The following is a 115,343-nucleotide window of genomic DNA, read 5'->3' as shown; positions in this document are numbered from 1 at the left end:
ATATTTGTTTTTTTAGGATATTTAATCGAAAAAATTTCATTTATAAGAGTATTAGATTTATATACATTTTTAAATAATCTTATATTATAAAAAACATTTTTGGAAATAAATATTTTCCTAAATATCACTCTTATATATGATTCATTTAATATATATATATTATTAGTATTTTTAAGTGTTTTTATTTCATATTCATAAGCTAAACAATAGTCATTTATATCTGATGCAGATAATTTTTTTGTTGTAATAGAGTTATCATTATATATATAATGATATAAAACTATATTCCAAATTTTAAGACTTTTTATTTTCACATAATATTTTAGTAAAAATTCTAAATCTTCACCCAACGATATATTTGTATTAAATCTAATATTGTATTTTTGAATGATATTAGATTTAAATATTTTGCCAAAAGGATTATTTAATTTCTGAGTTAAAATTTCCTTAAATATATAATTATAATCTTCTGATAAATATTCTATTTTTGAACCAATGTGTTTCCCATTTTTATTTACTAAATCATAATCAAATAGAACTAAATCATCTATTTGATTATATCTTGAAAAAATATAATCAATGATACTTTTCTCAGTATAATCGTCACTATCAATAAAAATTATATACTTCCCCACAGCTATATCAAGTCCTGTATTTCTTGCTGAACTCACTCCACCATTTTTTTTATTGGTAAGAATAATATTAGAATATTTATTTTTATAATTCTCACAAATTTGCTGAGTTTTATCTTGGGAGCCATCATTAATAATAATTATTTCATATTTATCAGAATATCTTTCGTCTATAATATTATCTAAACATCTGCCTATTGTTGATTCGCAATTATATGCCGGAATAATAATACTTAAATCCACCATTTATTTTCCTTCCTTTAATCCATAAATAATCTTCGTACAGATTTTAAAAGAGATCTTTCCGGTCATTGCCATAATTGCAGCCATCTTAGAAGATTTTTTACTATCTTTATCCTTTAAAATAAAAAATTTATTTTCCTTTATAAATGAATATAATGTTTTCTCATATTCTTCATATTGGGCATTTGATAACCATAATTTATAAAGCATCTGATAGCATCTGCGAAATTTTAAGTTAATTGCCGCTTTTTCTAGATAATAAAAATTATCTTTTTTCTTTATAAAATCAATAATATGATCACAGGCCTTAATTATATCCATATTTTTTAAACTAAATTTCTTTTGTGTTATACTATTCTGATTAATTCTATAATAATAACCCTTATAATCAATTACAGATACGCTCTTTGTTTCTGATAATACTTCACAAATCACAAACATATCTTCATTTATAAAACCTTTAGGAAATATAATAGAATTAAATACCGTTTTATGATATAACTTATTCCAGGCTGCAACCGAATACAAACTATCATCATTTTGATAAAGAATATCTTTTAGCACTTCATTGCTATCAACTTTGTTTGCAATTGATTTATCATTTGAAAAATCATTGATATTTCTTGTAAAACGGCACATTGAAATTTTACAGTCATCACCTTGGGATATTAAAGCGTTATAAAGATTTTCTATAAAATATTTATCAATATAGTCATCTGAATCTATAAAAGAAAAATACTCACCATTTGCATTTTTCATTCCAAAATTTCTGGCATCAGATAATCCGCCATTTTCTTTATGAATAACCTTAATTCTTGGGTCAATAGTAGCATAATTATCACATAAATTACCACTATTATCTGTGGAACCATCATTTACAAGTATTATTTCTATATTTTTATAACTTTGATTAAGTATACTTTTAACACATTCATCAAAATATTTCTCAACATTATAAACCGGAACTATAATTGATATTAAATTCATCTTTATCCTCCGAACATGTTACTATATAAATTAAATAAATTTTCGAATAAATGGTATTTTTTTTAGTACCCATGTGCAACAATATGATAAAATAATATTAAATATAATAAGTACAAAACCAATATATAATCCATCTTCAAATGGATTTAATGACAACAGCTTATATTCAAAATTCACAAATAACATATGCACTAAATATATACCAAATGATTTATCAGCTATTTCAAGTAAAACTTTCTTCAGCCATTTTGCAAGATTTAGCTTCAAAATAAGTGCAAATAAGCCTACTGATTGTCCAATAACTAAAATTGAGGAATATCCAAATAAATCAGAAAAATTTAAACTGCTAAAATAATCATATGTTTCAAGATAACTTAATACTAATAATAAAGCCGAATTTGTAAGGATTAAAGTAACTGCTCTTTTTTTGGATATATCAAAAAATCCTCTATGATACCCTGCACCACATAAAAACCAAAATGGATATATATTTGAAATATGATTATAAAAACCAATATTAAAACCCATTGTATTTAAAGTTTTTATAATCGATGCAAAAATAAATAATATTATTAAAATATATTTAAATTCTCTTTCAGAGGCATTTTTGCTAATCATATTCCATATAGGAAAAGTAATATATATTCCTAAAAGACAATATAAATACCATAAATGTGCCCATGTTTCACCTTGTATAACATTAATGACTGCATTAGGAATTTGAAAAACATTAATTGTCTTTTGAGAAAAAACAATTTCCATCCACGAAAAAATAATTCCAAATATTCCAAGAACAATTAATATTTTCAAAACATATTTTTTATATAATGTTCTTATATCAATTTGTTTTTTAGGTAAAAGCAATAATAAACCTGTAAGCATTAAAAAACACGGAACAGCAAACCACATAAGATTCATAACTGAACGATATATATATATTCCGAATTTATTTGTTGTTTCGTCACCAAATAAAACAATAGCAGTATACATTGTATGTATTATAACTACAGCAATAGCTGCTATTGCACGAATATACTCAAATCTTTGATCCTTTTTATTCTTAACTGATGATGAGTTTGCATATATTTTAATATTATTTTCCATCTGCTAATTAACCTCAATTAAAACTTTGTGAAAACATCAAAATATTTTTTCGTTATATATTCCCAGCTGTATGCTTTTTGAATACGTTCAGTAGAAAGTTTTGAAACTTTTTGAATTTCTTCTTCTGACAAAATATCCACTTTATCAATAAGCTTTGCAAGATTTCCATTATCTTTATTCCAATATAAAGCCGAATCTTCAGCCACTTCCCTGTTAAATCCAACGTCAAGCAGCAAGTTTAAATCAATGCTGCTTAAAGCCTCCAAAAGGCTGGGATTTGTACCTCCAACCTCATGTCCGTGAAAATAGCCGTATGCGTTTTCACGAATTTTCATCAGCAATTCCTGATCATAAACAGTTCCTACAAACTTAATTCTTCCGTCTTTTTCAAATTGCGTCTTCCGTTTTAGTTCTAAAAGAAATTTTTCCGAAACATTAGTAATCAGAGCAAAATTTTTATTTGTTTTGCTTTTCATAAATTCACTGATCATTGTTTCATAATTATTTTCAGGTACAAATCTGCCTACTACAAGATAATATTCCTTTTTAGACAGACCGTTCGACCTATACCATTCCAAAAGCTTCGCATCGTCATCTGAAAGACTGCTTTTTCCGGTTTCGGCGCCGTATGCTATAAATGTTGTTTTAGGATTATATTTTTCATAAGATTCATGAATATATTTTTCTATATTTTTACTGTCGCATATAAGCAAATCGGAATGCTTGACCATAAGACGCTCTGAAAGCTTCCAGTACATTTTTACAGGTGCAGACCATTTTGCTCTTTTCCATTCATGACCGTCCGGGTTAACATAAACTTTTCCGCCAAGCGAATGAATTTGCTTTACATATCTTTTAAAAAATGGTCCTATACGACAGGCCAGTATATAAACAACGGCTTTATCAATATTATTCTTTTTTATATAATTGACTGTATATTTTAATGCATCAATATCATAAACAATTGCCTGTGCAGGCCCGATCTTTTTCCTTTTAATTTTAAAGCATTGCGCGTTATGATATATAAATTCTCCAACCTCTTTGTTATCGTCAACGGCGCACGCTACGTGATATTTTATTTTATCATTTGTTTGATGATATTCAGTAAGCTTATCTACAAAAGTTTCATATCCGCCATATGAAGCAGGAATTCCTTTTGAGCCGATAATAAAAACATTCTGCATATATCTTTTACCACACTTTATTTCTAAAATTTAAAGGTATCTTTTAAACCTAACCAAATCTGATCCTTATCGCTTAAAACCAGACTCGTTCCGTCTTTAAGAGTATAGCCCTCGGCATTAGCGCCGCCGCTGTATTCTCCTACAATCTCGGGCCAAATAATCCCTATTTCAGGATCATTCCACGCTATACCGCTCTCATCACCGGGATGATAAAAATCGGTTACCTTATAGCAGAATTCAGCAATATCACTCAATACTAAAAAACCATGAGCAAAGCCCTCGGGAATATAAAATTGCTTTTTATTATCTTCAGTAAGCTCCACGCCGTGCCATCTGCCGTACGTTTCCGAATCGCTTCTTAGGTCTACAGCAACATCAAATACCCTTCCCCTTATAACTCTAACAAGCTTTCCCTGCGGATACTGCTTCTGAAAATGAAGTCCTCTGAGAACGCCCTTTTTAGAGCATGATTGATTATCCTGTACAAAATTCATGTCAAGACCGGCTTCATTCATATCCTTTTTATTATATGTCTCCATAAAATAGCCGCGATTATCACCATGAACCGCAGGTTCTATAATGCAAAGACCGTCAATCCCGCCTGCATTCTTTTCAACTTTAATCTGTCCCATAATTTATTCTATTTCCTTTAGATATCTTTTAAGTGCATTCTGCCAGGTAGGCAGCGGCTCAAAGCCGTTTTCTAAGAGCTTTGATTTATCGAGTCTGCTGTTAAAAGGCCTTTTAGCCTTTGATATTCCGTATTCCTCGGTTGTCACCGGAACAACGTTCGTATTATATCCTGCCTGTTTAAAAATTTCACAGGCGAAATCATACCAACTGATATAGCCTCCCTCATTGGTAGCATGATAGTAACCGTAATTTTCCGACTCGGCCATATCGGCAATAAGCCTTGCAAGATCATAAGTATATGTCGGAGTTCCGATCTGATCATTTACAACCCTTACCGTATCATACTTTTTGCCAATATTAAGCATAGTCTTAATGAAGTTTGAGCCATTCACACCGAAAACCCATGCTATACGAACAATAAAGTACTTATCAAGAGCGTCTGCAACCGCAAGCTCTCCTTCAAGCTTGGTCTGACCGTAAACATTCAGAGGAGCATAATTTCTGCAATCAGGTTTCCAAGGATCTGTTCCACGGCCGCTGAACACATAATCAGTAGAAATATATATCATTTTACAGTCAAGCTTTTTACATACATTCGCAATATTTTTAGTACCCTCAACATTAACTGAACGAACTATCGATATATTATCACGATCCTCGGCAGCGTCCACTGCCGTCCATGCGGCGCAATGAATTACAACATCGGGGTTGGCTTTGACAACGACTTTATTTACGCTTTCCGGATCAGTAATGTCCATTTCTTCAATATCAACGCCGATAGTTTCATATTTACGGCTATTAAGCTCATTGACTACATCAGATCCAAGCTGACCTTTAGCGCCTGTAACCAAAACTCTCATTATGCGCGTCCCTTTTCCTTATACATCTTATCATAATAGCTCTGATATTCACCCGATATTATATCCTGCCACCATTTTTTATTATTAAGATACCATTCAATAGTTTTCTTTATCCCATCTTCAAATTTTGTTTCAGGAAGCCAGCCAAGCTCATTGTGTATTTTCGTCGGATCTATAGCATATCGCATATCGTGTCCCGGCCGATCAGTAACATAGGTTATAAGACTTTCAGGCTTGCCAAGCTCGGCGAGGATAGTTTTAACAACCTCTAAATTAGTTTTTTCATTATGTCCGCCTATATTATAAACCTCTCCTTCTCGGCCTTTTCTTATTACAAGGTCGATTGCCCTGCAGTGATCTTCAACATAAAGCCAATCGCGAACATTTTCACCTTTGCCGTAAACAGGGAGATTTTCATCGGCAAGCGCGCGGCTTATTATCAGCGGAATAAGCTTTTCTGGAAAGTGATATGGTCCGTAATTATTTGAACATCTTGTTATAGAAACAGGAAGTCCGAACGTTCTGTAATATGCAAGTACAAGTAAATCCGCACCAGCCTTTGAAGAACTGTAAGGACTGCTTGTATGAATCGGAGTATCTTCCGTAAAGAACAGATCAGGTCTGTCGAGCGGCAGATCGCCGTAAACCTCATCGGTAGACACCTGATGATAACGCTTGACGCCATACTTGCGGCATGCGTCCATAAGCACCTGAGTACCCATAATATTTGTTTTTAAGAATATACCCGGATCTTCAATGGAACGGTCAACATGCGATTCAGCGGCAAAATTAACGATCATATCAGGCTTTTCTTCTTCAAAAATTTTTTCAACAGCCTCTCTGTCAGCGATATCAGCCTTTATAAATCTGAATTTAGGATTTTTCATTGCATCTTTCAGCGTTGAAAGATTTCCGGCATACGTGAGCTTATCCAGACAAATTATTCTGTCCTCCGGATGCTCCTTAAGCTGTAAATATACAAAATTTGAACCTATAAATCCGGCTCCGCCTGTTACAATAATAGTCATATTCTTCTCCATTAATCTATTTTCTAATTTTTCAAAGACTTTCCCATAAAAAACTTAAATTATTGTTGTCAATAAATCTTTAAAGAAAAAATAAAAAAGTATATATATGTGAACGCATTAAATAAAGACATAATTTATTGTAAAATAAAAACCATGATACATAAAAAAGCATCTTAAAAATATGGCGCTGAAACTTTAGTTAATAAAAAGATAATTCAAATGATATTGAATGACACAACGCCGCTATATTATACAAAAATCTATTGATGTATTTCTTTTTATTCCGGTCACATATTTCCCAATGCATCAATGAAGCGTATCCATATATTTTCCATCAATAACGTCCATAAGGTATCGACCATACTGATTTTTCTTCAATACCTCATAGGCTTCAAGAACCTCTTCTTTAGAAATCCATCCGTTAAGATATGCAATTTCTTCAAGGCATGCAATTTTTCTATGCTGATGATCTTCAATAGTTTTTACAAAGTTTGAAGCTTCTGCAAGGCTTTCATGCGTTCCGGTATCAAGCCATGTAAATCCTTGTCCCAAAAGCTCTACACTCAAGGCGCCGTTTTCAAGATAAATTCTGTTAAGATCAGTTATTTCAAGTTCTCCGCGAGCTGAAGGTTTAAGGGTTTTTGCGTATTCAACAACTCTTTTATCGTAGAAGTAAAGACCTGTCACACAATAATTAGACTTAGGATTTTCAGGCTTTTCTTCAATTGAAATTGCTTTTCCGTCATCATCAAATTCAACGATTCCAAATCTCTTCGGATCATCTACATAATATCCGAACACCGTAGCTAAATTCTGATTCTCTGCTTTTCTTACTGCTTCCACAAGTCTTTTTTTAAGACCGTGTCCGGCAAAAATATTATCCCCAAGCACCATTGCGGCGCAATCATCGCCTATAAATTCCTCACCTATTATAAAAGCCTGAGCAAGTCCGTCAGGAGACTGCTGCACCTTATATGATAAATTCAAACCAAACTGCCGTCCGTCGCCAAGCAATTCCTCAAACCGAGGCGTATCATAAGGAGTAGATATTATAAGAATATCTTTAATTCCGGCATTCATAAGCACTGACATAGGATAATATATCATAGGTTTATCATATACCGGTAATAGCTGCTTGGATGTAACCTTTGTTAAGGGATATAGTCTTGTTCCGGATCCACCGGCGAGAATTATTCCTTTCATGTAAACTCCTCTATTTTTTTCGATTATATACAATATAGCCTTAATACAGCATAAATCACATTTCTTTTATTATATCACTCAAATGTCGCAAGGTCAACTGTTTTAAAGCCTTTTCCAACAATTTGTCAAATAGTCGAATTTAATATATATTTTTATAAGCTAAAATAAACAAGTAAGAAAAGTAAAAATTATCCATTATTACTAAATTTAAAAATTAATTTATATCGTAACAATAAAATTTATATATTAAAACGCCGATTATACTTAGTATAATCGGCGTTTATTCTTTTATTCAAAAGATAAATCTGACACAATATCAAAATTATTATTCAAAAGAAGCCAATTTGGACGAAAGCCTCTCATAAGATTCCAGTAGCCAGCTCCGCGAAGACCGTATTCCTTAATAAGATCAAACTTTGCCTGTATGCTTCTTACATCCTCAAACCACACTTCTCTCTCAGTTCCGTTTTTTATATAATGAAAATTCGGCGCCTGTGAAACGCTGTCATAATCTATAACAGCTCCGTTCTCTCTTGCTATATCAACCGCCTGAATGTTTCCGATAGTATCAGCCCTTGTTACACCTCTTCCATACGGCAACGGCCAATCATATCCGTAATTTGGAATACCAAGATTAATTTTATTAACTGGTATTTCTGTAACCGCATAATCAACTATACTTCTAACCTGCGGCAACGGTGCAACCGCCATAGGGGGGCCATAGGTATACCCCCATTCATATGTCATAAGCAATACATGATCCGCTGCTTCTCCAAGCCCTCTGTAATCTATACCTTCATATAATAATCCCCGCTGATCGACAGAAATCTTCGGCGGAAGAGCTACAGATACCGTTCTTCCGATAGAATGCATTTCTCCTGCTAACCTTCGTGTAAATTCAACATAAGCGTTTCTGTCCTGCGGAAGTACAAATTCAAAATCAAGGTCTATACCGTCGTATCCCTTAGCCTGAACAGCATTAACCAGCTCCGCTATTACATTATTCTGAACCTGTTTATTTTTCAATAGAATATTTACAAGCTCGTTACTGAAATTTCCCTGTTCGTTCAGCGAGGTAAGTACAAGAATCGGTTTAACTCCAAACTCCTTCGCACGCCTGATCAGCAATTCATCATCGGCATAAATAAGATTTCCCTGATTTGTAAAACCATATGAAAATATATATAATTCCGTAAGAAACGGCAAAGTTTCAGTTAAAATGTTCTGATCTATAAAGGTATATGCATAACCTCCGGAATACAAAGCGGAAATTTTAGTCTGACCTTTATAGCTTATTACTATCGGCTGACCAGGCTGAATATAAACACTGCCCAAAAGAAATGGATTGTTTCGTATAAGCTGCTTTAAAGATATTCCAAAGGCGTCTGCAATTGAATATATAGAATCTCCTGAAACGGTGGTATAAAGAATTTCCGGTTCTAATATAAGCAGAGCCTGCCCCGTTACAAGATCGTCAGGCGTTTCAAGCTGATTATCATAAATAAGTCTGCTTACCGGAATATTGTACCTCGCCGCAATAGAATATGACGTATCGGCAGTTGAAACTATATGTATCTGCATAAATGCTCTCCTTGTATATCAGTTATAATTAATATTACAGAGAATTTTAATTGTTTATTATATTTATACTATTTAAATTGTTGTTTTATGTCAGTATACCAAAGCTATAATTCACTTATTTTCCCAGTTAATTTGTATTACTACATATGCTATATACTTATGAAATGAAGGGAGTATTTATTCTTGAGCTGATAGAATTGTTTTAATCCGGAGCGTCGGAATGCAGGCATGTTCTGTATATTACAGATAAAGACGTCGCAGTTTTCTGCGATGATTTTCCCAGTAATGCCAAAACATACACTGCAAAGCTGCGGTCATCGCTAAATCATGACATAGCAAAAAGCATTTAAAAATATGCTAAACAAAAAGAGACTGCACATTTACATGCGCAGTCTTTTCCTTTATAAATTATAATTAAGAATAAGCCTTCTTAGCAGAATAAGGTCAAAAGTATTTACATATCCGTCAGTATTCAAATCAGCTCGCATATATTGATTTTTCTTCAGTTCAGTTTTTCTGCAAAGATACTGCTGAAGAAGTACGGCGTCGGCAACATTAACCTTACTGTCAATATTTATATCACCGTATAGCCCGGAATCAGTTCCGCCTTCCGGTTCTGTTCCCCAAACAAGCTCTCCGTCCTGATATGCTGTTATTTTTTCTGTAAGAGTATAGGTTTCCTCTATAAGACCTTCCCGACTATAATCATCTGACGGATCCCAATGCGTAGTATAATTTGAATCCATATCGGCTATAAGTCCGAAATGGAACGCCCTCGTACCGTAAAACGAACAGCCGTCCCAGCTTATTTCAACATAATAGGTTCCCTTATCGTCCCATTTGACCGGCTGGGATATAGTCGCAAAGGATTTTCCGTCACTGTCCGCATTTTCCTGGTCATAATAAATATCCACCGTAACATCGTCTACCGACTGCCCCGCATTTATCAGCTCATTAACATTAAAGAAATATTTTGCGCTGAGCGTATCAATATATCTCGGCGGTATTGAGGTATCGTTGCAAATAGATATTTCTATCTGTGAACGTGCGTCATTTTCCTGCATAACGCGAGCCTGAATATATACTTCGTTGATTTCTCCTTTAATTGATTCTTCCGAGGGCGGAAAATTTTCAACCGGCTTGTTTCCCATTTTTTTACCGTAATACTCATATAATCCGGCGCATGCCCCTGTAAACGCGGCATTATAGTCGACGGCTACCTCATTGTAAATAAAATCCTTAGTTTCATCTATGTGAAAATCATCCTCATCGGGTCCCCCTACCAATGCTCCCCAAAGCACATGAGTCTGATCAAGCGGATCATCCATATTAAGCGTCTTTGATCCGTGAGCAGCACGATGATGAGGATGTGAAGCAGCATTATCAGAATATCCGACTATATAGGCTCTATTCATAGGATTATCACCCATTATATATTCCATCTGGCCCTCTGCCCAGTCGGCAAATTTCATATCTCCGGTTTCCTTGGCATAAACAAGAGCGCATAGCTGCGCCGCAGTATCATATCTGCATGAACCGTAATTATTAAGCATTGAAAATCCGGCCGGAGTTTTGCTTAAAAAAGCTCCGTCAGTAGGATCTGCTGTCATTGCAGATTCGGGATCGTATTCAAGATTCCAAAGCGTATCGTCGGGACCTCCGGGATATGCATGCTCTATACCGGACCAGTATTCAAGATTCCATCGGAAAATATACCAGTCCCGAGCGGTATTTGTAATAGGAGCAAGCTTGGCGAAAACTCCGCCCCAAACAGTATCCCAGCAGTGTACCCATATATTCTGCCAGCAATTTCCCGTATCGGAAATTATTCTTTTCATATAGCCTGTATACGGATGAGCGCCCATATCGTTTGAAACGCTTTCATCTACAGAGATTATATCATTGATATAATCATATCTGCCCGTGCATTCATAAAGCCAAACGGCCGCCCATGCAAGCTCGTCATAATCATAGCTTGACGTATAAAAGCCTCCATCATAGCCCAGACTCGTCACCGTAAGACCATCGGTTTCAGAATGAGTTCTAATAGCAAATTCATAAAGCTTGATTGCCGCATTAAGGCATTCGGCCGCATATTCGGGCTCTGTATCCCTGAAATTCAGATAATTAACGGCTAAGGACGCAGACACGCCGGCGCACATATCAGATGCAGGAGTTTCCTCAGTAGCAAAATAAGCCGGTCTTGCAAAATTAAGGAGACTTTCATTCTGAAGCTCCGGTGCGTTCCAATAATTATGATCTATATTGCCTTCTCCCACCTGATAGCAGAATGCAAGAACATCCCCGTTCTCGTCAAAATATGTGCATTTAAGATAATAATCATTAAACCAATGAAGAATATCTTCAACATGCCATTGCTGACCGGAATCTGCATATGCGTCCCTGAATTCATAATATCCCCAGCCGACGGTAGACGCAGCATAGCTTCCCGGCAGACAGAATTTAACATGATCTCCCGCGTCGTGCATTCCTCCTGAAACGTCGATAGTTCCGTTTCCGTCAGGATCAAGTATTTTACGGTGTTCGTTTATAAATTCCTGAGAAAGATTCGTACCCTTAAAATCTTCCCCCATAGGAATAAGCGGAACCTCGGCGTCTTCAGTATGACAATCGCCCCTCCACTCAAGATTTCCTCCTGTTATTCCAGAACCGCATTTATTTGCGTCGTAAAAATAAAGCGATAACTGGAGAGCCTTTGCAAAGTTTACATCAACAGCCGAATCAGCAATATCTGCCGTAATTTCCGCCGCAGACGGAAGAACAAACGACATGCATATTATCGAAAAACATACTGCGGCCGATATAATTCGCTTGATTAAATGTCTTTTTTTCAAAAATACCGCGTCCTTTCGTCATAATTAAAACGTCTTTATAGCTTATACCGTTTATATGAATTTAACAAAACTATATTTATATGTTAACATTTTTCTGTAAAAAAATAAAGTACTTTTTTCAAATTTAAATATATTTGTGAATAATTACTTAAAATCATATAATTATATTGTTTGTTTTTTATAATAATTCTTTCAAAACGCTTTTCGGCGCTTTATACAAATAATTTCCTAAATCCATTAAAATCATTGACATAATTATACTGCCGTGTTATCATTTAATTGAATACTATTTGTGAAGGAGAGGGAAATATGAAACTATCTTTTTATAAAAGAATTATCGTATCCATTATGACCGCCGCCGTTATCATGATAGGCTCATCAGGAATATCTGCCGGCGCGGCTCCGGATGAATACCACGACGACTGGCTTCATGTAAACGAGAACGCCGAAATTGTCGATATGTACGGAAATCCCGTATGGATAACAGGCTGCAACTGGTTTGGATTTAACGTGGGAAGTCAAGTATTTGACGGCGTGTGGTCACAGAATATGCACAGCATGCTCTCACAGATTGCCGATCACGGATTCAATTTTTTAAGGGTACCCATGTCAACTGAAATACTGCTACAGTGGAAAAACGGAGATCCTGATCCCGCAACGCCTAAGGTAAACGAATACACTAACCCTGAACTAACCATTGAAAAGGTTCAGGGCGGAACCGTCATGTATAGCTTCGATATATGGAATCAGGCAGTTGAATGGTGCCGCGAGCTTGGCATCAAGATAATGATAGATATACACAGTGCGGAAACCGCTTCTGCTGGTCATCAGGTAAGTTTATGGTATACTGACAAATTCAGCGCAGAGGACTGGTGCGAAGCTCTTGAATGGTTTGCGGATTATTACAAGGACGACGATACAATACTTGCTATTGATCTTAAAAATGAGCCTCATGGTACGGCCGATGTTCCCTCGCTTATGGCGAAATGGGACGATACCGAGGATCCGAACAACTGGAAGCATGCTGCTGAAACCTGTGCCGCACGAGTTTTGAACAAAAATCCTAATCTTCTTATAATGGTTGAGGGAACTGAGGTTTATCCCAAGGAGGGATATGACTGGACTGCTCCGAGAATCGATTATACGACAATGACGGAATTCTATCACGGAACATGGTGGGGAGGAAATTTCAGAGGAGCAAAGAAATATCCTATAAATCTGGGCGAACATCAGAGCCAGCTTGTATATTCTCCTCACGATTACGGTCCCTTAGTATACGATCAGAAATGGTTTTATGACGGCTTTACTAAAGAAACGCTGCTTGAGGACTGCTGGTATGATAACTGGTTCTTTCTCCAGGACGAAGGGACAGCTCCTTTGCTTATGGGAGAATGGGGTGGTTTTATGGACGGCGGTAAAAACGAAGCATGGATGACTTATCTACGCGATTTCATGATCGAAAACAGAATACATCATACATTCTGGTGCTTTAACGAAAACTCAGGCGATACGGGCGGTCTCGTTTACGATAATTTCGGAAAATGGGACGAAGAAAAATATGCTCTGGTAAAACCGTCGCTGTGGCAGAATGAAAGCGGTAAATTTATAAGTCTTGATCATACGATACCGCTTGGCGAAAACGGAATATCCCTATCAGAATATTATTCCGATTCTACAGATCCGACGATTCCCTCGTTTGTTTTAGGAGATGTAAACGAAGATTCAAAGGTAAACATCTTTGATTCCGTATTGATTAGAAAGTATTTATTAACAGGAGAAGCTGAAATAAATTATGATAACGCCGATATGAACGATGACGGTACTATAAACGTTGCTGATCTGGTTATGCTGAACAGCTTTCTGATTTCTTGAGCGATCTTATAGCATTTTGGAATAAAATTTATATTTTAGCCGTTTTATAATTGACATATGACGGAAACTGTGATAGAATGAAAAAGAATGAGGTGTGTTTATGCCAAGACCGCAAAAGAAAAGGTTTGTTTGCCGTTTACCACAAACTGAAAAATTCTTTCCGTCCAAAATTACAAATACAGATTATGTTAAAATGACAGTCGATGAATATGAAGCAATAAGACTGATTGATCTTCAAAACTGCACACAGGAGGAATGCTCGTCACAGATGCATGTTTCCCGTACAACAGTTCAAAGCATTTATAATGAAGCGCGGAGAAAAATAGCAGACACGATAGTAAACAGTAAAATACTTTTAATTTCCGGAGGAGATTATATTACATGCAGCCGTTATAATAAGCAATGCAAAACAGGCTGCAAAAAATATTGTCATAAACACCAATGTTCCAAAAAAGCTTTGGAGGATAAATAAATGAAAATTGCAGTAACCTATGAAAATGGTCAGATTTTTCAGCATTTCGGACACACGGCTCAATTTAAACTCTATGAAATTGAGAACGAAAAAATACTCGGCTCCAGCATTATTGATACAAACGGAAGCGGTCATGGAGCGCTTGCCGGTTTTCTGGTTTCAAATAATGTCAGCGTATTAATCTGCGGCGGAATCGGCGGCGGAGCAAAACAAGCGCTTGAAGAAGCCGGTATTAAGCTTTTCGGAGGAGTAACCGGAAACGCAGATGAGGCTGTAAATTCATATCTCTCAGGAAATCTCGGATATGACCCGAATGTGCACTGTAGCCATCATGAACAGGAGCACGGAGGTGAATCCCACACCTGCGGAGCTCACGGCTGCGGAAGTCATAAGTGCGATAATAAATAAAACAACGGCAGACACTTTACGTGTCTGCCGTTGTTAATTTACCATATCCTTGTTTATTCTTTAGCTGTATAAAATATGATTGAATCCATGCTCTGCCATATTGCTGAAAGATAGCCAATTCCTCTGCTTGCTCCGGTTATAAAGCGCATCTGTCCTTAATACTATTCATTTTTAATATCCTTTTTTGCCTTTTCAAGCATTTCTATTACTTTGTCGCACCAAACATCAAATTCTTTGTCCTCAACTTGACACTCTCTATGAGAAAGTACATAATCCACAGTCTGTTTTATTCCCGTTTCCGCTCTTACAACAGCCTTAAATTCCGGTACGGCATTTTTAAGCTTTGTATTGTCAAAAACAACAGAATTTGATTTATCACCTGTAAGACTTCCGTTAAAATCATAATCGCCGACCGCGTCTAAAAATTCAGACGCAACATAATACGGTTTTAGCTCAACCCTCAAAGCATCCGCTATAATCTTATATATCTGATTCCATGTAAGGGTTTCATCAGAGGTTATCTGAAACGCTTCTCCGACAGCATGCGGATTTCCGATAAGCCCGATAAAGCCCTCAGCAAAATCCGTATTATGGGTAACAGTCCAAAGCGAGGTACCGTCGCCTTGTATTATCACGGGTTTTCCCTCAAGCATACGCTTTAAAACCTGCCAGCTTCCATTTTTTCCATGAACGCCCACCGGTACAGAACGATTTCCATAGGTATGGCTGGGACGAATTATTGTTACAGGAAAATCATTTTCACGATGCATTTTCATAAGAAAATCCTCACAGGCTATTTTATCTCTTGAATATTTCCAGTAAGGATTGGCAAGCGCCGTGCCTTCCGTTATTCTGTAATCTAAAACCGGCTTATGATAGGCAGAAGCCGAACTGATAAAAATATACTGTTTGGTTTTTCCGCTGAAAAGCCTGAAATCCCGTTCTGTCTGTTCGGGCGTAAAGGCTATAAAATCGCATACAGCATCAAAGAAGCTGTTTCCAAGCTTTTTAGCCGTATCTGATTCGTTATTTATATCAGCTTGAATACAACGCGCGTTTTCAGGAAGTTCTATGTTCCTTGTACCCCTATTTAACAGATAAAGCTCGCAGCCCTGTTCAGCAAGTCTTTTCGATACGGCTGAGCTGATAGTTCCAGTTCCTCCAATAAGCAATACTTTCATTATATTTACCTTTCAATTATAGTTTTGCCTTTGCGGCTATACGAAAAATTTCCGTAACGTCCCCGGAAGAAAGAGAAACGAAGCCTCCCGTTTTTCCTTCGCCTAATCCCAGCTTTTCCACCATTAAAGGAATGTCCTCCTCTTTGGCGCCGAGTTCATCAAAATTAATCGGCATTCCTATGTCATGTAAAAATCTTCTGAACGCTTTTATTCCCTGGACAGCCGTTTCCTCCGGATTTTCAAAGTTCATTTCACAGCCCCAAACTCTTGTCGCCGCTTGAGCGAATCTCATAATATTATGTCTATAAACAAATTCCATCCATGCAGGCATAATCACTGCAAGTCCGGCGCCGTGAGCACAGTCATATAGTCCCGAAAGCTCATGCTCTATGGCATGGCTGTTCCAATCCTGACTTCTTCCTACTCCGACAATGTCATTGTGAGCTACGGTTCCCGCCCACATGATATTTGCTCTTGCTTCATAATTATCCGGCTGATTCATTACTCTTGGAATTTCCTTTATCATTGTAAGAAGCACAGCTTCGCATAATCTGTCAGTTATTTCAACTTCTTTAGTATTAGTAAAATACCGTTCAAATACATGAGCCATAATATCGGAGGCTCCGCATGCCGTCTGATATGCCGGAAGCGTAAACGTAAGCTCAGGATTAAGTATCGAAAATTTCGGTCTCAGGCAATCCGCACCTGTATCGCGCTTTAGCATTCCGTCTTCCTTGGTAATAACGGACGCACCGGAAGCTTCGCTGCCAGCCGCCGCTATCGTAAGCACTGTTCCAATCGGAACTGCTCTTTCAACCGGCTTATCCGTACCATAAAAGTCCCAAAAATCCCCGTTATAACAGACGCCTGCCGCAATGCCTTTAGCGCTGTCAATACAGGAACCGCCTCCTACTGAAAGTATAAAATCAATATTTTCGCTTCTGCAAAGCTCTATACCCTCATAAACCTTGGTATCACGTGGATTAGGCTTAACTCCTCCAAGCTCGGCATACGGTATATTTTCCGACTCCAGCGACTTTTTTATTCTTCCGATCAATCCCGACCTTACTGCCGATCCTGAACCGTAATGAATAAGTACCTTAGTACCGCCGTATTTTTTCACATACTTCCCGCATTCGTTTTCTCTTCCCTTGCCAAAAACAAATTCTGTGGGACTATAAAAATTAAAGTTATCCATAATAATCTCCAATCCTCCGCCCGCGGCATATATAATCGCCAACATAAGCATACGGTTTCTTTACCGCTATTTTACCATTATTTTTAAATGAAATCAATAGTATTTTCCAATTTTTTTATATGCACAGGTTTTAAAGCGAAACGGAGCGCCATGAAAAAAACGCTCCGTTTCAATTTACAGAAACTTTCTTAAATTAGAGGAAAGATCTTCTTCAATACTAATCAGCTTTTTAGCAAGCTTTTTTGATTTTTCATCTGCCGCTTTATATTGGTTTAAATATTTAAAAAGCGATTTAACACCCATATTACATCCGTCCGTTATTAAATCTGCTACAACATTATCCGATTCATTTACAGCTAATTTTACGTTTGTTTTCATCCAAGACATACCCTTTGCCATTGCTCCGGGATCCTTTCCGTCGTCATGATAATCATTCAAAAGCTCTAAAAGCTCATTTTTTAATTCTTCATTGTCCTTCATGCCGTTTTGAAGTACTTTTTTCAACTCTTCATTCTTTACATATTTCATAACCTCGTCAATTGCAGATATTCCCATTTTTATACCTGCGTCGCACTCCCGAAGCAACCTTATGGTATCCTGTTCAATCATAATAAGTCTCCTTTGATTTTTTAATATCTTTAATAATTTTGCCTGTTTATATAAAAATATTCTAAACCGAATATAAATTTATTGCTTAACGCTTTAATCCTATTAAATAATATTTTTATTAAAGATGTTTTTTTATTGAAAAACTGTATAAAATATGATATAATTATTAATATGTTTGCCAATAAATCTGACTATATTATGGCGGAAATGGAGATATATATGGACAAGCCGGAAATCCTTGAAAAAATTAAGAAGCTCTCTGAAGAAATTGAAAGACATAACAGAAATTATTATATTTTGGATAATCCCCAGATTTCAGATTTTGAATTTGATTCAATGATGCGGGAACTGATAAAGCTTGAATCAGAAAATCCCGAATTTGCTCTTGAAACCTCCCCCACTAAGCGTGTAGGCGGAGATGTATTGACTTCTTTTAATAAAATAGAACATAAGGTTCAGATGGCCAGCCTTCAGGACGTTTTTTCATTTGAGGAAGTTGAAGCTTTTATAAACAGATGCAAAGAACAGCTTGATTCTCCGGTATTCGTTGTAGAGCCTAAAATTGACGGTTTATCCGTATCGCTTGAATATGAAAACGGAATTTTTAAAACTGGATCTACGCGAGGAAACGGTTTTGTCGGAGAAGATGTAACAGAAAATATTATGACAATAAGATCCGTTCCGTTAAAGCTTAAATATCCTCTTGAACTCATAGAAGTAAGAGGCGAAGTATATATGCCTAAAAAAAGCTTTAACGAGCTTGTAGAAATTCAAGAGCTTCATGATGAACAGCCCTTTAAAAATCCAAGAAACGCGGCAGCCGGCTCATTAAGGCAAAAGGATTCAAAAATTACTGCAAAACGTAAGCTTGATATTTTTGTATTCAATTTACAGCAGATTGACGGAGCGAAAATAACATCTCATAAACAGTCGCTGGATTATATGGCAGAGCTTGGATTTAAGGTTATTCCGGGGTATAGACAGTGCAGAACATATGAAGAAATAACGGAGGAAATCAAAAAAATCGGAGAAATGAGAAACAAATATTCCTTCGATATTGACGGAGTTGTTATAAAGGTAGATAATTTTGAGCAGCGCAGAAAAATGGGAGAAACGGCTAAATACCCTAAATGGGCCGCCGCATATAAATATCCGCCTGAGGAAAAGGAAACCAAGCTGCTGAGCATTGAGGTTAACGTGGGAAGGACAGGCGCTATTACTCCGGTCGCCTTGTTCGAGCCTATCATTTTGGCCGGTACAAGCGTTTCAAGGGCAGTACTTCATAATCAGCAGTTTATTGACGAAAAGGACATAAGAATTGGAGATACCATACTGGTAAGAAAAGCAGGAGAAATTATTCCGGAGGTTATTCGTTCTGTCAGCCATTCGGAGGATTCGGCTCCGTTTCATTTACCTGATGTATGTCCCGTATGCGGCGCTCTTGCCGTCAGATATGACGATGAAAGCGTTTTGCGATGCCCTAACACGGATTGCCCGGCTCAGCTCTTAAAAAATATAATACATTTTGCATCAAAGGACGCTATGAATATCGACGGTCTTGGTCCCGCAATTATAACTGTACTTTTGGAAAAGGGACTTATTAAATCAGTCGCAGACCTTTATACTCTAAAAAAGGAACGGCTTATCGAGCTTGACCGTTTTGCTGAAAAATCCGCAGATAATCTCATTAACGCAATAGAGGCTTCAAAAAATAATAATCTTGACCGGCTTATATTTGCGCTTGGTATAAAAAATATAGGCTCTAAAGCTGCAAAATTATTATGTGAAAAATTTTCAGATATTAACGGCATAATAAATGCGTCTACCGAGGAAATAAGTCAGATTGACGGCTTCGGAGATATTATGGCGCAGAATGTTGAAAAGGCATTTAAGGAGCCTCACCTGATTGAAATTATTAACCGTTTTAAAAGTTACGGCATTAATATGTCTTATAAATCCTCGTCGGATAACGGGGATAAACGACTTAACGGCAAAACGTTTGTGCTTACCGGTACTCTTCCCACAATGAAAAGACGTGACGCTCAGGAGCTAATCGAAAAATCAGGCGGTAAGGTTTCGTCTTCAGTTTCCAAAAAAACCGACTATGTCGTTGCCGGTGACGACGCCGGAAGCAAGCTTATAAAGGCACGGCAGCTCGGAATAAGAGTAATAAGCGAACAGGAGCTTATTGATATAACTAAATAAAAAGGATGGTAGTTATGAAAATTGATATCAAACACACAGCCAAGCTTTCCAGATTAAAAATCGAAGACAGCAGGCTTGAAAAATTCGAAAAGGATATGGAAATGATCGTCAATATGGTAGACAATATGCCTGATATTGACGGTCCGCTCACTCTCCTTGACGAAGAAAACCCAATGACTCTAAGAGAAGATATAGCTGTAACGAATAAATTCAAACGCGAGGAACTATTGTCAAATGCGCCGGAGGTTCAGGCAGGCTGTCTTGTAGTTCCTAAAACTGTAGAATAATAAAGGAGTTAAAAGCTATGAAGTTATATGAAAAAAACGCGGCGGAGCTTTCTGAAATGCTCAGAAGCAAGAAATGCAGCGCTGCTGAAATATGCGACGACGTTTTGGAACGTATTCATGAAACCGAAGATAAAATAGGAGCCTATGTGACGTTATGCGAGAAAACCGCAAAAGAAAACGCCGCCGCAGTCGATAAGGCTCTGGCTTCCGGAGAAAGCCTTCACCCGCTTGCAGGAATACCGATAGGTATTAAAGATAATATCTCAACAAAGGGAATCAGAACTACATGTTCATCAAAAATGCTTGAAAACTATATACCGCCGTTTAACGCTACTGTTATGGACAAAATAAATGAAGCGAAGATGACGGTACTGGGCAAAATGAATATGGATGAATTTGCTATGGGATCTTCAACAGAAACATCTTATATGCATCTGACAAAAAATCCTTATAATACCGACTGCGTTCCAGGCGGCTCTTCAGGCGGTTCCGCAGCAGCTATATCCTCCGGAGAAGCTATACTTACCTTAGGCTCCGATACCGGCGGATCTATAAGGCAGCCTGCCGCTCTCTGCGGAACAGTCGGTATGAAACCGACATATGGAAGCGTTTCAAGATACGGTCTTGTCGCGTTTGCCTCATCTCTTGACCAGATAGGACCTCTCGGAAAATCCGTTAAGGATATCGCGATGCTCCAAAGTCTTATCTGCGGTCATGATAGACGCGACGCCACTTCAAAAAATATAGAATATCCTGATTATTCAGCAAAACTAAGGAACAATTTAAACGGACTTAAAATCGGAGTTCCCAAAGAATATTTCGGAGAAGGCATAGATTCTGAGGTTAAGGATGCCGTTATGAAGGCTATTAAGGAAATGGAAGCAAACGGCGCTGAAATAAAAGAAATTTCACTTCCAAGCACTAAATATGCAATTAATACTTATTATATAATCGCCTCGGCAGAGGCTTCATCGAATCTGGCAAGATTTGATGGAGTTAAGTATGGCTTCAGAGCAGAAAATTACGAAGGACTTATAGATATGTATGAAAAAACCAGAAGCGAGGGCTTTGGAGACGAGGTAAAAAGAAGAATAATGCTTGGTACATTCGTTCTTAGTTCAGGTTATTTTGACGCATATTATAAAAAGGCTAAGCGTGTTCAGAAAAGAATAAGCCAAGAATTCGACGAAGCGTTTAAGGAATGTAATATAATTGCAACCCCGACTGTTCCCTCCTCCGCTTTCAAAATAGGTGAAAATATCGGAGATCCTATAAAAATGTATTATAACGACGTATGCACTGTAACAGTTAATATCGCCGGTCTCCCCGCTATCAGTCTGCCATGCGGAAAAGACAGCAGATCAATGCCAATGGGATTACAGCTTATCGGCGGCAAGTTCAGCGAACAGCAGCTTTTAAATGCTGCATACGGATATGAACAGCTATGCGGCGGCTTCGACGTAATTTCAAAGACGCTTTAAGGGAGGTTTAAAATGAAGGATTATGAAATAGTTATCGGACTTGAAGTACATGCAGAATTAAACACTGAATCAAAAATTTTCTGCGACTGTAAAAACGCTTTCGGACTTGAAGTAAATACACAGGTTTGCCCGGTATGCATGGGAATGCCGGGAACACTTCCCACTCTTAATGAAAAAGTAGTCGATTACGCAATAAAAATGGGACATGCATTAAACTGCACTATAAATAATATCTGCAAGCAGGACAGAAAGAATTACTTTTACCCCGATCTACCTAAAGCTTACCAAATTTCACAGGCTGATGTGCCGCTGTGTGAAAACGGCAGTGTTGAATTTATGGTGAACGGTGAAACGAAAACAGTCGGAATAACAAGAATTCATATTGAAGAAGACGCTGGCAAGCTTTTGCATGACGAAGCATTTTCAGGTTCCCTTGTGGATCTTAACAGATGCGGAGTTCCGCTAATTGAAATAGTTTCCGAACCGGATATAAGAAGCTCCGCCGAAGCAAAGGCTTATCTTGAAACAATAAAATCCATACTTCAATATATAGGAATTTCGGACTGTAAAATGCAGGAAGGATCAATAAGATGCGACGTAAACGTATCTGTCAGAGAAAAAGGAGCTGCAGAATTCGGAACAAGGTCTGAAATGAAAAATGTCAACAGCTTCAGCGCCGCAGTCAGAGGCATTGAATACGAGGCAAAGCGCCAGATAGAATTATTAGAAAGCGGCGGTACTGTCGTTCAGGAAACAAGAAGATGGGATGATCCAAAGGGAATGAGCTTTCCTATGCGTTCAAAAGAAGACGCCCAGGATTACAGATATTTTCCGGAACCGGATTTACTGACAATAGTCGTCGACAAGGAAAGAATCAAGGCTCTAAAGGAACAGATTCCCGAACTGCCGAATATAAAAATAAAGAGGTATGTCAGCGATTATTCCTTATCCCAAATTGACGCTACTTTAATTGCAGAGGATATGGAAAAATCATCTTTATTTGACTTATGCTGTTCAATGAATAAATGCAAGCCCAAAAGCATAAGCAACTGGATACTTGGAGATATTTCAAAATATACTAATGAAACCGGAAAATTAATATCTGAAACTAATTTAACCGCCGATAAATTATGCTCGCTAATAGAAAAAATAGAAAAGGGCGTAATCTCAAATTCTGCCGGTAAAACTGTGTTTGAAGAATTAATGAAAAATAACGGAGATATTGACAGCATTATTAATGAAAAGGGACTTGCTCAGAATTCTGATTCTGATTTTATAGAAAAGCTTGTTAAGGAAGTTTTTGCAGAAAATGAAAAATCTATAAACGATTATAAAAATGGTAAAACTAATGCACTTGGATATTTAGTCGGTCAGTGCATGAAGGCATCTAAGGGTAAGGCAAATCCGGGAATAGTCAAGGATACTGTTACAAAAATGCTTCAGTTATAATGTCATAATAATAAAGGCGCTTTTACATAATGTAAAAACGCCTTTTTTACAAATTCAACCGCTTTTAATATCACGACTTCGTTTATAAAAGATTATTGAAATTAAAACTGTAACAGCTTCAGCTAAAGGAACAGCAAACCATATACCGATCTTGCCAATTAAAGCAGGCAAAATAAATAATACTATACCGCTTAAAACTATTCCCCTTATAACACAAATTATCAGGGACAAAAGAGGCTTAACAATTGACTGCAAATAATTCTGCATAAAAATATTAGCCCCCATAAATAAAAAAGCTGAAAAATATATCATTATTGCTTTCTTGGCATTAAACATATCACTTTCGGAAAGCTTTACAAAAATATTGGCAATTCTTTCAGGTATAATAAATCCGGCAATCGTAAACGCGGCGCCCACAATTATTGATGTTATTACGCCAAGTCTAAATACCTTTTTGATTCTGTCATATTTACCTGCTCCATAATTCATGGCAGTAATGGGCTGAGCAGCCTGTGAAACGCCGTTAAACAACGATACCGCCGTCAAAGACGTATTTGAAATAATGCTGTAAATAGTTATTCCTATAACGCCGTAATATTTAAGAAGCTGAATATTAAACAAAAATATCAAAACGCTTGAAGCAATATCCGTCAAGAAAACCGGAAATCCGGATTTTATAACGTCCGCAAATAATCGCAGTTGCAGATTCTTCAAAGAAAGCTTCAGCGAATTATTCCTTGCAAAAAAGTGAGTACATAATACCGCCACATTAACAACAAGTCCTATGACAGAAGCTAAGGAAGCTCCAAACATACCCATATTAAGAGGATACATAAATATATAGTCCAATATTATATTCAGTATACCTCCGCATAATGAGCCTGCCATAGCAGTCTTAGGGGCTTTGTCATTTCTTAAAAAAGCCTGAATCATGCTTGAAAATATAAAAAAAGGGATTCCTGGTATAACCGGCTTCATATAATCCTTTATATAACTGATTGTTACATCCGAAGCTCCCAGAAAACGCATAACAGGATTAAAAAATACGATTAATATAAACATATAAACTAACGCTATGAAGATACCCGATATTACCGCCGTTGTAAAATATTTCTTTTGAGCGTTCTGCTCATTTCGGCCCAAAGCAACGGACATTAAAACAGAACCGCCTATACCGAGCAGATTACCTGTGCCAAAGAATATCATAATAGGCGGAAATACAATATTCAGACCTGCAAGAGCGTCCGCACCAATTCTGTTGCCGATCATTATAGTATCAACAAGTATATAAATTGAAGTAACCATAGTAGCCAGAACGGCAGGAATAAGATAATGCATAAAAGCCTTTCTTACAGGCTCTTTTGTTAAATCTATATTTTTCATTAAACCTCCAAAAAAAATAAGGCGGTAATATTCCGCCTTATTTTAATCCTTAAAACTACTTAATAATTGACTTGCCGGTCATCTCTTCAGGCTGTTCAAGCCCCATAACCTTAAGCATTGTAGGAGCTATATCGGCAAGTACTCCGCCTTCTCTAAGCTCGCAGTCAAGACCGACAACGATAAACGGTACCGGATTGGTTGTATGGGCAGTAAACGGCGAGCCGTCTGATTCATACATCTTGTCGGCATTTCCGTGATCAGCCGTTATAAATGCGACTCCGCCTTTAGATAAAACAGCCTCAACTGTTCTTCCGACACACTCGTCAACCGCTTCAACGGCCGCTTTTGCCGCGTCAAATACACCGGTATGTCCAACCATATCACAGTTTGCATAATTTAAAATAATAGCGTCATATTTATTACTGTTTATTGCGTCCACAACAGCGTCGGTAACCTCGTAAGCGCTCATTTCCGGTTTCATGTCAAATGTTTCAACATCAGGAGATTTTATAAGTATCCTATCTTCACCGTCAAATGTTTTTTCCTCACCGCCGTTGAAAAAAAACGTTACATGAGCATATTTCTGAGTTTCAGCTATTCTAAGCTGAGTTCTGCCCATTTTACTGATATATTCTCCGAATGTCATGTTCAATGATTCCGGAGGAAATGCAACTGAAACATTAGGCATTGTAGCGTCGTATTGAGCCATACACACGAAGTTAAGCGGAAAAAATCCCTTTTTACGTTCAAATCCGCTGAAGCCTTCCTCAACAAACGCTCTTGTAATCTGTCTGGCACGGTCAGGACGGAAATTAAAGAATACTACGCTGTCATTCTCGCTGATCATACCGTTTTTATCACATACCGTAGGGAGCATAAATTCATCGGTAACTCCGTTTTCATATGAATCCTCAATCGCCTTAACCGGATCACCGCATTCAACACCATTTCCCAAAACCATAGCATTGTATGCTTTTTCAACTCTATCCCAGGCATTATCTCTGTCCATTGCATAAAAACGCCCCATTATGGTAGCGACAGAACCAATTCCCAGCTCGCTCATTTTAGAGCATGCTTCTCTCATATATTCTGCGGCTGAGGACGGAGGAACATCACGCCCGTCCAGAAAAGCATGAACATACACCTTTTCAATTCCGTTTTTCTTAGCCATTTCAATTAATCCGTAAAGATGCTCCATGTGGCTGTGAACGCCGCCTGGAGAAAGAAGTCCCATAAGATGCAGTGAAGAATTTTTTTCTATGCAGTTTTCCATTGCTGATTTCAAAGCAGCATTCTCAAAAAAATCTCCGTCCTTTATGGATTTTGAAATTTTGACAAGCATCTGATATACTATTCGGCCGGCGCCTATATTTGTGTGTCCGACTTCTGAATTTCCCATTTGACCGTCCGGCAGTCCTACATCAAGACCGCTTGCTCCGATATAAGTATGGGACCCCTGCATATACCTATCAATATTAGGTTTCTTTGCCGCGGCTATTGCATTTCCGTAATCGTCAGCGTTATAGCCAAAGCCATCCATTATAATTAAAGCAACAGGTTTTTTACACATAAACTTGACCTTTCCAATAAACTGTTATAGCAACAGAAGATTTATAATCTTATCCGAATTATATTATCAGCAGATTTTTATTTATTATCCTTCAACAGCCGCCTGAACGATTGTATTAAAATCAGCCGCTTTAAGTGACGCGCCTCCGATGAGTCCGCCGTCAACGTTAGGCTTTGAAAGAAGCTCTGCCGCGTTGCCGGCATTCATTGATCCGCCGTACTGAATTGTTATAGCGTCTGCAGTTGCCTGGTCATATATCTTAGCAAGCGTCGAACGAATAAATCCGCAAACCTCTTCCGCCTGATCCGCAGTGGCGGTTTTGCCTGTACCGATAGCCCAGACCGGCTCATAGGCGATAACAGTCTTTTTAACGTCCTCGGCAGAAACATCATACAAATCCAGCTTAATCTGACGTGCAATTACTTCTTCAGTAATATTGCATTCGCGTTCCCAAAGAAGCTCTCCAACGCAGACAATAGGCTTAAGACCTGCTGCTAAAGCAGCCTTTGTCCTCTTATTAACAGTTTCGTCCGTTTCTCCGAAATACTGTCTTCTTTCCGAATGTCCGATAACAACATATTCCACACCAAGTTCAACCAGCATATCGGCTGAGATTTCACCCGTATAGGCTCCGCTCTTTTCAAAGTGTACGTTTTCCGCACCGATCTTGACATTTGAACCTGACGTCGTATTAATTGCTGTTTCAAGATTTGTAAAAGGAACGCAGGCAATAACTTCAACCTTACCGTCAGCATTGGCAACCAAAGGCTTAATAGCTTCAAGAAGCTCCTTAGCCTCAGGTCTTGTTTTATTCATTTTCCAGTTACCGGCAATAATTGCCTTTCTTAAAGATTTATTCATATTAACTACTCCTTAATCAAATGTTTGTTTCACAATAAGGAGAACAAGGAAATATCCTCGTTCTCCGGATTAGATATTATTTATCTGCAATTACAGCAACGCCGGGAAGCGTCTTGCCTTCAAGATATTCAAGCGAAGCTCCGCCGCCTGTTGAGATATGACTCATTTTATCAGCGAAACCAAGCTGCATAACAGCCGCCGCAGAATCGCCGCCGCCGATTATTGTAGTAGCGTCTGTTTCAGCAAGAGCCTTGGCAACGGCAATTGTACCCTTAGCAAGCACAGGGTTTTCAAATACGCCCATAGGACCGTTCCAAACAACTGTCTTGGCAGATTTAGCAGCTTCAGCAAAAATCTCCTGGGTTTTAGGTCCGATATCCAAGCCCATTTTATCAGCAGGAATATTTTTTGATTCAACATATTCTACAGAAATTTCAGCGTCTATAGGTTCCGGAAATGAAACGGATACGGCAGTGTCAACCGGAAGAAGAAGCTTCTTGCCGAGAGATTCAGCCTTTGCCATCATTTCCTTGCAATAATCAACCTTTTCAAGATCAACAAGTGAAGTGCCTACTTCATAGCCCTTAGCTTTAAGGAAGGTATAAGCCATACCTCCGCCGATAATCAGGGTATCGCACTTTTCAAGAAGATTAGAGATAACATTGAGCTTATCTGCAACCTTTGCTCCGCCGAGTATAGCCACAAACGGTCTTTCAGGCACCTCAACCGCATTTCCGAGATACTGGATTTCCTTTTGCATTAAATAACCCACAGCAGTTTCAGAAACAAATTTTGTAACTCCCGCTGTAGAAGCATGAGCTCTGTGAGCAGAACCAAAAGCGTCCATAACAAATACTTCGTTATCGACGAGGTCTGCCAATTCCTTAGCAAAAGCCTCCCCGTTCTTTGTTTCTTCAGCGCCGCGGAATCTTGTATTCTGAAGAACAACAATTTCACCGTTATTCATTTCAGCTATTGTTTTCTTAGCTGTTTCGCCGGTTACTGTATCGTCTCCGACAAACGTAACCTTAGCGTCAACAAGTTCACCAAGTCTTTTAGCTGCCGGCTCAAGTGAAAACTTAGCCTCAGGACCGTTCTTAGGCTTACCGAGATGTGAGCAAAGAACAACCTTTCCTCCGTCGGCTACGAGCTTCTTGATTGTAGGAAGAGCCGCCTGTATCCTGTTATCGTTTGTTATAACTCCATCCTTAAGAGGAACATTGAAGTCGACTCTGACTAAAACCTTTTTGCCGTTAACGTTAATGTCGTCAATTGAAACCTTGTTTAAACCTGCCATGTTATCCTAAACATCCTTTCATTTATATACATATACAATCCAAGGCTGTTATAATTTTAACAACCATTTATATTTTACACTATTTCCCTTTAATTTGCAAGCTTTTTTTAGTATATTGAAAAATTTCTATTTCTGAATGCCGCGTATTATAAATCCAACAACATTATGACCGGCGTTACATGCGACTGCCGCCCCTATCTGCACGGTATATTCCGGAGGATAACCGAACTTTCTTGTCATTTCAGCAGCAAGCTCGTCTGTCAAGGCAGATTCGCTTCCCTTAACCATAATATAAGGCGTTTTAGGCGTCATAGATCTTTCGGCGTCGGCAAGCAGCTTAGAAACAATATTTTTTTCTCCTCTGATTTTCTCAATAACAGTTGAAACCCCTCCGGCAATCTTAATAAGCGGACGCAACCCCAGCAATTCGCCTGCAAAAGCCGCAGCGGCAGTCACTCTACCCGATTTCTTTACATATTTAAGAGTCATAGGAACAAAATGTACTTCAGCACAATCAAACCATTCCTTAAGATAATCAATAATCTCGTCAGGAGTTTCCCCCTTCTGAGCCTTCAGAGCCGCCTGCATAACAGGATAACCGTAAACTCCGGTATAGTTCTTTGAATCTACAACATAAATCCTCATGCTGCTGCCGGATTCCTTTATCTCCTTTTTAAACTCATCGGCTGCGGAAAGCGCGTTTTTATAAGTGGCTGAGCCCGTAGATGAAATGGTAACATAAATAACATCCGTCCAGCCCTCCTTATAAAGTTCCTTGTAAACCTCAAGTATTTCATATGGGGTAAGCTGCGACGTTGTAGGCATCTCTTTGGCGTTATCCATCATATTATAAAATTCTTCATTTGTAAAATCAATTCTTTCCCTGTAAGCAGTTCCGTCTACAATGACTGGAAAGGACATGATCTTTATACCAAGCCTTTTTTCATCCTCTTTAGAAATATCACAAGCCGAATCCGTTATAATTTTAATCTTCTGCATTATATCCCACCTTTCTGATTCCAGCTATATTGCGTCAGGCGTCCTTCTTTTGAAAGATCCGGAAAATTCCATTGCCTTAATACTTCATATACGGCAATTGCTACTGAATTAGATAAATTAAGGCTTCTCAGATTATTTCTCATTGGAATTCTGACGCAGCGTTTTTCGTTCTCAAATAATATTTTTTCATCTATCCCTTTATCTTCCCTGCCAAAAATAATATAAGCATTATCGGGATATTCAACTTCGCTGTAAACGCTTCTTCCTTTAGTTGTAAAATAATAATAGTTACCGTTATTCTGCTCATAAAATTCTGAAATATTATCATAATAACTGATATTAAGCTTATCCCAATAATCAAGACCGGCTCTTTTTAAATTTTTATCTGTTATTTCAAATCCGAACGGTCTAATAAGGTGAAGCCTTGCGCCGGTAACAGCACAGGTTCGAGCTATATTTCCCGTATTTTGAGGTATCTGCGGTTCAATAAGAACAATATTTAAATTTTTCATAAACTCACCATAATATATTATATCAGAAATCAAAAAAAATTTCAACAATATTGAAAAATTTGGAACGCAGCAGCTATGTATTTTATCAAATCCTTTATGCATAATACCATTGTAAGCAAAAAATTCAGCGCTATAGCTGATAAGAAAAATAAAATGGAGAAGATTCAAATGGAAACTAAAGCTATGATAAAAGGCATGGCTGCCGGCGCGGTGGTCGGAACGGCATGCTATATGATTTCAAAATCACCGGACAGAAAAAAGAAACAGCTTAAAAGGAATACCGGTAAAGCAGTAAAGGCCTTTGCTTCTGTTGCCGATTGCTTTTCGTCAATGTTTTAACCAAAGAAATACAGGAGGAGTACGTGGGAAAGCTATATTTTTACATTCTTGGCTTGATAACCGGTCTTGCTAACGGTCTTTTCGGCTCTGGCGGCGGTATAATCGCCGTGCCGATGCTCAAAAAATCCGGTATAACAACTAAAGAATCCCACGCCACCTCGCTTGCCTTAACACTTCCGTTAAGCATTGTAAGCTGTTTTTTCTATATAAGAAACAGCGATAAAATACTGCCGGATTCGCTCCGGTTAATTCCTTTCGGACTTGCCGGAGCGATAATAGGCGGTATAATAATGAAAAAAATCGCACCAAAATATCTAAAAAAGGCGTTCGGAATAATACTTATAATTTCCGGATTAAGGTTATTTATAAAATGAATTTCTGGATTCTTGCCGCAGCATTTTTAACCGGCATATTCGCTTCTCTCGGTCTTGGCGGAGGCATGATACTGATACTGTATATGACCATATTTGCCGGTTACACTCAGCTTGACGCTCAAGGTATAAATTTAATTTTCTTTATTCCCATAGCCCTGCTTTCTGTTATAATTCACACTAAAAGCAAGCTGGTTAAATGGAAAAAAATAATACCGTCCGTTATTTGCGGAATTATAACAGCAGTTATAGGCTGTATTATAGCCAAGAATATTGGAAACGAATATTTGACCAAAATATTTGCGGTTTTTGTTCTGCTAACCGGTATAAAGGAGCTGTTTACCAAGGTTAGAGATTAAAATTCGGCTATGCCTTTACCGCTGTTTTTCCTGTATCCCATGTAGCTTTCAAGTATAATAGTAGCCGCTACTGCGTCAACAACCGCTTTTCTCTTTTTGCCTCTGGTATTTGTTGTATTTAAATAATTATGCGCCGAAACGGTGGTACAGCGTTCGTCCCAAAGCTCAACCGGCACATTTGCAGACTCTTTCAGTTTTTCTGAAAACAAAACGCATTTTTCAGCTCTTTCGCCTATTGTGCCGTTCATATTTTTAGGATAGCCTACAACCGCGATATCCGCTTTATTTTCCGCTATTATTTCAGCGGTTTTTTTTATGCATTCATCAAAATCCTTCTCATTAATAACGCATAACGGCGAAGCCAGCATCTCTGTTTTATCACACATTGCAATTCCGGTCCTTGAATCGCCGAAATCAACAGCTATAATTTTCATAAGCTATTTTTCACTCCCGCCATACGCTTACTGCGCCTATAATATCCTTTATATCGGAAATACCATGGCTGTTAAGAAACTCGTTGATTTCTTCTATTATCCTGACAGGCGCATAGGGATCTGTAAAAATCGCCGCGCCTATCTGAACGGCCGAGGCGCCTGCCATCATCATTTCTATGGCGTCAGCTCCCGATGATATACCTCCCATGCCTATTACCGGAATATTTACAGCACCGGAAGTCTGCCATACCATTCTGACCGCCACCGGTAATACAGCCGGTCCCGACATACCGCCCATATTATTTCTTAGTATAGGGCGACGCGTATTGATATCTATCCTCATGCCTAAGAGCGTATTTATAAGAGATACGGCGTCCGCCCCCTCGGCTTCAACGGACTTAGCAATATCTGCAATACTGGTAACATTCGGAGACAATTTAACAATCAGCGGCTTATCGGTAGCTTTTCTTACAAGCCGTGTAACAGAGGCAGCTCCGTCGCAGGTTGCGCCGAACGCCATTCCCCCCTGCCTTACGTTAGGACAGGATATATTAAGCTCAATCATATGAACGTCTGTATTGTCGAGCTTTGCGGCAATTTCAGCGCATTCCTCAGCAGTTGAGCCGGCGATATTTGCGATTATTACCGTGTTCTTTGACATAAGATTAGGAAGCTCATCTGAAATAAATTTATCTATTCCCGGATTCTGGAGTCCGACGGAATTGAGCATACCGGACGGTGTTTCGGCTATTCTGGGAGACGGATTGCCGTTTCTTTTGGTTATTGTGGTTCCCTTAGTAGCTATACCGCCAAGCTTTGATAAAGGAAAAAGTTCTTCATATTCCCGGCCGTATCCGAAAACTCCGGAAGCCGGTATAACAGGATTTTTAAAATCTACTCCGCAGATATTAACAGATAAATCAGCCATTACCAAATAACCTCCTTCGAATTAAATACAGGTCCGTTTTTACATACGTGAGCAAAATGCTCTTCTCCGTCTTTTCTTGTTTTGCAGGCGCAAACCAAGCACGCTCCTATTCCGCAGCCCATTCTTTCCTCTAAGGATACCTCGCAGAATACTCCCGAATTCTCTGCAATCTCTGAAATTCTTTTAAGCATCGGCGCCGGACCGCAGGCATATATTGCGTCGGCGTTTCCTTCTTTCAGCAATTCGGCAAGAGGTTCGGTAACCAGGCACTTTCTGCCTGTAGAGCCGTCGTCGGTACATAATATCGTTTCTGCTCCGGCGGCTTTGAAATCCCTCTGCAATATTACAGCTTCCGCACTTCTGAAACCGGAAATAACAGTCGTTCTTTCACCGTATATTTTAGCAAGCGGCAGCATAGGAGGCGTTCCTATTCCTCCTCCAACAAGTATTATCTTTTTAAAGCTATTATCAATAGTAAAGCCGTGACCGAGAGGCGCAAGCATATCAATAAGCTCTCCCTCGTTAAGCTTTGCGATTTCCTTAGTCCCATCGCCCTTAGTTATAAATACAATTCGAAGCGTTCCGCTTTTTTTGTCAATATCGCATATAGATATCGGTCGCCTTAATGTGAAGCCGGGCGGAAGAATGTGAACAAATTGTCCCGGGCAGGCAATTTCCGTTATTTCCGGACACTTTATATCTATGCTGAATATATCCTTCGCAAGCGCGCGTTTGCCTGCTATCTGATATTTTCCCTGTGTATATTTCATAAGCTTTCCTTTCTTAATAAAAATTATATTACAGTTATGCCAATTATAATCGTTTCCGTGTCGGCGTTATTCCAAACGGAATGAGTAATTAAACGCTTATATTTCCTGATTATGACAGGCTCTTCTCCCTGAGTTACAATAAATAAATGAATTTAAATGATTCGGCGGCGTAACAAATCCATTCATAATAATCTTCCTATTTTATTTCACAGGTATAACATAATTATCTAAGCTGATTTATCCCTAATTACTTAAATTTTCTTTCAGCAATTCAATTATTTATTATTATAATTTCGGGCGGAATAAAATTCCGCCCCTATAAAATTATATTTTTGTAATATCAATCATTTCAACGTCGTCTATTGTTCTGTTTGTCTGGAGAACGTTCGCAAGCGCTCTGGCGGTATCTATTGCGGTAAGACTGCATATAGAACGCTCGACAGACTTGCGTCTCATTTTTACACTATCTCTGGCCGGCAGACGTCCCTTTTCAGAGGTCGAAATAACATAATGTATCTTTCCGCTTTCAAGCAGGGACAATACGTTAGGTTCTTCATTTGAGGAAATCTTATTTACTAAATTGGTAGCTATCATATTTTTGTTCAGCATACTCGCCGTACCGCTGGTTCCGTAAAGCTCGAATCCCATCTGTGCGAACTTATCGGCAATATTGATTATTTCCTGCTTATCTGTATCACGAACGGATATAAGAACTCCGCCCTCTTTTTTCAAATCGTATCCGGCAGCTATAAGTCCCTTAAGCAAAGCGTCTTCAAAGGTTTCGGCAATTCCCAGACACTCGCCTGTCGACTTCATTTCCGGACCTAACATTGTATCGACGTCCTGAAGCTTTTCAAATGAAAATACAGGAACCTTAACGGCAACATACTTACTTTTCTTATATAGTCCGCCTTCATAGCCCTGATCCTTAAGCGTTTTACCCAGCATAATTTTCGTAGCTATATCAACCATCGGTATACCTGTTACCTTGCTTATATAAGGAACTGTTCTTGAAGAACGAGGATTTACTTCGATAACGTAAACCTCGTTATTATACACTACATACTGAATATTTACAAGACCTATGACCTTAAGCTCAAAAGCAAGCTTTCTGGTGTATTCGATCAGCGTATCAACGATTTTTTCTGATAATGTCTGCGCAGGATATACAGAAATTGAGTCGCCCGAATGAACGCCGGCTCTCTCTATATGCTCCATGATTCCCGGTATCAGGAAATCTGTTCCATCACAGATTGCGTCAACCTCAACCTCTTTACCCATCATATATTTATCAATAAGTACAGGATTTTCAATCATCGTTCTGGTGATAATTCCCATATACTCTACGACATCCTTTTCGGAATGAGCGATAATCATATTCTGACCGCCCAATACATATGAAGGACGTAAAAGAACCGGATATCCAAGCTTGTCCGCAGCTTCAACCGCTTCCTCCGTAGTCATAACGGTATATCCTGAAGGACGCGGTATGCCGCACTTTTCAAGAAGCTCGTCAAATCTTTCTCTGTCCTCCGCAGCGTCTATACTGTCGGCAGAAGTACCCAGAATATTGACTCCCATATCGGCAAGATGACGGGTAAGCTTAATAGCAGTCTGTCCGCCGAATTGCACCACAACCCCGTAAGGCTGCTCGGTTTCAATAATAGATTCGACGTCCTCCTTTGTAAGCGGATCAAAATAAAGCCTGTCGCCGGTATCAAAATCCGTGGAAACAGTTTCAGGATTGTTATTGCAGATTACAGCCTCATACCCTTCCTCTTTAAGCGACCATACGCAGTGAACGGAGCAGTAATCAAATTCTATACCCTGACCTATTCTTATCGGTCCGGAGCCGAATACTATTATTTTCTTCTTTCCCTTATCAGTTCTTTCAATAAATTGCTTTGCTTCGTTTTCTTCGTCATACGTTGAATAAAAATAAGGTGTTTCAGCTTTAAACTCTCCGGCGCAGGTATCGACCATTTTATAAACAGCTTTCCTTTTTACGGGGCATTCCTGTCCGGACATACGCTCTATTGTGCTGTCAAGATAACCGTATCGTTTAGCAGTAAGATATTTATCCTCTGTAAGCTCTCCGTCCGCGAGCCATTTTTCAAGCTCGACAAGATTTTTAAGCTTATTTAAAAACCATTCGTCAATGAGGGTTATTTCATGAAGCTGTTCAACGGAAATACCGCGCTTTAACAGCTCATAAACCTGAAACGCTCTTTCGTCGTCGGCATGAGGTATTTTTTCAAGCAGCTCGTCAGTGTCAAGCTCTGAGAACTTTTTCATATTAAGCGAATCAACGCCAAGCTCTGTTGAGCGTACCGCTTTCATCATAGCCTGCTCAAAGCTCGTTCCTATTGCCATTACTTCTCCGGTAGCTTTCATCTGTGTTCCGAGAGTTCGTTTCGCATACACGAATTTATCAAACGCCCACTTAGGAAATTTAACCACAACATAATCCAGCGCAGGCTCGAAGCATGCGTAAGTTTTACCGGTAACCTGATTGATAATCTCATCAAGAGTATATCCTATAGCTATTCTTGTCGCCACCTTAGCAATAGGATAGCCTGTCGCCTTGGATGCAAGCGCCGACGAACGGGATACTCTTGGATTTACTTCTATAACAGCATATTCCATCGATTCCGGATGAAGCGCAAACTGACAGTTACAACCGCCCTCTACCTCCAATTCAGAAATAATATTCAAAGACGCTGTTCTGAGCATCTGATATTCCCTGTCAGAAAGAGTTACGGCCGGTGCAATTACAATGCTGTCGCCGGTATGAACGCCAACCGGATCAAAATTTTCCATCGAACAAACGGTTATAACATTACCCTTACTGTCTCGGATAACTTCAAACTCAATCTCCTTCCAGCCGCTTATGCACTTCTCAATTAGAACCTGTGTTATCGGAGAAAGCCTTAAGCCGTTTTTAGCAATATCCCTTAACTGCTCTTCATTTTCTGCAATACCGCCGCCTGTTCCGCCGAGAGTGAACGCCGGACGCACAATAACGGGATAATCTATTACCTCGGCAAAGCTGACGGCGTCCTCGATTGTTTCAACCACCTTTGACGGAATACAAGGCTCTCCGATTTTTTCCATCGTATCCTTGAATGCCTGTCTGTCCTCAGCCTTATGTATAGTCAGCGGATTGGCGCCAAGAAGCTTTACGTTGTTAGCGTCAAGAAAGCCTTCTTCTGCAAGCTGCATTGAAAGCGTAAGACCGGTCTGACCTCCCAGTGTAGATAAAACGCTATCGGGTTTTTCAATCTCTATTATCTTTTTTACCGCGTCAAGCGTCAGCGGCTCGATATAAATCTTATCTGCCATCGCCTTATCTGTCATGATGGTAGCAGGATTAGAATTTATTAAAACTACCTCAAGTCCCTCCTGCTTCAATGCACGACATGCCTGAGTTCCGGCATAGTCAAACTCCGCCGCCTGTCCGATTACGATAGGCCCCGAACCTATAACAAGTACTTTTTTTATATCCTGTCTTAAAGGCATATCAGCGCATCTCCTTTTTAATAATTTCTATAAATTCATCAAACAGATATTCAGTATCCTGCGGTCCGCCGTGGGCTTCCGGATGGAACTGAACTGTAAACGCATTAATATTTTTATATCTCATTCCCTCGCAGGTTCCGTCATTAGCGTTAAAATGTGAAACCTCGGCAATATTCGGATCAATACTGTCGCCGATAACCGCATAACCGTGGTTCTGGCTTGTTACAAACGTTCTGTCAAGCGTCTTGTCGACAACAGGCTGATTTGCTCCTCTGTGTCCGTATTTCAGCTTTTCTGTTCTGCCGCCGTGAGCCAGCGCCATAAGCTGATGGCCCAGACAAATTCCGAATATGGGGATTCCCAGTCGGCTTATTTCTTTTATATTTTCAATTATCTCAGTATTTTCAGCCGGATCTCCCGGACCGTTGGACAGCATGATTCCGTCAGGTGAAATTTCTTTAATTTCCTCAGCGGTAGTATAAGCCGGAACCACCGTAACCTCGCAGCCCCTTTTTACAAGCTCGTTTCTAATATTTCTTTTATATCCGAAGTCAAACAGCGCAACCTTATATTTCGGAGCCTCGCCGCAATATGTTCTGAATTCTGTTCCGGTAACATTTTTTACTGCGTCCCTTACTTTATATTCATGCAGACTCTTTAAAAGCTCGTCCTTATTTTCATAAACGTCTTCTGTAGAAATAATTCCGTTCATTACGCCGACTTCACGAATTTTTCTCGTAAGGCTTCTGGTGTCTATCGAATGAATACCGATAATATTTTGCTTTATAAGAAAATCTTCTATCGTTCCCTGACAGCGGAAATTTGACGGAGTATTACACCATTCTCTTACAATGTAACCGCTTACATAAGATCTGGCAGATTCGAAATCCTCGTCGTTTACCCCGTAATTTCCTATAAGCGGAAAAGTCTGAGCGACAATCTGACCGTAATAGCTTGGATCTGTAAGCGTCTCCTGATAGCCTGTCAAGCCGGTAGTAAAAACCACCTCTCCGGTTACGGTCCCTTTTGCTCCGAAACTGTGTCCTTCAAAGACGGTACCGTCGGCAAGAAGCAGGTAAGCCTTTTCACTTTGATTAAACAAAGACATCTAACCATTCCTTTCACAGATAAAAATTTCTATTTTAAATTAATATAAGAAGTTATATCGTTTCTCATTCTTTCAGCTTCTCTTCTTGCAGCTCTTGCAAAATCCTGCTCCGGACATTCTTCTTTTTTATAAGCGCACATAACGGCTCTTGAAGAATTAACTATAGCTCCAAGACCGTTTTCATCAAAAGCGCCTGCAATGCCCTGAGCTCCTCCTCCCTGAGCGCCGTACCCCGGCACAAGAAACATTGTATGCGGAAGTCTTTTTCTAAGCTCTGAAAGCTGTTCCGGATATGTAGCGCCAACAACCGCTCCTACCGAAGAATAGCCGTATTCGCCGATTCTGCCGCTTCCCCATTTTTCACACATATCTCCCATTGCGGCATACACCGGAATACCGTCAATGAGCCTGTCCTGAAGCTCTCCGCTTGATTTATTTGAAGTCTTTACAAGCACGTATATACCCTTATCCTTTTCATCGCAGACCTTCAGAAGAGGTTCTATTCCGTCTGTTCCCAAATAACCGTTGACGGTAAGAGCGTCGGCGCCGAACGGCTCGCACTCCGTTTCCCCTATCTTAACGCTGCCCAGATGAGCGTTAGTATACGCTTCCATTGTGGCTCCTATATCGTTTCGCTTTCCGTCGGTAATAACAAACATTCCCTTAAGCTTTGCATAACGTATAGTTTTCTCCAGTGTTTTAATGCCGTAATGTCCGTACATTTCATAATATGCTGCCTGAGGTTTTATCGCAGGCACAATATCGTATATTTCATCTATTATCATCTGATTGAACCTGAAAACGGCCTTTGCCGCCGCCTTTATGGTCTGACCGTCCTCGCTGAAAAATTCCTGCTTGATATATTCCGGAACATAATCAAGCTTCGGATCAAGTCCTACTACCGTGGGATTTTTCATATCAACAATTCTTTTAATAAGTCTGTCAAATGACATAACGCCGTACTCCTTTTTTTATTATTTTTCAAAATACTGCATTATTCCGTCAGAAATAACGCCGACTGCTTTTCCTTTAAGCTCCATATTCTTAAAAGCAGAATTTGAAGATTTTGATTTAAAGCTGCACGGATCCACGATCCATTTCTTTTCAGTGTCTACTAAGGTTAATTCCGCCTGCATTCCTTCTCTGATTTTAAGCTCGGAAAGTCCCAGTACCCTTCTCGGATTTTCAGACATAAGACCGGATATTCTTTTTAATGAAATCATTCCGGTATGATATAGTCCGGTAAGAACGGCTGCCAAAGATGTTTCAAGTCCAACAACTCCGTTAGGAGCCTTAAGAAAATCAGATTTATCCTCTTCAGAATGAGGCGCATGATCGGTGACTATACAATCGATAGTTCCATCGCATATACCATTGATAATTGCAAGCCTGTCCGACTCTTCTCTGAGCGGCGGGTTCATTCTGTAATCCGCGTCCATTGTCCTTAGCAGCTCGTCTGTCAGCATAAAATAGTGCGGACAGGTCTCACAGGTAACCTTAACTCCGTTTTTCTTATATTTTCTTATTAAATCAACGCTTCCTTTTGTGCTGACATGAGCGATATGAATCGGACAGCCTGTATTTTTAGAGGTTATGATTTCACGCTCCGTAATACTGTCCTCCGAAAGCCTGTCCATTCCGGGAATGCCGAGCTCTTCGGATATTTTTCCCTTATTAATCTTGCCGTCCTTTATTATATCAAGGTCCTCGCAGTGAGAAATTGTAAGCAAACCGCATTTTGAAGCCTCAATCATTCCGGCCCGAAGCATTTCCTGACTTTCAACAGGTCTTCCGTCGTCAGATACGGCTACAGCTCCTGCGGCCTTAAGCATCGGATAATCGCAGAGCTTTTCCCCCTTAAGCCCTTCCGTTATGGAGGCCACGGGATATATTCTTACTCCTGTATGTCTGCCCTTTTCAATTATATAGTTCAAGGTTTCCACATTATCTGCAACGGGATTGGTATTAGGCATACACGCAACGCCTGTAAAGCCGCCGTAAAGCGCGGAAGCGGCGCCCGTTATAATGTCTTCCTTATAAGTGTAGCCGGGATCCCTGAAATGAACGTGCATATCAAAAAGACCGGGCATAACGACAAGTCCAGTGCAATCGTATTCGCTGTCGGCCGAATCTTTTATTTCTCCGCTTATTTTTTTAATAACCCCGCCGTCTATCAGTATATCGCAATTAATATCCGTATCAGAATCTACGGCTCTTATGTTTTTCAACAGTATTGATTTCATTCCTTACCTCCGTCAGACGGTATATATGGAAACATTATCCCGCCCGTCAATTTCGGTCACAGATACTTTTACTTTCTCGTCTCTTGAAGTCGGAAGATTTTTTCCGACATAATCCGGTCTTATAGGAAGCTCTCGGTGACCTCTGTCTATGAGAACTGCAAGTTGAATCGACTGCGGACGTCCCCTCTTAATAAGAGCGTCAATAGCTGCCCTGGTACTTCTTCCGGTATAGATAACGTCGTCGACTATTACAACTCGCTTATCTCTTATATCAAAGTCAATATCGGTTCTGTCGTACGCTGCCGGAGTTTGTCTGTCGTCGCGATAAGGGGTAATATCCAGCGCGCCGCACGGTACCTTTACACCCTCAAGCTCCTTAATTTTTGAGGAAATTCTTTCAGCAAAGGCCACGCCTCTCGAATAAATTCCTACAATACAAAGGTTTTCCGCTCCCCTATTTCTTTCCAATATTTCATATGTTATTCTTGCAACCGCGCGTCTCATGGTATTTTCATCCATAATAATAGTTTTTCTTTCCAAGCTACCACCTCTCAAACGCAAAAAAAGCTTATCTGCCGCTGACAGATAAGCTTAAAATATACAGCCGGATATAGCTACAGCATGTATTTTAAACGCTACCTTGTCAACCTCACAGGATCAACTTAAAGGTTTTCTGTTGGATATTATACCATACAATACCGCAAATGTCCAGTAAAATACAAAAAAATATTTCTATTTTGTTTTTTTGAACTTTTTCCCCAATAATATAATACTGGCGCCTGCCGCAGCCAGTCCGGCTCCGATTAAAAGAGTGCTTTTCTTAAGTTTATTGCCGCTTTTCTTTTTCTGATGTGAAATGCTTTTGAGCTTTCTGTTCACAGATTGTGTCTCGTCAGTCAGAATACAGTCAAGAGAAAGCCTTCCCTCCAAAACAATAGCCTTCATTTTGTGACGTCCTTCATTTAGGTCGTTTTTATAATAAAAAATTTGTTTTGAACCGCATTTTTCCACAAAAAGCCCCGCTGTCATTATTCTGCCGTCGATCTCGATTTTCAGTCTGAGATTTTCAGCCTCGCCCATAAGCGCAACCATTTCTCCGCTGAATTCATATTCAAAATAAGCTCCTTTTTTCTCGGCTGCGGCGCTGGTACGGTTATAAAAACGAAAGCTGTCCATAGCGTTTTTATTCCAGCCGTCGGAATATACGACACCGTTTGACAGGCAATCCTCCCTTAACGAATAGGTCGGATAACCAATTACAGGAGTTATGGAAAGATTTCTGAATCTGTTGTTATAATAGGCGCTGTAAAGAGAAACGCGTCCCGACAGTATCATTGGAGGAGAGGTTATATATTCACACAGTATCTGACGGTTTACAACGCACTTGATCCTGTTTTTCTTAGCTGTGATTCTCATTGAATTCCATCCGGACTGATTTACGCATCCGTCTTTTCCTTCGGCAACCACATTATCAAAATATCGCAGCTGCCATTTTCCATCCGGGAATATCCTGAGCTGATATCCGCATTCCGCGCTATAATCGCAGGTTACTGCCGAATTGTATCTCAATCCGACGCCGACATAGTTTTCAGGATCAAATCCGTCAAACTCCGCCTCAACCCTTACGGTATAATTGCTCCAGCTATCGTCTCCTAAATTTGTGGCAGGCGTCGGAGTTCCCCTGAAGCGCCAGTCCGTCGGTATTATGTCTTCAGTTATTATCTGTTCGAGTATATTTTCATTTCCGCATTTTCGGATTTCAAACGCCCCTCCCTGATCCGTGGTATAAAGAGGAGCTCCTCCGCGAAGCCTTGTAAATTCGCTGCTGTAATTAAAGCTATCCGAATAGGGCAGCTCCAGATGAGACGGACAATTATCCCTTGCTCTAACCGATTCTGTTCCGTTTACAGATTCAACGCCCAAAGTGGTGCATGTCATAATCGAAAATGGCTTTACTTCCAGTCTGTAAAAGCAGCCCGTTTTATTATTCGCCGGAATTATTTTATCTATAACCCTAAACCATGACGAATCAAACCTGCCGCCTGCCTCCGGTCCTCTGGTTTCAATGCAGTGAAGCTCTTCATCCCATTTTTCTATATTCCTGACGCAGACATCATAATACCTTGGCTTATCGGAATCATTAGTTAAAATCAATGTATAGTCTCCGCTTTCGGACATCAAAGCTATGTGATTTTCCGTTGTCTCCGTTATATGATGATTTTCCTTTCCGTCTCCGAAGCATCCGCTTTTTATAAATTTCCATCCTTTTTTTACAAAACGCGTTATATGAGCGGCTCCCCAAAGTCCGGATCCTATTTCAAAAAAACCGGACCATGGCTGCTCCGCTGAAATAAGATATTTCGGCGTATAATTAGAACCCGTATAATAAGAAGATACCGCCGGCTGATATTCATACATTACCATTGATCCGTGGCAGTAGCTGTTTATGATTCTATTTGTTACGTCTATAACAGAATTTATTCCACATATTCCTGAACCGTCGCAATTTATGGATAGACTTGAAATATTACAGGGAGATATTCCTTCGCTGTACCAAATTTCCTTGCCGTATTTTGAATTTAAAATTTCAGTGTTTTCGTCTCCATAAGTAGTATAGTGAAGTCCTATTACGTCTACCGCTTCCCTGAGGCTGCTGTTTTCCATCATCTGCGCGGCAATATTTCTTGTGCCGACTTCGTCCGAAGCTACTATTTTTATAGCGCTATAATCATATCTTGTATTTTTCTCTTCCTTAAGCCTATGCGAAAAATATATAATCCATTGAGCGTCCGCTTTTCCGGTTTCGTTAGAATCAGCGCTGACATAATCTATTTTCAGCCCGAATTCGTCATAAGCGGCGTCGATCGTTTCCTTATACCATCTGTATCTTGCGTCAAAGCCGCTTTCAATTCCGTCTGAAAACGCCTTTGAAACCCATGCCGGCTCTCCCCATCTCAGAAAATCAACGGTTATTTCAGGATTGATTTTCTTAGCGTCAGCAGCAAACATAAAACCCGCGCCTCTCGTAACGTCCGCAGGTTCCTCCAAATCCCTTTTTACGCAGGGTTCGGTTCCCGACGATGAATTTATATCCGCACCCAGTTCAATCTTAACGTGAGTCAGTCCGGCTCCGTAGTCCGGTCTGAACAAAAGCTCCATAATCTCCCAATATGAATCGGGTGATTTCGCCTTATAGTCCATTAGAAGTCTGGACGAATTATTACCTGTAACCGCTCCGAGACCCCTGAACGCGCTGGCCGGATTACGGTCGACAGTGCTGCCGTCAATTATAAGCTCTTTAATACTGCTGTTCATAAAAATCCTTTCCTTATCCGGATATGTATTACGTAGATGCAATTAGGAATTTTATTTTCTTTCCCTCGTCTGTAAACATCTGCTCATGCTCGGTTACTATGTTTTCTTTAAATCCGCTGCCGTGAAGGTCATAGGTCTTATATTTTATTTTATACCCTGCTTGTTCAAAATATTCAACTGACTCGGCAAACAAGTCGTCGTCGTCAGTTTTAAACCATATTTCTCCGTTTAGGAACTCCTTGTATTTTATAAGCTGCCTATAATGAGTCAGCCTTCTTTTTTTGTGCTTCGACTTAGGCCAAGGATTGCAGAAGTTTATATAAATACGCTCTATCCCGTCCTCTTTGCTGAAAACGCTGTCTATCTGCATTATATTTTTTATGAATATTCTTATGTTATCAAATTTCAAGCTGTTTTTTTCATATTCCGCCTCTATTTTTCTCTTTGCCAACACAAGCATTTCGTTCTTTATATCTACTGCGATGAAATTCTTTCCGCAGTCTGACGAGGCGGCCTTTGAAATAAATCCGCCCTTTCCGCAGCCAAGCTCAAGATACACAGGCTTGGAATTTCCGAGTTCATTCCTCCATTTCCCCTTAATTGCTTCAGGATCATTTATGCAGAAGCCGCAGGCTTCAAGCTCAGGCTTCGCCCAAGGTTTACATCTTATTCTCATTTTTATCCCCTAATTTATAATTTTAAAATCATTATAACATATTTTCATGAAAATATCATCTGTTTTTTAAAAATATTTATTGACAGATTTCTTAGAAATGATATAATAAAAATTGTATTAAATGCATTAAATTCAAGAAAGGAAACATTTTATTCATGCAAACAAATCAGATTTACAATATAAATCCCGATTACGAAAAAGCCGGTTTATCCGGCGAAGGACTTCACGCCGTACTTGAAGACTATTCTCTGGCTATATCTCAGGAAATCGGTCTCAGAAAACGTCCGGCGGTTATAATATGTCCGGGAGGCGGTTACGAATATCTTTCCGACCGGGAAGGGCAGGCGGTTGCCATGAGGTTTTCATCATTCGGCATAAACGCGTTTGTTTTAAAATACAGCATATGCACCGCGTTTCCAGCGGCTCTGCTTGAACTTGCCGAAGCGGTTAAATTCTTAAGGGACAACTCTGAGAAATTTGATATTGATCCTGATAAAATACTTATATGCGGATTTTCCGCCGGCGGTCATCTTTCAGCAAGTCTGGGTACGCTGTGGAACAGCAGCTATTTAAAAAGCATTTTTGGAAAAACTGAAATATACCGTCCGAACGGTCTGATACTATCCTATCCCGTTATAACAAGCGGACAATTCCGGCACGAAGGCTCAATAGAAAGTATAATAGGCAAAAATCCAGACAATGCTATGCTCGAACTGGTTTCACTTGAAAAACAGGTTACGCCGGATACCCCTAAAACATTTATCTGGCACTGTGCGGACGACGGCTGCGTTCCTCCGGAAAACACTTTTGATTTTGTTAAGGCTTTAAGCTTAAATAACGTCTCATTTGAATGTCATATATTTCCATATGGAGGTCATGGTCTGGCGCTTTCAGACGCTTCAACAGCAGGCTATGACGGACATATAAATCCTGTAGCCGCACAATGGTTCAGCCTTGCTACAGGCTGGATTTCAAGAGAATTTTTATAAATATCAAAAATATCGTTAGTAATTTTTAAGTTTTCTCGATTCTATTGCAAACGATTTGATTTTATGCTATAATAAATTTTAATGTAATATTGATTAGGAGAGAAAAGTATGTTTAAAATTGTTCACAAGCGCGTACTGAATCCATCGGTTGTTCTGATGGACATTCACGCTCCGTTTATCGCAAAAAAAGCAATGGCCGGACAATTTATTATTTTCAGAATAGATGAAAAGGGCGAAAGAGTTCCTCTGACGATAGCCGGCTATGACAGAGAAATGGGCTCCATAACCATAATTTTTCAGATAGTAGGCAAAACTACAGAGCATTTGGCTTCATTAAACGAGGGAGATGTACTTCTTGATGTTGCGGGTCCTCTCGGAATCCCTACCCATGTTGATGAAAACGCAAAAAAAGTATGCGTTATCGGAGGAGGAGTCGGCTGCGCTATTGCATACCCTCAGGCTAAGGAATTATATGACAGAGGTCTGAAAGTCGATGTAATTACGGGCTTCAGAAACAAGGATATTGTTATACTTGAAGACGAGTTTAAAAAAACCTGCGATAATCTTATTGTCTGTACCGACGACGGCAGCTATGGCAAAAAGGGATTTGTAACAGACGCCCTTAAAGAACTGATCGAGGCCGGAAACGAATATGACGCCGTAATAGCAATAGGACCCGTTCCAATGATGAAATTCGTATGCAGCGTAACTAAGCCTTACAATATAAAAACCATCGTTTCATTAAATCCGATTATGATTGACGGAACCGGTATGTGCGGAGGCTGCCGCGTTACAGTCGGGGGCAAAATAAAGTATGCCTGCGTAGACGGGCCCGATTTTGACGGACATGAGGTTGATTTTGACGAACTTATGAAAAGAAATTCAACATACAGAGAGCAGGAACATAACTGCCGTATGCTAAATAACTTGAAATAAACAGGAGGAAATGTTACAATGGCTAATATGGCATTAGAAAAGGTTCCTATGCCCGAACAGGATCCCAAGGTCAGGGCAAGAAATTTTGAAGAGGTAACGCTCGGCTATTCCAAAGCTATGGCTATGGAGGAGGCCAAGCGATGTCTTAGCTGTAAGCACAAGCCCTGCGTTTCAGGATGCCCGGTCGGCGTTAGAATACCGGAATTTATCGCTAAGGTCGCCGAAGGCGATTTCGACGCGGCGTATGATATAATAACTTCAACAAATTCACTGCCGGCAGTTTGCGGACGTGTCTGCCCTCAGGAAAATCAATGCGAAGGCAAATGCGTAAGAGGAATAAAGGGCGAACCGGTAGCAATAGGACGTCTTGAAAGATTCGTTGCGGATTATATAATGGAAAAGGGAGTCAGCAATACGCAGAAGCCGGCTTCTAACGGACATAAGGTAGCGGTAATCGGCGCGGGTCCTTCCGGTCTAACATGCGCGGGCGACCTTGCTAAAATGGGCTATCAGGTTACAATCTTTGAAGCTTTTCATACCGCGGGCGGCGTTTTAATGTACGGTATTCCGGAATTCAGACTTCCAAAGTCTATTGTCCAGAAGGAAATAAAAAAGCTGAAGGATCTCGGCGTTGAAATAATGCAGGATATGGTTATAGGCAAGATTCTTTCAGTAGACGAAATTATGGATATGGGCTATGAAGCTGTGTTTATAGGATCAGGCGCAGGCTTGCCGAGATTTATGGGAATCGAGGGCGAATCGCTTATAGGCGTGTGCTCTGCAAACGAATATCTGACAAGAATCAATCTTATGAAGGGGTATCTTGACGAATATGATACTCCCGTAATAAAGTCAAAATCAGTAGCCGTAGTAGGCGGCGGAAACGTTGCCATGGACGCGGCCAGAAGCGCTTTGAGAATGGGCGCCGAGCATGTCTACATAGTGTACAGACGTTCAGAGGCTGAAATGCCGGCAAGAAAGGAAGAGGTTCATCACGCAAAGGACGAAGGCGTTGAATTCCTCAATCTTAATAATCCCGTAAAAATTATAGGAGATGAAAACGGAAGAGTCTGCGCTATGGAATGTATCAGGATGGAGCTCGGAGAACCTGACGAAAGCGGAAGAAGAAGTCCTGTCCCGATTGAAGGCTCTAACTATAATCTCGAAGTCGATACGGTTATCATGTCAATAGGCACCTCCCCCAACCCTCTTATCAGAACTACTACTCACGGACTTGACGCAAATAAAAGAGGCTGTTTAATTGTAAATGAAGATATGCTTACCACTAAAGAGGGCGTTTACGCAGGCGGAGACGCGGTAACAGGGGCCGCCACAGTTATTCTTGCTATGGGCGCCGGAAAAACTGCCGCTGAATCAATTGACGAATATATTAAATCGAAATAACGGAGGACTTTAAATGAATAATTTTATAACGGTTATGTCTCAGAATACAGACGTTACAAACAGCATGTTCACAATGCTGATATCGTTTGTAATCATTATATTTTTCTTTTATTTTCTGCTTATAAGACCGCAGAAAAAAAAGGACAAGGAAGCCAAGGCAATGCGGGACAGCATTCAGATCGGCGATGAAATCATGACTATAGGCGGAATTGTCGGAATTGTCGTGAAAAAAACTGAGGATACTGTTGTTATTGAAACGGGCGGCGATAAAAGTAAACTCCGTATAAAAGTATGGGCTATTCAGGAAAATATTACTGTCAGCGAAAAAGCCGCGGCAGCAAGAGCGGATAAAACAAAAGCTATGATAGAAGCAAGACAAAATAAGAAAAAGAAAAAAGATAAGGATAATCAGGAATAATTTTTAAGGGACGTTTCAAGCGTCCCTTAAATTTTTTGTAACATTCGCTAATTTCAGTTCATAGTATAAAATAAGATTATTTTAAGGAGATGACAGCTATGGACGGTATTACTGTGACCGTTATCGTTATTATAAGTACAATCGCAGTTATTGAAGCGGTGAATATCTTTATGAAACTGCCGTGCCGTGACTGCTCTTGCGGATTTACCGCGCTGATTATTTTAGATAAAAATGACGATATAAGCAGACGTCTTGACAGCGTAATACATAAAGTAAGATGGACAGACGAAGAGCTTATAGGCAAGCTGATTATAGTAGATAACGGCATGTCGGAAGAACAGCTTGATATTTGCAGAAACTACTGCATTGAAAATAACTTTCTTGAAGTGGCAAAACCAAACGAACTTAAAAATCTAATATTTTCTATTGAAAAAAATAATGTAAAATAATTGCATTTCATGCAAAAAAAATGTATAATATAAGATATGATGTGTTATTTTGTTGAAAGGACTTGCAATGGAAGATCAGACTTTAAAAATAGAGGGTACGGTAGAAAATGTTTTGTTCCGCAACGATTCCAACGGATATACCGTTCTTGATATCGATACAGGCGGAGAGCTTGTAACCGCCGTAGGTGAATTAGGAGATGTTGAAAGCGGAGAAATACTGATTATCGAAGGAATTTATGTTACGCATCCGAAATTCGGAGTACAATTCAAGGCCGAATACTGTGAACGCAAGCTTCCCAACACATCTGTAAACATATGCAAATATCTGTCTTCCGGCGCTATAAAGGGTATCGGTCCTGCACTGGCTCAAAAAATTGTCGACGTATTCGGCGAACAGACTCTTGAAATTATGGAAAAGGATCCCAGGCGTCTCCTTGAAATCAAAGGCATATCCCCCAAAAAATGCGAAGACATTGCCAACGAGGTTCAAAAAATATTTAATTTAAGGCACCTTATGATTTTTCTTTCTCAATATGGAATTAAAGCGGGGTACGCTATGAAAGCATATCAGCAATGGGGATTGCAGGCAATTGAGCTTGTTAAAAGCAATCCTTATTGTTTATGCGGATATCCGATTAACATGCCGTTTAAAAAGGCTGAAGAGGCTGCCAAAGAAATGAACATTCCTTCAGATTCGCATAAACGGCTTCAGGCGGGATATACATATATACTTGAAGAAAACGCTAAGGCCGGGCATTCATGTATTCCGATAGATAAATTCGAAAAAATCTGTTGTCAGTATCTCAAAATCCGTCAGTCTGACTTTTACGACGTTTATAATGAAATGACAGACGACGAGCTTATTTTTGAATATTTGAAAAATGACAGAGGCTTTGTATACCTTGCAGATTATTATAATGCGGAAAGATATATTGCCGGAAGAATATCTGTTTTGAAAGCTTTTTCAAGTCCTGAGGATTACGACTATAAACAGCTTATAGACATGGAAGAAGAACAGAATAATATAAAATATGAAAAGCTTCAGCGTCAGGCTATAGCTACGGCTCTTTCAAGAGGCATCATGATTATGACGGGCGGTCCCGGAACAGGAAAAACAACTACTCTCAACGCTATAATATCATTATATGAGAAAAAAGGAGAAACAGTATTGCTTGCGGCTCCTACGGGACGAGCGGCAAAAAGAATGTCGGATCTCACCGGAAGAGAAGCAAGAACAATACACCGTATGCTTGAAGTAGGATATGATCAGAACGGAAAGCTCAAATTCAAGCATGACGAAAGCAATCCTCTTGAAGGAGACGTCGTGATTGTGGATGAGATGTCAATGGTAGACATAATCTTATTCGAAAGTCTGCTCAGGTCACTTAAGCTTAATTGCAGGCTTATTATGGTAGGCGACATTGACCAGTTACCGTCAGTAGGAGCCGGAAATTTACTGAAATCACTTATCGAAAGCAGATGTCTGCCGGTTATAGAATTAAAAGAAATTTTTCGGCAGGCTGAAAAAAGCTGTATAGTTACAAACGCGCATAAAATTGTAAAGGGTGAAATTCCGGATCTTTCTCAGAAAAATAACGATTTTTTCTTTTTTAAACGCACAGATCCTTCATTGGCTTTGAATCTTATAATAGATCTTGTCAAAAAAAGATTGCCGAAAGCATATAAATATTCTCCGACTGATGATATTCAGGTGATTTCACCCTCCAGAAAAGGCATACTTGGCGTTGTAGAGCTTAACAAGGCATTACAGGAACAGCTTAATCCTAAAGGTCCTTCCAAAAAAGAGGTTAAATCGCAGATTTATACCTTCAGAGAAGGAGACAAAATAATGCAGACTAAGAATAATTATGATATTGTCTGGAGCAAGGACGGCGAACAAGGAGCGGGCATTTATAATGGCGACATAGGAAAAATACTTAGTATAAATCGTGCAAGACTTGAATTAATAGTTGATTTCGATGGACGTATAGCCGTCTATACCTTTGATATGGCTGATCAGCTTGAGCTTGCATATGCGGTTACTGCCCACAAAAGTCAGGGAAGTGAATTTGAAGCTGTTATAATTCCGCTGCTTGGAGGTTTTGACAAGCTTTATTATAGAAATCTCCTTTATACTGCCGTTACCAGAGCTAAAAGATTACTCATAATCATAGGAGACGAGAAAATAGTATCCAAAATGGTTCTGAACAACAAGAGAACAAACCGTTATACATGCCTTACCGCTATGCTGAAAGAGGAAATGAGAAGCAATGAATAATATCTCACGTTTTATTCTGGATATCTTTTTTCCTAACCGCTGCCCAATATGCAGAAAATATATCGAATGGAATAAATTCATATGCAAAGACTGTGAAAACGTTCTGGAAACATATACAGAGGGTATATGCCGGCAAGATACGGAAAACGAACGCAGCTGCATAACCGCTCAATTTGATCGTATCTTTACATGCTATTATTACGAGGGCAAAGCAAAAGACGGTATTTTATCTCTCAAGGACGGTCACAAGGAATTCGGATATTATATTGGAAATCTTTTAGGTGAAAAAATTTCAGACAGCGGAATACGGGCTGACGCTGTGGTTCCCGTTCCGATGTCACGAGAATCGTACAGAAAGCGCGGCTATAATCAGGCAGAAATCATAGCTGAAAGAATATCTTCCGTTTGCAGCCTTCCCTTAATAACCGACAGTCTTTATAAAAATAAATCAGCGGCTCAGCATACCTTAGGGTTATCGGACCGTATTGAAAATACGTCTGCATACGGCCGTGGCAGCCGACGGCTTGACAATATGAAAATAATATTATGCGACGATGTTATAACTACCGGAAGCACGCTTAACAGATGCGCCGAGTTATTAAAGGAATTGGGCGCGTCTGTTATTTTCGCGGCTGCAGGGACAACAACAAAACTGAAAAAGGAATGAAAGAAATATGGCACAGGATATTGGAATAGATTTGGGAACCGCTAATATCGTTATTGCGGTAAACGGAAAAGGAGTCGTATTAAACGAACCTTCCGTAATTGCAGTTAATAAAAGGACAAATAAAATAGTGGCAATAGGCAAAAAGGCATATAGAATGGTGGGTAAAGCGCCGGAGTATATTTCCGTTATACGTCCTCTTTCATGCGGAGTTATTTCCGACGATGAAATGACTCAATGTCTAATAAGAGAGTTTGTACATAAGGCCAGCGGTCACAGGCTTGTTAAACCAAGAATAGTTATTTGCGTTCCGTCTTTTATAACTGACGTTGAAAGCCGTGCAGTTGTTGAAGCAGCCATGAACGCCGGCTCAAGAAAGGTTTATCTTATTCAAGAGCCTATAGCCGCAATGCTGGGCGCCGGTGTAAATATGTCTAAGGCAAGAGGTCATCTTGTAGTAGACATCGGAGGAGGCACTACTGACGTAGCGGTCGTTTCTATGAACGGAGTAGTAACCTCCCGTTCGATAAAAACCGCCGGAACAATGCTTGATCAGGCTATTGTAAGATATGTACAGAAAAGGCATAAGCTGCTTATAGGCGACAGAACAGCCGAACAGATAAAAAAAGAGCTTACAAATCTTTATGATCCCAGCGACGATGTCAGAATGAACATCGGAGGAAGGAATCTGCTTAAAGGTCTGCCGGAAATGATAAATATAAGTGAGCTTGAAGTATTCGACGCCATTGAAGACGAGGTATTTGAGATAGTTGACGCCATAAGAAATTTGCTTGAGGATACTCCTCCTGAATTAGTAGGCGATATTTATGAAAACGGTATTCTGCTGACAGGAGGCGGAGCAAATTTAGGAGGTATCGACAAGCTTATTAACAGAACTCTCGGTGTAAAATGCAATATTGCCAAGGATCCTATGGGATGCGTGGCAAGGGGAACTATTCAAGCCTTCAAACGTCTGGACAGTCTTCTTGACGGCTTTGAAAACGTCGCTCTTTATCAATATAAATAACAAAAAACTGACGCCCTGTAAAGCGTCAGTTTTATTTTTATTCAATTATTACATCAGGAACAGACTCCTCGGGCTCGTCTGCCGGGGGATCTGTTGCAGGCGTCTCCGGTTCGGGAGCCTTGGTCGGCGCTTCCGTCGGAGGCTCTGTAGGCGCTTCCGTAGGCTCTGGATTCTTAGCGTAATAAACCGTTAAAATTTCATCATCGGTTATATTAATTTCCTTACCCGGACCCGGACTTACTTTAGTAACATATCCGTCCTCATATTCATAATTAATCTCAGTTACTTCGGTATAAGGTATATTTAACTCATCAAGAAGCTCCGTATATTCATCAAATGTATAGCCTTCAAAATCAGGAACCTCAACCTTTTCAGTTCCCTTGCTGACTTTGATTTTTACCGTATCTCCTTCTTTGATTTTCTTTCCCTTCTCAACTTCCTGCCAGAAAATCAAGCCTTCCTGATATTCTCCGTTATATTCAAAATCAGCGCTGATTTTGATATTATATTTTTCTTCGATTTTTGATTTAATATCCTCATATCTCTGTCCAATCAGATCCGGCATTTTATTTTCCGCTTTAGATTCCTTGGTTTCCTCCGGCTCTGTTTCTTCAGTAATATCTACGATATTATCGCTTATTGAGCTTTCGTCGCTTGAATAATTATCTCGAAGCCTGCTGCTGTTATCTCCGGTAAATAATTTAAATAAAATTACGACTATCACCAGAATTATAGCCACAAGCAATACGCCGATTATAACAGGAATCTTTATTTTATCAAAGGTTGAAACATCATTTCCCTCAACCTCAGCCTCGTCATAATCGTCATAATCGTCGTATTCATCATCGTAATATCCGTCTTCGTCTTCCTCAGGCGAATACAAATTTTCATCATCAGTATACTGATCGTTTTCATATATACCGTTTCTTGATATAGTAAGCGTCTGAGTCTGACCGATACCTATTGCAGGCTGATCAAACAACGCTGTAACAAGCTCTGTTATTGTCTGTATCCTGTCATCTCCCGAAAGACTCATGCCCTTCATAATAACATCCGATACATGCTTTGGTATATTTGAATTTAGCTCCTGAGGCGTATATAGATTATCCTTCTCCAATCTTACATTTGCAGAATCAGGCTTGGATCCCGTTAAAATTCTATATAGAACAGCGCATATACCGTAAACATCCGTCCATGTTCCCTGGCGGCTTGCCGCTGAATACTGCTCGGGTGCAGCATAGCCTGAGAATATTTCATTTTTTAGTTCGGTATTAGCCGTTCTGACTGCCGATATACAGAAGTCAGTAAGCTTTAATTCGCCCTTATCAGTAACATATATAGTATCCGGACTAATTCCCCTGTGTAAAACTCCGGCATTATGTACAAGACTCAAGGTAGTAAAAAGAGGCGGAAACATTGCGGAAACCTCGCTCCAGCTCAGCTCCCCTGCATTTTCCTTCAGATAATCAACAAGCCTGACTCCGTCAATATATTCATATACCGCATAAGTCGAATTATTCTCCGCAAACAAATCAAGAGTAGGCGATAAATGACTGCTCAGGCTTCGCATTTTGGCAAGGGATTTATTAAGCTCGGTATATTCAGCCATGAGCGCCTTGTACTGTGCAAGATTATTATAATTTACGCTTATAGTAGGCTTGCCCTTTACTCTGACGCATAATCCGTCAGGCATATATTCGTTAAGCAGCACCTTGCAGCTAACTGCCGTATCATACGCTATATAAGTAGCTCCCTGACCGTTTGAGCTCAAAAGCTTTCCGACCAGATATCTTTCATGAAGAACAGTTCCCGGTATAATATATGACGGAAGAGACGGGGTATTCTCTACATAGCCGCAATTCGGACAAACCTTGGCCGAACCCTTATTTTCCATACACCCCATACATAGTTTTCTTTCAACCATTCTGACCTCCGTAATTTATAAAAACAATAAATCATTATTAAGAAATTAACACATCATAAATTATTTTATCAGTTATCCCGAAGGTTGTCAATATCTAAGGCTATTAATTACCGTTTCATTTCCTAATTGTATTATTTCTGTAATCTTTTTTTATTATTTTTAAATAGATTTACAGGATTATTGTAAATTAATGCCGTATTATATAAGCCCTCGATTCATCATTTCCTGAGCTGCCAGCATAACTCCTGTTTTTCCGCTTGTATATGTAATTCCGCCCTGCATCCATACAGCATAAGGCTCTCTCAGCGGAGCGTCTGCCGAAAGCTCGATTGAAGCCCCCATATTAAAGGCTCCGGCGGCCATAATAACCTGATTTTCATATCCCGGCATATCCCACGGCTCAGGAGTTAAAAAAGAATCCACCGGAGCGCCCTTCTGTATTCCGTAGCAAAACGCCTTTAAAAGCTCCGGCTCTCCAAGCTTTACTACCGTTATAATATCGCCTCTGGTTTCCTTGGCGTCAGGAAAGCACTCAAATCCCAAAAGACTGAATAAGGCGGCGGCAAAATCCGCGGTCTTTTTAGCGTTTGCCACTATATCGGGAGCTAAAAACAGACCGAGGAACATTTCCTTATTCTGCGAAAGCGTACAGCCTACTTCCTTTCCCATGCCGACGCAGGTCAATCTGTAAGAGCATAGCTCAATAAGCTCTTTTTTACCGGCAATATATCCACCCGTACGGGCAATTCCTCCGCCGGGATTTTTAATAAGCGAACCGACTATTATATCGGCTCCCGCCTGAATCGGCTCAGCAGCTTCAACGAATTCTCCGTAACAGTTGTCCACCATAATAACCGCGTCCGGATTGGCTTTTCTTACTGCCGCGCACATCATTTCAATATCCGAAACCGTAAAAGCAGGTCTAAGAGAATAGCCCCTCGAACGCTGTATGTAAGCGACTTTGGCATTCTTAGACTTTTCAGATATTAAGTCATAATCCGGGGTTCCGTCTTCCTTCAGTTCAGCGCTGTCATATGTAACACCGAAATCGGTCAAAGAACCGTTGCCTTTTATTCCTCTGATACCTATTACTTCCTCAAGAGTATCATAAGGACTTCCCGTTATTGAAACAAGCTTGTCCCCTTTTCTTAAAATTCCCCACAAAGCCGTAGAAAGAGCATGGGTGCCCGAAACAAAATTATGTCTGACCAAAGCGTCTTCAGCTCCGAAAACCTCAGCATAGACCTTGTCCAAAATCTCTCTTCCTATATCTCCGTAGCCGTAACCGCTGCTTCCGTAAAAGCACTGCTCGCTAACACGATTATTAATAAACGCCGACAAAACCTTGGTTCCGTTATATTCCTTAATTTTATCTATCTCACTGAATACGCATTTTTTTTCCGCCTCTTCAGCAAGCTTTATAAGCCTTGGACTGAATTTAAAAAATTTGGTATTAGTCATTATACTGCAATTTTCCTTTCAATATATTGTCGCTGCCGTTTTTTGATTTCTCAAGAACATATTCCTCTGAAACAGCCTTAAATCCAATTTCCCTGTAAAAGCTTTCCCGTATATCCAAAGCATAAAGGACCGCAGTTTTTCCCTGCTGTTCAAGATAAGCTGCAAGCCAGGTAAGAAACCTTCTTGCAAAACCGCCGCCCCGCGAAGCGATTTTGGTTGCAACCTGTCCCACAAGGACATGGTTATCTATATCATACGAAATTGAAGCCGTCGTACATGATTTATATGTCATAACTCGGCTTATTCCATGCCTGATTCTATGCGAAGTATCCGCAAGCCAGAGCGAATAATCAGACAGATTAGGAAAGCCCTCGGTCAATATACCGTAAACATCGTCAAGAGCAGGATTAAAATCAATTTCAGACTCGTCGATTAAAGTCTGTTCGGAAGACGCAAGCTGAAACGTGGTTCTGTGCAGCCGATTATATTCCCTATTGGAAATCATACCGATTACCTGACTGGCACCTTCTATTCGAAAAGGTTTATACATATCAACAAAGGAATTTATCTCATCTTGGTCAAAATCCTCACCGTAAATCAGCATAGTTGAATTAATCACAAGAATAACGCCGTTTCCGCTCTTATAGAATCGGCAGAAATCGTATCCTGTTCCGTAAGCGTTTAAATAAGACAGCATCCGTCTTCCGCAGCAGCTTTTTTTAAGAAGCTCATACGATATATTTTCGGGATTTTCTATAAGTCTTATCATATGTCCATTTCAGCCGCCTTTTCAACAATTGCATAAATAATATCCGCGCAGGCTTTTAGATCCTTTTTATTTGCTATGCACGACGGAGAATGAAGATAACGGCATGGAGCCGAAACGGCAATTGTTTTAACGCCGCCTCTTGAGGTATGGATTGCTCCGCTGTTGTTACCTCCTGCAATCAGGCTTTTAGTCTGCCACGGAATACCCTTTTTCTCGGCCTGTTCAACAGCCGCGTTATATAAATCACGGTCATACATCGTACTTCTGTCCATAAAAGATACTACGGCTCCCTTCCCCAGCCTGCAGACCTGTTTGTTCTCAGATATACCGTCAATATCTGCGGCAGTCGTTGTTTCCACAGCAATTGCAATATCCGGATTAACTGTATACGCCGCCGTCTTAGCGCCTCTGAGCCCTATTTCTTCCTGAACTGTAAACGTAAAATACAAGTCGTACGGAAGCTCGCTGTTTATCATATCTATCAATAATGCGCAGCCAAAACGATCGTCTATCGCCTTAGATTTTATTATGTCGTCTCCTAATTCCGCATATTCTGAAACAAAATACGCATAGTCGCCGGGAGCCGCATATTTTTCAGCCTCTTTTCTATCAGCCGCGCCGATATCTATATAAAGAGAATCCATTTCCGGAGTTTTATCACGCTCTTCTGCCGAAAGATTATGAACCGCTTTTGCTCCGACCACGCCAATCAAACCCTTTGAGCCAACCGTTACCTGCCTTCCTATAACTACTGTCGGATCAATTCCTCCGACTTCAGAAAAAGTCAGGGCGCCGTCAGACTGAACAGAGGTAATAATAAATCCTACCTCGTCCATATGAGCGTCAAGCATAATTTTATTTTTAGGAACTTCCCTTCCCTTTTTAAAAGCTATTATGTTTCCCATACTGTCAACGGAATAATCCGCGTTATCCTTTATTTTATCTATTATAAAGGCTCGAACGGCTCCCTCGTCTCCGGAAGCTCCGTTTAAGCGGCAAAGCTCTTTAAGATTATTCAGCATTCAAAATCCCTCCTTTTATAAATTCAGCCAGCAGGCGTCCGGTATATTCCAAATCATCTATCTTAATTATTTCGGAGGGAGTATGCATATACTTTAAAGGAATAGAAACAGTTCCTGCCATGCAGCCGTTTTTGTTCACGCTGAACTGATCAGCGTTCGTGGAAGTAAGACCGTTCATAACCTCCGTCTGATACGGAATTTCTTTATCCTTGCATATATCTATAAGTTTATCGGATAACGCTCTTGAAAGAGACGGCGAAATGCCTATCATAGGACCCATTCCCAACTTTCCGCATTTATATTCACAGTCGCCCTGAGTATATGCAAAGCTTACATCTACCGCCAACGCAATATCCGGTTCCACATTAAACGCAGCCGTTTTCGCTCCTCTTTCGCCCAGCTCCTCCTGTACGGAAAATACGACTGTAAAGCCGGGAGTTTCAATATCCTTAAGAAGCTCAAGCGCATAGAATACTGACGCTGCTCCGCAGCGATCGTCAAGTGCGCAGCCGGTAACTTCATTATTAAGCAGTTCTCTGAAACGTGTATCAAAAGATATGGCGTCGCCGGGAGAAATCAACGATTTCGCTTTTTCGTAATCTAAACCCGCGTCAATAGCCATATCCTCTATTTTCAATACCTTATCCCTATCGCCGCCTGAAAGATGCGGCGGAACCGAGCAGACAGCGCCTCTCAGCTTTTTTCTTCCGTGTATAATTACTGACTGTGCCGACAGCAGACGTCTGTCTATACCCCCTACATTACCGAATCGTATAAATCCCTTTTCCGTTATGGAAGTAACAATCAGTCCCACCTGGTCAATGTGAGAATCTATCATTAAATACGGACAGTCGGCTCTTCTTTCTCCGAATTCTCCGATTACATTTCCCGATTTATCTATATAGCAGTTTGCCGTATAATTACGAAGTATATTCAACGCTACTTCTGCCGCGTTTCCTTCGCTTCCCGAAACTCCGTACGCTTGTGATAAATCTGAAAGTATTTCTTTTATATCCATCAGGAAAGCTCCTTAACTAAATTTTTAAAATGTATTCCTCTAGCCTCAAAATTAGGATATTTATCAAAGCTTGCACAAGCCGGCGAAAGAGTTACAATATCATTCTTTTCAGCAATAGCATGCGCCTGTGAAACTGCTTCCTCCATCGAATTGACACGAATTATTTTCAACTCACCGGGATTAAAACCTGCCGACGACTTAACCGCCTTTTCAATTTTATCTGCGGTAGCTCCCATTAATATAAGCGCTTTAACCTTCTTACAAACAGTTTCAGCCATAGGCTCAAAGGGTATTTTTTTATCGTATCCTCCCGCTATAACTATAAGCTTACGATTAAATGAATTAAGTCCCGCCAGAACCCTTGTCGGACTTGTGGCTATACTGTCATTATACCATTTAACGCCGTTAAGCTCCCTCACAAATTCTATTCGGTGTTCAACTCCGCCGAAATTTTCCGCCGTTTCTGCTATTATTTCAGCGTCAGCCTCGCCCCATACGGCGCTAATCGCCGCAAGATAATTTTCAACGTTATGAATGCCGGGGATTCTGATATTATCCTTATGGATTATACGGCTGACCGAGCCGTAATCGTTATAACAAAGGTATCCTTCGCTATCCAGAAAGGCTCCGCAATACGGAACATCCTTTCTTGAAAATTTTACAAGACAGCCTCTTACAAGATCGGATAGTCCGTTTGTTATGTCGTTATCCATATTCAAAACCGTTTTGCTGAAAGCGCCCTGATGCAAAATCAAATTCTTTTTACTGTCAATATATTCCTCCATTGTACCGTGTACATCAAGATGATTAGGCGCTATATTAGTCAGCACCGCCACGTCGGGAGATTTTCTCATTGATATTAGCTGAAAACTGGAAAGCTCCACGACTGCCGCGTCGTTTTCGTTTATTTTCTCTATATCCGGCAAAAGAGCCTTTCCTATATTTCCGCCCTTGAATACCTTTTTTCCGAAACGAGCCAAAATATCCGCAATTATTGTAGTTGTGGTAGTCTTTCCGTCAGAGCCGGTAACCGCATATATTTTACATGGACATAAATCAAAAAAAAGCTCCATTTCCGATGTAACAGCTACGCCGTTTTTTCTCGCTTCAATCAAAGCAGGATTATTAAAATACATTCCCGGCGCTCTGACTACAATGTCAAAATCACATAAAGAATCAAGATATTTTTCTCCCAAAATAAAATCGGCGCCGACTTCTTTCAAATCTTCATAGGTTTCGCCCATTTCCTTTTGACTCTTCCTGTCGCATACAGTTACGTCAATACCTTTTTTCAAAAATAATTTTATTAAATCTGTATTTGAAACGCCAACGCCTATAACCGCTGTTTTTTTATTTTTAACGCTGTTAAAAAACCGTTCAGATCTATTCATTTCTTGCCTCCAAAAATTATCATATATATATTTATTATATACATTTTATGAAAAAATAGCAACTATTTTTTTGAAATCAAGTTAAATATTGGTTAATAAGAAAAAATAATAAAATTCTCTTGACATTTATTATCTAATGTGTTATAATAATAAAGCTTTATGAAATGCGCCAGTAGCTCAGTTGGATAGAGTGACTGGCTACGAACCAGTAGGTCGGGGGTTCGAATCCCTCCTGGCGCACCATATTACACTGACAAAATAGATGAAAGTGCCTTAAAGCCCGTAATTACGGGCTTTTTTGGTACCCAAACGGCGAAAAAAAGAGGTTAAAAACCATAGATGAAAAAAGCCGAAAAACACCGGCTGACGGGATTCGAACTCTCGACATTTAAATATTTCAGAAGATTGAGGCATATTTGAGAAAAATAATCTCAGATATGCTCTTTGTAAATATAAAAAATAGTATTTGATTTTGTTCTCTAAAAATGACTTAAACTGTGAAAAGCCTTGCAAATACAGGCTTTTCCAAAGATTGTGGCAATCGAAATAATAAGAATTTTTACCGCTTTGGTGCCCAAATGGTACCCGGATTTCCTGTGGCGATATAAAACGATACGGGCAGATATAAGAAAAACATACTGTTCGAGAGCGAAAGCACTCGTTACTTTTGCTCTCTTGGTTACCACGCAAGCAGGGGCAGGCGCATTTGTCAACGGCGGCGCATTTATGCGACGTTCATCTTGACCGTTGACGAGGGCGGCTGGCTCTGCTACTTCATACAAACGCAAGGGAATAATAGAAAAATTCATATATAGGTGCTATAATATAAACATACAAAGTGGCAAATTTGAAGTTGGAGGACATTTATATGCAGTACTCAATATGTAAAAAATTTGACATAGACCAAATGTGCCATCTGCGAAAAAGTGTTGGATGGAATGAATTAAAAGCAATGATATCAAATCCCCAAATGGAAAATCTTTTCAGTATCATATGTACGGAAAACGGAAAAATGATAGGATTTTTGAATGTTGTAAGCAACAATGTGACTGATGCTTACATTCAGGATGTTATGGTTGCACCTGAATTCCAGGGAAAAGGCATAGGTACAGAGCTTATGAACAGGGCGATATCAGAAATCAAGGCAAGAGGCATCTATATGATTTCTGTAATATATGGAGAAGAAAAACTACGCTGTTTTTATGAGAAATTTGGTTTTTGCACCATGCTTTGCGGCCAGTTGGAGACCAGATTTGAACAATGACATAATGCGCAAAATTCCAGTTTGATGTGGGTTTGGGATATTCCCAACAAGCCAAAAACTCTCATTCTGTCGCGGACGAAAACGAGTGATTTTTACGGAAAGGGTACCCCTTTCCTATGCTTGCTACGGAACTTTTTGTAAAGGAACAGAATGGAAAGGATAATCTGAACAGGTAGCAACTTGCTTTGAAATGTTACGCAGTTAAAGAGTGTTTTTGAGAAAAAAGGTATAAACACCTTACCTCATCAGTTTTAGTGCTTATACTGCCTTTTCTGCAAGGAATATAAGCACTCTAATGCCGTAACATGAAGATGTAAAAAAGGTTGTCCTAAATTACCTTTGTGGGCGTGATAACATCGCCTATGCCTCTGTGTATTGCCTTATTTGTGGTGCTAAAATGGTGCCCAACTTTACAAAATCAACTTATACGGAGACATGAGAAGATACACGCAAAAACGGAAAAACCATTGAAAATACAGGCTTTCTTCTCGCTTCAATAAATACTTGCAAGAAGTTATAAGACGATTTTCGTCTATAAAATCTATAAAAAATAGTACACAAAATTTCAAGGATCGTTTTGTCTGATATCACGAAAGTGATGTTAAACAAAGCGGTCTTTTTTTATGCCCTGAAGGAGGCGACAGCAAAAGGCATATAGAAACCGCAAATAAATATTACGGAGGGATAAAATGAAAAAGTTAAGTTTTAACAGTACGCTCAATCATAAGAGAGATAGTTACGATACCTATGAGGTAAGTGTGGAAAAGGTCATAACTCTTTGCAGCGATGAATTTTCAAAGCTGAAAAACTTCACCCTTGACGATAACCGTTACATTGCCCGGTATCATAAACAGATGTGCATAGACAGCGAAAATGTTGCACACTGTCTGCTTTTTGTTGACAACAAAAGCGGCGACGGAATACTTGTCGATTCCGAGGGCGCAAAATACGCCCGAAAGTCGCAGTTCATTCCCAATGCAAGAGCATTGATCGAAAACAACGAGCTGACCGAAGCTGAAAAGAGAATACACGAAAGGCTTAAGGAGATCACAAAAGGTATAGCCGTGAAAGCACATTGCGGAGATAAGCGCGTTTATTTTGAGGATGTTCTCAACGAAGAAACTATGGACGAGATCAAAACTGCTTTCATTCAGGCGGTTGGTGAAATGCTTGAACAGCGTGAAGATATCCGTTCTGTACAGATCAATGAACTTGATATTCCTTTTCAATCGGAAATAGAGGTAGAAGCTAAGCCGCTGCAGACGGAAGAAGAAATGGAAATCAGCCGGAATGAAGAACCCGAAATGAATCTTAAAATGTAAAGGGAAAGCGGTCTTTTTGCGGATAAGTGAGGTGAAAATTTGTAAGGAAATTTTAACGGTATCAAAAGACGGAATTTCGGAATCGAAATAGAAATGACAGGACTGACCAGATGTCAGGCCGCAAAAGCGGCGGCAAAGACGCTCGGCGGACAGGTATCCCATAACGGAGGGTTTTACGATAAATATACCGTAAGCGACAGCAAGGGCAGAAGCTGGTCGTTCGTATCGGATTCCAGTATTATCTGCAAAAACCGAAACGGCGAGGCGGCTTCCAGAGCCTACAGCGTGGAGCTGAATTCTCCTGTGCTGGAGTATGATGATATACCTCTGCTGCAGGAGGTGATCAGGACTCTGCGGCATGCCGGAGGAATTACCGGACCCGCATATAAATGCGGAACGCATATCCATATCTCAGCGGACGATTACACGCCCCGGCAGATTAGAAATCTTGTAAATATCTTCTCAAGCAAGGAGGATTACCTGTGGGAAGCATTGCAGGTCTCGTCAACCCGCGAGTGGTACTGCAAGAAAATCGACAAAAGTTTTGTGGAAAAACTAAATAAACGAAAGCCGGATACGATAGAAGAAATAAAAATGCTGTGGTATAACGGAAATATGTCGGAGGAGCATACCCATTACTCAGAAACAAGATACAGAGCGCTGAATCTTCATAGCTGCTTTCAGCACGGTCATTATGAGATCAGATGCTGCAACGCAAGCCTTCATGCCGGAGAGATCAGAAGCCAGATAGTCCTGGCTCTGGCAATAAGCAACGCGGCGGTTACAAGAAAGTTCTGCTCCACTATCTGAACAGATGACGTATAGATGTCCCAATTCCAAAGCCGTAGGAACGTCAGTGATCAAGGATCATGAATTGGAATTCAGAAGTTACGCCACTATCGTTCCGAAAAAAGGCGCGAGCGTTCCCGTTGTGATCTGGGAGCTTGAAGGAAGTCAAATTGTTTTAGAGAACACGAACAGCTAACTACACCGCATAATTGAATATTGAATTTTGAAGCACTTGCTTTTGACTGATTTGCAGTCAGAGGACAGGTGCTTTTTTTACGCTCAAAAATAATCCTCTGGAAATTTGACAAGGTGGACTTAACAAATGAGGTTTTCGTGTGGAAACAGGTAGAGATGAAATTTCCGCACCTTGAAAACTTCATAGCAGCCGCCAGAGAGATACCTGCCGCAAAGGATAGTATGCCACGATACGAGCCTGCCCTTTGCTTAATGGGTGCATAGCACCGACAGAGAGAACTCGGTCAAAGGGAGCGTGGAACGGTATGGAGTGGCTGTGCATACATATCTCAATTCTTGCGATTGGGGTATTAAAAATTTTAAGGAGGAAACGCCTATGTGCAAGTATGTAACCAGACGAAAACCACGAAAGGAGTACCGCTATGCAGAAGTTAAAAACGGTGGACGCAGACACGCTGCTCTATCAGCCGCTTGAGAAGCCCTGCTTTGTGGTGGACGGTCTTATCCCCACAGGTCTTTCTCTGTTCTGCGGCTCGCAGAAAATCGGCAAGAGTTGGCTTATGCTGAAGCTCTGCCTTTGCGTGTCGCAAGGCTCGCCCTTTTGGGAAATGCCCACAACGCAGAGCGATGTGCTGTATCTCTGTCTGGAGGATACCTTTTACCGTATTCAGAACAGGCTCTTTAAGCTGACCGATGAAGCAAGCGAACGCCTGCACTTTGCCGTGGCAAGCTGCAAATTAACGGACGGTCTTGTAGGACAGCTTGAGGACTATCTGAAAGCCTATCCCGAAAGCAGGCTCATTGTTATCGACACCTTGCAGAAGATACGGACATCTTCAAAGGAAAACGCCTACGCTAACGATTACGGGGATATATCCATTATCAAAGACTTCGCCGACAGACATTCCCTTGCGGTGGTGGTCGTTCATCATATCCGCAAGCAGGGCGATAATGATGTGTTCAATAAAGTATCTGGCACAACAGGACTGACGGGGAGTGCGGACACCACCTTTGTATTGGAAAAGGAAACGAGGGCTTCTGATACTGCAAAGCTCTATTGCGTGGGCAGGGATATTGAGTATCAGGAATTTACTCTCCGTTTCCGTGAGTGTGCTTGGGAAATGGTGGAACGCAAAGGGCAACAGCAGCTTGCAGAGGAAAGCATACCGCCTGTTCTTTTTCGGGTGGTGTCCTTTATGCAGAGCAGAGAAAAGTGGTCGGGTACGGCAACGGAACTTCTCTCACAAATGCAGGAGAATAACATACCGCCGAATGTTATCACAAAGCTGCTCAATGAATATCGTGCCACTGTCTTAAATGAGAACAATGTCTGCTACGATTACAAACGGACGAAAGCAGGCAGACGGATTGTTCTTTCAAGGGGTGACGGCGTTGACAGCGGTGACGGTTATTTTGGGATACCCCAAAATACGGAAACTGCTGACACCGACACCCCGTTATCCGAAGCGGAAAGCGTAGGATAATACAAGGCGAAGCCTTGTCAAAAGGGAGTCCAGAGGGAACATCTGGCACACCACCTTGCCTGCAAGGTGTAGTGTGTTACACCCTGTAAACGCATTCGGAAAAATCAGAGATTTTTCGGAACGCAGGAGTGGATTTACGAGCCGAAAGAGGGCGAGTAAATCCCACGCCTGCACCTGCGTTTTTGGGGTGTTCTCCCGTAAGGGCTGACAGCGGCGGGGGTATCCCGATAAAACCGTCATCACCGTCACCGCTGTCAACCTGTCGGGCAAGGCATACGGTATCGCACATCAAAAAAGGAATGGAGGAATACAACAATGCCCTATGCAATCCTGCGTTTTCAGAAACGCAAGGCTGGCTCTGTGGCTGCCTGTGAGCGTCACAACGAACGCAAAAAAGAAGCCTACAAGAGCAATCCCGATATTGATATACAACGGTCAAACTTGAATTATCACCTTGTCGCACCGCCGAAATACACCTACAAAAAGGAAATCAACCGTATGGTGCGTGAAGCAGGCTGCAAGGTGCGGCGTGACAGCGTAATGATGGTGGAAACCCTCATTACCGCTTCGCCAGAGTTTATGAACAGTTTACCACCTGCCGAGCAGAAAGCATATTTTACGATGGCTTTAGACTTCCTTGCTGAGCGTGTCGGCAGGCAGAATATCCTCTCCGCCGTGGTGCATATGGACGAGAAAACGCCCCATATGCACCTTTCCTTTTGCCCGATTACACCAGAGGGAAAGCTGTCGGCAAAAGCCTTTTTAGGCAATCAGAAAACCTTGTCTGAATGGCAGAGTGCCTATCACGAGCGTATGTCCTCACGGTGGAATGAGTTGGAGCGTGGGCAGTCCTCGATGGTTACGGGGCGTAAGCATATTCCCACTTGGCTCTTTAAATTGGGTGGCAGACTGGATAAGCAGTATGAAGAAATCGTCAAGGCTCTGTCCGATATGAACGCCTTTAATGCAGGGAAAAAGCGTGACAAAGCTCTGGAGCTGCTCTCTGCTTGGCTGCCCGATGTGGAGAAGTTTTCAAAGGAAATCAACAAACAAAGTGCCTATATCGACAGTCTGAAAGCACAAATCGGGCAGGAAGCCGACTATGCAGGGCGTATGCGTGATGAAAAGTATGCGGAGGAATTAAAGGTACAAAAGGCAAACGCAAAGATATTTGAATTGCAGCGTACCAACAGCCAGATGGAACGCTTGTTAAAGAAAATCCCACCCGAAGTGTTGGAGGAAATACAGAAATCGGGCAGGAACAAGTCAAGAGAAAGGTAGGTTAGACAATGAAAAAACAGGATTTTACGGTATTAAAGATTGAAGATTTACACCCATTCCCCGACAATCCTTTTCGGGTTGTGGAGGACGATATGCTGATGGAACTTGCGGAAAGTATTAAGGAGTTTGGAATGGTCACGCCGATTATTACCCGCCCCAAAGAGGACGGGAACGGTTATGAGATTATCGCAGGACAGCGGCGTGTCCGTGCGTCACAGCTTGCAGGGATTGATACCGTCCCTGCTTTTGTTTTGCCCTTAGACCGTGACAGAGCGATTATTACCCTTGTGGACAGCAACATTCAGCGTGAAAATGTGCTGCCCTCGGAACGTGCCTTTGCCTACAAGATGAAATTGGAAGCGATGAAGCGGCAGGGTTTCCGCACCGATTTAACTTCTGCCCAACTTGGGGAGAAGTTGACCTCTGTGGAATTACTCGCAAGGCAGTCCAACAACAGCCGCACACAAATACAGCGTTTTATCCGTCTGACGGAGCTGATACTGCCGATTTTGCAGATGGTGGACGAGGACAAAATCGCCCTCACGCCTGCGGTGGAGTTATCCTTTCTGAAGAAAGACGAGCAGGAAAATCTTCTCATCACAATGGAGAGTGAGGACGCAACGCCCTCTCTGTCACAGGCACAGCGTATGAAACGGTTAAGCCAGTCGGGGCGGCTTGATATGGATACCATCTTTGAGATTATGACGGAGGAAAAGGCAAACCAGAAAGAAACGCTCAAATTTAGTGCTGACAGGATACGAAAATACTTCCCGAAAAACACAACGCCAAAACAGATGGAGGACTATATCATCCGCCTTTTGGAGCGTGAATTGCAGAGAAAACGAAATAGAGAGAGCCGATAATCTTCTTTTTCGGTTGGTAAATACAGAAAGCTGAGGTGCAGGAAATGAAAAAAATTCAGTATGAAATCGTCAAAGAAATCGCTGTCCTTTCTAAAAGCGACAGCGGCTATACAAAGGAAATCAATCTGATTTCGTGGAACGGGAATGAGCCGAAGTATGATATACGCAGCTTTTCTCCTAACCGTGAGAAGTGCGGAAAAGGCATTACTCTGACTGAATCGGAAGTGAAAACGCTCCTTGAAGCATTGGAAACGGAACTGAAAAGCAAATAAATTGTTACGGATTGGGGGCGTTTTACGCTCCCTTTTCCTTTTTGGAGGGAGGTATTTGCCTATGGCAAGAACAGTTACACGCCCGAAGATAACGGTGCAGGCGGTCTATACGGGCGATAAAGATATGCAGGAACTCTTTCTCTCCCTGCTTGTAAATGCGGTGCGGAACGGAAAAACTTCTGTCCGCACCTTTGAGATTGTGAAAGATGCAGAATACAATGAGGACAGAAAACAGAGAGAGGAGGCAGACGAATGAGCGTTTTAAGGACAGCCCTCTACTGCCGATTATCCAAAGACGATATGGTGCAGGGTGACAGCGAAAGTATCAAAACTCAAAAAGCAATGCTCACACAGTATGCAAAGGAACACGGTTTTTTGGTGGCAGAGGTGTATGTGGACGACGGTTGGAGTGGATTAAATTTTGACCGTCCGAGCTTTAACCGTATGCTTGATGACATCGAAGCAGGAAAAATTGATGTGGTTATCACAAAGGATTTATCCCGTCTGGGGCGTGACCATTTGAAAGTCGGACACTTCACGGAGATTTATTTCCCGATGAAGAATGTGCGGTATATCGCCGTCAATGACTGTGTAGATACCGCCAACAAGAACAACGATATAGCGGCTCTGAAAAATGTAATGAACGAATTTTATTCAAGGGATAACTCCCGTAAAATCCGTTCTTCCATTCGGGCAAGGGCAAAAGCAGGCTTGTACCGCAGCTCCTTTAACCCTATTGGTTATCTGAAAGCACCCGATAATCACAACAAACTGATTGTTGATGTGGAAACCGTTTGGATTGTGAAGCGTATTTTTGAGCTTGCCAACGCAGGAATGGGGGCGCACAAAATCGCCACGCAGTTCCGTAAGGAACAAGTACCCTGCCCCTCTTGGTGGCTTCATTCAAGGGGCGAAAAGGACTATTCCAAACGCTTTGAAACTCCCGAAAACAAATACGAGTGGTCGCACACGGTCATTCGGAATATTATCTCTAATCCCCTTTATCTCGGACATACCGTGATGTGCAAGACAGAGAGCATTTTTAAGGTGGGAAAGAGTAAAAAAGTACCCGAAGCCGAGCAGATACGGGTGGAAAATACCCACGAGCCGCTTGTATCACAGGAGATATTTGACGGAGCAAACGCAAAGATTTTAAGCCGCAGGCGTGAGGATACAGAGCATTTCGTATCTCCCTTTGCAGGACTTGTGAAATGCGGCACTTGCGGAAAGGCGTTGGGCTTGCGGTATTGGGGCAAGGACAGAAACCGTGTTTATATCTGCACCACCTACGCCCACAACACAAAATCCTGCACAGACCACCGCATTTACTATGACGATTTATACAAGGCGGTGCTTGCGGATATTCAGTACCACGCCCGTATTGCCTATGAGGACAAGGATAAGGCGGTGGCTCTGGCGGTCAAGATGAACGACAAGGCGGACGGGAATAAAGGCAAAACCAACGAAAGCAAGCTGAAGCAGACAAAGAAACGCTATGACGAAGTGACAAGGCTGTTTGACCGTCTGTATGAAGATTCTCTTTCGGGGCGTATTTCTAATGATAACTTTAACCGTCTGGTCGAGAAATATCAGAGCGAGCAGGAACAGCTTTTAAGGCAGATAGGCACACTTGAAAACGCCTTGCAGGAGGTTAAGGACAATCAGAGAAATGCTGTGAAATGGGCAGATTTAATGGCTGAATATGTGGGCATACAGGAATTGACCGCCGAAAACCTCAATCTTCTGATAGAGCGTATCGAGGTATTTGACCGAACGGAAACGGACGGAGAAGTCTTGCAGACTATCCGTATTTGTTACCGCTTCGGCGGTTACATAGGGGAACGGACTTTCAAAGCAAAGGTCTTAAAGCACCCTTGCAGGAAAAAGGGCTGTCCTCTGGAAAGGAAAGAAAATGAGTGAGAAAAAATATCATTTGTATCTTAATGAAAACGAACTAAGGTTAGTGATTTACTGCCTGAATGAGCTTCGCAACAAGCTCATAGCAGAGGGCAGATATACGGACTGTGTGGACGAACTGCTGATAAAAGCGGCAAGAGCAAAAATAGTAAAAATGAAAATACGATAACGGAGGAAAGGACAATGGGAAAATCAATCTTTGAAGAAATGGGCGGCAGATACGAAAAACAGGGCGGTTACCTTATCCCCTGCCTTACCTTACCAACCGAAAAAGAAACAGTTATCGGCATTTGGGGGCAGCGGCACTTGCGGTATCTGAAAGAATACCGCAGGGTTACATACACGAATCTTCTCACAAGCGGCAGGCTGAACGCCTACCTTGCCGACATCGACAGACAGGCACAGGAACGCTTTGAAACGCTCATAGAGCAGATAAAGCAGGCACAGGGTATCACGGAGCAGCTCAAGGCGGAAAATGCCTTAGTATGGGTTGGACGGATGAATAACATTCGGGCGTGTGCAAGGGAGATTGTGGAGAGGGAAATCATTTATACATAAGGCAAAGTGGCAGGGAGAAATCTCTGCTGCTTTTCTATTTTGGGAAGTTATTGTTAAACGATGTGTAATCTCTTAAAACAAGAGATTTAATATCCTATTTTAAGATGCCAAAAATCTGATACTCATATAAGAAAACTGATATAAAGGTACATATAAATCCTCGCCTTAGTTATATTTGGATATATAAATTTAACTGCTGTAAAGAATGTTACGGAAGTTCGTCTTTATGCTCTATGAGGTAGTCAATGAAATATTTACTGGCTATGGGTAAGCTTTCTTTTTCTTTATAAGCAACTGCTAAAGTTCTAAAAACAGGGGGAACAATCGGCAGACAAACATTTTCAAAATTAGTGTGGCGTAACATTAATTCTGCTAAAATACTTACGCCTAGTCCCGCTTCCACCATTGTCATGATAGCGTAATCATCATGGATCGTGTATTTAATATTAGGCATAAGTCCTTCTTTTTCAAACGCATCCATAGGTTCGCTGTAGTGTCCTTCTTCCAACATAATATAGGGTTCTTTTGCTATGTCTTCAAGGCGGACATATTTTTGATTTGCGAGAGGGTGTTTTTTGGGAAGTACAGCCAACATTTCTCCGTCTTTGATAGGAATTGTCTTTAAATCTGTACTTGCCGCAGGGTTTATAAATCCAAAATCTATTGCTCCTGCCCGAATCCACTCAGGAATTAAGGTATAGTCCCCTTGATGAAAGAGAAACTGCACATTGGGATATTTTTTTTGGAAGCCTTTGATTAGGGCAGGCATCCAATGACAGGTAATGCTTGAAATTGTGCCTACTCGTATGATGCCTGTTTCAAGTCCCTTAATTTCATTTGCTTTTTCTCTCATAGCCAAATATTGATTGATGGAGCGTTCAATAAACGGATATAATTCAGCTCCCTCTAATGTCAATTTTACACCATATCGTGAACGAGTAAGCAATTTTATGGATAATTCTTTTTCCAGAGATGCAACCATTTGACTGATAGAAGATTGTGTGTACCCTAAAGTATCAGCGGCTTTCGTGAAACTTCCAAGCTCTATTATCTTTTGTAAAGCAATATACCGATTCATTTTTTCAAATCGCCTTTCCTAATGTTGATATTAAAAACATTCGTTTTACTTATTTTAAAGCATGCTATATAATAAAGTCAAGTCCTTTGGAAGGACAACTCAAACAAAATACAAGGAGGATTATTATGAAACAGTACATAGTAGACGCATTTACAGACAAGGTGTTTTCGGGAAATCCTGCGGCAATCTGCATTTTAGACGAGTGGGTTTCAGAAAAATTGATGATGGCTATTACATTAGAAAATAACTTATCCGAAACTGCTTTTGCCGTGAAAGAAAACAATGCCTATTATTTAAGGTGGTTTACACCGGGCGGTGAAATAGATTTATGCGGTCATGCAACATTGGCGTGCGCTTATGTAATTTTAAGGTTTTATGAAACCGATTGGCAGGAAGTTTATTTTAAGACAAAAAGCGGGCTACTGCATGTGCTTAAAAATGGCAATCGTTATGAGATGGATATGCCTGCATATAAAATGACACAAATTCCCGTTACGGATGAAATAGAGCAGGCAATCGGTATTCGTCCGACAGAAGCATGGATGGGGCGTGACCTTGTTTGTATCATGGAAAGTGAAGAACAGATTGTAACGGCTGCTCCAAATATGGAACGGGTTAAAAAACTGGATGGCTTGCTTTTGCATATTACTGCAAAAGGCACTACATATGACTGTATTTCCCGTACTTTTGCTCCAAAGATGTATGTGGAGGAAGATGCTGTATGCGGAAGTGGGCACTGTCATATTATTCCCCTTTGGGCTGAAAAGTTGGGTAACAAAGAAATTACGGCTAGACAAAGTTCCAGAAGGGGAGGCACTCTTTACTGCCAAAATAACGGAGACCGTGTGAAACTTGCAGGAGAAGCGGCGTTATATTCAGTGGCAGAATTATTCCTTGACAGTGCGATAATAAAAGGGGAATCGGAATGAGTCCAAAGACAGAAAAAAAACAATATTCTTTCATGCAATATCTGCTTGCTATGATGGCAGCCTGCCTTGTATTTGCAATCATGCAGGGAATTCATGATAATTATGGCATCATGCTGAACGGGATTGTAGCGCATACTGGTATAGATTATGCTTCGGTTAGTTTTGTGATTGCCGTGGGACAGATTTTGTATGGGGCAACACAGCCTATATTTGGTATGTTGGCACTGAAAAAATCGAACGCTTTTGTAATGATGTGTGGAATTGTTTTCATGGCTGTAGGACTGATTGTTACACCTTTTTGCAGCGGATGGTGGAGCTTGCTTATTTTCTTCGGCATTCTGTTGCCTGCTGGTACGGGTGCGCTTTGCTTTGGGATTGTTATGGGAGCAGTTGCACCAATCATTGGCGAAAAAAGGGCGGCAGTAGCTTCGGGTATCATACAGGCAAGCGCAGGGATTGGCGATGCGCTTATGTCGCCTTTATTACAACAGTTTACCGATTGGCGGGGAGTTTCATTTTCCATGCCTGTATTTGCAATTCCTATTCTGCTTATGCTTCCAGTGGTTTTCTGGTTAGGAAATAAAAGGAAGAAAATTAAAGCAGACAATGGCGAAAATTTACCAGACGAACCGAAAAGCGAAAGTTTATCCGAAATTTTACATTTTGCTATGCGTGATTGCACTTATTGGTGTCTTCTCATAGGATTTTCAACTTGTGGTTTTCACATGGCAATTATCGAAACACACCTTTTTTCACAGTATATCTCTTGTGGGATACCAAATAATCTGGCATCTCTCACATTGACAGTTTATGGGATTTTTACAATGCTTGGTGCTGTAATGACTGGATTTCTGGGTCAAAAGTTCCGCATGAAAAATGTGCTTGCCTTTGTTTATGGCATTCGTGTTCTGATTGCAGTATCCTTTATTGTTCTGCCAAAGTCTGTACCATTTGCATTTATTGCCACAGGAATTCTGGGATTGACGGGTGATTCTACTGTACCGCCTACTACGGGTATAATTAGTCGTAAAGTCGGAGTGGCAAAAATGGCTGTTGTATATGGATCTATCTTTATCGGTCATCAGATTGGGGCATTTGTCAGCGCATGGCTTGGTGGTGTTTTTGCTAGCACTACGCTTGGATATTCTGCTTTATGGATAGTAGATTTATGCCTTTGTCTGACAGCAGCCATAGCTAGTTATCGGATTAAGGATTAATAGGAGGGATAAGAATAAAAGAAAAATGGATATTATGTCCTATTTGCAGAAATAAAACAAGGGTGCAGATACGGGAAGATACAGTATTGAAAAACTTTCCTCTCTATTGCCCGAAGTGCAAGCAGGAAAGTTTGATTGAAGCAAAGAATTTACATATAACAGTCATCAAAGAGCCAGACGCACAGACGCAGAGCCGATGAACTTGTGAGTAATCACAGTTTGTCGGCTCTTTCTTTTCAAAAAATATAGGTTGGACAAGCCCACCAAATAAAAAAACGGTAGATTTGGTGGGCTGTTTTTCTACGCCCAGATTGACAGTTTCCCCCAGACCCGTTTGAGTTTGGGGGGATTTCTTATGTGCTGGTCAAGTACCGCCACTTCGCTGCTTATTAGAAGCAGCAATTATCTACATAATACCACGGATTAGCGAGGATAATCTGTTAAAAAAATCTTTGCTTCTGCGTGGCACTCTTATACCCTAAAAACAGATGTCAAATATCTACATAATAGAAACAGAAATTCCTATATCCGCATTGGTTTGACAGCCTTTGCGGATTTTCTTTTGTCGAATTTTGTTGAGTTACAGGATAAGCCTGCTTTTGGTGTGGGATGTCGCTCTCCACCTTACAATCTGGATTTTTCAAAAAAATTCAGATTGGAGGTAAAGAGAAGTGGCATATAACCACGGACGTGAAGAGCGCAAATGGCGTATCTGGAAAGAAGCCGAAGAAAAGATATTGAGGGATTGCGGCGTTCCAGAAAGCACCATTGAAGAAATCCGCATTTACGATAGGGCTGACTTCAATTCCAATAGGCGGTTTTACCGTTGGACGAATGATGTGGCGGAATATCTTGAGGATATGCAGGATAAACAGAAGCCGAAAGAGGTTGTTACGATAACAGATTTATTGGATGAAATTGAAAACGAAAAACTGTATCGGGCATTGCTCACGGTGGACAAGCGTACATTGCAAATTCTTTTGCTGAAAATGCAGGGATATGCCCCAAAGGAGATTGCACCTATCGTTCATTTATCGTTGGGTGCTGTCTATGCAAGATTAGACCATCTGCGGAAAAAACTGCGAAAAATTTTATAACATCTAAAGCCTTGCTGTTTCCTGCGGGCTACTGGGTGAGAGGATAACAAACCTCTCACCCATTTTTTCAGCAGGAGGACAAGACAATGGCGATACCAAAAAGGTCATACTGGCTTCGGGAGGTAGTGACGAAGGACGGAACGAGTTACCATATCAGTTTTCGGGACGGGCAGGGAAAAATTCAAAAGCTGTGTGTACCGTATGACTTCTATATGGCGTTTCGGAGACTGGAACTTGATGAACGGAAATTAGAGAATTGGGATTGGCGGCACAGGGAGTTTTCAGAGATTTACGATGAAACGCTGAACAGACGGGCGTTAAGACTTCCCAAAGATGTTGATGAGCTTATCATTGAGGAAGAACAGGCAGAGCTGCTTCGTAAAGCGATAGCTGTCCTGCCCGAAATTCAAAGGCGGCGTTTCCTACTCTATCACGAGTATGATTTGAATTACTATCAGATTGGAGCAATGGAGTATTGCACACCGCAGGCGGTACGGCGGTCTGTCATTATCGCAAGAGAAAAGATAAAGGAACAGATGAAAAATTACCTCTGTGCCTGATAGGATTTATACAATGCCTTTGTATCTTCGGATATGAGGGCATTTTGCTATATGTTCTCTAATGGAATCTTACAGAAGCGATATTACCGCTCTGAACCGATACGAAGGCTATCCCCGGCAGTACAGACAGGAAAAAATGACGTTTGATCTTGGCGGCAAAAAATACGAGGGCATGGCGTATCTTATGAATAGCGGAGAGATATCTCCTCCTGCCCGGCAGTATTACGATATTATCCTGCAGGGCTACAGAGAAAACGATCTTGACGAAAGCTGTTTGCAGACCGCTCTGGAAAACTCGATTCAGCATGAAATTGACGAGAATTTGAACGATGACTTTCAGATGACTATAGGAGGCGGCTGAATATGCAGTATAAGGACTATTATGTAAAAATAACTCCCGACCAAGGCCTGATAAGGGAAGCTGAAAACGGTACGGACATTATGTGCGAAGGGTTCAGGATCGAGGTTTTCACAGACGGATCGGAAAAAGAAAAGCTGGACGAATTTTCTGCGGCTGTGAATTATGAGCTGCTTGAAAACAGTATGCGGGAGGCGGAGCAGTTTGCAAAGGACTGTATTGAATGCGGTATGAAGGAATATTACAGGAATATTGAAGGGTCGTGATACCAATGGACTAATATACTATAAAAAAAGAAACTATACGGAGGAAATATGATGATATATGATCAGAATAAGGTTGAAATACTCAGACAGAGATACCCTGAAGGCACAAGGATCTGCCTTGACAGCATGGAAAACGATCCGCACCCGATCTAGTTTCATGTCGTGGGTAGGCGGCAAAAAAGCGCTGAGGGACGAGATTCTCTCAAGGTTTCCGCTTTACTATGAGAAATATATCGAGGTTTTCGGAGGGGCAGGCTGGGTACTGTTTCATAAACCGCCGGGCATGGATTTCGAGGTCTGGAACGACTATAACTCAAACCTTGCAAATCTGTACCGCTGCGTCAGGGATAAACCGAATAAGCTCAAATACAAGCTCAGGTACGTCCTTAATTCCCGCGAGGACTTTAATTGGATCTCAGCTCTTCATAAGAAAGGACTGTTCGGCAGATTCCGTGACGTTGACAGGGCGGCTAAGTTCTATCAGCTGATACGGTACAGCTATGCAAGCGGTCTTGACAGCTTCGGCAGTCAGCCACATTCCATGTGGGCGGATTTTCCGCAGATAGATATGGCGGCGAGAAGATTGCAGAAGGTTGTGATCGAGAATAAGGATTTTGAAGGGCTGATAAGGCATTACGACCGCCCCGTCAGCTTTTTTTACTGCGATCCCCCGTACTTTTCCACGGAGAACTACTACAAGGACGTCGGCTTTAAAAAGGAGGATCATATCAGGCTCAGAGATACGCTTCTGAAAATCAAGGGAAAGTTTTTGGTATCGTACAACGACTGCCCTGAAATCAGGAAGCTGTGGGACGGACCAGGAATATATATTGAGGAAATATCAAGGCTTAACAATCTTGCCAAGAGGTACGAAGGCGGCTGTATGTACAGCGAGCTGTTTATCTCAAACTACAGGCAAACGGAAAGAAACGCGCTTCAGCTTTCAATGTTTGACGAAAATACGGGAGGTATTTAAGTTTGAAACAAAAACCAAACCCAATCTCTAAAAAAGAGCATAGCGAAAAGACCGTCTGAGTAGCGGTCAAAAAAAGATATGAGAAGCCACTATTGTAAAGGAGTCGAAAGAATCAATGGGTCAAGGACATAACCCATATTGGAAAGGATTGAGATAGCCTGTTCCTGTGAAATAACGCGAGCCAAAGGAGGTTTTTCATCTTTGTGGTAAAGCGTAGGATTGTACGGCTCGTTCTTGGCAAGTATGTTGAAGATGGCGGTTAAAAGTTTTCTAGCAATAGCGACCTTGGCTTTTTGTCCGCCCCTGCGTTTTTTGAGAGCCAAATACTTTTCTCGAATTTCCGGGTGTTTCTCGCTTCTGCTTGATGCAATGGCAATCTGAATCAAAAGAGGTTTTAGGTAAGCTCCGGATTTGCCGATTCGAGTAGTCTTTTTCTTGCCGGCGCTTTCATTGTTTTGAGGAGTGAGACCTGCCCACGAGCAAAGTTTTTTGGAAGTTTCAAAAACCGACATATCGACACCGATTTCAGCAATGATGCGGATTGCAGTAAAAACATCGTTAATTCCGGGAACAGTCATTAGCAGTTTAATTTGTGAAGTATACTTTTCGGCAATGCCGAGAATTAAGGATTCAAGCTCTGCTTTGTGACGGTCGAGAGAATTCATGTGGCTGCGGATAATTTTGAGTTTCTCCGCTTGTTCGTATGAGAAAACTCCGTCAACAGCTTTTTGGATTTTGTCAATAGGTGTACGACACCGTCCGTCAACAAAAGGAGCAACGTCAAAACTTTCTCCCGGATGTTCAAGCAATTGCGTAGTGATGGCAGAGGCGCTCTTTCCAAACACATTTGTAAACACATCATCAAGTTTGAAATTGAAAACGGTCAAGCAGTTTTGCGCTCTGTTCTTCTTGCCTGTAGTATCTGAGGAAAGTTTAACCCAATAGAGACAGAGATCACGAAGCTGACGGATATCTTTAGGCGGAATTAAACTACCATTTACAAGGTCGTGCTTAAACAAGTCGGCAATCCATTGAGCATCCTTTTTGTCGGTCTTTTGCCTTTTATTGCTTTTACGAATTTCGGAGGCTGACGACAACATTGCAAGTGTCCTCTAAAATGTTATGTATCGGAAACCAATATTTACCCGTGGATTCCATACAAACATCCTTGCAGTTGTTGTCGGAAAGCCAATCCTTTAAAGCTCGAAGTTCCTCTGTGTATGTGGAAAATCTGCGGGATTGGTATTCTGTTACACCCTGAGCGTTCGTAGTGGCAATACAGGCAATTACAAAATCCCTGTAAACGTCCATTCCGCAACAGATTGGATATACAATTTTCAGTTTACCCATTCAATGCCCTCCCAAAAAAGATTTGTGAGAAGCCATTGACTGGACATTCGGATAAAAACGAGTTGCGTTTTTACAACGATAAGTTTACAGGCTCAAAGTCCTACTTGTTGGTGCTTGAACAGATGTCCGACGACCTATAAATGAGCGCGATTACACAAGTGCACCGCACCTACCTCCACGTGTTCTGTAGTGTAGCTTCTCACACGAAAATTATATCATAATTATTTAAAAAATCTAAGCGAACAGACACCGACCGTTTTATTCCTTGTTGGTGCCTTTCGCAGAAAGGTATGGTTATAAATGAATATTACAAATGAAGAGTTATTGATGTTGGAACATTTGACTTATCTAAATGAAGATGTCACAAAAGCTGCTGACATAGATGGGTTTACTACGGTAAACTTAAAAGAATTTAAAGGTGATCTGATAATACGCATAAACCCTTGATTTTTCATACTATTTTGTATTTAATTATTGCTAAATATATAAAATTGTGTTATTATATATTAAGTGGTAATTTTATACAATATGGTATTAGAAAAATATATAAAGGGAGGTCTTTATGAAAATATTAAAAAGAATCTATATATTACTGCTGTCAGCAGTATTAATAATCGGAGGGAGCGGATGTGAATTGAATAACAGTGAAATTGTAAAAGAAGAGCAAGCAGCTCACGATGAATGGCTGAGGTGGAGAAAGGAGTTTCTTGCAGAACAGGAATTGCCAACGGAATATTCTCAATTAAGCGATTCACAGAAAACTTCAGTAAAAGCAATATATGAAATGATTATGTATTTGCAGGATAAATACGGCATTGAATTCGAATACACAGGATATGTAAGACCTCAGATATTGGAAGATGAATATTTGACTGCCATTCCTAAAGGTGGGAATGAAAAAACAGACACTGTTACAGTAACTCGTCAGGATGACGGCACGCTTACAGACGATTATCCTAATATTGCTGTAAGACCTTTTTATGAACAGATGATTACTGATTATATTGAGGATTATTTTGGGTCGGATAAGGTAAGAGTGTTTTCTACAGTTACTAAAACATCAATTGAAGATTTGAATAATATTTCAGCGGAAAAAATGAAAGGAGATGTGTATGGAAATAGTGTAGTATTTATTAGCAATGATATATGTACTGAAAACGAAATAAAGGAGTTTGCATCAGTATTTGTTGAATGGACGAAGGAAAATGGTCTTGTGAATTATACACAATTAATGTTGTTATATAATCCGGATATAGAAGAATTAAACCCAAATAAGTACTCTGATTATTATAGCAAGAATAATATAAAAGTGCGTTTGACATGCCATGTATACTCTGATGGACGTACAACGATAAGTAATGATAAATTATATGGTTAATATGGAGGTAAAAAATGAATATTACAGATGAAGAGTTATTGATGTTGGAACATTTGACTTATTTGAATGAAGATGTCACAAAAGCCGCTGACATAGATGGGTTTACTACGGTAAACTTAAAAGAATTTAAAGGTGATCTGATAATACGCAGAAACCTTTGATTTTTCGTACCATTTTGTATTTAATTATTGCTAAATATATAAAATTGTGTTATTATATATTAAGTGGTAATTTTATACAATCTGGTATTGGAAAAATATATAAAGGGAGGTCTTTATGAAAAGATTAAAAAGAATCTATATATTACTGCTGTCAGCAGTATTAATAATCGGAGGGAGCGGATGTGAATTGAATAACAGTGAAATTGTAAAAGAAGAGCAAGCAGCTCACGATGAATGGCTGAGGTGGAGGAAGGAGTTTCTTGCAGAACAGGAATTGCCAACAGAATATTCTCAATTAAGCGATTCACAGAAAACTTCAGTAAAAGCAATATATGAAATGATTATGTATTTGCAGGATAAATACGGTATTGAATTCGAATACACAGGATATGTAAGACCTCAGATACTGGAAGATGAATATTTGACTGCCATTCCTAAAGGTGGGAATGAAAAAACAGACACTGTTACAGTAACTCGTCAGGATGATGGCACGCTTACAGACGATTATCCTAATATTGCTGTAAGACCTTATTATGAACAGATGATTACTGATTATATTGAGGATTATTTTGGGTCTGATAAGATAAGAGTGTTTTCAAGAATATTCAATACTACAATAGAAAATGTTTCAAATATTTCAGAAGAATCTATTATAGGTAATGTTATCGGAAATAGCACAGTTTTTATCAGTAATGATATATGTAATGAAAATGAAATTGAAGAATTTGCATCATTATTTGCTAAATGGATGCAAAAAAATAATTTTGTAAGTGATACACAATTTATGTTGTTATATAATCCGGATATAGAAGAATTAAACCCAAATAAGTACTCTGATTATTATAGCAAAAATAATATAAAAATTCGTCTAACTTGCAGTGTGGAGTCTGATGGACGTATAACGATAAGTAATGATAAATTATATGGTTAATATGGAGGTAAAAAATGAATATTACAGATGAAGAGTTATTAATGATTGAGCATTTAACTTATTTAAATGAAAGTGTAGCAAAAGACGCTGACATAGATGGGTTTACTACGGTAAACTTAAAAGAATTTAAAGGTGATCTGATAATACGCATAAACCCTTAATTTTTCATACCATTTTGTATTTAATTATTGTTAAATATGTGAACTTGTGTTATTATATATTAAGTGGTAATTTTATACAATCTGGTATTAGAAAAATATATAAAGGGAGGTCTTTATGAAAAGATTAAAAAGAATCTATATAATACTGCTGTCAGCAGTATTAATAATCGGAGGGAGCGGATGTGAATTGAATAACAGTGAAATTGTAAAGGAAGAGCAAGCAGCTCACGATGAATGGCTGAGGTGGAGAAAAGAGTTTCTTGCAGAACAGGAATTGCCAACAGAATATTCTCAATTAAGCGATTCACAGAAAACTTCAGAAAAAGCAATATATGAAATGATTATGTATTTGCAGGATAAATACGGCATTGAATTCGAATACACAGGATATGTAAGACCTCAGATATTGGAAGATGAATATTTGACTGCCATTCCTAAAGGTGGGAATGAAAAAACAGACACTGTTACAGTAACTCGTCAGGATGATGGCACGCTTACAGACGATTATCCAAATGTAGTCGTGAGACCTTTTTATGAACAGATGATTACTGATTATATTGAGGATTATTTTGGTTCGGATCAATTTAAAGTATATGCAACTGTAAGTAGTTCGACTATGCAGAGTATAATTGATAATTCAGAAAGTATTAAGGTTAATGATATTGGCACAAGTACTGTTATTTTTATTGATAATGATATTTGTTCTAAACACGAAATAAATCAATTAACCAATTCTTTGGGTAATTGGCTTCAGAATAACAAGATATTTGGTGTTATTCAATTAATTTTACTTAATAAAGATACAGAAGTGATTAATTTATGTAGAGATAATTATAGCAAACTTTTGAGTAAGCAAGAATATGTAATTAGATTACGCTGTATCATTCAAGAAGGCAGAGAAATTAAAATACTAGGAGGAGAATAAAAATGAATATTACAGACGAAGAATTATTAATGATTGAGCATTTAACTTATTTAAATGAAGATGTCACAAAAGCTGCTGACATAGATGGGTTTACTACGGTAAACTTAAAAGAATTTAAAGGTGATCTGATAATACGCAGAAACCTTTGATTTTTCATACTATTTTGTATTTAATTATTGCTAAATATATAAAATTGTGTTATTATATATTAAGTGGTAAATTTATACAATCTGGTATTGGAAAAATATATAAAGGGAGGTCTTTATGAAAATATTAAAAAGAATCTATATATTACTGCTGTCAGCAGTATTAATAATCGGAGGGAGCGGATGTGAATTGAATAACAGTGAAATTGTAAAGGAAGAGCAAGCAGCTCACGATGAATGGCTAAGGTGGAGAAAAGAGTTTCTTGCAGAACAGGAATTGCCAACAGAATATTCTCAATTAAGCGATTCACAGAAAACTTCAGTAAAAGCAATATATGAAATGATTATGTATTTGCAGGATAAATACGGCATTGAATTCGAATACACAGGATATGTAAGACCTCAGATATTGGAGGATGAATATTTGACTGCCATTCCTAAAGGTGGGAATGAAAAAACAGACACTGTTACAGTAACTCGTCAGGATGACGGCACGCTTACAGACGATTATCCTAATATTGCTGTAAGACCTTATTATGAACAGATGATTACTGATTATATTGAGGATTATTTTGGGTCTGATAAAATAAAAGTATTTTCTAAAGTTACTGAAACAACTATTGAAGATCTTGATAATATATCAGCGGAAAAAATGAAAGGAAATGTATCATCAAGTAATAAAATATTTATTGATGGGTCTGTGTGTAAAGAAAAAGAAGTTAATATTTTTACATCCGAATTAAGTATGTGGTTAAATGATAATCAATTGTTAGGAACTAATTGGATATATTTGCTTAATGATAAAGTCTCTTTATCAAATATAACCCAAGCTAACTATAAAGATTACTTTGATAAAAACTATGTATCAGTAAGTACAGGTTGCAGTGTACAAAGCGATAATAGAATACAAATATTAAATTAAGGAGTTAAAAATGAATATTACAGATGAAGAGTTATTAATGATTGAGCATTTAACTTATTTAAATGAAAGTGTAGCAAAAGCCGCAGGTTTAAAAGGAATAGAGCTTGTTGAAAACAGGAGTATTTATACATTATTATCAAGTTTCGACTCAACCGCGATAGCAAACCTTGAAGCTAAAGGAGACGAACCTTTGGCGGCAGAGGTCAGCGGTTATGAGTGGGCGCAAATAATAAAATATTTACAAAATAATACAAGGCTAAATAAGTTAGTTCTGACAGAAACAATGGAAACACCAAAAGGAGTTCCATTGGCGCTTTGCTTTACAGACGGTACGCCTGATACGAGAGAAGCGATAATCGCATTTAAGGGAACAACCGGAGGAGACGAATGGAGCGATAACGTTGAAGGAGCTATACTTCGCGATACGCCCGACCAGATTGAAGCTCTTGAATTTGTACAAGGCTTACCATATGCCGATATAACATTAACGGGTCATTCAAAAGGCGGGAATAAAGCTAATTATATAACAATATTGTGCGATAAGGTAACACGCTGTGTTGGCTTTGATCCTCAGGGATTTTCACAGCTCTTTTTAAATGATCCGAAATACAGTAAACGAATTGAGGAAAGAGCGAGCCTTATAAAGAATTATTCCTTGTCTACTGATTTTGTACATATATTGCTTTATGAATTGCCCGGAGCAAAGCAGATATTTTGTAAAGGCTTTGGTGTAGATAGTACAGGACAGCATCATAGTCCCAATTCATTCTTTTATACAGATTACTATGGAAATCTTGTTTTGGATGGAATATTTGAATTCCCTATGTTTGTTGAAAGTGTTGAATCTGAATCAGTAGCGCTGCTTCGGGGATATGTTCGCTATTTGCTTGAAACAGGAAGTGAAAAAGAAGTAAAAGAAATGGTTGATTATATATCCGGAATAATGTATAGGAAAGATAAAGGCAGTTCAGAAATGATTGACTTTGCTTTTAGCGATTACGATAGATTGTCAACGATTGTCGGCGGCTTATTAAGCTATGTTGATAAAAACGATATAAGCGACAGAGATATTGAAAATCTTGTGATTACATTATTTGGCAGCGATGTTGTTGGAAAAATTGTAAGTCTTGCTGTTAATCAGGGAATAGACGATGATGACAGCGACCCTATTTTTACAAACTTAGCTTGGTTTTTAGCGGATAAATTATTATCATTAAAAGATATAGATTTAAGCGATATAATAAACCGTTCTGATTTTAATAAATTATGGGGCTTAATTAATGTGAAATTCAAGGATTTCAATAAACGTAATGACATGGAGCCTCCTAAGATAATACAAATTTTGAATGATGTAGAAATGTATATATACAAAGAATTATTATCCGGAGAATATGATTTAATTGACGGTACTCCCGGTAATGATCATTTGCGAAGCGGTTCTGGAAATGCCATGATTTTTGGTTTTTCAGGTGATGATACCTTAGAAGGCTCTTTTGGTGATGATATAATTTTAGGCGGCTTAGATAATGACCGTTTGTATGGTGGGAGCGGCAGCGATTTAATTTATGATATGTATGGAAATAATCTGATGTGGGGAGAGGATGGAAATGATATAATATACGCTGGTGATGGAATAGATCATTTATATGGTGGTATAGGAGACGATTATCTTTTCGGCGGCGATGGAGACGATATACTTAATGGAGAAGAAGATAACGACAACCTCTATGGAGAAGAAGGAAACGATGAGCTTCATGGAGGAGGAGGAGATGATGATTTATTCGGCGGAGATGGCGATGACATTCTTTTCGGCGATGACGGAAATGATTATTTAGAAGGCGGCAACGGTAATAATACCATGTATGGAGGCATAGGAAACGATACCTTTGTAGGCGGAGAAGATATTGATAAGATGTACGGCGGTTTGAATAACGATACATTCTACGGAGGAAACGGCCCTAACTATATGTACGGCGGTGAAGGCGACGATAACTTTACCGGCGGCGAAGGCTACGACTTCATAGAGGGCGGTAACGGCAGCGATACTATGAACGGCGGAAATGGATTCAATGAAATGTTCGGTCAGGACGGGATTGATTACATTTACGGCGGTAATGATAACGACTATATCGACGGCGGCGAATGCGACGATCATCTCTATGGCGGAAACGGAGAAAATGAAATATACGGAGGAGCCGGAAACGACACTATCTATGACGGAAACGACGGAAGCCATATTTACGGCGGTAAAGATAATGATAAAATATTTGCCGGCGGCGGAAACGATGTAATTGATCCGGGAGAGGGCGACGATTACATTCAGGACGATCACGGCGACGATACGATTATTTTCAAGGCGGGCTATGGTACAGATACTATTTCCGACGCCGCGGGAAATAATACAATACAACTTTCGGGACTTTCAATGTCAGACGCGGTTATGTCAAGAATAAACGGAAGCGACCTTATGATTTCATTCGGCGCAGATAATATCATTATAAAGCAGTACTTTGACGGAGCAGGCTTCCAGAATTTCAATATCAACGGTACGATGATAAACGATCTGATAACAACACTGCACGGCTCCGACAGTAGCGACTGGATATCCGCTTGGAGCGATAATGGAGTTACAATAAAGGGTGAAGGCGGTAATGATACTATTAACGGAGGAAACGGCGATGACACCCTCGATGGAGGAACAGGAAACGACTGGCTTTACGGAGGAAACGGAAACGATACATATATCTTCGGCAAAGGCTACGGAAACGACACGATTGAGGATTGGGGCGGAAGCAGTATCGTAAAGCTTAAGGACATAAGTTCAAGTGAAGTTACAATAACAAATCTGTGGGATTCCACGCTTGAAATGACTGTAAACGGTACCGAGGACAAGCTTACTATTAACGGCTACAAGTGGAATCAGGGCGGATATACCTTTGAATTTGCAGACGGAGCAGTAGGAACAGTAAATAAGGATACATGGGAGCTTGAGCTTAGTCAGCCTGCGAGCAATGATGCAATTGTTCAGGAAACCTCTGAGGAAGAAATTATACAGGCGAGTGCAGATTTGCTCAGCGATATGTACGCTGACGACAACGTTACTTCTGAATTACTCACAGAAACAAGCGGCGCCGTTCTGATTGATTCATCAAGCGCTGTTTCAGAGGCAAAGGAAACAGAGGAAACCGCAGATCAGACGGATATACAGGTAATGATACTGACCGAAAATATGTCCGCTTTCGGTACGGAGAACAACGTTTCTGACTGCATGAGCATTAGCGATCCGATGCAGGATACGTCAGCTTTGAATCAACTGCTTGTCGGTACGCAGGCAGAGTAATATAAATTCTGATTAAAAGTGCGGCAGTAAAAAAAGCTGCCGCATAATTTATGTAAAAAGGAAGTCGAAGCATGGAGAAAAAACAAGACAGCGGACTTAGCTGCTTTATGATAGTTATGAAGTTTCACGGTATACCTATCACAAAAGAGCAGGCTGAAACGCTATCAGTTCTTGATCCCGAACAGAAAACCGGAGAAATAGAAATAATAGAATCCGCAAAGAAATTGAAAATGCGGGCAAAGCTTTGTAAGCTGAATTTAAAAAAGCTGAAGGACGTAAAGGCGCCGATTATTGCAAAGAATAAAAATGACGAATTTTTCATCATAGCTAAGTCCAAAGAAGATAAATATATGATTCTCTTTGCGGATAAAACACAACCTGAAATCAAAAGCCGTGAAGAACTTGAAGAAATTTGGGATGGCACAGCGATCCTTATTACCAAAAAAGGAATAATGGACAGAGAAGCGGTATTCAGCTTCAAGTGGTTTATACCCACGATACTGAAATTCAAAAAGGAATTTATACAGGTACTGATAGCCGTATTTACAGTACAGATTTTAGGAATCCTTACTCCCGTTATGACTCAGGTCGTTGTGGATAAGGTTTTAGTCCATAGAAGTATGTCGACGCTTAACGTGCTTGCAATCGGCATCGCAATTGTATACATATACGAGCTGATTCTGTCCCTTGCCAAAAACTATGTGTTTACCCATACGACAAACAGAATAGACGTAATGCTCAGCTTCAAGCTGTTTCGGCATTTGTTCGCACTTCCCTTGAAATACTTTGAATCAAGACGAGTCGGCGAAACGGTGGCGAGAGTAAGAGAGCTTGACAGTATCAGAAATTTTCTGACAGGCACTCCGCTTTCCTCAATGATAGATTTTATTTTCATAATCGTATACATAGTAGTATTGTTTTTCTACAGCAAAATGCTGACAGTTATCGTCCTCTGCTCTATACCCGTTTACGCAGTACTTTCGGCTATAGTTACTCCCCTTTTCAAAAAAAGACTGGACGAAAAGTTTGAAACGGGAGCGAACACTCAGTCCTTTTTGGTTGAATCCATAACGGGAGTGCAGACCGTAAAATCCTATGCCTTAGAGCCAAAGTTCGAGAAAAAATGGGGCGATTTGCAATCCGATTACGTAAAGGCAAGCTACAAAACCTCTATGGTTTCCGCAACCGCCGGAACGACCGGACAGTTTATTCAGAAGGTATTCGACCTGTTGATTCTGTTTTTCGGCGCAAAAGCGGTAATGGACGGTAATTTTACAGTGGGGCAGCTTGTGGCGTTTCGAATGCTTTCCGGCAGAGTAAGCGGTCCTGTTTTAAGACTGGTACAGCTTTGGCAGGAATATCAGCAGGCGTCGCTTTCAGTAAAAAGAATCGGCGATATTTTTAATACAGCCCCTGAACCGATTCTAAACGCAAATCAGACTGCTATGCCCGGCGTTCAGGGTAAAATTATATTCGATCAGGTGCATTTCAGATACAATCCGCAGGGCGGAGAGGTTATCAAGGGAATGAGCTTTGAAATAGAGCCTGACACCATTGTAGGAGTTGTAGGCAGAAGCGGTTCGGGAAAGAGCACCATTTCAAAGCTGATTCAAAGACTTTATTTGCCGGAGGGCGGTAAAATATCCATAGACGGTATGGATATTTCACTTGTGAATCCCGCAATGCTCAGAAAGCAGATCGGAGTAGTATTGCAGGAAAACTTTATGTTCAACGGAACCGTCGCGGAAAATATTTCAATTCACTGTCCAACAGCAAGTATGGAGCAGATCATTCATTCTGCAAAAATAGCGGGCGCGCATGATTTTATCCTTGAACTTCCTAACGGCTATGAAACGATTATCGGCGAGAAAGGCATGGGACTTTCCGGAGGTCAGAAGCAAAGAGTCGCTATTGCGAGAGCAATACTTAACAATCCCAGAATACTTATATTTGACGAGGCTACGTCTGCTCTTGACTATGAATCCGAGAGTATAATTCAGAATAACCTTAAAGAAATATGCAAAGGAAGAACAGTGCTTATTATTGCTCACAGGCTTTCAACGTTAAAGGACGCGCAGAAAATCATGGTGATTGATAAGGGCAATCTTGTGGAATACGATACTCATGAGAATCTGATGAAACGGGAAGGGCTGTATCATTATTTGTATAACCAGCAGAAAAGGGGCGATATTGATGGATAATAAGCTGACGGAATACGTATTGAAGCACAGCAAAAACAAGGATAAGGAGCTGAAGTATGATTTTATGCCGTCCTTGCTTGAAATTATTGAACGCCCTGCCCATAAAGCGGGAACAGTAATTATTGTTGGTGTATTTACACTTCTCATTGCCTTTGTTGTATGGGCTTGCCTTTCGAAAATAGACGTGGTAGTTACTGCCGGCGGAAGCGTTCAGCCGTCAGGAAATGTAAACGTGGTGCAGGCCTATTCAGGCGGAACAGTAAAGTCAATAAACGCTGCCGAAGGAGAATATGTGAAAAAGGGAGACGTTCTGATAGAGCTTGATACGGAATCCCTTGATATTGATACAAACCAGCTTAACAGTCAGAAAGAAATTCTTGAAGCACAGCGGAAAATATATACAAAGATTAAAAACGGCGACGATATTTCAAAGATTAAAATTGAAGATTACGAAGCTGAGCTTAAACCGTATATTCAGTCAATTCTGGACGCAGACGCAAGCTATAATAACACTCTTGACAGTCTTAAGAAGGATAAGGAAAACGCCGATTTAAATCATCAGATTTCACAGCTGCAGCTTGAAGAATACGAAGAAAGCGGAACAATCCGTCAGGCTGAAATGCAGGAGCTTATAGTAAAGCAGAACGAGCTTGCGCTGAAACAGTCGGAAACAAAAATAAAGGATACAAAAACCCAGTACAGCGCACAGATCAATTCAAAGCTTTCGGAGATAAGCGGTCAGCTTGACGAAATAGAAACCAACCTTGAAAAATACGCCTTGTCTAAGGATTATCAGTATATAACGGCGCCTGTAAGCGGATATATAAACAACGTAAATGTGAACACCGTCGGAGCGGCGGTAACGAACGCGCAGGAGCTTGTAACGATAGTACCTGATAATATGCCCGTTGAAATGGTGTGCTATGTAAAGAATATGGATATTGCCGACATAGAAATCGGAATGGAAGCGGAAATCAAGCTGGAGGCGTACCCGTATAACAAGTACGGAACGGTGAAGGGAAAGGTGAAATATATCAGTCCCAGCGCGTTTGTCAGCGAGCAGACGGGCAGCGTTTATCTTGTGAAGCTTGAAATTACAGATAAAAATGATGAGATAGATGTGATTTCAGGATTGTCCGGAAGCGTGGAAATAAAGACGGATAAGAGAACTGTTATGGATTACTTCCTAGAGCCTATTAAAAAAGGCTTCGGGGAAGCTCTGAGGGAGAAATAGTTTTGAAATTGACACCTCCCCCCTATCACAGTGACGCGGGAAAGCTAATAAGATAAAGGAATATATATAAATACAAAGAGAAGTGTATAGATTAATATTCAAAACGGAACGTGTAAAAGCGTTCCGCTTTTTTTGTCTGCGAATTTATTAATTGTTTTACTATGCTTAATAACAATAAATAAGAGTTAATATCCAAACTGCGCGGAAACGTATTTCTAAAAGGCTATATTAATGTCAGATGAATTATTTATACCATTTAAGCACATATTTCGGCATTAATATAAAAATATAGACGGCTTAGTGGTATAATTAAATATTAGTAAAAGCAACCAATAAAACCAAAGAGTAAACAAGCTTTTAAGGCGTGTTTAGCTCAAACTCTGTTGTGCTTTAAAGGCAGAACGGAGCTTTTTTATGCCTGTTTTTAAGTGGCAGTGCTATATTGCCGAATATCCATAGCCTTTGATCTGATTTAAAACTTATCAGATCGGAGGTGAAAAGATGAAGAAATACATAATAAACGTGAAAAACACGTTTACGGATAAATATGAAAATATCGAGGTCAGTGAGGAAGTGTATACAGCGTATATGAGGACAGGCTGGAACATCAAAGATAACGATGATTCGTTCTTTAAGCATCAGATTCAGTTTTCAGTGCTTTTAGGAAATCTCGACGACGCAATAGAAAATTTCAAGGAGCTGGTGAATTCAAAAGAAGATATAGAAGAAATTGCTGAGTTGAATATTGAATTGAAAATACTTTTCAAAGCAATGAAACAACTGAGTAATGACGAATTGAAACTAATATCACTGATATATTTTGAGGACAAAACAGAACGTGAGTGTGCTGAAATTTATAATATTAGTCAGAAAAATATCAAAAAAGCGGATTTTGTGCAAACTCAACAAACTCATAAAAAACTATAAATTTTAGGGGTATCAAGCCCCTTGCAAATACCCCTATACAAGTGAAAGGGGAAATAAGGCTCCTTTAGAAGGTAACTTGAAAATTGAATAACAGCATCAGAAATACGTTAATCCTGCGGGCGGTATAAAATCTCGGCAGCCAAAGAAGCCATACGCTTGCGGTAAATATGAAGCTTCAAAATCCGAAACAGCTTTTCGGAACGGCAATGAAACGCAGGAGGATAATGATACTTCCGTCCAGTCACAGCGCCCCTTGACCGGGGAATCAAGCAATGAGGGCGGCTCTGTGAGAACCACAGAGGGATGAGATTTCCATGAGACCGATAAGCTGTCGGTCGTTTCCGGTATTCCGAACGTGATCGGATAAAACGCTTTTTAAAGCGTTGGATAAATTTCACGATAAATCGTCTGATACAACGAATCAGACAAAGGCAAAACGATAAAAGCTTGTCCGCGCCGTAATCATGTTTATTCCATAAAGGAAAGCGGATATAAAGGACGGCGCGGATATAGCTTAAACGCGGGAAATTCCCGCGCTTAAGCTATATAAACGACAGAAAGAGCTGATTAAATGAGTAATGTTTCTAAGGATAAAAGACGCAGAGAGGAATACGGCTGGCAGTCTATGGCCGGCAACGGATCAGGTATTTCGCTGAACGTTCCCTGCGTCAGATTACCGGATGATCATAAATGCAAGGGCTGCATATGGTACAGCAGGGATACCGACGTTCTGTATTGTCCGTTTGCCAGATGTATAAGGAAAGGAAGCGCTAAAAATGCTGATTAAGCGGGGAGATATATTCTATGCGGACCTGAGTCCCATCATAGGTTCAGAGCAGGACGGAATACGTCCCGTTCTGGTTATACAGAACGATACGGGAAATAAATACAGTCCTACCGTTATAACGGTACCCATATCCTCCAAAAAGAAAAACAGCCTTCCGATCCATGTTCCTCTTTCGGGAACGGAAGTACTGCCGAAGGAATCAATGATCCTGACGGAGCAGATAAGGACGTTAGACCGCAGACGGCTGAAAAAATACTTGGGTTCTCTGGATAATGAGATAATGGATAAGGTCAATGAAGCGCTGAAAATAAGTATGGGGGTTGAAGATGATGAATAAGTACGGTCAGGCGGAGTACGCCGCGGAAATTCTAAAACAGATAACTGAAAAAATGCTCTCGGCAGGTATTATTACAGACGAGCAGAAAAAACGTCTTGACAAGCAGAATATAGACGATTGCTATAGTCGTTTCTGCACAGTATTGGCGGCTTGAATTTGTCAGGTTTGATGATACCATTCAATAAAAAAATGTGGTATTCTTGTTGGTAAAAAGAATAAAGGAGTGAGGAAAATGCCTGCGGTTACAGTGATACAGCCGACAATAACAGAAGAAAAAACAGCAAAAATGCGCTGCGCCGCCTATTGCAGAGTAAGTTCTGACAGCGAGGATCAGCTTAATTCCTTTATGGCGCAGACAAAGTACTACAGTCAGCTTTTTGAGGATTCAGAAACGGAAGAGCTTATCGACATATATGCCGACGAAGGGATAACGGGAACACGCGAGGACAAGCGCGGCGAGTTTCAGAGGATGATGAAGGACTGCCGCAGAGGTAAGATAGACAGGATCTATACGAAATCTATCAGCAGATTTGCCCGTAATACAAAAGACTGTCTGAAAAATGTAAGAGAACTGAAATCCCTTGGAATAACGATATTTTTTGAAAAAGAAAATATCGATACCGCAAAGATGACCGATGAAATGATGATAACCATTATGGGCGGTCTTGCGCAGGAGGAATCGACTTCGATCTCGCAGAACTTACGTTGGGGAATAAAAAAGCGAATGGAAAACGGCACAATAAAAATGTGTACTCCGCTTTTCGGGTACGACCTTGTAAACGGAGAGTTAGCTTTAAATTCCCAAGAAGCCGAAATAGTCCGGCAGGTATTTGATTGCTATCTGAACGGCAGCGGCACTGCAAAAATAGCTAAAACGCTAAACAGTTTAAACGTCCAAAGGAAAGGCAAACCATGTCATTGGACTGCGGGTACAGTTAAACTAATGCTGACTAATGAAAAATATATCGGAGATCAGCTATTTCAGAAGAAGTATACAACGGATACGCTTCCGTTCAGACAAATGCTGAACAAAGGCGAACGTGAGCAATACTATTATTCACAAAGACATGAACCTATAATTTCAAGAGAAGATTTTGATAAGGTTCAGAAAATTTTAAACGAGCATAAAAAATCATTTAAAGGAATAAAAGACAGCCGGATATTTTCAAAAAAGCTTTACTGCGGAGAATGCGGTTCAACATTCAAGTTTAAATGCGGCAATAATAAAAATTATTGGGTGTGCAGGCTGCATGATACAGAGTCCGACAGATGTTCAAATAAGCAGATTTCAGAGGTAAACGTAATATCAGCATTTATACGTCTATACAACAAGCTGTATTTCAATTATAAAGAGATACTTCTCCCCTCACATACCGCTCTTCAGAATCTTAAGCTCAGAAAGTTCAGCGGTCAGGCTCAGGTAATGGAAGTCCGCAAGGAGATCGCAAAGCTTCGGGAGCAGTCTCATGTTCTCGCGCGGCTGAAAACAAAGGGATTTCTGGACGAGGCAAAATACATTGAGCAGACTGCGGAGCTTACAGCTAAAATCAATAAACTGCAAACGGAGCTGAAAAAGCTTACATGTTCCGACGATGAGGATGAAACGCTTGATCAGATTGAAATGCTGATCGACTTTTTTGAAAAGCAAGATGATCCTATAACTAAGTTTGAAGAATCGGAATTTGAAAGCATTGTTGATAAGATTGTTGTCATAAATCAGCATGAGCTGGAATTTCACTTGATCGGTGGATTGAAGTTTAAAGAAAAAATATAGACCGCATTGACAATTTAGCGTAATTGTGATAAAATATATTCAGGAGGCGATGATTATGGATATGAATATGATCAGACCTGTTTCGGATTTAAGAAACAATTTTGCCGATATTTCAAAGACCGTTCACGAAACCGCACAGCCTGTTTTCCTTACAAAAAACGGTTACGGCGATATGGTAGTTATGAGTATGGAAGCGTTTGAGAAAATGCATTTTGAAAGCGACGTATATTTCAAGCTTACCGAAGCTGAGCGTGAAGCTGCGGAAACCGGCGAACGCTTTTCGTCAAAAGATGTTTTAAGTGCAATGAAAGCGGCGGCGAGAGATGAATAATGTATACAATTGAATATTTGCCGATAGCCAAAAGTGATATGGTTGACATTGCAAAATATATCGGCGTAAAGCTTGAAAATCCCGAAGCCGCTGAAAGACTGGCTGAGAAAATGATTGAAGCTGCTGAAAAGCTGACGGATATGCCGTATAAGTGTCCGGTGTATATTCCTGTAAAACCGCTGAGGCATGAATACCGCAAGCTCATAGTTCAGAATTATATCATGTTTTATTGGGTCGACGAGGATAAAAAACGCATAACAATAGCAAGGGTTGTTTACTCCGGAAGAGATTATGAAAACCTATTATAGCGAAATGCCTTATGATAAAAAATCGTAAGGCATTTTTGTTGATATTGGTACTGGATATATTAAAAGCCTTGTGGTATTCTTATTGGTTGAAAGGAGTGAAATCAATGCCCAAAAACAGAGTTATCCCGTTTGGTTACTGTATGAGAAACGGAGAAATAACCGCCGAACCGAAAGAAGTCTATGCCGTATCAACGATTTTCAGCGAATATCTGAAAGGCGGCAGCTTGCTTCAAATAGCAAAGCTGATGGAAACTGAAAAAATCAGATATACCGCCGATTCTGATAAATGGAACAAAAACATGGTCAAGCGCATAATAGAAAATGAGAAGTATTTAGGCAACGATAAATATCCGCAGATAATTGACGAAAATATTTTTAAGCAGGCAAATGAAAAACGGGTACGGAAAGCCGCTGCGCTTAATCTGATATGTGATGATTTAAAAGAAATCAGAAGGATTGCATACTGCGCCGAATGCGGAGGAAAGCTTTTCAGAAAAACTAACGGCAAGGGACGTGAATACTGGAACTGCTCAAACCAAGGCTGCTTTAAATTTGAATATCGGCTGACGGATCAGATGATAATCGGAGCTGTATTAACTGCTCTGAACTCTGCTATTGCAAATCCAAGCTTAATAGAATGCGAAAGCGAAATCAGCGCCTACTCCCCCACTTCCGATATTCTTCGTCAGCAGAATGAGATCAGCCGGATGACAGATTCTCCACAGGTGGATTTTGAAAAAGTCAAGGCGGAGATTTTCAGACTGGCTGAAATAAAATACGAGCGCTGTACATACAGCGATAAACCGCAGAAAACAGCTAAACTCATATCCTTACTTAAAAATCATAATCAACTGAATACATTGGATATCGGCTTATTCAAGGCGTGTGTTTCACGGGTTTGGATAAGCCGTTATTGTACCGTAGAGGCCGAACTGATAAACGGAGTAAAAATTAAAAATACTACAGAAAAGAACAATTCCGCTTCAATAAGGAGGGAAAATGATGAATACAGCGCCGAATGTCAGAATAATACCTGCGAAAACGCAGACTGCGGAAAATCGTGATAAATATCATCAACTTCGTGTTGCCGCATACTGCCGTGTCAGCACAGAACAGGAGGAACAGCAGAACAGCTATCAGGTGCAGATCGCATACTACACCGATTTGATTAACAGAAAAAAAGAATGGACTCTGGCCGGAATTTTTGCCGACGAAGGGATCAGCGGTACTCAGACAAAGAAAAGAACGGAGTTCAACCGCATGATCCGTATGTGCAGAAATAAAAAAATTGATCTGGTGATCACCAAATCAATATCAAGATTCGCCCGAAATACAGTTGACTGCTTAGAATATGTCAGACAGCTGAAAGACCTTGGAATCGGAGTAATATTTGAAAAGGAAAACATAAATACTCTGACCATGACTTCGGAATTTATGATAGCTCTGTACGGCAGCTTCGCTCAGGCGGAATCGGAATCAATAAGTAAAAACGTTTCTTGGGGTAAAGAAAAAGCATACCGTAACGGTAAAGTTCCGTTTCAGTACAAGCATCTGCTGGGGTATAAAAAAGGAGCTGACGGAAAGCCGGAGATAGTTCCCGATGAAGCTGAAACGGTGAGAGTTATATACGATCTCTTCCTTGACGGCTTCAGCATGACCGATATTGCCAATAAGCTGACGCTTTCGGGCAGAAAAACAGCTCACGGAAATACGGAATGGCACAGGGAGATAGTAAGGTCTATACTGAGAAATGAAAAATATGCTGGCGACGCTTTAATGCAAAAAACCTTTACCGTTGACTGTATCACTCACAAGGTAATGAAAAATAACGGAGAGAGGCCCATGTACCTTGTGACCGATCATCACTCTCCAATCGTAGACAGAGATACCTTTAACCGTGTTCAGCAGGAGCTTGCAAGACGTAATTCCAAACGGAAGATTTCGGATAAAACAATCACGGAACAAGGCAAGTATTCAAGCAAATATGCGCTTTCCGAGCTTCTCATCTGCGGAAGCTGCGGAACTCCGTACAGACGGCAGATATGGAACTCAAACGGTAACAGATACGCTGTATGGCGGTGCATAAGCCGACTTGAACACGGAAAAAGATACTGTACTAACTCGCCTACTTTAAAGGAAACAGTTTTGGAAAAAGCTATTCTGAATGCGGTAAACGAGTATTTCAGCTGCCGGGATGAGATAGCAGAAATACTTAAAGCCAATATCGGCAGCGTCTTGGAATATCAGGGGCAGGATGAGATAATATCGATAGAAAACCGCTTAAAGGAAATCGATCAGTCGAGAAACGATCTGATCGGGCTTATAGCTTCCGGCGGTTGCGACGAGGATAAGCTGGACGGCGAATTCGAAAAGCTTTATATGGAAGAACAAAGCCTTAAGGAACAGAAAGAGGACTTAAAAGAAAAAATGCGTTTATCAGCCGATACGCAGGATAAAATCGATTCGGCTATGGATATGATAAAGGATGAAAGCATGAAGCTTGAATTTTTTGATAACGTCATAATCCGGAAGCTTGTAGAATGCATTAAGGTTAAAAGCAAGACGGAGCTGCTCATAATTTTCAAGGGCGGAGTCGAGGTTCAGGCAGAGATGAAATAAGAATATCGGAATAATTTTCCTCTTGAAAAGCCTAATTTGTTGATATATAATTAAAACATAGTTAAAACTAATTCAATAAAAAAACGGATATCCGAAAAGATACCCGTCGAAAGATGTCGTAAAATAAATCGTTTTACGAAATTCACAAACAGGCATAGAACAGCGCTAACACGCCAGCCGATTGACGTATTTGCGTTTTAATTTTTCCGAGGAATGGACATAAGTATTCAGAGTTATTTTTACATCTGAATGTCCTAAAAGCTCGCTTAAAGTCTTAATATCAAACTGCTTTTCCACGCACATTGTAGCGTAGGTATGGCGCAGAGCATGGAATGAAATATCGGATATTTTACATACCGCAAGAATTTTCTTGAATTTATGCTGTAATGTTCTTGGCTCGGTCGGTTTTTCCCTGCCGGAAAGAATGAAAATATCAGGCTTCTGCCTGAACTTTTTCAGCATTTCAATAATAAATAAAGGAATATAGACTATTCTTGCCGAGCTGTCCGTTTTAGGCGTATCAATGGAGATAACGGTTTTTCCGTTGCCAAGCGATATTCTCTGAACGGTTTTGCTGACTGTAAGACAGCCCCGTCTGAAATCTATGTCCTTCCATTGCAGACCGCATAATTCACCGATTCTTAAACCCGTATACAAACACAGCAATATGCTGACGTTGCATAAGCATATATTATCAATAAGGTACTTTTCAAGCCTTTTACGTTCCCTGTCCGAAAGCGTTTTTGCTTCGGGCTTCTTTATTTTCGGAACGGTTATTCCGTCGCAGATATTTTTAAGACCGTATTCAAGCTGAGCGTATTTTGCGATAGCTCTTAACGCTTTGATAATATCTCTTGTCATGCTTACCGACAGATCGCCTTTTCCGTCCTTTCTGCCGCTGTTCATTAAGGACGAAATATATTCATTGATATGCTGCTTGTCAAGAGCAGTATATTTTTTGTCCCCGATATCAGCAAAAATATGGTCGTTCAAAAGCCTTTTATAGTTGTTATATGTAGACGGTTTAACGGTCATCTTTTTATTTTCAAGCCATTGTTCCCCAAGGAATCTTATTGTCATATTTTTCTTTCCTGAAAGCCTGAACATAGTTATTAATTCTACTTTTCCCCTTTGTCGAATTGTAGGTTTTTACACCATATACAAAAATCGACATTTAATTAGTGCATTTTGCACAAGAATTTCGTGCCTATTTTTGGTATATTGGAAATCAAAAATATTAAATTAATATGTTATACTGTAAACAGTTAAATAAAATCAATAAAAACCATAAAACAATTTAGTGTATGGTATTTCTTATTATATCAAATAATTATTTGATAGGGGAAAATAGAATGTTAATTTTATTTAGCTGTTTGAAGCTTGACAATAGAATATTGAATAACAAGGTGCTAAAGTCAATTAAAATTTATTGATAATAATTCCGGAATTTATTATATAAGAAAATGCCTTAATAGTGAAAGGAGCAGGGAATGTTAAAAAAGAGACTGTTTTCAATGTTTTCTGCTGCAGCGCTGACTGTAACAATGGCTTTTAATGCGTCGGTAAGCGTGTCAGCAGAAAAGGACATGAATATTAACGGAACGTATAATCAGGGCACAACGATCAGTACGTTTCTAAAGGAAAATTACGAGGGCTACGGCTCAATAGAGCTTGGCTACGAGTATCTTTCCATACCGGAAACACCGTCCGCAACATTCGGTCTGATAGCATTTGATACGGAATGGGGAGGCTGGACTACTACTTCTGTAGGACAAAGCAACCCGGAATTAGGCGTGGATTATACGAGCATTGTCGGTATTGAACAAATAGAATCAACGCTTAATACAGGAAAAGACGCTTACGGCTTTAATCTTATAACGGACAATTTCGGAGAAGGATCAGTAAAACTAAATTATGTCAGGCTAAATGACAAGCAAGGAAAAGAAGCTGAAATAACCGGAGAATGGACAAAGGGAACAGCTTCGGCTATGACTGTAACAGGAGATACCGATATAAAGGTTGACGCCAATGAATATAACATATATATGTCGGGATTCTCGACCTATGGATTTACCAATCCGACAGTAGACGTTACAGTAACCTACAATGCACAGGCTGAGGGCTACAAGGAAGCCGCTTTGTATTACGTTGATAACTATAATACTTCGACGGAAACATGGACGCCTGTAGATTCCGATACATATAAGGCGGTTGAAGCGAACAAGACAGTAACTTACTCGTTTAAAGTTGACGATACCCGTCATTCGCTGTTCGCTTGCTTCGACGCTTGTACGGTAACGAAAATAGAAATTTATGATAAAGTACCTGATGATATTGTCATCACAGGCAATTGGACAAAGGGTACTGAATCAATTATGACAAGCAGCGATCCGAATGTATGGCTTTATGCGGGACCTGATAACATTTATGTGTTTAATTTCACATTGGACGGTTATCTGAATCCAACAGTTGAGGTGACGGCAAATTATACGTCAATTCCGGCAGACGGAAGCTATATGCAGGCTGAGCTGTACAGCGGAGGCGCTAAAATTGCGGGAGATTACGTTCCGGTTACGGAAACAGGCGAAAAGGTGTATAATTTTGATATAAGCAGACAGCTTACATCATTTAACGTATGCTTTGACGGCTGCACAGTGACAAAGGTAAGAATTTATGACAATCGTTCACAGGTGCCTGAAATCATTATGAATAAAACTGCTTCTCAGTTAGTTCCGATGATGGGCAAGGCGTGGAACTTAGGTAATGCGCTTGACTGCACTACTAACGGTACAGTCGGTGAAACCCTGTGGAATAATAAAGTACCTGTAAGCAAGGAACTGTTTGATCTTGTTAAGGCAAGTGGCTTTGGAACAGTAAGAATCCCTGTGTCTTACATGGACAAGATTGTTCAGACTTCCGATGGAACGTACATTATCGATTCAGCATATATGGCAAGAGTAAAACAGGTAGTGGACGCGGCTCTTGACGCGGGACTTTTTGTAATCGTTAACATTCATCATGACGGAAGCGACGGAGTTCAGAGCAAGTGGATAGACATAGGTAAAACCGGAACTGAATTTGAAGCTGTTAAAACAAAGTTCTCTGACGTATGGACTGAGATTGCCGGAACTTTTGCAGATTACGATCAGCATTTGATATTTGAGAGCATGAACGAAGTTATGATACACGGACAGGAAAATACGGCTTCTTCACCTGCTTATGCAAATATCAACACGCTTAATCAGGCTTTTGTAACGGCGGTAAGAGGCGTTGACGGAAATTCAGACAGATGTCTGCTTATACCGGGTTACAATACAAATATTGACGCGACTGTAAGCGGTCAGTTCAAAAAACCTGATGATACAACCGAAAACAAGCTTATGCTTTCCGTTCATTATTATGATCCATACAACTTTACTCTGAATGAACAGGGTACAGACGAATGGGATTTTGACACAGATTATATGGAAGGTCAGCTGCAGAAAATTTCTACATTTGCAAACGGACTGAATATGCCTGTTGTTCTTGGAGAATACGGAGCTATTTATAAGGGTAATGATGATTATAGAGCTTATTATATTGGAAACTTAAATTTAATAGCTAAATCATATAATATAGTTACTGCTTATTGGGATAACGGATATACCGGACAATATGGTTTCGCTTTATTTGATAGAACAAGTAATACTGTTACATCATCCGGAGAGATTTTAATAGATGCGATTAACGGTATATATTAAATTTTATATACAGATTGTATAACAACAAAATAATAAAAAATTGCTATTGCCTTTAGTGGTGATAGCAATTTTTTTGGGGAAATTGGAGGGATTAAATTGGAAATAAAATTTAAGCGTATAGTGAGCGCTTTTTTAGCAAGTATGTTGGGTTTAGTAACATCAATTTCTGGACTATGTGTAAGTTCTGATTTTTCGCATATTTTCACCTATAAAGAAAGCAATGGTAATAATGTATTGGTGGGTTTAGTGGATAATTATCAGGACTTATTAGGTGGTATAACTGAGATTACATTACCTGAAACTTACGACGGAAAAACTTGTACATTAAATGCAACAACTTTTCAAAAAAATACGTATTTCACAAAGATAGTTGTGCCCAAAACGTATGTGGACATAACCGGATTTATGAATTGTTCATCAGTTAAAGAAATAGTATTATTAAATGATAATGAGGTAACTTTTAAATTAGCTTGTTTAAGCGGCTGTACTGCACTTGAAAAATTAGAAATATATGCTTCCAATATATCGGGAATACCTGCTGTGGCGACATTTAAAAATGTTCCGTCAACAGCAGTTGCATACGTTAAAAATGAAACTGTAAAAGAACAATTAGTAAACTGGCCCGGAAATATTGTGGTTGATCCGAATATGGAATATGGGCAGGGCAGCGATTCCGGCGTAAATAAAACAGCGCTTGAAAGTAAAATTGAAGAGGCAGAAGCATTCTTGGCAGAAATAGATAAATCACAGTACAATAATGTAGAAGCTCTGGAAACAGAGCTTGAAGAAGCAAAAACAGTATATAACAATGAATCTGCAACACAGGACGATGTAAATAATGCGCTTCTTGATTTATCAACAGCGCTGACTAACGTTGTGAAAAAAACAGATAAAACAGCTATACACTAACGGAGCTGAAGGCTGTACAGTCGATCTTCCTTTAACCTCCGCAATAAAATCCGGCGACAGCATAAAAATATTTGCAAGCACATATTCATGGGAATTGGCTGCCGATTATGTATTCGCGGTAACAAAAATAGAGCTTATAGACGATATGGGCACAGCGCTGAAAACCGTAACCGACAGAACTATCGCGCTTGACGAACTGAAAGCGGCAATAGCGGAAGCTGAAAAAATTGAAGCTTCTGATTACACCGAGGACAGCTATGCGGAACTGACAACAGCTTTGACAGCGGCAAAGGAATTGCCGGAGGATTCTGAAAAGGCAGATATTGAAGCCGCTAAAACAGCGCTTGAAACGGCTGTTGCGAGTCTGGTTGAAAAGACGGACGTTTCCTCGTCTGAATCAACTCCTGATTCCGAATCAACGCCAGATTCCGAAAGCTCGTCCGATACAGACGCCGATTCGTCATCAAAAACAGACGATGAATCAAGCTCAAAGACCGATGATTCGTCAAACGACATCACGTCAAAGACGGATTCCGCAGGCTCCGACAGTAAGGCGGGGACAACGGGAATTGCCAATAACTCAGGAGCCAGCGGAACGTCCAATCCCAACACCGGAGCAGCTTCGGCTGCGGCAGCGGGAATAATTCTGTTGTCAGCAATCGGCGTTATCGCCTCAAGAAAGAAGTAACCTCCTTTACATCTTCATGGTTTATTTCACTGCTTCCGACTTGACTTTAGCGCTGAAAGCAAAAACAAGGGTACAGTTATCTGTGCCCTTGTTTCATTAACTTCGGCTCCAGTGGGACCGAAGTAAAATTTACTTTTATAAAGCTTGCAATGATTGGCATAGTATGATATAATGAAGTTAGAAAAAGGACGGAAAACAGACGTAACGGAGGCTGATACCAATGGGCAGAAACATAGTGAAAGCAAAGCTGGATATAATATTCAAAACGATGTTTTCAAAATCGGAAAACGAGGATATACTGCATAGCTTTTTATCGACTATGCTTGAACTGCCATATGATTCGATAAAGGAGATAGTGATTCAGAACTCCGAAATACTGCCGGAAACGATAACTGGAAAATTCAGTAGGCTTGATCTGAAAATGCAGGTGGACGATAAATTGGTCAATGTTGAAATGCAGATAAAGAACGAGCCTGACTTCAACGACCGCGTATTGTATTACTGGTCTAAGCTGTACAGCGGAGATCTGAAAAGCGGCGACGAATACGGCGATCTGAAGCAGAGCATATCAATCAATATAATAAACTTCAATATGTTTGAATGTTCCGAATTTCATTCATGCTTTAAGGTACTGGAAGTAAACAGGCACGAGTTGCTGACGGATAAGTGCGCGATACACTTTTTTGAGCTTAAAAAGATAAACAAGAAGATAAATAAGAATAACCGTATGGAGCTTTGGCTTCAACTGATAAACGCGGAGAGCGAGGAGGAATTGGAAATGCTGAGACAGACAAATGTGCCGGAAATACAGAAAGCGGTAATGGTGATACACCAGATGAGCGAGGATGAAAAGATACAGGAGCTTGCGAGATTAAGAGAAAAGGCTCTGCACGATGAAGCCAGCGCGTTAGGTCATGCAAGACGTGAGGGCGAGCAGATCGGTATAGAAAAAGGCATGGAAAAAAAGGAACAGGAAATAGCAAAAAGATTAAAAGAACTTGGCTTGTCAGACGATATGATAAAAGCCGCTCTTAATAAATAACAGAAACAAAAGGATACAGCGATGATCGGCGCTGTATCCTTAATTTTATCCAAATTATCTTTTCCCCTCAACAAACCATCTCGGCTCATCATAATACAAATAAGACTGCTGTTATGAAATATGGTAATACCATAATTAGCATTATCTTTTATAAAATAGTTTTAATCTATAGTCATTATTTACAAAAATATTATAGTAAATTATACAATTTTATAGAAAACGTAAGGGAAATGCTCTGTATTTGGCAAAATGTATTGCATTTAACATAAGCGTGGTGTATAATGGGTATTAACAAGTATAATTGTATTATTTTGCATTTACAATTATCTTGTTGCGAGGATGTTTAACCGATAAAATTTCTTTCTGTTTTGCCATTGCAACGTGAGTGTATATTTGTGTGGTCGTAATGGAACTGTGTCCAAGCAGCTTTTGTATGTAACGAATATCAACATCTTCATCCAGAAGCAGAGTAGCAAAAGAATGACGGAACATATGAGGTGTGATATGTATATCATACCCTGTCATAGCGGTGTATTTACAGATGATTTCACGAACAGACTGTTCAGACAAGCGATGATGCAGTTTATTTATAAAAAAGAAACCGCATTCTTTTATATCTGGTTGAAATAGTTCATAGTAGTTGTTCAGCGCCCGCAGAACATCAGTGTTTTCAATTTGTATCATCCTTTCTTTAGAACCCTTGCCAAAGATTTTTACAGTATGATTGGTTAAATCTACAGAGGACAACTTAAGATTGCAGATTTCAGATACCCTTGCACCTGTTGCAAAAAGTATTTCAAGCACGGCAATATCACGGGTGGTAATTTTTTTTGATATTCAGTTTTAGTTTGTGACTGCAAATTGTAGGCACAGATAAGAATGCTGTTAATTATGTTCAAAGGAATTGTTTTTGGAAGAATAACAGGTTCTTTGAAAGAAACTTCGATTTTGTCAAAGGGATTTATATCAATAACATCTTCAATTAAAAGATAGTGGGTAAAAGCTTTTACAGTTGCAATTTTCCTTTTTACCGTTTTGGGCTTAAACTGTTCATGCAGCATATCAATGTAAAGGTAGATTGATTCTTTAGTGAACGTATTGTCCGTAAATTCAGTGAATTGTCTAAGATCGGTTCTGTAGGCTTTTATGGTTTTATCGTTAAGAGTTTTTCTGCTTTTACAGCAGTTTAGGAAAAGTTCAGTTTGTAAAGTAAGATTTAACATTTGCGGTTGACTCCTTTATTTTTTAGATATTTATATTATATACTATAAAACTATGAATGTCGAATTGTGTAAATGGTTTCTCGGTGAAATCTTGAAAATATGATGACATAGGTAGAATTATGGTGTGTAATTTTATAAAAAGGACAACCCAAGATAACTACTAATTATCAAAGGAGAATCTAAATAAGTATGGATATTATTAATTATAACTTTAATACAGAATTATCAGAGAGGGAGTTAAATGAGTTTTTATACTCACAGAAAGTATTACTTAATCATGTTAACAATAAAGATAATTATAGAACTAATCAATATAAAATATTTAGTGGATTAATAATATCAAAAAGTTATGAGTCTCAAAATCAAAGAAGATCATATTTTATAGAATGCAATTTTAAAAATACTTCATTTAAAAATTCTGGGTTTACAGGTTCTTATTTTATTAACTGTAATTTTTATAATTGTAAATTTGATTTTGCTATATTTGATAATTGTTATTTTGATAATTGCCATTTTGAAAATTCAATTTTACGTAAAATATTATCTTCAAGTTTCTGCGGAAGCATTTTTAAAGGTGTAACATTTAGTTTGTGTGATTTCGATGCTTGTTCACTTACAAGTATTAATTGTTATAATACAAAATTTAATAAATGTACAATAAATAATATAATATGGGAAAACTCAAAAATTCATAACTGTGTATTTGATAATGTAATAATACAAAATACAAATATTGAATATGTTTATTTCTATGATAATACTCTTATTAATACTTCAATTCCGTTTGCATCAATCCCATTTGCTTTTAAATGCTTAGATTATATTTTTGAAACAATTGATGATATAAGAATAGGTTCAAAGGTAAGTGAAAATGGTATTTCTAAAGAAGAGTATATTGCTCTAATCCCAGACTTAATTACTTTTTACAAATATACTAATAATTTTTTTCCTTTGGCTAATCTTTATGCATCCACCGGGAAAATGAACCATTCATTTGAAGTAATAAAAAAAAGTGTATCATTTTTAGTTAAACTTCATGAATATAGAACATTAAAGTATATAAGTGTGCTTATGACGATATATGATTTTTCAATAGTTCAAAAAAACGAAATATATAAACTAATTAAATCTGAATTATATATTCAAAGCCTATCTAATGAAGATAAATTACTTAATGCAGATGTATATTTATTTGAAATTCGAAATAATCTCTTAAATGATACAACAAAAGGTTATGTTACATTTGAATTTTATACAAATATTGAATCTAATGATACAACTAAATTGTCTTTCTTTATAGAAAAAATCGAACACATTTTAAATGTATATAATAACAAAATTACACATTATATTGAATATCGGCACAATTCACCATATCAATTTTTGCTTTCAATTTTTTCATCACCAGAAAAAATAGCAGAGATTATTGGAATTTTGTATTTTTCTCTTTTAGGCATTGATAAGTTTATAAATAAATTTTTAGATATTAAACAAAAAAGGCTGAATATTAAAAAAACTAAAGAAGAAATACAAAAATATCATAATGAAAATGCAGAAAGGGATACCTGCAATTTCACAAAATTTACAAATAATGATTGCATAAAAATGCATGAAGACATGGAACAACAATCAATTAAGGTTAATTTACTTTATCACAATGTTTATAACATTGATATTTCAAATTATGGTGAAAACTTTCAACATTATTTTCATCGATAACTTATTTTAAAGCACAAAAAATCGGTTGATAAAATCTTGTTTTATCTGGAAACAACCAAAATGAATTAGAAAATGGTAGCTTTTTTGAAATACTTAAGAGCTTTTCTCGTGTAATGGCCCATTGTTTATAAGTACTATAAAACAATTTGGGTTCCTTTTGATCTTCAACTTCAATATAGAATTGCGAAGATGTACATTTATCAACATTCCAATCAAAATGCCTGAGAATAATTGCATATCCATTTTCGGTTTTTCTATATCTTGTTGGATATGCCCAAGCAGGCTTTTCTTCTATCATCTTATCATAATCACGAAAGCTAGCAATAAATATTCCCCCATATTCTAAACGTTCATATATACTATGTAAGGCACAATACATATTTTCTTCATCTAATAAGTGAGTTAAAGCACTATCTATGGATATAATAGCATCAAATTTTCTTGTGAATGCATTTTCTAAATTTCTACAATCAGCTACTTTATAAGTAATATGTAAATTATGTCGTAGGGTTTCAGTTTTAGCAACCTCAATTTCTCCTGAACTTATATCTGTACCATATACATCAAATCCAATTTGAGCAAGACTTATTGTTTGAACGCCAATTCCACATGTGCAATCTAAAACAGAATGAACTGGTCGATTTGAATATTGATTAAACAGTTGTGCCAACAGCTTCCCTTCTGTAGAAATTTTATATTCATAATCTGACATTATATACTTATATCTTGTTGCAAAATAATCGTAATAAGAATTCGTAGAATGTTCAATTTTAGTAGCACTTATGCTTTCTTCGTATATGTGTTTATAAGTAATTATCTTATTTCCATCATTTAATGTTCGGATTACTTTTTTGTGATTTATTTTGTTAAAACACCAGCTTTGATCTATTTGCAATTCTATCATTTTCTCTAAAGCAGTGTCTAATTTTTTTCCTTCTAATAAATCTAAATATAATTTGTGCACAGTTAATTGGTTGTTATTGTAAAGAAAGTAGTTAATAAGAAAAGTTGATCCCTGAAATCGAGGATTAAATTCTATAAAATATATCTTTTCATTATTAATTAAGAAATCTATCCCGCACAATCCAATATAATGATTTTTTTGCAAGCATTCAACAATGCTGTTTATAAAATTCTTAATTAGGTTTTTATGATTTATATATATTTCATTTCCGCTAATAAAGTCAGATCCTATAAAAATATTTTTTTCATTAAATAATTGCTCTGATATCGGGAAACATATACAACTTTCTTCGTTACAAATTATAGTGATATTAAGTGAAAATGAATTTGAATAAAAAGGCGAAATAATATAGGGAACGTTTTCTTCTAAATGGTTATATATATCACAATCATCTTTTTTTAATATAAAAGTTCCCTCGCCTCCTTCGGAAATAGCTTTTTGAATAATAAATGTTTCATATCCTTCAAAACTATTTAAAAGTTCTTGATATTTACAGTCGATTTTATTTCCAATAAAAAATGGAGGAACACATACTTTATTTGACATCCAACTTCTAGAATATATTTTATTATTTAAAAAATCCAAAAAAGATTTTTCATTTTTTAAAACTAAAAATTTTCTTAAGTCAGGCATCATCTGTAAAATATCATAGCCCCATTTTTCGTTATAAAAGTAAAATTTACAATTTGTTTTGTTTATAATGATTTTATTAATTTTATCTATTATGAAATTAATAAAATCATCATATGATAATAATTTTTCACCTCTTTCTTCAAGAAAAGAAAAATTACTATCTTTATTCGAGCCGTATATAGTAATAGTATGTAAAAATAAGTTTTTATCAGCAACTTCTGATTCATATTTTCCAATCCAAATCTTATGATTCATATAACACTCCTCTTTCACATTTTATAATGATAATTAGTAGTTATCTTGGGTTAGTATAGGTTTTTGATTAATGATACAGATGTAATGTTTATTGGTTGTAGTATAATGTATATTATGAAGAATTAGGTTATCAAGGTAATTAGCAAAAACAAGGGTACAGTTATCTGTGCCCTTGTTTTATTAACTTCGGCTCCATTGGGACCGAAGTAAAATTTACTTTTATAAAGCTTGCAATGATTGGCATAGTATGATATAATGAAGTTAGAAAAAGGACGGAAAACAGACGTAACGGAGGCTGATACCAATGGGCAGAAACATAGTGAAAGCAAAGCTGGATATAATATTCAAAACGATGTTTTCCAAATCGGAAAACGAGGATATACTGCATAGCTTTTTATCGACTATGCTTGAACTGCCATATGATTCGATAAAAGAAATCGTGATTCAGAACTCCGAAATACTGCCGGAAACGATAACTGGGAAATTCAGCAGGCTTGATCTGAAAATGCAGGTGGACGATAAATTGGTCAATGTTGAAATGCAGATAAAGAACGAGCCTGACTTCAACGACCGCGTATTGTATTACTGGTCTAAGCTGTACAGCGGAGATCTGAAAAGCGGAGACGAATACGGCGATCTGAAGCAGAGCATATCGATCAATATAATAAACTTCAATATGTTTGAATGTCCTGAATTTCATTCATGCTTCAAGGTACTGGAAGTAAACAGGCACGAGCTGCTGACGGATAAGTGCGCGATACACTTTTTTGAGCTTAAAAAGATAAACAAGAAGATAAATAAGAATAACCGCATGGAGCTGTGGCTCCAACTGATAAATGCGGAGAGCGAGGAGGAATTGGAAATGCTGAGACAGACAAATGTGCCGGAGATACAGAAAGCGGTAATGGTAATACACCAGATGAGCGAGGATGAAAAGATACAGGAGCTTGCGAGATTAAGAGAAAAGGCTCTGCATGATGAAGCCAGCGCGTTAGGTCATGCAAGACGTGAGGGCGAGCAGATAGGCATGGAAAAAGGCGAAAAAATCGGCATAGAAAAAGGAATAGAAAAAGGTAAAGAAGAAGAAAGAGCCAATATCGCAGCAAGGTTAAAAGAGCTTGGCTTGTCAGACGATATGATAAAAGCCGCTCTTAATAAATAACAGAAATTATAAGGATACAGCGCTGATTGGCGCTGTATCCTTAATTTTATCCAAATTATATTTTCCCCTCAACAAACCATCTGGGCTCCTCATAATACAAATATGACCGCTGACCTAAAATGCGACAGGTATACCTCATTCCGATACCTCCCGCTTTAAGACTGGCGGCTCTGCGTCTGTCAAGAATCCTGTCTATCTCATAAACCATACCGTCCTCCCATGTTACGGAAAGCGGAGTTATGTTCCCCTCTGTATCAAACTTTGCCGTTACCTCAACATAAACCTTTCTTACCATATCATCACCCTAATTAGTATTACTTTTTACGGAATGGATATACTACTAAAAAAGGAGATGTTCAATATGGCAGTATCGCACAGAGGAGCAATTTCATTCGGCTTGGTTCATATTCCCGTAGGACTGTATACAGCCACACAGGATAACGATATACATTTTAATCAGCTTTGCAGAGAGGACGGCAGCAGAGTAAAGTACAAAAAGGTCTGCGCTTCCTGCGGCAAGGAGGTATCGTCAAAGGATATTGTAAAGGGCTTTGAATACGACAAGGATAAATTTGTAATTATGTCTGACGAGGATTTTGAAAAAGCCAAGTCCGAAAAGGATAAAACCATTCACATTCTGCATTTTACCGACTTAAATTCGATACGTCCGATATATTATGACAAAACCTATCACGCAGTTCCGGAAGCCGGCGGAGACAAAGCCTTTGAGCTGCTTCGTAAGGCTATGAAGGACGAAAACAAGGTTGCTATCGCCAAAACCGTTATGGGTACCAAGGAAAAGCTTTTAACGTTGATTCCTACCGATAACGGCATACTCATTGAAACAATGTTTTTCGCAGACGAGGTAAAGCAGGCGCCTAAAGAGCCCGCGCACCCCGAAATAAGCGAGGCGGAGCTTACAATGGCGAAAACCCTGATCAATTCAATGGTTAAGGACTTTGAACCGAATTTGTATAAGGACGAGTATCAGGTAAAACTGCGTGAAATAATCGAGCAGAAAATTGCCGGAAAAGATATCGTCGCTTCATCTCCGGAAATCAAGGTAACGGCTATTGATATTATGGAAGCCTTAAAGCAAAGTCTCGAGCAGATAGGCGCTAAAAAATGACCGATATATGGGAAACTAAAAATATCAATCCAATGTTAATCGGAGCGGAGGGAGAGCCCTTTGACAGCGAGGAATATATCTATGAACTAAAGCTTGACGGAGAACGGTGCATAGCTTATCTGGATAAAGATAAAACGATTCTGAAAAACAAACGTAATATTTTAATGCTACCAAAAGTACCGGAGCTTTCGGACATACACAAGAGCATTAACGTCCGCTGTATACTTGACGGAGAGCTTGCGGTTATCAGGGACGGAAAGCCTGATTTTTTTGAGATTCAGAAACGCAGTCTTATGAGCAATCCCGTAAAAATAGAAATGGCGGCAAAGAAATACCCCGCCTGCTTTACCGCCTTTGATATTCTGTATTATGAGGACAGGCAGGTGACAAATCTTCCGCTCATGGAAAGAAAGAATTTATTGCAGAAAGCTGTAAAATCCGAAAACGAAAGCTTTGCCGTATCAAGATACATTGAGAAAAACGGCGTGGCTTTTTATGAGCTTGCAAAGCAAAACGAGCTTGAAGGAATTGTAGCCAAAAGAAAGGACAGCCGATATTATTTTGACCGCCGTACAAAGGACTGGATAAAAATAAAGTATATGCAGGACGATGATTTTATCGTTTTGGGTTACGTTCCGAAAGAAAACAGCATGAACAGTATAATACTGGGGCAGTACAGCGGGAAACGGCTTATGTATAAAGGTCATGTGACGCTGGGAGTAGGCGGAGAGCCTTTCCGCAGAATCAAAGCGTTGGATAAAACTAACTGTCCGTTTTCTGAAATCCCAAAAGGAAATGAAACCGCAGTCTGGATAAAGCGGGAGCTTGTATGCACAGTAAAGTATATGATGAAAACGGAAAACGGCGGAATGCGTCAGCCTGTTTTCAAGGGACTTAGGGATGATAAGGCGCCGGAGGATTGTGTAACGAATAAAAGGATTGAAAAATAGAATAATAAAGAAATACAATAAAATCAGGAGGAACAATTATGTTTGGACTCACACCTTATGAAAGAAATGATTTGTGGAATCCGTTCAGGGAATTTGAAAAGGACTTTTTCAAGGACTTTTCTTCAGTAAATCGCTGCCGTACAGATATCAGGGACGAGGGCGGAAAATATATTCTGGAATGTGAAATGCCCGGTTTCAATAAGGAGGACATAAAAATTGACGTAAACGGAAGCGTTCTTACCCTGTGTGCAGAGCATAAGTCAGAAAACGATGAAAAGAATAAAAACGGAGAATATATCCGCAGAGAAAGAAGCTACGGCTCATATTGCAGAAGCTTTGATATTTCAAATATAGATGAAAGCGCGATTGAAGCGGAGTATACAAACGGCGTTTTAAAGGTTACGCTGCCTAAAAAAGCTGAGCAGCAGCCGGAAACAAAGAGAATTGAAATAAAATAAGTAAACGGAGCGATGCATTCTCCGTTTTTTACGTATAAACTTGAGCTGTAAAACAAAATATCACCGTTACAGGCGTATGAAATGAATGAACTCCATACGCCTTTTCTCTTACCTGAAATCAAATAGGAGGTAACTCAAATATTATCTATTAGTTGGGGCATGAAGATTCGTAAGCTTTGCAAGAAGTTTGTATAGAGAAAATGTTTACTTTTACTTAATGGCAAATTGCATAAAAATGATATAGTAAATTATATAAATTTGTAGAAAATGCGTTGCAAATGCTCTAAATTTGGCAAAAAGTATTGCATTTAACACAATTATGGCGTATAATTTCATTAAAGTAATTTAATTATTTGTAATGATAAGGTATATATCAAACGAAAAAATAACGGAGGTTTAAAAATGGCTAAGATTATAAGTAAGATTGATGAGATAACCGGAAAAACAGAACAGGATCAAATTTTGAAAGAACAGTTTAGCTTTCTTCAAAAAATGGCGCAGGCAAAGTGTGAACAGTTCGAAGCAGAATTAAAAAGCATGTTTACAAGCGGTGGAACTTCTGAGTGTGAAGTAGTAGGAAATCGTGCGATAGCATATTACAAATGTCAGCATGTTGATATAAAAGCCGGATGTGGTACGGCAATAAGAGAAGCTATCAATATGTTTTTCAGCGGCGGAGATGATGTTAAAAACGGTTTTCAAAAAATTGTTGAAACTGCGCTTGACACATTGATCGGCAATACTTCAATGGGAGAGCATGAAGAAAAAATGTTTTTTGTTTACCCTGAAAACTTTGCTATTGTTCGTGTCGACGTTAAATGTTATAAATATTGTTTTTCTTCAAGCGGTGTTATTGCAAAGTCAGAAAACGTATTCTGCTACACAATGGCAAAATCTATTGTTGATCATACTAAACTCACAATAGATGAGCTGCTGTACATGGTAGTAGAAATGATTGGCGCTGAAAAAATAGATGAGGTTGAAGCATTTATCAAGCAGCTGAAAAGCATATGGAAAATGCTGGAGGATAAAAGCTCTGATGAAGTGATGAAGATAGCGTTAAATAATATAAACAAATAGCTGTTTGTTAAATAGAGCAGCTGTTAGTATATAATAATTTAAAGGAGTTGTGATTACGGAAAAGTCTATGATAACAAAACTGTCCCCTCCGTGGTATGAATACCACAGAAAAGTTCAGGCAATGTTCGGAAGAGATCCTGAAGTACATATCAAAGATTTGGCTGATCTGGGCGATGGTAAATTCAGCTATATGATTTTGGTGTATAATAAGGAAAAGGCAGAGGTAAAAAAAGCAATACTGCCGCAAAAAGTTGAAATGGGAAATGTTACGATCGAAACAGCAATTCTCGGACCGGAAGAAAATGAGGTAAAGCTTTCTGAAAAGTCTGTTACAGAAAATTATGAAGCAGCCTTTGCAGGAAATCCGATTTTTGAACAGGCTATAACAAGGGAGATTCTTTCCTTTGAAATGAATTATTGTATTTTCAAAAAGGAAGTAATTCAATTCTGGAATGATAATTTATCAGATTACTGCGGCAATTATAACGGTCTGGCATCGGATATAGCAAAGGAAATCTTTATTCCAACCGATATTCAGTTTTGTATTTCAGCAGAATAATTACCTTAACGCAGTTTGAACTTAAAGGTTCAAACTGCGTTGTCTATTATGCTGAGAATTCTGTAGATGTGGGATTTTAAGCATTTTGTATTATTAGGTAGGATTCGCATTATAAAGTTAAATATCAAAAAGAAAAAACTGAGGTTCGAACCCTTTAGTCCACTTTTATCATTCATCTATTTTGCAGTGCTTTACAGCTATTCCGGAGCTTACGGTAGTAGAAGCTCCACGACATATCAGTAGCTTATAAAAATAAAGCCTTGATTTCAAATGAAACCAAGGCTTTTATTTTATAAATATATGTCAATTTTCTTATTATCTCTTATAAATACAGGTATTATATCAAGCGGAGCAGGAACCGTAACATTCTGTCCCCCGCTATAAGCTTTTTTGGTATTGGCGTCAGTCCATATAGCCCCTTCAGGAAGATAAACCTTTCTTTCCGACGTATTTTCTTCCATAACAGGCGCAACAAGAATATCCGGTCCGAACATATACTCATCTTCTATTTTCCACGCTGTTTTATCTTTATAAAAATCAAAAAACAGAGGACGCATAACAGGCATGCCGCTTAATGAGGCCTCATCCATACACTCTCTGATATAAGGACGCAGACGCTCTCTTAAAAAGAGATATTTTTTCAGTATCTCAAAATTATCTTCTCCGAAGCTCCACACTTCATTATCCTGACCAGAGGTGAGCTGTCTTACTCCGTTAATAAATTCTTCTTCACGCTCATGCCACGGAGAACGTTCGCCGTGCATACGGAACACAGGACAAAATGCGCCCCACTCGAACCATCTTACCAGCAGTTCCCTGAATTTCGGATCTGAAATATCTCCGCCTAAGAATCCTCCTATATCGGAGGTCCACCAAGGTATTCCGGCAACCGACATATTAAGTCCAGCCTGAAGCTGCTCTCTCATGGCCCTAAATGACGAATGAATATCTCCCGACCATGTAAGCGCGCCATATTTCTGACTCCCTGCCCAAGCGCATCTTACAAGACTTAAAACTTCCGTTTCACCTTCAGATTTCAGTCCGTCATAAAAGCCCTTGACATACATTAACGGATATATGTTTGTACATTGCAGAGCCGGACCGGCATAATAACGGTAATTATCAAAATCATAAGGACCATACTCCGGCTCGGCCTCGTCCAGCCAAAAGCATTTTATACCGTATTTATAATAATTCTCACGGCATTTTTCCCACACATATTCACGAGCTCCGGGATTTGTTGCATCATAAAATACCGTATTACCCATCCATGTCATATGAATTCCGTTTCCACGGTCAGCGCTTACCAAATAACCGCTGTCTGCCATTTTACCGAAATTTTCACTTCTTTCATCAATAGTCGGCCAAATTGACACTACCGTTTCTATTCCAAGCTCCTTTAATTCCCTTATCATTCCCTCCGGATCAGGCCAGTCGCGCGGTTCAAACTTAAAGTCTCCCTGAATAGTCCAGTGAAAAAAGTCAATTACTATTGCGTCTATTGGAAGCCCCAATTTTTTATGTTTCCTTGCAACTTCAAGTAATTCCTGCTGATTCCTGTAGCGAAGCTTGCATTGCCAGTATCCCAGTCCGTATTCAGGCATTTTCGGCGCCCTGCCTGTAGCGGCAGTATAATTTTCTTCTATTTCCGCAGGCGTATCTCCGGCAGTAATAAAATAATCCAGCTTTTTCGTACTTTTAGCATACCATTCTGTTTTGTTGATTCCGAACGTAGCGGTTCCTATTGCCGGATTATTCCAAAGAAAACCATATCCCCTGCTTGAAAGCATAAATGGTACGCTTGCCTGACTGTTTCTGTGAGCAAGCTCAAGCACCGCCCCCTTTTTATTAAGATTTTTTTCCTGATATTGTCCCATTCCGAAAATTTTCTCATCGTCAAAGGCTTCAAAGCGCGCCGTAAGCTCATAATCTGTGGAACCCTGATAGCATTTAAGTTCCCTTGCTTCTACCCTAAGAGGTACGCAATAACGGTTAATTCTGTTTCGGTTTCGCCAATATTCTTCAGTAAGCAATTCGCCGTTCTGGTTAAAAAAGCTTATGCACCCTTCAAACGATACCTTTGCAGTAATTTTACCATTGGTAATAGTGTGATTAACTCCCTTCTGATGATATCTGCTGTATTCATCAGACATATACCACGGATCAGTCACATCTATAGTTTCCTCGCTGAAGCTCGCTTCACAATATTTTACAGGCTCACATAACGCCCAGTTATTTTCATTCATGACAGGCTCTTTTGTCATTCGGACACGCAGTGAATTTTCGCCCCAAGGCTCAATCCATACCTGGGAATTGCCGGATTTTATTTTAAGGCTATTATTTTCTCTATATATTCTCATTAATTCAATTTCCTTTCAGTTTTTTATTCTATTTTACACTATTACGGTTTATTTTTCAATATAAAAAATTATATAGTGTGAATAATTTTTCAGTTTCGGTTAATAATATCATATGATAGTATGAAATAAGATAAATCAAAAAAAATTCAAAAAAGTATTGACAAGCAGTTTTAAGTATGATATAATATTAAAGCAGTCACGGAATATGAAAAATTATCCTTAAATAGTATATTTTGGGGTGTCGCCAAGTGGTAAGGCAGAGGACTCTGACTCCTCCATTCCGTGGGTTCAAATCCTACCACCCCAAC

General features: G+C 39.4%; 109 protein-coding genes, 2 tRNA genes and 2 pseudogenes (1 of these 113 running past the window's edge). 69 read left to right on the top strand and 44 right to left on the bottom strand.

Annotated elements, in window-relative coordinates:
- The 10 genes from ACYQ0N_RS06845 to ACYQ0N_RS06800 form a co-directional block, all read right to left on the bottom strand.
- Window positions 1–878: the 5' portion of a glycosyltransferase family 2 protein gene (locus tag ACYQ0N_RS06845; RefSeq protein ID WP_177531314.1), read on the bottom strand. 67 nt of this gene lie to the left of the window's left edge; only the first 878 of its 945 coding nucleotides appear in the window; its start codon is at window positions 876–878; its stop codon lies off the left edge, out of view.
- Entirely contained in the window at window positions 879–1,862 is a 984-nt protein-coding gene (locus ACYQ0N_RS06840; protein ID WP_177531313.1) for a glycosyltransferase family 2 protein, read from the bottom strand.
- A gap of 30 nt (window positions 1,863–1,892) precedes the next feature.
- The gene (locus tag ACYQ0N_RS06835; protein ID WP_177531312.1) at window positions 1,893–2,966 is read right to left on the bottom strand and encodes an acyltransferase; all 1,074 of its coding nucleotides are present in this window, start codon (window positions 2,964–2,966) and stop codon (window positions 1,893–1,895) included.
- 17 nt (window positions 2,967–2,983) lie between these two features.
- On the bottom strand, window positions 2,984–4,150 hold the full coding sequence (cps2T, locus tag ACYQ0N_RS06830) for a beta 1-4 rhamnosyltransferase Cps2T (protein ID WP_460162267.1): 1,167 nt from the start codon (window positions 4,148–4,150) through the stop codon (window positions 2,984–2,986).
- A gap of 23 nt (window positions 4,151–4,173) precedes the next feature.
- Entirely contained in the window at window positions 4,174–4,782 is a 609-nt protein-coding gene (gene rfbC, locus ACYQ0N_RS06825; RefSeq protein WP_177531310.1) for a dTDP-4-dehydrorhamnose 3,5-epimerase, read from the bottom strand.
- A gap of 3 nt (window positions 4,783–4,785) precedes the next feature.
- Complete coding sequence (gene rfbD / locus ACYQ0N_RS06820; protein ID WP_177531309.1) at window positions 4,786–5,643, bottom strand: dTDP-4-dehydrorhamnose reductase; 858 nt, start codon at window positions 5,641–5,643, stop codon at window positions 4,786–4,788.
- On the bottom strand, window positions 5,643–6,671 hold the full coding sequence (gene rfbB, locus ACYQ0N_RS06815) for a dTDP-glucose 4,6-dehydratase (RefSeq protein WP_177531308.1): 1,029 nt from the start codon (window positions 6,669–6,671) through the stop codon (window positions 5,643–5,645). The genes rfbD and rfbB overlap by 1 nt, the downstream gene beginning before the upstream one ends.
- A 306-nt stretch (window positions 6,672–6,977) precedes the next feature.
- Window positions 6,978–7,874, bottom strand: a complete 897-nt coding sequence (gene rfbA / locus ACYQ0N_RS06810) for a glucose-1-phosphate thymidylyltransferase RfbA (protein ID WP_177531307.1) — start codon at window positions 7,872–7,874, stop codon at window positions 6,978–6,980.
- Between the two features lie 288 nt (window positions 7,875–8,162).
- Window positions 8,163–9,455, bottom strand: a complete 1,293-nt coding sequence (locus ACYQ0N_RS06805; RefSeq protein WP_177531306.1) for a glycosyl hydrolase family 18 protein — start codon at window positions 9,453–9,455, stop codon at window positions 8,163–8,165.
- Window positions 9,456–9,856: 401 nt separating this feature from the next.
- Complete coding sequence (locus ACYQ0N_RS06800; protein ID WP_460162266.1) at window positions 9,857–12,310, bottom strand: glycoside hydrolase family 9 protein; 2,454 nt, start codon at window positions 12,308–12,310, stop codon at window positions 9,857–9,859.
- A gap of 309 nt (window positions 12,311–12,619) precedes the next feature.
- Between ACYQ0N_RS06800 and ACYQ0N_RS06795 the strand changes: the two genes are divergently transcribed.
- From ACYQ0N_RS06795 to ACYQ0N_RS06785, 3 genes are all read left to right on the top strand, one after another.
- The gene (locus ACYQ0N_RS06795) at window positions 12,620–14,182 is read left to right on the top strand and encodes a cellulase family glycosylhydrolase (RefSeq protein WP_460162265.1); all 1,563 of its coding nucleotides are present in this window, start codon (window positions 12,620–12,622) and stop codon (window positions 14,180–14,182) included.
- A gap of 100 nt (window positions 14,183–14,282) precedes the next feature.
- Window positions 14,283–14,654 carry a DUF134 domain-containing protein gene (locus ACYQ0N_RS06790; RefSeq protein ID WP_460162264.1) on the top strand — a complete coding sequence of 124 codons (372 nt, stop codon included), beginning with the start codon at window positions 14,283–14,285 and terminating at the stop codon, window positions 14,652–14,654.
- Window positions 14,655–15,062, top strand: coding sequence for a NifB/NifX family molybdenum-iron cluster-binding protein (locus ACYQ0N_RS06785; protein WP_460162263.1), 408 nt, complete (start codon window positions 14,655–14,657; stop codon window positions 15,060–15,062).
- 161 nt (window positions 15,063–15,223) lie between these two features.
- On the opposite strand, the gene ACYQ0N_RS06780 is transcribed toward ACYQ0N_RS06785, so the two are convergent.
- The 3 genes from ACYQ0N_RS06780 to ACYQ0N_RS06770 all read right to left on the bottom strand — a co-directional run bounded on the left by ACYQ0N_RS06780 (window position 15,224) and on the right by ACYQ0N_RS06770 (window position 18,050).
- Window positions 15,224–16,243: an SDR family oxidoreductase gene (locus tag ACYQ0N_RS06780; RefSeq protein WP_460162262.1), complete on the bottom strand. Its 1,020-nt coding sequence runs from the start codon at window positions 16,241–16,243 to the stop codon at window positions 15,224–15,226.
- 16 nt (window positions 16,244–16,259) lie between these two features.
- Window positions 16,260–17,441, bottom strand: coding sequence for an iron-containing alcohol dehydrogenase (locus ACYQ0N_RS06775; RefSeq protein ID WP_460162261.1), 1,182 nt, complete (start codon window positions 17,439–17,441; stop codon window positions 16,260–16,262).
- 174 nt (window positions 17,442–17,615) lie between these two features.
- Window positions 17,616–18,050 (bottom strand): hypothetical protein, encoded by a 435-nt coding sequence (locus ACYQ0N_RS06770; protein WP_460162260.1) that lies wholly within the window; start codon window positions 18,048–18,050, stop codon window positions 17,616–17,618.
- Window positions 18,051–18,269: 219 nt separating this feature from the next.
- Between ACYQ0N_RS06770 and ligA the strand changes: the two genes are divergently transcribed.
- From ligA to gatB, 4 genes are read left to right on the top strand one after another with little or no spacing between them, the layout of a single operon-like run.
- The gene (gene ligA, locus ACYQ0N_RS06765) at window positions 18,270–20,255 is read left to right on the top strand and encodes an NAD-dependent DNA ligase LigA (protein ID WP_460162259.1); all 1,986 of its coding nucleotides are present in this window, start codon (window positions 18,270–18,272) and stop codon (window positions 20,253–20,255) included.
- A 14-nt stretch (window positions 20,256–20,269) separates the two neighbouring features.
- Window positions 20,270–20,542: an Asp-tRNA(Asn)/Glu-tRNA(Gln) amidotransferase subunit GatC gene (gene gatC / locus ACYQ0N_RS06760; RefSeq protein ID WP_460162258.1), complete on the top strand. Its 273-nt coding sequence runs from the start codon at window positions 20,270–20,272 to the stop codon at window positions 20,540–20,542.
- 17 nt (window positions 20,543–20,559) lie between these two features.
- On the top strand, window positions 20,560–22,023 hold the full coding sequence (gene gatA / locus ACYQ0N_RS06755; protein ID WP_460162257.1) for an Asp-tRNA(Asn)/Glu-tRNA(Gln) amidotransferase subunit GatA: 1,464 nt from the start codon (window positions 20,560–20,562) through the stop codon (window positions 22,021–22,023).
- A gap of 12 nt (window positions 22,024–22,035) precedes the next feature.
- A complete protein-coding gene (gatB, locus tag ACYQ0N_RS06750; RefSeq protein WP_177531298.1) occupies window positions 22,036–23,472 on the top strand; it encodes an Asp-tRNA(Asn)/Glu-tRNA(Gln) amidotransferase subunit GatB in 1,437 nt (478 codons plus the stop codon).
- 54 nt (window positions 23,473–23,526) lie between these two features.
- On the opposite strand, the gene ACYQ0N_RS06745 is transcribed toward gatB, so the two are convergent.
- From ACYQ0N_RS06745 to ACYQ0N_RS06720, 6 genes are all read right to left on the bottom strand, one after another.
- On the bottom strand, window positions 23,527–24,855 hold the full coding sequence (locus ACYQ0N_RS06745) for an MATE family efflux transporter (protein ID WP_460162256.1): 1,329 nt from the start codon (window positions 24,853–24,855) through the stop codon (window positions 23,527–23,529).
- 55 nt (window positions 24,856–24,910) lie between these two features.
- Window positions 24,911–26,425, bottom strand: a complete 1,515-nt coding sequence (gene gpmI / locus ACYQ0N_RS06740; RefSeq protein WP_460162255.1) for a 2,3-bisphosphoglycerate-independent phosphoglycerate mutase — start codon at window positions 26,423–26,425, stop codon at window positions 24,911–24,913.
- Between the two features lie 84 nt (window positions 26,426–26,509).
- The gene (gene tpiA, locus ACYQ0N_RS06735; protein WP_460162254.1) at window positions 26,510–27,286 is read right to left on the bottom strand and encodes a triose-phosphate isomerase; all 777 of its coding nucleotides are present in this window, start codon (window positions 27,284–27,286) and stop codon (window positions 26,510–26,512) included.
- 76 nt (window positions 27,287–27,362) lie between these two features.
- Entirely contained in the window at window positions 27,363–28,583 is a 1,221-nt protein-coding gene (locus tag ACYQ0N_RS06730; RefSeq protein WP_177531294.1) for a phosphoglycerate kinase, read from the bottom strand.
- 126 nt (window positions 28,584–28,709) lie between these two features.
- Complete coding sequence (locus ACYQ0N_RS06725) at window positions 28,710–29,582, bottom strand: DegV family protein (RefSeq protein ID WP_460162253.1); 873 nt, start codon at window positions 29,580–29,582, stop codon at window positions 28,710–28,712.
- Entirely contained in the window at window positions 29,582–30,094 is a 513-nt protein-coding gene (locus tag ACYQ0N_RS06720) for a tRNA (cytidine(34)-2'-O)-methyltransferase (RefSeq protein WP_177531292.1), read from the bottom strand. The genes ACYQ0N_RS06725 and ACYQ0N_RS06720 overlap by 1 nt, the downstream gene beginning before the upstream one ends.
- Before the next feature lie 168 nt (window positions 30,095–30,262).
- Here ACYQ0N_RS06720 and ACYQ0N_RS06715 point away from each other — a divergent pair, with 168 nt between their 5' ends.
- Both ACYQ0N_RS06715 and ACYQ0N_RS15465 read left to right on the top strand, forming a co-directional pair.
- On the top strand, window positions 30,263–30,433 hold the full coding sequence (locus tag ACYQ0N_RS06715; RefSeq protein ID WP_177531291.1) for a hypothetical protein: 171 nt from the start codon (window positions 30,263–30,265) through the stop codon (window positions 30,431–30,433).
- Window positions 30,434–30,456: 23 nt separating this feature from the next.
- Window positions 30,457–31,163, top strand: a pseudogene (locus ACYQ0N_RS15465) (sulfite exporter TauE/SafE family protein).
- Here ACYQ0N_RS15465 and ruvX read toward each other — a convergent pair.
- From ruvX to trmB, 10 genes are all read right to left on the bottom strand, one after another.
- Window positions 31,160–31,597 (bottom strand): Holliday junction resolvase RuvX, encoded by a 438-nt coding sequence (gene ruvX, locus ACYQ0N_RS06700; protein WP_177531288.1) that lies wholly within the window; start codon window positions 31,595–31,597, stop codon window positions 31,160–31,162. The pseudogene ACYQ0N_RS15465 and the gene ruvX sit on opposite strands and share 4 nt — an antisense overlap.
- Window positions 31,598–31,607: 10 nt before the next feature.
- Entirely contained in the window at window positions 31,608–32,525 is a 918-nt protein-coding gene (locus ACYQ0N_RS06695; protein WP_177531287.1) for a dihydroorotate dehydrogenase, read from the bottom strand.
- On the bottom strand, window positions 32,525–33,295 hold the full coding sequence (locus ACYQ0N_RS06690; protein WP_177531286.1) for a dihydroorotate dehydrogenase electron transfer subunit: 771 nt from the start codon (window positions 33,293–33,295) through the stop codon (window positions 32,525–32,527). Before ACYQ0N_RS06690 ends, ACYQ0N_RS06695 begins: the two co-directional genes overlap by 1 nt.
- Window positions 33,296–33,619: 324 nt before the next feature.
- Window positions 33,620–36,814: a carbamoyl-phosphate synthase large subunit gene (gene carB / locus ACYQ0N_RS06685; protein ID WP_460162251.1), complete on the bottom strand. Its 3,195-nt coding sequence runs from the start codon at window positions 36,812–36,814 to the stop codon at window positions 33,620–33,622.
- Window position 36,815: 1 nt separating this feature from the next.
- Window positions 36,816–37,922 (bottom strand): carbamoyl phosphate synthase small subunit, encoded by a 1,107-nt coding sequence (locus ACYQ0N_RS06680; protein ID WP_460162250.1) that lies wholly within the window; start codon window positions 37,920–37,922, stop codon window positions 36,816–36,818.
- Window positions 37,923–37,951: 29 nt separating this feature from the next.
- Window positions 37,952–38,875 carry an orotidine-5'-phosphate decarboxylase gene (gene pyrF, locus ACYQ0N_RS06675; protein ID WP_460162249.1) on the bottom strand — a complete coding sequence of 308 codons (924 nt, stop codon included), beginning with the start codon at window positions 38,873–38,875 and terminating at the stop codon, window positions 37,952–37,954.
- 21 nt (window positions 38,876–38,896) lie between these two features.
- The gene (locus tag ACYQ0N_RS06670; protein WP_460162248.1) at window positions 38,897–40,165 is read right to left on the bottom strand and encodes a dihydroorotase; all 1,269 of its coding nucleotides are present in this window, start codon (window positions 40,163–40,165) and stop codon (window positions 38,897–38,899) included.
- Window positions 40,166–40,177: 12 nt separating this feature from the next.
- Window positions 40,178–40,705, bottom strand: a complete 528-nt coding sequence (gene pyrR / locus ACYQ0N_RS06665; RefSeq protein WP_177531281.1) for a bifunctional pyr operon transcriptional regulator/uracil phosphoribosyltransferase PyrR — start codon at window positions 40,703–40,705, stop codon at window positions 40,178–40,180.
- A gap of 192 nt (window positions 40,706–40,897) precedes the next feature.
- Window positions 40,898–43,480, bottom strand: a complete 2,583-nt coding sequence (locus ACYQ0N_RS06660) for a 3-keto-alpha-glucoside-1,2-lyase-like domain-containing protein (RefSeq protein ID WP_460162247.1) — start codon at window positions 43,478–43,480, stop codon at window positions 40,898–40,900.
- Window positions 43,481–43,508: 28 nt separating this feature from the next.
- On the bottom strand, window positions 43,509–44,156 hold the full coding sequence (gene trmB, locus ACYQ0N_RS06655) for a tRNA (guanosine(46)-N7)-methyltransferase TrmB (RefSeq protein ID WP_460162246.1): 648 nt from the start codon (window positions 44,154–44,156) through the stop codon (window positions 43,509–43,511).
- A gap of 155 nt (window positions 44,157–44,311) precedes the next feature.
- Here trmB and ACYQ0N_RS06650 point away from each other — a divergent pair, with 155 nt between their 5' ends.
- The 8 genes from ACYQ0N_RS06650 (at window position 44,312) to mreB (ending at window position 52,321) form a co-directional block, all read left to right on the top strand.
- Window positions 44,312–45,145: an alpha/beta hydrolase gene (locus tag ACYQ0N_RS06650; protein ID WP_177531278.1), complete on the top strand. Its 834-nt coding sequence runs from the start codon at window positions 44,312–44,314 to the stop codon at window positions 45,143–45,145.
- 108 nt (window positions 45,146–45,253) lie between these two features.
- Window positions 45,254–46,081 (top strand): sulfide/dihydroorotate dehydrogenase-like FAD/NAD-binding protein, encoded by an 828-nt coding sequence (locus ACYQ0N_RS06645; protein WP_177531277.1) that lies wholly within the window; start codon window positions 45,254–45,256, stop codon window positions 46,079–46,081.
- An 18-nt stretch (window positions 46,082–46,099) separates the two neighbouring features.
- On the top strand, window positions 46,100–47,485 hold the full coding sequence (gene gltA / locus ACYQ0N_RS06640; RefSeq protein WP_177531276.1) for an NADPH-dependent glutamate synthase: 1,386 nt from the start codon (window positions 46,100–46,102) through the stop codon (window positions 47,483–47,485).
- 13 nt (window positions 47,486–47,498) lie between these two features.
- Window positions 47,499–47,903, top strand: coding sequence for a preprotein translocase subunit YajC (gene yajC / locus ACYQ0N_RS06635; RefSeq protein WP_460162245.1), 405 nt, complete (start codon window positions 47,499–47,501; stop codon window positions 47,901–47,903).
- 98 nt (window positions 47,904–48,001) lie between these two features.
- On the top strand, window positions 48,002–48,352 hold the full coding sequence (locus ACYQ0N_RS06630) for a hypothetical protein (RefSeq protein WP_177531274.1): 351 nt from the start codon (window positions 48,002–48,004) through the stop codon (window positions 48,350–48,352).
- A gap of 67 nt (window positions 48,353–48,419) precedes the next feature.
- Window positions 48,420–50,630, top strand: a complete 2,211-nt coding sequence (gene recD2, locus ACYQ0N_RS06625; RefSeq protein ID WP_460162244.1) for an SF1B family DNA helicase RecD2 — start codon at window positions 48,420–48,422, stop codon at window positions 50,628–50,630.
- The gene (locus tag ACYQ0N_RS06620) at window positions 50,623–51,297 is read left to right on the top strand and encodes a ComF family protein (RefSeq protein ID WP_460162243.1); all 675 of its coding nucleotides are present in this window, start codon (window positions 50,623–50,625) and stop codon (window positions 51,295–51,297) included. Before recD2 ends, ACYQ0N_RS06620 begins: the two co-directional genes overlap by 8 nt.
- A gap of 7 nt (window positions 51,298–51,304) precedes the next feature.
- Window positions 51,305–52,321, top strand: coding sequence for a rod shape-determining protein (gene mreB, locus ACYQ0N_RS06615; protein ID WP_177531271.1), 1,017 nt, complete (start codon window positions 51,305–51,307; stop codon window positions 52,319–52,321).
- A 37-nt stretch (window positions 52,322–52,358) separates the two neighbouring features.
- On the opposite strand, the gene ACYQ0N_RS06610 is transcribed toward mreB, so the two are convergent.
- The 6 genes from ACYQ0N_RS06610 to murD form a co-directional block, all read right to left on the bottom strand.
- The gene (locus tag ACYQ0N_RS06610) at window positions 52,359–54,245 is read right to left on the bottom strand and encodes a PASTA domain-containing protein (protein WP_177531270.1); all 1,887 of its coding nucleotides are present in this window, start codon (window positions 54,243–54,245) and stop codon (window positions 52,359–52,361) included.
- A 198-nt stretch (window positions 54,246–54,443) separates the two neighbouring features.
- Window positions 54,444–55,706 carry a methionine gamma-lyase family protein gene (locus tag ACYQ0N_RS06605; protein ID WP_460162242.1) on the bottom strand — a complete coding sequence of 421 codons (1,263 nt, stop codon included), beginning with the start codon at window positions 55,704–55,706 and terminating at the stop codon, window positions 54,444–54,446.
- Complete coding sequence (locus tag ACYQ0N_RS06600) at window positions 55,699–56,475, bottom strand: GNAT family N-acetyltransferase (RefSeq protein ID WP_460162241.1); 777 nt, start codon at window positions 56,473–56,475, stop codon at window positions 55,699–55,701. The genes ACYQ0N_RS06605 and ACYQ0N_RS06600 overlap by 8 nt, the downstream gene beginning before the upstream one ends.
- Window positions 56,472–57,497, bottom strand: a complete 1,026-nt coding sequence (locus ACYQ0N_RS06595; protein ID WP_460162240.1) for a M42 family metallopeptidase — start codon at window positions 57,495–57,497, stop codon at window positions 56,472–56,474. The genes ACYQ0N_RS06600 and ACYQ0N_RS06595 overlap by 4 nt, the downstream gene beginning before the upstream one ends.
- Complete coding sequence (locus tag ACYQ0N_RS06590) at window positions 57,487–58,515, bottom strand: zinc-binding metallopeptidase family protein (RefSeq protein ID WP_177531266.1); 1,029 nt, start codon at window positions 58,513–58,515, stop codon at window positions 57,487–57,489. The genes ACYQ0N_RS06595 and ACYQ0N_RS06590 overlap by 11 nt, the downstream gene beginning before the upstream one ends.
- A complete protein-coding gene (gene murD / locus ACYQ0N_RS06585) occupies window positions 58,515–59,906 on the bottom strand; it encodes a UDP-N-acetylmuramoyl-L-alanine--D-glutamate ligase (RefSeq protein ID WP_460162239.1) in 1,392 nt (463 codons plus the stop codon). The genes ACYQ0N_RS06590 and murD overlap by 1 nt, the downstream gene beginning before the upstream one ends.
- Before the next feature lie 166 nt (window positions 59,907–60,072).
- Between murD and ACYQ0N_RS06580 the strand changes: the two genes are divergently transcribed.
- From ACYQ0N_RS06580 to ACYQ0N_RS06555, 6 genes are all read left to right on the top strand, one after another.
- Window positions 60,073–60,149 (top strand) — tRNA-Arg (locus ACYQ0N_RS06580).
- Window positions 60,150–60,774: 625 nt separating this feature from the next.
- Entirely contained in the window at window positions 60,775–61,170 is a 396-nt protein-coding gene (locus ACYQ0N_RS06575) for a GNAT family N-acetyltransferase (protein WP_460162238.1), read from the top strand.
- A 689-nt stretch (window positions 61,171–61,859) separates the two neighbouring features.
- The gene (locus ACYQ0N_RS06570; RefSeq protein WP_460162237.1) at window positions 61,860–62,492 is read left to right on the top strand and encodes a DUF6329 domain-containing protein; all 633 of its coding nucleotides are present in this window, start codon (window positions 61,860–61,862) and stop codon (window positions 62,490–62,492) included.
- 60 nt (window positions 62,493–62,552) lie between these two features.
- Entirely contained in the window at window positions 62,553–63,302 is a 750-nt protein-coding gene (locus ACYQ0N_RS06565) for an amidoligase family protein (RefSeq protein WP_460162602.1), read from the top strand.
- A 46-nt stretch (window positions 63,303–63,348) separates the two neighbouring features.
- Complete coding sequence (locus ACYQ0N_RS06560) at window positions 63,349–63,477, top strand: hypothetical protein (RefSeq protein ID WP_460162236.1); 129 nt, start codon at window positions 63,349–63,351, stop codon at window positions 63,475–63,477.
- A gap of 421 nt (window positions 63,478–63,898) precedes the next feature.
- The gene (locus ACYQ0N_RS06555; RefSeq protein WP_460162235.1) at window positions 63,899–64,960 is read left to right on the top strand and encodes an AAA family ATPase; all 1,062 of its coding nucleotides are present in this window, start codon (window positions 63,899–63,901) and stop codon (window positions 64,958–64,960) included.
- Between the two features lie 76 nt (window positions 64,961–65,036).
- Here the strand turns inward: ACYQ0N_RS06555 and ACYQ0N_RS06550 are convergent, their stop codons facing one another.
- Window positions 65,037–65,276 carry a hypothetical protein gene (locus ACYQ0N_RS06550; protein ID WP_460162234.1) on the bottom strand — a complete coding sequence of 80 codons (240 nt, stop codon included), beginning with the start codon at window positions 65,274–65,276 and terminating at the stop codon, window positions 65,037–65,039.
- Between ACYQ0N_RS06550 and mobV the strand changes: the two genes are divergently transcribed.
- The 7 genes from mobV to ACYQ0N_RS06515 all read left to right on the top strand — a co-directional run bounded on the left by mobV (window position 65,276) and on the right by ACYQ0N_RS06515 (window position 69,851).
- Window positions 65,276–66,241 (top strand): MobV family relaxase, encoded by a 966-nt coding sequence (gene mobV / locus ACYQ0N_RS06545; RefSeq protein ID WP_460162233.1) that lies wholly within the window; start codon window positions 65,276–65,278, stop codon window positions 66,239–66,241. The genes ACYQ0N_RS06550 and mobV overlap by 1 nt on opposite strands.
- Window positions 66,242–66,249: 8 nt before the next feature.
- Entirely contained in the window at window positions 66,250–67,104 is an 855-nt protein-coding gene (locus ACYQ0N_RS06540; protein WP_460162232.1) for a ParB/RepB/Spo0J family partition protein, read from the top strand.
- A 44-nt stretch (window positions 67,105–67,148) separates the two neighbouring features.
- Window positions 67,149–67,376: a YdbC family protein gene (locus ACYQ0N_RS06535; RefSeq protein WP_460162231.1), complete on the top strand. Its 228-nt coding sequence runs from the start codon at window positions 67,149–67,151 to the stop codon at window positions 67,374–67,376.
- A gap of 61 nt (window positions 67,377–67,437) precedes the next feature.
- A complete protein-coding gene (locus tag ACYQ0N_RS06530) occupies window positions 67,438–67,632 on the top strand; it encodes a hypothetical protein (RefSeq protein ID WP_460162230.1) in 195 nt (64 codons plus the stop codon).
- Window positions 67,629–69,296, top strand: a complete 1,668-nt coding sequence (locus ACYQ0N_RS06525) for a recombinase family protein (RefSeq protein WP_460162229.1) — start codon at window positions 67,629–67,631, stop codon at window positions 69,294–69,296. Before ACYQ0N_RS06530 ends, ACYQ0N_RS06525 begins: the two co-directional genes overlap by 4 nt.
- Window positions 69,289–69,462, top strand: coding sequence for a hypothetical protein (locus tag ACYQ0N_RS06520; RefSeq protein WP_460162228.1), 174 nt, complete (start codon window positions 69,289–69,291; stop codon window positions 69,460–69,462). Before ACYQ0N_RS06525 ends, ACYQ0N_RS06520 begins: the two co-directional genes overlap by 8 nt.
- Window positions 69,463–69,476: 14 nt before the next feature.
- Complete coding sequence (locus tag ACYQ0N_RS06515; protein ID WP_460162227.1) at window positions 69,477–69,851, top strand: TnpV protein; 375 nt, start codon at window positions 69,477–69,479, stop codon at window positions 69,849–69,851.
- 208 nt (window positions 69,852–70,059) lie between these two features.
- On the opposite strand, the gene ACYQ0N_RS06510 is transcribed toward ACYQ0N_RS06515, so the two are convergent.
- A complete protein-coding gene (locus tag ACYQ0N_RS06510) occupies window positions 70,060–70,929 on the bottom strand; it encodes a LysR family transcriptional regulator (protein ID WP_460162226.1) in 870 nt (289 codons plus the stop codon).
- A gap of 125 nt (window positions 70,930–71,054) precedes the next feature.
- On the opposite strand from ACYQ0N_RS06510, the gene ACYQ0N_RS06505 reads away from it, so the two are divergent.
- From ACYQ0N_RS06505 to ACYQ0N_RS06465, 8 genes are all read left to right on the top strand, one after another.
- On the top strand, window positions 71,055–71,858 hold the full coding sequence (locus ACYQ0N_RS06505) for a PhzF family phenazine biosynthesis protein (protein WP_460162225.1): 804 nt from the start codon (window positions 71,055–71,057) through the stop codon (window positions 71,856–71,858).
- The gene (locus ACYQ0N_RS06500) at window positions 71,855–73,075 is read left to right on the top strand and encodes an MFS transporter (RefSeq protein WP_460162224.1); all 1,221 of its coding nucleotides are present in this window, start codon (window positions 71,855–71,857) and stop codon (window positions 73,073–73,075) included. The genes ACYQ0N_RS06505 and ACYQ0N_RS06500 overlap by 4 nt, the downstream gene beginning before the upstream one ends.
- A 14-nt stretch (window positions 73,076–73,089) precedes the next feature.
- On the top strand, window positions 73,090–73,275 hold the full coding sequence (locus ACYQ0N_RS06495) for a cysteine-rich KTR domain-containing protein (protein ID WP_460162601.1): 186 nt from the start codon (window positions 73,090–73,092) through the stop codon (window positions 73,273–73,275).
- Between the two features lie 471 nt (window positions 73,276–73,746).
- Window positions 73,747–74,172, top strand: coding sequence for an RNA polymerase sigma factor (locus ACYQ0N_RS06490; RefSeq protein WP_460162223.1), 426 nt, complete (start codon window positions 73,747–73,749; stop codon window positions 74,170–74,172).
- An 86-nt stretch (window positions 74,173–74,258) separates the two neighbouring features.
- Window positions 74,259–74,732 carry an RNA polymerase sigma factor gene (locus tag ACYQ0N_RS06485; RefSeq protein ID WP_460162222.1) on the top strand — a complete coding sequence of 158 codons (474 nt, stop codon included), beginning with the start codon at window positions 74,259–74,261 and terminating at the stop codon, window positions 74,730–74,732.
- 61 nt (window positions 74,733–74,793) lie between these two features.
- Window positions 74,794–75,093, top strand: a complete 300-nt coding sequence (locus tag ACYQ0N_RS06480; protein ID WP_460162221.1) for a gamma-glutamylcyclotransferase family protein — start codon at window positions 74,794–74,796, stop codon at window positions 75,091–75,093.
- A gap of 2 nt (window positions 75,094–75,095) precedes the next feature.
- Window positions 75,096–75,356 carry a hypothetical protein gene (locus ACYQ0N_RS06475; protein ID WP_460162220.1) on the top strand — a complete coding sequence of 87 codons (261 nt, stop codon included), beginning with the start codon at window positions 75,096–75,098 and terminating at the stop codon, window positions 75,354–75,356.
- 157 nt (window positions 75,357–75,513) lie between these two features.
- Window positions 75,514–76,332, top strand: a complete 819-nt coding sequence (locus tag ACYQ0N_RS06465) for a DNA adenine methylase (RefSeq protein ID WP_460162218.1) — start codon at window positions 75,514–75,516, stop codon at window positions 76,330–76,332.
- 89 nt (window positions 76,333–76,421) lie between these two features.
- Here ACYQ0N_RS06465 and ACYQ0N_RS06460 read toward each other — a convergent pair.
- Window positions 76,422–77,682: pseudogene (locus ACYQ0N_RS06460) on the bottom strand (IS110 family RNA-guided transposase).
- Window positions 77,683–78,244: 562 nt separating this feature from the next.
- Here ACYQ0N_RS06460 and ACYQ0N_RS06455 point away from each other — a divergent pair.
- The 19 genes from ACYQ0N_RS06455 to ACYQ0N_RS06365 all read left to right on the top strand — a co-directional run bounded on the left by ACYQ0N_RS06455 (window position 78,245) and on the right by ACYQ0N_RS06365 (window position 96,164).
- Window positions 78,245–79,060 (top strand): hypothetical protein, encoded by an 816-nt coding sequence (locus ACYQ0N_RS06455; protein WP_460162217.1) that lies wholly within the window; start codon window positions 78,245–78,247, stop codon window positions 79,058–79,060.
- 14 nt (window positions 79,061–79,074) lie between these two features.
- Window positions 79,075–79,221, top strand: coding sequence for a hypothetical protein (locus ACYQ0N_RS06450; RefSeq protein WP_460162216.1), 147 nt, complete (start codon window positions 79,075–79,077; stop codon window positions 79,219–79,221).
- A 115-nt stretch (window positions 79,222–79,336) separates the two neighbouring features.
- Window positions 79,337–80,152 (top strand): hypothetical protein, encoded by an 816-nt coding sequence (locus tag ACYQ0N_RS06445; protein WP_460162215.1) that lies wholly within the window; start codon window positions 79,337–79,339, stop codon window positions 80,150–80,152.
- Window positions 80,153–80,166: 14 nt separating this feature from the next.
- On the top strand, window positions 80,167–80,313 hold the full coding sequence (locus ACYQ0N_RS06440; protein ID WP_460162214.1) for a hypothetical protein: 147 nt from the start codon (window positions 80,167–80,169) through the stop codon (window positions 80,311–80,313).
- Window positions 80,314–80,428: 115 nt separating this feature from the next.
- Entirely contained in the window at window positions 80,429–81,238 is an 810-nt protein-coding gene (locus ACYQ0N_RS06435) for a hypothetical protein (protein ID WP_460162213.1), read from the top strand.
- A 2-nt stretch (window positions 81,239–81,240) separates the two neighbouring features.
- On the top strand, window positions 81,241–81,387 hold the full coding sequence (locus ACYQ0N_RS06430) for a hypothetical protein (RefSeq protein ID WP_460162212.1): 147 nt from the start codon (window positions 81,241–81,243) through the stop codon (window positions 81,385–81,387).
- A gap of 115 nt (window positions 81,388–81,502) precedes the next feature.
- On the top strand, window positions 81,503–82,306 hold the full coding sequence (locus tag ACYQ0N_RS06425; protein WP_460162211.1) for a hypothetical protein: 804 nt from the start codon (window positions 81,503–81,505) through the stop codon (window positions 82,304–82,306).
- A 10-nt stretch (window positions 82,307–82,316) separates the two neighbouring features.
- Entirely contained in the window at window positions 82,317–85,646 is a 3,330-nt protein-coding gene (locus ACYQ0N_RS06420; protein WP_460162210.1) for a Tle-like phospholipase domain-containing protein, read from the top strand.
- Window positions 85,647–85,717: 71 nt separating this feature from the next.
- On the top strand, window positions 85,718–87,847 hold the full coding sequence (locus ACYQ0N_RS06415) for a type I secretion system permease/ATPase (protein WP_460161987.1): 2,130 nt from the start codon (window positions 85,718–85,720) through the stop codon (window positions 87,845–87,847).
- Window positions 87,840–89,081 (top strand): HlyD family efflux transporter periplasmic adaptor subunit, encoded by a 1,242-nt coding sequence (locus ACYQ0N_RS06410; RefSeq protein ID WP_460162209.1) that lies wholly within the window; start codon window positions 87,840–87,842, stop codon window positions 89,079–89,081. The genes ACYQ0N_RS06415 and ACYQ0N_RS06410 overlap by 8 nt, the downstream gene beginning before the upstream one ends.
- Window positions 89,082–89,582: 501 nt before the next feature.
- The gene (locus ACYQ0N_RS06405; RefSeq protein ID WP_460162208.1) at window positions 89,583–90,008 is read left to right on the top strand and encodes a sigma-70 RNA polymerase sigma factor region 4 domain-containing protein; all 426 of its coding nucleotides are present in this window, start codon (window positions 89,583–89,585) and stop codon (window positions 90,006–90,008) included.
- Between the two features lie 571 nt (window positions 90,009–90,579).
- Window positions 90,580–90,795: a hypothetical protein gene (locus tag ACYQ0N_RS06400; protein WP_460162207.1), complete on the top strand. Its 216-nt coding sequence runs from the start codon at window positions 90,580–90,582 to the stop codon at window positions 90,793–90,795.
- Entirely contained in the window at window positions 90,785–91,132 is a 348-nt protein-coding gene (locus tag ACYQ0N_RS06395) for a type II toxin-antitoxin system PemK/MazF family toxin (RefSeq protein ID WP_460162206.1), read from the top strand. The genes ACYQ0N_RS06400 and ACYQ0N_RS06395 overlap by 11 nt, the downstream gene beginning before the upstream one ends.
- The gene (locus ACYQ0N_RS06390) at window positions 91,122–91,286 is read left to right on the top strand and encodes a hypothetical protein (protein ID WP_460162205.1); all 165 of its coding nucleotides are present in this window, start codon (window positions 91,122–91,124) and stop codon (window positions 91,284–91,286) included. The genes ACYQ0N_RS06395 and ACYQ0N_RS06390 overlap by 11 nt, the downstream gene beginning before the upstream one ends.
- 78 nt (window positions 91,287–91,364) lie before the next feature.
- Entirely contained in the window at window positions 91,365–92,906 is a 1,542-nt protein-coding gene (locus ACYQ0N_RS06385; RefSeq protein WP_460162204.1) for a recombinase family protein, read from the top strand.
- 55 nt (window positions 92,907–92,961) lie between these two features.
- A complete protein-coding gene (locus ACYQ0N_RS06380; protein WP_460162203.1) occupies window positions 92,962–93,237 on the top strand; it encodes a type II toxin-antitoxin system Phd/YefM family antitoxin in 276 nt (91 codons plus the stop codon).
- The gene (locus ACYQ0N_RS06375; protein ID WP_460162202.1) at window positions 93,237–93,545 is read left to right on the top strand and encodes a type II toxin-antitoxin system RelE/ParE family toxin; all 309 of its coding nucleotides are present in this window, start codon (window positions 93,237–93,239) and stop codon (window positions 93,543–93,545) included. Before ACYQ0N_RS06380 ends, ACYQ0N_RS06375 begins: the two co-directional genes overlap by 1 nt.
- 104 nt (window positions 93,546–93,649) lie before the next feature.
- Complete coding sequence (locus ACYQ0N_RS06370) at window positions 93,650–94,609, top strand: recombinase family protein (protein WP_460162201.1); 960 nt, start codon at window positions 93,650–93,652, stop codon at window positions 94,607–94,609.
- Window positions 94,545–96,164 (top strand): recombinase family protein, encoded by a 1,620-nt coding sequence (locus ACYQ0N_RS06365; RefSeq protein ID WP_460162200.1) that lies wholly within the window; start codon window positions 94,545–94,547, stop codon window positions 96,162–96,164. Before ACYQ0N_RS06370 ends, ACYQ0N_RS06365 begins: the two co-directional genes overlap by 65 nt.
- Window positions 96,165–96,329: 165 nt before the next feature.
- Here the strand turns inward: ACYQ0N_RS06365 and ACYQ0N_RS06360 are convergent, their stop codons facing one another.
- Window positions 96,330–97,244: a tyrosine-type recombinase/integrase gene (locus tag ACYQ0N_RS06360; RefSeq protein WP_460162199.1), complete on the bottom strand. Its 915-nt coding sequence runs from the start codon at window positions 97,242–97,244 to the stop codon at window positions 96,330–96,332.
- Between the two features lie 410 nt (window positions 97,245–97,654).
- Between ACYQ0N_RS06360 and ACYQ0N_RS06355 the strand changes: the two genes are divergently transcribed.
- The 4 genes from ACYQ0N_RS06355 (at window position 97,655) to ACYQ0N_RS06340 (ending at window position 102,543) form a co-directional block, all read left to right on the top strand.
- Window positions 97,655–99,904, top strand: coding sequence for a glycoside hydrolase family 5 protein (locus tag ACYQ0N_RS06355; RefSeq protein WP_460162198.1), 2,250 nt, complete (start codon window positions 97,655–97,657; stop codon window positions 99,902–99,904).
- 96 nt (window positions 99,905–100,000) lie between these two features.
- The gene (locus tag ACYQ0N_RS06350) at window positions 100,001–100,813 is read left to right on the top strand and encodes a hypothetical protein (protein ID WP_460162197.1); all 813 of its coding nucleotides are present in this window, start codon (window positions 100,001–100,003) and stop codon (window positions 100,811–100,813) included.
- A 94-nt stretch (window positions 100,814–100,907) separates the two neighbouring features.
- On the top strand, window positions 100,908–101,501 hold the full coding sequence (locus ACYQ0N_RS06345; RefSeq protein WP_460162196.1) for an NPXTG-anchored protein: 594 nt from the start codon (window positions 100,908–100,910) through the stop codon (window positions 101,499–101,501).
- Window positions 101,502–101,721: 220 nt separating this feature from the next.
- On the top strand, window positions 101,722–102,543 hold the full coding sequence (locus ACYQ0N_RS06340; RefSeq protein WP_460162195.1) for an Rpn family recombination-promoting nuclease/putative transposase: 822 nt from the start codon (window positions 101,722–101,724) through the stop codon (window positions 102,541–102,543).
- Between the two features lie 306 nt (window positions 102,544–102,849).
- Here ACYQ0N_RS06340 and ACYQ0N_RS06335 read toward each other — a convergent pair whose 3' ends face one another.
- Both ACYQ0N_RS06335 and ACYQ0N_RS06330 read right to left on the bottom strand, forming a co-directional pair.
- Entirely contained in the window at window positions 102,850–103,347 is a 498-nt protein-coding gene (locus ACYQ0N_RS06335; protein WP_460162194.1) for a tyrosine-type recombinase/integrase, read from the bottom strand.
- Window positions 103,278–103,766: a site-specific integrase gene (locus tag ACYQ0N_RS06330; RefSeq protein ID WP_460162193.1), complete on the bottom strand. Its 489-nt coding sequence runs from the start codon at window positions 103,764–103,766 to the stop codon at window positions 103,278–103,280. Before ACYQ0N_RS06330 ends, ACYQ0N_RS06335 begins: the two co-directional genes overlap by 70 nt.
- Window positions 103,767–103,955: 189 nt before the next feature.
- Here ACYQ0N_RS06330 and ACYQ0N_RS06325 point away from each other — a divergent pair, with 189 nt between their 5' ends.
- A complete protein-coding gene (locus ACYQ0N_RS06325) occupies window positions 103,956–105,485 on the top strand; it encodes a pentapeptide repeat-containing protein (protein WP_460162192.1) in 1,530 nt (509 codons plus the stop codon).
- Between the two features lies 1 nt (window position 105,486).
- Here the strand turns inward: ACYQ0N_RS06325 and ACYQ0N_RS06320 are convergent, their stop codons facing one another.
- Entirely contained in the window at window positions 105,487–107,337 is a 1,851-nt protein-coding gene (locus tag ACYQ0N_RS06320; RefSeq protein ID WP_460162191.1) for a methyltransferase domain-containing protein, read from the bottom strand.
- 304 nt (window positions 107,338–107,641) lie between these two features.
- Here ACYQ0N_RS06320 and ACYQ0N_RS06315 point away from each other — a divergent pair, with 304 nt between their 5' ends.
- A complete protein-coding gene (locus ACYQ0N_RS06315; RefSeq protein ID WP_460162190.1) occupies window positions 107,642–108,499 on the top strand; it encodes an Rpn family recombination-promoting nuclease/putative transposase in 858 nt (285 codons plus the stop codon).
- A 55-nt stretch (window positions 108,500–108,554) separates the two neighbouring features.
- Here ACYQ0N_RS06315 and ACYQ0N_RS06310 read toward each other — a convergent pair whose 3' ends face one another.
- Window positions 108,555–108,794, bottom strand: coding sequence for a hypothetical protein (locus tag ACYQ0N_RS06310; protein ID WP_460162189.1), 240 nt, complete (start codon window positions 108,792–108,794; stop codon window positions 108,555–108,557).
- 66 nt (window positions 108,795–108,860) lie between these two features.
- Here ACYQ0N_RS06310 and ku point away from each other — a divergent pair, with 66 nt between their 5' ends.
- The 5 genes from ku (at window position 108,861) to ACYQ0N_RS06285 (ending at window position 112,675) form a co-directional block, all read left to right on the top strand.
- Window positions 108,861–109,628 carry a non-homologous end joining protein Ku gene (gene ku / locus ACYQ0N_RS06305; RefSeq protein ID WP_177531632.1) on the top strand — a complete coding sequence of 256 codons (768 nt, stop codon included), beginning with the start codon at window positions 108,861–108,863 and terminating at the stop codon, window positions 109,626–109,628.
- A complete protein-coding gene (locus ACYQ0N_RS06300) occupies window positions 109,625–110,578 on the top strand; it encodes an ATP-dependent DNA ligase (protein WP_460162188.1) in 954 nt (317 codons plus the stop codon). Before ku ends, ACYQ0N_RS06300 begins: the two co-directional genes overlap by 4 nt.
- A gap of 38 nt (window positions 110,579–110,616) precedes the next feature.
- Window positions 110,617–111,036 (top strand): Hsp20/alpha crystallin family protein, encoded by a 420-nt coding sequence (locus ACYQ0N_RS06295; RefSeq protein ID WP_177532974.1) that lies wholly within the window; start codon window positions 110,617–110,619, stop codon window positions 111,034–111,036.
- A gap of 402 nt (window positions 111,037–111,438) precedes the next feature.
- Window positions 111,439–112,116, top strand: coding sequence for a hypothetical protein (locus tag ACYQ0N_RS06290; RefSeq protein ID WP_177532975.1), 678 nt, complete (start codon window positions 111,439–111,441; stop codon window positions 112,114–112,116).
- Between the two features lie 67 nt (window positions 112,117–112,183).
- The gene (locus ACYQ0N_RS06285; RefSeq protein WP_460162187.1) at window positions 112,184–112,675 is read left to right on the top strand and encodes a hypothetical protein; all 492 of its coding nucleotides are present in this window, start codon (window positions 112,184–112,186) and stop codon (window positions 112,673–112,675) included.
- 290 nt (window positions 112,676–112,965) lie between these two features.
- On the opposite strand, the gene ACYQ0N_RS06280 is transcribed toward ACYQ0N_RS06285, so the two are convergent.
- Window positions 112,966–115,035: a glycoside hydrolase family 31 protein gene (locus tag ACYQ0N_RS06280; protein ID WP_460162186.1), complete on the bottom strand. Its 2,070-nt coding sequence runs from the start codon at window positions 115,033–115,035 to the stop codon at window positions 112,966–112,968.
- Window positions 115,036–115,269: 234 nt separating this feature from the next.
- Here ACYQ0N_RS06280 and ACYQ0N_RS06275 point away from each other — a divergent pair.
- Window positions 115,270–115,342 (top strand) — tRNA-Gln (locus ACYQ0N_RS06275).
- Window position 115,343 lies beyond the last annotated feature (1 nt).

The sequence above is a fragment of the Ruminococcus sporogenes genome (assembly GCF_054655175.1).
Note: the sequence above shows the minus strand (reverse complement) of the source record. Positions and strands in the feature narration are given on the sequence as shown.

What these genes read in the sequence shown, in the direction of transcription:
- ACYQ0N_RS06840 (WP_177531313.1), bottom strand. Translation starts at nt 1,862, where the DNA reads ATGAATTTAATATCAATTATAGTTCCGGTTTATAATGTTGAGAAATAT.
- ACYQ0N_RS06835 (WP_177531312.1), bottom strand. Translation starts at nt 2,966, where the DNA reads ATGGAAAATAATATTAAAATATATGCAAACTCATCATCAGTTAAGAAT.
- cps2T (WP_460162267.1), bottom strand. Translation starts at nt 4,150, where the DNA reads ATGCAGAATGTTTTTATTATCGGCTCAAAAGGAATTCCTGCTTCATAT.
- rfbC (WP_177531310.1), bottom strand. Translation starts at nt 4,782, where the DNA reads ATGGGACAGATTAAAGTTGAAAAGAATGCAGGCGGGATTGACGGTCTT.
- rfbD (WP_177531309.1), bottom strand. Translation starts at nt 5,643, where the DNA reads ATGAGAGTTTTGGTTACAGGCGCTAAAGGTCAGCTTGGATCTGATGTA.
- rfbB (WP_177531308.1), bottom strand. Translation starts at nt 6,671, where the DNA reads ATGACTATTATTGTAACAGGCGGAGCCGGATTTATAGGTTCAAATTTT.
- rfbA (WP_177531307.1), bottom strand. Translation starts at nt 7,874, where the DNA reads ATGAAAGGAATAATTCTCGCCGGTGGATCCGGAACAAGACTATATCCC.
- ACYQ0N_RS06805 (WP_177531306.1), bottom strand. Translation starts at nt 9,455, where the DNA reads ATGCAGATACATATAGTTTCAACTGCCGATACGTCATATTCTATTGCG.
- ACYQ0N_RS06795 (WP_460162265.1), top strand. Translation starts at nt 12,620, where the DNA reads ATGAAACTATCTTTTTATAAAAGAATTATCGTATCCATTATGACCGCC.
- ACYQ0N_RS06790 (WP_460162264.1), top strand. Translation starts at nt 14,283, where the DNA reads ATGCCAAGACCGCAAAAGAAAAGGTTTGTTTGCCGTTTACCACAAACT.
- ACYQ0N_RS06785 (WP_460162263.1), top strand. Translation starts at nt 14,655, where the DNA reads ATGAAAATTGCAGTAACCTATGAAAATGGTCAGATTTTTCAGCATTTC.
- ACYQ0N_RS06780 (WP_460162262.1), bottom strand. Translation starts at nt 16,243, where the DNA reads ATGAAAGTATTGCTTATTGGAGGAACTGGAACTATCAGCTCAGCCGTA.
- ACYQ0N_RS06775 (WP_460162261.1), bottom strand. Translation starts at nt 17,441, where the DNA reads ATGGATAACTTTAATTTTTATAGTCCCACAGAATTTGTTTTTGGCAAG.
- ACYQ0N_RS06770 (WP_460162260.1), bottom strand. Translation starts at nt 18,050, where the DNA reads ATGATTGAACAGGATACCATAAGGTTGCTTCGGGAGTGCGACGCAGGT.
- ligA (WP_460162259.1), top strand. Translation starts at nt 18,270, where the DNA reads ATGGACAAGCCGGAAATCCTTGAAAAAATTAAGAAGCTCTCTGAAGAA.
- gatC (WP_460162258.1), top strand. Translation starts at nt 20,270, where the DNA reads ATGAAAATTGATATCAAACACACAGCCAAGCTTTCCAGATTAAAAATC.
- gatA (WP_460162257.1), top strand. Translation starts at nt 20,560, where the DNA reads ATGAAGTTATATGAAAAAAACGCGGCGGAGCTTTCTGAAATGCTCAGA.
- gatB (WP_177531298.1), top strand. Translation starts at nt 22,036, where the DNA reads ATGAAGGATTATGAAATAGTTATCGGACTTGAAGTACATGCAGAATTA.
- ACYQ0N_RS06745 (WP_460162256.1), bottom strand. Translation starts at nt 24,855, where the DNA reads ATGAAAAATATAGATTTAACAAAAGAGCCTGTAAGAAAGGCTTTTATG.
- gpmI (WP_460162255.1), bottom strand. Translation starts at nt 26,425, where the DNA reads ATGTGTAAAAAACCTGTTGCTTTAATTATAATGGATGGCTTTGGCTAT.
- tpiA (WP_460162254.1), bottom strand. Translation starts at nt 27,286, where the DNA reads ATGAATAAATCTTTAAGAAAGGCAATTATTGCCGGTAACTGGAAAATG.
- ACYQ0N_RS06730 (WP_177531294.1), bottom strand. Translation starts at nt 28,583, where the DNA reads ATGGCAGGTTTAAACAAGGTTTCAATTGACGACATTAACGTTAACGGC.
- ACYQ0N_RS06725 (WP_460162253.1), bottom strand. Translation starts at nt 29,582, where the DNA reads ATGCAGAAGATTAAAATTATAACGGATTCGGCTTGTGATATTTCTAAA.
- ACYQ0N_RS06720 (WP_177531292.1), bottom strand. Translation starts at nt 30,094, where the DNA reads ATGAAAAATTTAAATATTGTTCTTATTGAACCGCAGATACCTCAAAAT.
- ACYQ0N_RS06715 (WP_177531291.1), top strand. Translation starts at nt 30,263, where the DNA reads ATGGAAACTAAAGCTATGATAAAAGGCATGGCTGCCGGCGCGGTGGTC.
- ruvX (WP_177531288.1), bottom strand. Translation starts at nt 31,597, where the DNA reads ATGAAAATTATAGCTGTTGATTTCGGCGATTCAAGGACCGGAATTGCA.
- ACYQ0N_RS06695 (WP_177531287.1), bottom strand. Translation starts at nt 32,525, where the DNA reads ATGGCTGATTTATCTGTTAATATCTGCGGAGTAGATTTTAAAAATCCT.
- ACYQ0N_RS06690 (WP_177531286.1), bottom strand. Translation starts at nt 33,295, where the DNA reads ATGAAATATACACAGGGAAAATATCAGATAGCAGGCAAACGCGCGCTT.
- carB (WP_460162251.1), bottom strand. Translation starts at nt 36,814, where the DNA reads ATGCCTTTAAGACAGGATATAAAAAAAGTACTTGTTATAGGTTCGGGG.
- ACYQ0N_RS06680 (WP_460162250.1), bottom strand. Translation starts at nt 37,922, where the DNA reads ATGTCTTTGTTTAATCAAAGTGAAAAGGCTTACCTGCTTCTTGCCGAC.
- pyrF (WP_460162249.1), bottom strand. Translation starts at nt 38,875, where the DNA reads ATGTCATTTGACAGACTTATTAAAAGAATTGTTGATATGAAAAATCCC.
- ACYQ0N_RS06670 (WP_460162248.1), bottom strand. Translation starts at nt 40,165, where the DNA reads ATGAAATCAATACTGTTGAAAAACATAAGAGCCGTAGATTCTGATACG.
- ACYQ0N_RS06660 (WP_460162247.1), bottom strand. Translation starts at nt 43,480, where the DNA reads ATGAACAGCAGTATTAAAGAGCTTATAATTGACGGCAGCACTGTCGAC.
- trmB (WP_460162246.1), bottom strand. Translation starts at nt 44,156, where the DNA reads ATGAGAATAAGATGTAAACCTTGGGCGAAGCCTGAGCTTGAAGCCTGC.
- ACYQ0N_RS06650 (WP_177531278.1), top strand. Translation starts at nt 44,312, where the DNA reads ATGCAAACAAATCAGATTTACAATATAAATCCCGATTACGAAAAAGCC.
- ACYQ0N_RS06645 (WP_177531277.1), top strand. Translation starts at nt 45,254, where the DNA reads ATGTTTAAAATTGTTCACAAGCGCGTACTGAATCCATCGGTTGTTCTG.
- gltA (WP_177531276.1), top strand. Translation starts at nt 46,100, where the DNA reads ATGGCTAATATGGCATTAGAAAAGGTTCCTATGCCCGAACAGGATCCC.
- yajC (WP_460162245.1), top strand. Translation starts at nt 47,499, where the DNA reads ATGAATAATTTTATAACGGTTATGTCTCAGAATACAGACGTTACAAAC.
- ACYQ0N_RS06630 (WP_177531274.1), top strand. Translation starts at nt 48,002, where the DNA reads ATGGACGGTATTACTGTGACCGTTATCGTTATTATAAGTACAATCGCA.
- recD2 (WP_460162244.1), top strand. Translation starts at nt 48,420, where the DNA reads ATGGAAGATCAGACTTTAAAAATAGAGGGTACGGTAGAAAATGTTTTG.
- ACYQ0N_RS06620 (WP_460162243.1), top strand. Translation starts at nt 50,623, where the DNA reads ATGAATAATATCTCACGTTTTATTCTGGATATCTTTTTTCCTAACCGC.
- mreB (WP_177531271.1), top strand. Translation starts at nt 51,305, where the DNA reads ATGGCACAGGATATTGGAATAGATTTGGGAACCGCTAATATCGTTATT.
- ACYQ0N_RS06610 (WP_177531270.1), bottom strand. Translation starts at nt 54,245, where the DNA reads ATGGTTGAAAGAAAACTATGTATGGGGTGTATGGAAAATAAGGGTTCG.
- ACYQ0N_RS06605 (WP_460162242.1), bottom strand. Translation starts at nt 55,706, where the DNA reads ATGACTAATACCAAATTTTTTAAATTCAGTCCAAGGCTTATAAAGCTT.
- ACYQ0N_RS06600 (WP_460162241.1), bottom strand. Translation starts at nt 56,475, where the DNA reads ATGATAAGACTTATAGAAAATCCCGAAAATATATCGTATGAGCTTCTT.
- ACYQ0N_RS06595 (WP_460162240.1), bottom strand. Translation starts at nt 57,497, where the DNA reads ATGCTGAATAATCTTAAAGAGCTTTGCCGCTTAAACGGAGCTTCCGGA.
- ACYQ0N_RS06590 (WP_177531266.1), bottom strand. Translation starts at nt 58,515, where the DNA reads ATGGATATAAAAGAAATACTTTCAGATTTATCACAAGCGTACGGAGTT.
- murD (WP_460162239.1), bottom strand. Translation starts at nt 59,906, where the DNA reads ATGAATAGATCTGAACGGTTTTTTAACAGCGTTAAAAATAAAAAAACA.
- ACYQ0N_RS06575 (WP_460162238.1), top strand. Translation starts at nt 60,775, where the DNA reads ATGCAGTACTCAATATGTAAAAAATTTGACATAGACCAAATGTGCCAT.
- ACYQ0N_RS06570 (WP_460162237.1), top strand. Translation starts at nt 61,860, where the DNA reads ATGAAAAAGTTAAGTTTTAACAGTACGCTCAATCATAAGAGAGATAGT.
- ACYQ0N_RS06555 (WP_460162235.1), top strand. Translation starts at nt 63,899, where the DNA reads ATGCAGAAGTTAAAAACGGTGGACGCAGACACGCTGCTCTATCAGCCG.
- mobV (WP_460162233.1), top strand. Translation starts at nt 65,276, where the DNA reads ATGCCCTATGCAATCCTGCGTTTTCAGAAACGCAAGGCTGGCTCTGTG.
- ACYQ0N_RS06540 (WP_460162232.1), top strand. Translation starts at nt 66,250, where the DNA reads ATGAAAAAACAGGATTTTACGGTATTAAAGATTGAAGATTTACACCCA.
- ACYQ0N_RS06535 (WP_460162231.1), top strand. Translation starts at nt 67,149, where the DNA reads ATGAAAAAAATTCAGTATGAAATCGTCAAAGAAATCGCTGTCCTTTCT.
- ACYQ0N_RS06530 (WP_460162230.1), top strand. Translation starts at nt 67,438, where the DNA reads ATGGCAAGAACAGTTACACGCCCGAAGATAACGGTGCAGGCGGTCTAT.
- ACYQ0N_RS06525 (WP_460162229.1), top strand. Translation starts at nt 67,629, where the DNA reads ATGAGCGTTTTAAGGACAGCCCTCTACTGCCGATTATCCAAAGACGAT.
- ACYQ0N_RS06520 (WP_460162228.1), top strand. Translation starts at nt 69,289, where the DNA reads ATGAGTGAGAAAAAATATCATTTGTATCTTAATGAAAACGAACTAAGG.
- ACYQ0N_RS06515 (WP_460162227.1), top strand. Translation starts at nt 69,477, where the DNA reads ATGGGAAAATCAATCTTTGAAGAAATGGGCGGCAGATACGAAAAACAG.
- ACYQ0N_RS06510 (WP_460162226.1), bottom strand. Translation starts at nt 70,929, where the DNA reads ATGAATCGGTATATTGCTTTACAAAAGATAATAGAGCTTGGAAGTTTC.
- ACYQ0N_RS06505 (WP_460162225.1), top strand. Translation starts at nt 71,055, where the DNA reads ATGAAACAGTACATAGTAGACGCATTTACAGACAAGGTGTTTTCGGGA.
- ACYQ0N_RS06500 (WP_460162224.1), top strand. Translation starts at nt 71,855, where the DNA reads ATGAGTCCAAAGACAGAAAAAAAACAATATTCTTTCATGCAATATCTG.
- ACYQ0N_RS06485 (WP_460162222.1), top strand. Translation starts at nt 74,259, where the DNA reads ATGGCGATACCAAAAAGGTCATACTGGCTTCGGGAGGTAGTGACGAAG.
- ACYQ0N_RS06480 (WP_460162221.1), top strand. Translation starts at nt 74,794, where the DNA reads ATGGAATCTTACAGAAGCGATATTACCGCTCTGAACCGATACGAAGGC.
- ACYQ0N_RS06475 (WP_460162220.1), top strand. Translation starts at nt 75,096, where the DNA reads ATGCAGTATAAGGACTATTATGTAAAAATAACTCCCGACCAAGGCCTG.
- ACYQ0N_RS06465 (WP_460162218.1), top strand. Translation starts at nt 75,514, where the DNA reads ATGTCGTGGGTAGGCGGCAAAAAAGCGCTGAGGGACGAGATTCTCTCA.
- ACYQ0N_RS06455 (WP_460162217.1), top strand. Translation starts at nt 78,245, where the DNA reads ATGAAAATATTAAAAAGAATCTATATATTACTGCTGTCAGCAGTATTA.
- ACYQ0N_RS06450 (WP_460162216.1), top strand. Translation starts at nt 79,075, where the DNA reads ATGAATATTACAGATGAAGAGTTATTGATGTTGGAACATTTGACTTAT.
- ACYQ0N_RS06445 (WP_460162215.1), top strand. Translation starts at nt 79,337, where the DNA reads ATGAAAAGATTAAAAAGAATCTATATATTACTGCTGTCAGCAGTATTA.
- ACYQ0N_RS06440 (WP_460162214.1), top strand. Translation starts at nt 80,167, where the DNA reads ATGAATATTACAGATGAAGAGTTATTAATGATTGAGCATTTAACTTAT.
- ACYQ0N_RS06435 (WP_460162213.1), top strand. Translation starts at nt 80,429, where the DNA reads ATGAAAAGATTAAAAAGAATCTATATAATACTGCTGTCAGCAGTATTA.
- ACYQ0N_RS06430 (WP_460162212.1), top strand. Translation starts at nt 81,241, where the DNA reads ATGAATATTACAGACGAAGAATTATTAATGATTGAGCATTTAACTTAT.
- ACYQ0N_RS06425 (WP_460162211.1), top strand. Translation starts at nt 81,503, where the DNA reads ATGAAAATATTAAAAAGAATCTATATATTACTGCTGTCAGCAGTATTA.
- ACYQ0N_RS06420 (WP_460162210.1), top strand. Translation starts at nt 82,317, where the DNA reads ATGAATATTACAGATGAAGAGTTATTAATGATTGAGCATTTAACTTAT.
- ACYQ0N_RS06415 (WP_460161987.1), top strand. Translation starts at nt 85,718, where the DNA reads ATGGAGAAAAAACAAGACAGCGGACTTAGCTGCTTTATGATAGTTATG.
- ACYQ0N_RS06410 (WP_460162209.1), top strand. Translation starts at nt 87,840, where the DNA reads ATGGATAATAAGCTGACGGAATACGTATTGAAGCACAGCAAAAACAAG.
- ACYQ0N_RS06405 (WP_460162208.1), top strand. Translation starts at nt 89,583, where the DNA reads ATGAAGAAATACATAATAAACGTGAAAAACACGTTTACGGATAAATAT.
- ACYQ0N_RS06400 (WP_460162207.1), top strand. Translation starts at nt 90,580, where the DNA reads ATGAGTAATGTTTCTAAGGATAAAAGACGCAGAGAGGAATACGGCTGG.
- ACYQ0N_RS06395 (WP_460162206.1), top strand. Translation starts at nt 90,785, where the DNA reads ATGCTGATTAAGCGGGGAGATATATTCTATGCGGACCTGAGTCCCATC.
- ACYQ0N_RS06390 (WP_460162205.1), top strand. Translation starts at nt 91,122, where the DNA reads ATGATGAATAAGTACGGTCAGGCGGAGTACGCCGCGGAAATTCTAAAA.
- ACYQ0N_RS06385 (WP_460162204.1), top strand. Translation starts at nt 91,365, where the DNA reads ATGCCTGCGGTTACAGTGATACAGCCGACAATAACAGAAGAAAAAACA.
- ACYQ0N_RS06380 (WP_460162203.1), top strand. Translation starts at nt 92,962, where the DNA reads ATGGATATGAATATGATCAGACCTGTTTCGGATTTAAGAAACAATTTT.
- ACYQ0N_RS06375 (WP_460162202.1), top strand. Translation starts at nt 93,237, where the DNA reads ATGTATACAATTGAATATTTGCCGATAGCCAAAAGTGATATGGTTGAC.
- ACYQ0N_RS06370 (WP_460162201.1), top strand. Translation starts at nt 93,650, where the DNA reads ATGCCCAAAAACAGAGTTATCCCGTTTGGTTACTGTATGAGAAACGGA.
- ACYQ0N_RS06365 (WP_460162200.1), top strand. Translation starts at nt 94,545, where the DNA reads ATGATGAATACAGCGCCGAATGTCAGAATAATACCTGCGAAAACGCAG.
- ACYQ0N_RS06360 (WP_460162199.1), bottom strand. Translation starts at nt 97,244, where the DNA reads ATGACAATAAGATTCCTTGGGGAACAATGGCTTGAAAATAAAAAGATG.
- ACYQ0N_RS06355 (WP_460162198.1), top strand. Translation starts at nt 97,655, where the DNA reads ATGTTAAAAAAGAGACTGTTTTCAATGTTTTCTGCTGCAGCGCTGACT.
- ACYQ0N_RS06340 (WP_460162195.1), top strand. Translation starts at nt 101,722, where the DNA reads ATGGGCAGAAACATAGTGAAAGCAAAGCTGGATATAATATTCAAAACG.
- ACYQ0N_RS06330 (WP_460162193.1), bottom strand. Translation starts at nt 103,766, where the DNA reads ATGTTAAATCTTACTTTACAAACTGAACTTTTCCTAAACTGCTGTAAA.
- ACYQ0N_RS06325 (WP_460162192.1), top strand. Translation starts at nt 103,956, where the DNA reads ATGGATATTATTAATTATAACTTTAATACAGAATTATCAGAGAGGGAG.
- ACYQ0N_RS06320 (WP_460162191.1), bottom strand. Translation starts at nt 107,337, where the DNA reads ATGAATCATAAGATTTGGATTGGAAAATATGAATCAGAAGTTGCTGAT.
- ACYQ0N_RS06315 (WP_460162190.1), top strand. Translation starts at nt 107,642, where the DNA reads ATGGGCAGAAACATAGTGAAAGCAAAGCTGGATATAATATTCAAAACG.
- ACYQ0N_RS06310 (WP_460162189.1), bottom strand. Translation starts at nt 108,794, where the DNA reads ATGGTAAGAAAGGTTTATGTTGAGGTAACGGCAAAGTTTGATACAGAG.
- ku (WP_177531632.1), top strand. Translation starts at nt 108,861, where the DNA reads ATGGCAGTATCGCACAGAGGAGCAATTTCATTCGGCTTGGTTCATATT.
- ACYQ0N_RS06300 (WP_460162188.1), top strand. Translation starts at nt 109,625, where the DNA reads ATGACCGATATATGGGAAACTAAAAATATCAATCCAATGTTAATCGGA.
- ACYQ0N_RS06295 (WP_177532974.1), top strand. Translation starts at nt 110,617, where the DNA reads ATGTTTGGACTCACACCTTATGAAAGAAATGATTTGTGGAATCCGTTC.
- ACYQ0N_RS06290 (WP_177532975.1), top strand. Translation starts at nt 111,439, where the DNA reads ATGGCTAAGATTATAAGTAAGATTGATGAGATAACCGGAAAAACAGAA.
- ACYQ0N_RS06285 (WP_460162187.1), top strand. Translation starts at nt 112,184, where the DNA reads ATGATAACAAAACTGTCCCCTCCGTGGTATGAATACCACAGAAAAGTT.
- ACYQ0N_RS06280 (WP_460162186.1), bottom strand. Translation starts at nt 115,035, where the DNA reads ATGAGAATATATAGAGAAAATAATAGCCTTAAAATAAAATCCGGCAAT.